112 protein-coding genes and 2 tRNA genes (1 of these 114 running past the window's edge) are annotated in these 114,080 nt (G+C 50.7%); 45 read left to right on the top strand and 69 right to left on the bottom strand.

Annotated elements, in window-relative coordinates:
- On the bottom strand, nt 1-864 hold the 5' portion of the coding sequence (dapA, locus tag ACFOE0_RS14370) for a 4-hydroxy-tetrahydrodipicolinate synthase (protein WP_248937126.1). 21 nt of this gene lie to the left of the window's left edge; the window shows 864 of its 885 coding nt (coding positions 1-864); it begins with the start codon at nt 862-864; its stop codon lies off the left edge, out of view.
- A 167-nt stretch (nt 865-1,031) separates the two neighbouring features.
- Here dapA and ACFOE0_RS14365 point away from each other — a divergent pair, with 167 nt between their 5' ends.
- Both ACFOE0_RS14365 and bcp read left to right on the top strand, forming a co-directional pair.
- On the top strand, nt 1,032-1,571 hold the full coding sequence (locus tag ACFOE0_RS14365) for a glycine cleavage system protein R (RefSeq protein WP_248937125.1): 540 nt from the start codon (nt 1,032-1,034) through the stop codon (nt 1,569-1,571).
- Nucleotides 1,572-1,610: 39 nt separating this feature from the next.
- Nucleotides 1,611-2,078, top strand: a complete 468-nt coding sequence (gene bcp / locus ACFOE0_RS14360) for a thioredoxin-dependent thiol peroxidase (protein WP_248937124.1) — start codon at nt 1,611-1,613, stop codon at nt 2,076-2,078.
- 37 nt (nt 2,079-2,115) lie between these two features.
- On the opposite strand, the gene ACFOE0_RS14355 is transcribed toward bcp, so the two are convergent.
- On the bottom strand, nt 2,116-2,739 hold the full coding sequence (locus ACFOE0_RS14355) for a LysE/ArgO family amino acid transporter (protein WP_248937123.1): 624 nt from the start codon (nt 2,737-2,739) through the stop codon (nt 2,116-2,118).
- Nucleotides 2,740-2,873: 134 nt separating this feature from the next.
- On the opposite strand from ACFOE0_RS14355, the gene ACFOE0_RS14350 reads away from it, so the two are divergent.
- Entirely contained in the window at nt 2,874-3,767 is an 894-nt protein-coding gene (locus ACFOE0_RS14350; RefSeq protein WP_248937122.1) for a LysR family transcriptional regulator ArgP, read from the top strand.
- On the opposite strand, the gene ACFOE0_RS14345 is transcribed toward ACFOE0_RS14350, so the two are convergent.
- Both ACFOE0_RS14345 and ACFOE0_RS14340 read right to left on the bottom strand, forming a co-directional pair.
- Nucleotides 3,761-4,882 (bottom strand): AI-2E family transporter, encoded by a 1,122-nt coding sequence (locus ACFOE0_RS14345; protein WP_248937121.1) that lies wholly within the window; start codon nt 4,880-4,882, stop codon nt 3,761-3,763. The two genes, ACFOE0_RS14350 and ACFOE0_RS14345, sit on opposite strands and share 7 nt — an antisense overlap.
- Before the next feature lie 166 nt (nt 4,883-5,048).
- The gene (locus ACFOE0_RS14340) at nt 5,049-5,273 is read right to left on the bottom strand and encodes a sulfurtransferase TusA family protein (RefSeq protein ID WP_248937120.1); all 225 of its coding nucleotides are present in this window, start codon (nt 5,271-5,273) and stop codon (nt 5,049-5,051) included.
- Between the two features lie 141 nt (nt 5,274-5,414).
- Between ACFOE0_RS14340 and bepA the strand changes: the two genes are divergently transcribed.
- From bepA to ACFOE0_RS14320, 4 genes are all read left to right on the top strand, one after another.
- Nucleotides 5,415-6,869 (top strand): beta-barrel assembly-enhancing protease, encoded by a 1,455-nt coding sequence (bepA, locus tag ACFOE0_RS14335; RefSeq protein WP_115137738.1) that lies wholly within the window; start codon nt 5,415-5,417, stop codon nt 6,867-6,869.
- A gap of 134 nt (nt 6,870-7,003) precedes the next feature.
- Entirely contained in the window at nt 7,004-7,351 is a 348-nt protein-coding gene (arsC, locus tag ACFOE0_RS14330) for an arsenate reductase (glutaredoxin) (RefSeq protein ID WP_115137737.1), read from the top strand.
- A gap of 8 nt (nt 7,352-7,359) precedes the next feature.
- Nucleotides 7,360-7,728 (top strand): DUF2069 domain-containing protein, encoded by a 369-nt coding sequence (locus ACFOE0_RS14325; protein ID WP_115137736.1) that lies wholly within the window; start codon nt 7,360-7,362, stop codon nt 7,726-7,728.
- A gap of 249 nt (nt 7,729-7,977) precedes the next feature.
- On the top strand, nt 7,978-9,915 hold the full coding sequence (locus tag ACFOE0_RS14320) for a PKD domain-containing protein (RefSeq protein WP_248937119.1): 1,938 nt from the start codon (nt 7,978-7,980) through the stop codon (nt 9,913-9,915).
- A gap of 58 nt (nt 9,916-9,973) precedes the next feature.
- On the opposite strand, the gene ACFOE0_RS14315 is transcribed toward ACFOE0_RS14320, so the two are convergent.
- From ACFOE0_RS14315 to ACFOE0_RS14305, 3 genes are all read right to left on the bottom strand, one after another.
- Nucleotides 9,974-10,414 (bottom strand): YcgN family cysteine cluster protein, encoded by a 441-nt coding sequence (locus tag ACFOE0_RS14315; protein ID WP_248937118.1) that lies wholly within the window; start codon nt 10,412-10,414, stop codon nt 9,974-9,976.
- A gap of 37 nt (nt 10,415-10,451) precedes the next feature.
- A complete protein-coding gene (locus tag ACFOE0_RS14310; RefSeq protein WP_248937117.1) occupies nt 10,452-11,519 on the bottom strand; it encodes a lytic murein transglycosylase in 1,068 nt (355 codons plus the stop codon).
- A 284-nt stretch (nt 11,520-11,803) separates the two neighbouring features.
- The gene (locus ACFOE0_RS14305) at nt 11,804-12,082 is read right to left on the bottom strand and encodes a YcgL domain-containing protein (RefSeq protein ID WP_115137818.1); all 279 of its coding nucleotides are present in this window, start codon (nt 12,080-12,082) and stop codon (nt 11,804-11,806) included.
- 123 nt (nt 12,083-12,205) lie between these two features.
- Between ACFOE0_RS14305 and minC the strand changes: the two genes are divergently transcribed.
- From minC to minE, 3 genes are read left to right on the top strand one after another with little or no spacing between them, the layout of a single operon-like run.
- Entirely contained in the window at nt 12,206-12,871 is a 666-nt protein-coding gene (gene minC / locus ACFOE0_RS14300; RefSeq protein WP_248937116.1) for a septum site-determining protein MinC, read from the top strand.
- A 24-nt stretch (nt 12,872-12,895) separates the two neighbouring features.
- On the top strand, nt 12,896-13,708 hold the full coding sequence (gene minD, locus ACFOE0_RS14295) for a septum site-determining protein MinD (RefSeq protein ID WP_115137731.1): 813 nt from the start codon (nt 12,896-12,898) through the stop codon (nt 13,706-13,708).
- A gap of 3 nt (nt 13,709-13,711) precedes the next feature.
- The gene (gene minE, locus ACFOE0_RS14290; protein WP_115137730.1) at nt 13,712-13,972 is read left to right on the top strand and encodes a cell division topological specificity factor MinE; all 261 of its coding nucleotides are present in this window, start codon (nt 13,712-13,714) and stop codon (nt 13,970-13,972) included.
- Between the two features lie 44 nt (nt 13,973-14,016).
- Here the strand turns inward: minE and rnd are convergent, their stop codons facing one another.
- The 6 genes from rnd to tsaB form a co-directional block, all read right to left on the bottom strand.
- Nucleotides 14,017-15,132, bottom strand: coding sequence for a ribonuclease D (rnd, locus tag ACFOE0_RS14285; protein WP_248937115.1), 1,116 nt, complete (start codon nt 15,130-15,132; stop codon nt 14,017-14,019).
- A 71-nt stretch (nt 15,133-15,203) separates the two neighbouring features.
- On the bottom strand, nt 15,204-16,877 hold the full coding sequence (gene fadD, locus ACFOE0_RS14280; protein WP_248937114.1) for a long-chain-fatty-acid--CoA ligase FadD: 1,674 nt from the start codon (nt 16,875-16,877) through the stop codon (nt 15,204-15,206).
- 464 nt (nt 16,878-17,341) lie between these two features.
- The gene (locus ACFOE0_RS14275) at nt 17,342-18,196 is read right to left on the bottom strand and encodes an alpha/beta fold hydrolase (RefSeq protein WP_248937113.1); all 855 of its coding nucleotides are present in this window, start codon (nt 18,194-18,196) and stop codon (nt 17,342-17,344) included.
- A gap of 180 nt (nt 18,197-18,376) precedes the next feature.
- Nucleotides 18,377-19,042 carry a M50 family metallopeptidase gene (locus tag ACFOE0_RS14270; RefSeq protein WP_248937112.1) on the bottom strand — a complete coding sequence of 222 codons (666 nt, stop codon included), beginning with the start codon at nt 19,040-19,042 and terminating at the stop codon, nt 18,377-18,379.
- Entirely contained in the window at nt 19,035-19,295 is a 261-nt protein-coding gene (locus ACFOE0_RS14265; protein ID WP_248937111.1) for a hypothetical protein, read from the bottom strand. The genes ACFOE0_RS14270 and ACFOE0_RS14265 overlap by 8 nt, the downstream gene beginning before the upstream one ends.
- 29 nt (nt 19,296-19,324) lie before the next feature.
- Nucleotides 19,325-20,014, bottom strand: coding sequence for a tRNA (adenosine(37)-N6)-threonylcarbamoyltransferase complex dimerization subunit type 1 TsaB (tsaB, locus tag ACFOE0_RS14260; protein ID WP_248937110.1), 690 nt, complete (start codon nt 20,012-20,014; stop codon nt 19,325-19,327).
- 259 nt (nt 20,015-20,273) lie between these two features.
- Here tsaB and ACFOE0_RS14255 point away from each other — a divergent pair, with 259 nt between their 5' ends.
- The gene (locus ACFOE0_RS14255; protein ID WP_248937109.1) at nt 20,274-21,533 is read left to right on the top strand and encodes a lipopolysaccharide biosynthesis protein; all 1,260 of its coding nucleotides are present in this window, start codon (nt 20,274-20,276) and stop codon (nt 21,531-21,533) included.
- Between the two features lie 30 nt (nt 21,534-21,563).
- Here ACFOE0_RS14255 and ACFOE0_RS14250 read toward each other — a convergent pair whose 3' ends face one another.
- The 4 genes from ACFOE0_RS14250 to ACFOE0_RS14235 all read right to left on the bottom strand — a co-directional run bounded on the left by ACFOE0_RS14250 (nt 21,564) and on the right by ACFOE0_RS14235 (nt 27,147).
- Nucleotides 21,564-22,283: a DNA alkylation repair protein gene (locus ACFOE0_RS14250; protein WP_248937108.1), complete on the bottom strand. Its 720-nt coding sequence runs from the start codon at nt 22,281-22,283 to the stop codon at nt 21,564-21,566.
- A gap of 89 nt (nt 22,284-22,372) precedes the next feature.
- Nucleotides 22,373-24,202, bottom strand: coding sequence for a sensor domain-containing diguanylate cyclase (locus tag ACFOE0_RS14245; protein WP_248937107.1), 1,830 nt, complete (start codon nt 24,200-24,202; stop codon nt 22,373-22,375).
- Nucleotides 24,203-24,457: 255 nt separating this feature from the next.
- Nucleotides 24,458-25,078 carry a cold shock domain-containing protein gene (locus ACFOE0_RS14240; RefSeq protein ID WP_248937106.1) on the bottom strand — a complete coding sequence of 207 codons (621 nt, stop codon included), beginning with the start codon at nt 25,076-25,078 and terminating at the stop codon, nt 24,458-24,460.
- 80 nt (nt 25,079-25,158) lie between these two features.
- Nucleotides 25,159-27,147: an ATP-dependent DNA helicase gene (locus tag ACFOE0_RS14235; RefSeq protein WP_380712216.1), complete on the bottom strand. Its 1,989-nt coding sequence runs from the start codon at nt 27,145-27,147 to the stop codon at nt 25,159-25,161.
- A gap of 521 nt (nt 27,148-27,668) precedes the next feature.
- On the opposite strand from ACFOE0_RS14235, the gene hisG reads away from it, so the two are divergent.
- From hisG to ACFOE0_RS14190, 9 genes are all read left to right on the top strand, one after another.
- The gene (gene hisG / locus ACFOE0_RS14230; protein ID WP_248937105.1) at nt 27,669-28,580 is read left to right on the top strand and encodes an ATP phosphoribosyltransferase; all 912 of its coding nucleotides are present in this window, start codon (nt 27,669-27,671) and stop codon (nt 28,578-28,580) included.
- A 3-nt stretch (nt 28,581-28,583) separates the two neighbouring features.
- Nucleotides 28,584-29,873, top strand: a complete 1,290-nt coding sequence (hisD, locus tag ACFOE0_RS14225) for a histidinol dehydrogenase (protein ID WP_248937253.1) — start codon at nt 28,584-28,586, stop codon at nt 29,871-29,873.
- Nucleotides 29,874-29,875: 2 nt separating this feature from the next.
- The gene (hisC, locus tag ACFOE0_RS14220; RefSeq protein WP_248937252.1) at nt 29,876-31,000 is read left to right on the top strand and encodes a histidinol-phosphate transaminase; all 1,125 of its coding nucleotides are present in this window, start codon (nt 29,876-29,878) and stop codon (nt 30,998-31,000) included.
- Nucleotides 31,001-31,025: 25 nt separating this feature from the next.
- The gene (gene hisB / locus ACFOE0_RS14215; protein ID WP_248937104.1) at nt 31,026-32,093 is read left to right on the top strand and encodes a bifunctional histidinol-phosphatase/imidazoleglycerol-phosphate dehydratase HisB; all 1,068 of its coding nucleotides are present in this window, start codon (nt 31,026-31,028) and stop codon (nt 32,091-32,093) included.
- A gap of 9 nt (nt 32,094-32,102) precedes the next feature.
- On the top strand, nt 32,103-32,735 hold the full coding sequence (hisH, locus tag ACFOE0_RS14210; protein ID WP_248937103.1) for an imidazole glycerol phosphate synthase subunit HisH: 633 nt from the start codon (nt 32,103-32,105) through the stop codon (nt 32,733-32,735).
- A complete protein-coding gene (gene hisA / locus ACFOE0_RS14205; protein ID WP_248937102.1) occupies nt 32,732-33,469 on the top strand; it encodes a 1-(5-phosphoribosyl)-5-[(5-phosphoribosylamino)methylideneamino]imidazole-4-carboxamide isomerase in 738 nt (245 codons plus the stop codon). Before hisH ends, hisA begins: the two co-directional genes overlap by 4 nt.
- Nucleotides 33,451-34,272 carry an imidazole glycerol phosphate synthase subunit HisF gene (gene hisF / locus ACFOE0_RS14200; protein ID WP_248937101.1) on the top strand — a complete coding sequence of 274 codons (822 nt, stop codon included), beginning with the start codon at nt 33,451-33,453 and terminating at the stop codon, nt 34,270-34,272. Before hisA ends, hisF begins: the two co-directional genes overlap by 19 nt.
- Before the next feature lie 10 nt (nt 34,273-34,282).
- Entirely contained in the window at nt 34,283-34,921 is a 639-nt protein-coding gene (gene hisIE, locus ACFOE0_RS14195) for a bifunctional phosphoribosyl-AMP cyclohydrolase/phosphoribosyl-ATP diphosphatase HisIE (RefSeq protein WP_115137712.1), read from the top strand.
- Nucleotides 34,922-35,240: 319 nt separating this feature from the next.
- A complete protein-coding gene (locus tag ACFOE0_RS14190) occupies nt 35,241-36,410 on the top strand; it encodes an aromatic amino acid transport family protein (RefSeq protein WP_248937100.1) in 1,170 nt (389 codons plus the stop codon).
- 58 nt (nt 36,411-36,468) lie between these two features.
- Here the strand turns inward: ACFOE0_RS14190 and ACFOE0_RS14185 are convergent, their stop codons facing one another.
- The 5 genes from ACFOE0_RS14185 to pheS all read right to left on the bottom strand — a co-directional run bounded on the left by ACFOE0_RS14185 (nt 36,469) and on the right by pheS (nt 42,271).
- Nucleotides 36,469-37,422, bottom strand: a complete 954-nt coding sequence (locus tag ACFOE0_RS14185) for a sensor domain-containing diguanylate cyclase (protein WP_248937099.1) — start codon at nt 37,420-37,422, stop codon at nt 36,469-36,471.
- Nucleotides 37,423-37,550: 128 nt separating this feature from the next.
- Complete coding sequence (gene lpxM, locus ACFOE0_RS14180) at nt 37,551-38,489, bottom strand: lauroyl-Kdo(2)-lipid IV(A) myristoyltransferase (RefSeq protein ID WP_248937098.1); 939 nt, start codon at nt 38,487-38,489, stop codon at nt 37,551-37,553.
- 95 nt (nt 38,490-38,584) lie between these two features.
- Nucleotides 38,585-38,881 (bottom strand): integration host factor subunit alpha, encoded by a 297-nt coding sequence (gene ihfA / locus ACFOE0_RS14175; RefSeq protein ID WP_248937097.1) that lies wholly within the window; start codon nt 38,879-38,881, stop codon nt 38,585-38,587.
- Between the two features lie 3 nt (nt 38,882-38,884).
- Entirely contained in the window at nt 38,885-41,272 is a 2,388-nt protein-coding gene (gene pheT / locus ACFOE0_RS14170) for a phenylalanine--tRNA ligase subunit beta (RefSeq protein ID WP_248937096.1), read from the bottom strand.
- Between the two features lie 15 nt (nt 41,273-41,287).
- Nucleotides 41,288-42,271 (bottom strand): phenylalanine--tRNA ligase subunit alpha, encoded by a 984-nt coding sequence (pheS, locus tag ACFOE0_RS14165; RefSeq protein WP_115137815.1) that lies wholly within the window; start codon nt 42,269-42,271, stop codon nt 41,288-41,290.
- Between the two features lie 471 nt (nt 42,272-42,742).
- Between pheS and ACFOE0_RS14160 the strand changes: the two genes are divergently transcribed.
- The gene (locus ACFOE0_RS14160) at nt 42,743-44,518 is read left to right on the top strand and encodes a PAS domain-containing protein (protein ID WP_248937095.1); all 1,776 of its coding nucleotides are present in this window, start codon (nt 42,743-42,745) and stop codon (nt 44,516-44,518) included.
- A 57-nt stretch (nt 44,519-44,575) separates the two neighbouring features.
- Here the strand turns inward: ACFOE0_RS14160 and ACFOE0_RS14155 are convergent, their stop codons facing one another.
- The 5 genes from ACFOE0_RS14155 to ACFOE0_RS14135 all read right to left on the bottom strand — a co-directional run bounded on the left by ACFOE0_RS14155 (nt 44,576) and on the right by ACFOE0_RS14135 (nt 47,530).
- On the bottom strand, nt 44,576-45,448 hold the full coding sequence (locus ACFOE0_RS14155) for a putative ATP-dependent zinc protease (protein ID WP_248937094.1): 873 nt from the start codon (nt 45,446-45,448) through the stop codon (nt 44,576-44,578).
- A 43-nt stretch (nt 45,449-45,491) separates the two neighbouring features.
- Entirely contained in the window at nt 45,492-45,869 is a 378-nt protein-coding gene (locus tag ACFOE0_RS14150) for a SpoIIAA family protein (RefSeq protein WP_248937093.1), read from the bottom strand.
- Between the two features lie 96 nt (nt 45,870-45,965).
- The gene (locus ACFOE0_RS14145; RefSeq protein WP_248937092.1) at nt 45,966-46,340 is read right to left on the bottom strand and encodes a DUF3802 family protein; all 375 of its coding nucleotides are present in this window, start codon (nt 46,338-46,340) and stop codon (nt 45,966-45,968) included.
- A 27-nt stretch (nt 46,341-46,367) separates the two neighbouring features.
- Nucleotides 46,368-46,946, bottom strand: a complete 579-nt coding sequence (locus ACFOE0_RS14140) for a YceI family protein (RefSeq protein WP_248937091.1) — start codon at nt 46,944-46,946, stop codon at nt 46,368-46,370.
- 122 nt (nt 46,947-47,068) lie between these two features.
- The gene (locus ACFOE0_RS14135; RefSeq protein WP_115137702.1) at nt 47,069-47,530 is read right to left on the bottom strand and encodes a YaiI/YqxD family protein; all 462 of its coding nucleotides are present in this window, start codon (nt 47,528-47,530) and stop codon (nt 47,069-47,071) included.
- Nucleotides 47,531-47,628: 98 nt separating this feature from the next.
- Here ACFOE0_RS14135 and ACFOE0_RS14130 point away from each other — a divergent pair, with 98 nt between their 5' ends.
- Nucleotides 47,629-47,844, top strand: a complete 216-nt coding sequence (locus ACFOE0_RS14130; protein ID WP_115137701.1) for a cold-shock protein — start codon at nt 47,629-47,631, stop codon at nt 47,842-47,844.
- 106 nt (nt 47,845-47,950) lie between these two features.
- Here the strand turns inward: ACFOE0_RS14130 and pdxH are convergent, their stop codons facing one another.
- From pdxH to ACFOE0_RS14100, 6 genes are all read right to left on the bottom strand, one after another.
- The gene (gene pdxH / locus ACFOE0_RS14125; protein ID WP_248937090.1) at nt 47,951-48,589 is read right to left on the bottom strand and encodes a pyridoxamine 5'-phosphate oxidase; all 639 of its coding nucleotides are present in this window, start codon (nt 48,587-48,589) and stop codon (nt 47,951-47,953) included.
- A gap of 129 nt (nt 48,590-48,718) precedes the next feature.
- Nucleotides 48,719-49,651 (bottom strand): agmatinase, encoded by a 933-nt coding sequence (gene speB, locus ACFOE0_RS14120; RefSeq protein WP_115137699.1) that lies wholly within the window; start codon nt 49,649-49,651, stop codon nt 48,719-48,721.
- Between the two features lie 34 nt (nt 49,652-49,685).
- Complete coding sequence (locus ACFOE0_RS14115) at nt 49,686-50,615, bottom strand: S-adenosylmethionine decarboxylase proenzyme (RefSeq protein WP_248937089.1); 930 nt, start codon at nt 50,613-50,615, stop codon at nt 49,686-49,688.
- A 90-nt stretch (nt 50,616-50,705) separates the two neighbouring features.
- Nucleotides 50,706-52,625 carry a biosynthetic arginine decarboxylase gene (gene speA / locus ACFOE0_RS14110; protein ID WP_115137697.1) on the bottom strand — a complete coding sequence of 640 codons (1,920 nt, stop codon included), beginning with the start codon at nt 52,623-52,625 and terminating at the stop codon, nt 50,706-50,708.
- A 22-nt stretch (nt 52,626-52,647) separates the two neighbouring features.
- On the bottom strand, nt 52,648-53,523 hold the full coding sequence (gene speE / locus ACFOE0_RS14105; RefSeq protein ID WP_248937088.1) for a polyamine aminopropyltransferase: 876 nt from the start codon (nt 53,521-53,523) through the stop codon (nt 52,648-52,650).
- A gap of 107 nt (nt 53,524-53,630) precedes the next feature.
- Complete coding sequence (locus ACFOE0_RS14100) at nt 53,631-53,777, bottom strand: hypothetical protein (protein WP_205407348.1); 147 nt, start codon at nt 53,775-53,777, stop codon at nt 53,631-53,633.
- Between the two features lie 454 nt (nt 53,778-54,231).
- On the opposite strand from ACFOE0_RS14100, the gene ACFOE0_RS14095 reads away from it, so the two are divergent.
- The 4 genes from ACFOE0_RS14095 (at nt 54,232) to ACFOE0_RS14080 (ending at nt 57,698) form a co-directional block, all read left to right on the top strand.
- On the top strand, nt 54,232-55,065 hold the full coding sequence (locus ACFOE0_RS14095; RefSeq protein WP_115137695.1) for a CvfB family protein: 834 nt from the start codon (nt 54,232-54,234) through the stop codon (nt 55,063-55,065).
- Between the two features lie 228 nt (nt 55,066-55,293).
- On the top strand, nt 55,294-55,938 hold the full coding sequence (locus ACFOE0_RS14090) for a YceH family protein (RefSeq protein WP_248937087.1): 645 nt from the start codon (nt 55,294-55,296) through the stop codon (nt 55,936-55,938).
- 18 nt (nt 55,939-55,956) lie between these two features.
- Nucleotides 55,957-56,787 (top strand): ABC transporter permease, encoded by an 831-nt coding sequence (locus ACFOE0_RS14085; RefSeq protein WP_248937086.1) that lies wholly within the window; start codon nt 55,957-55,959, stop codon nt 56,785-56,787.
- Nucleotides 56,784-57,698: an ABC transporter ATP-binding protein gene (locus ACFOE0_RS14080; RefSeq protein ID WP_248937085.1), complete on the top strand. Its 915-nt coding sequence runs from the start codon at nt 56,784-56,786 to the stop codon at nt 57,696-57,698. Before ACFOE0_RS14085 ends, ACFOE0_RS14080 begins: the two co-directional genes overlap by 4 nt.
- Before the next feature lie 271 nt (nt 57,699-57,969).
- Here the strand turns inward: ACFOE0_RS14080 and ACFOE0_RS14075 are convergent, their stop codons facing one another.
- Entirely contained in the window at nt 57,970-58,179 is a 210-nt protein-coding gene (locus ACFOE0_RS14075; RefSeq protein ID WP_115137691.1) for a cold-shock protein, read from the bottom strand.
- A gap of 299 nt (nt 58,180-58,478) precedes the next feature.
- Nucleotides 58,479-59,312, bottom strand: coding sequence for a 23S rRNA (guanine(745)-N(1))-methyltransferase (rlmA, locus tag ACFOE0_RS14070; RefSeq protein WP_248937084.1), 834 nt, complete (start codon nt 59,310-59,312; stop codon nt 58,479-58,481).
- 306 nt (nt 59,313-59,618) lie between these two features.
- On the opposite strand from rlmA, the gene sbcB reads away from it, so the two are divergent.
- Nucleotides 59,619-61,034 carry an exodeoxyribonuclease I gene (gene sbcB, locus ACFOE0_RS14065; protein ID WP_248937083.1) on the top strand — a complete coding sequence of 472 codons (1,416 nt, stop codon included), beginning with the start codon at nt 59,619-59,621 and terminating at the stop codon, nt 61,032-61,034.
- A gap of 30 nt (nt 61,035-61,064) precedes the next feature.
- Nucleotides 61,065-61,955 carry a cytidine deaminase gene (gene cdd / locus ACFOE0_RS14060; protein ID WP_248937082.1) on the top strand — a complete coding sequence of 297 codons (891 nt, stop codon included), beginning with the start codon at nt 61,065-61,067 and terminating at the stop codon, nt 61,953-61,955.
- Between the two features lie 68 nt (nt 61,956-62,023).
- On the opposite strand, the gene ACFOE0_RS14055 is transcribed toward cdd, so the two are convergent.
- From ACFOE0_RS14055 to yceD, 11 genes are all read right to left on the bottom strand, one after another.
- The gene (locus tag ACFOE0_RS14055) at nt 62,024-62,899 is read right to left on the bottom strand and encodes an NAD(P)-dependent oxidoreductase (RefSeq protein WP_248937081.1); all 876 of its coding nucleotides are present in this window, start codon (nt 62,897-62,899) and stop codon (nt 62,024-62,026) included.
- Nucleotides 62,900-63,070: 171 nt separating this feature from the next.
- A complete protein-coding gene (locus ACFOE0_RS14050; RefSeq protein ID WP_248937251.1) occupies nt 63,071-63,550 on the bottom strand; it encodes an acyl-CoA thioesterase in 480 nt (159 codons plus the stop codon).
- Between the two features lie 114 nt (nt 63,551-63,664).
- A complete protein-coding gene (locus ACFOE0_RS14045; RefSeq protein ID WP_248937080.1) occupies nt 63,665-64,033 on the bottom strand; it encodes a hypothetical protein in 369 nt (122 codons plus the stop codon).
- Between the two features lie 352 nt (nt 64,034-64,385).
- Nucleotides 64,386-65,627 carry a beta-ketoacyl-ACP synthase II gene (fabF, locus tag ACFOE0_RS14040; RefSeq protein WP_248937079.1) on the bottom strand — a complete coding sequence of 414 codons (1,242 nt, stop codon included), beginning with the start codon at nt 65,625-65,627 and terminating at the stop codon, nt 64,386-64,388.
- 182 nt (nt 65,628-65,809) lie between these two features.
- Entirely contained in the window at nt 65,810-66,043 is a 234-nt protein-coding gene (acpP, locus tag ACFOE0_RS14035; RefSeq protein ID WP_006081231.1) for an acyl carrier protein, read from the bottom strand.
- A 165-nt stretch (nt 66,044-66,208) separates the two neighbouring features.
- A complete protein-coding gene (fabG, locus tag ACFOE0_RS14030) occupies nt 66,209-66,955 on the bottom strand; it encodes a 3-oxoacyl-ACP reductase FabG (RefSeq protein WP_248937078.1) in 747 nt (248 codons plus the stop codon).
- Between the two features lie 11 nt (nt 66,956-66,966).
- Nucleotides 66,967-67,893 (bottom strand): ACP S-malonyltransferase, encoded by a 927-nt coding sequence (gene fabD, locus ACFOE0_RS14025; protein WP_248937077.1) that lies wholly within the window; start codon nt 67,891-67,893, stop codon nt 66,967-66,969.
- A 101-nt stretch (nt 67,894-67,994) separates the two neighbouring features.
- A complete protein-coding gene (locus ACFOE0_RS14020; RefSeq protein ID WP_115137682.1) occupies nt 67,995-68,954 on the bottom strand; it encodes a beta-ketoacyl-ACP synthase III in 960 nt (319 codons plus the stop codon).
- A gap of 9 nt (nt 68,955-68,963) precedes the next feature.
- The gene (gene plsX, locus ACFOE0_RS14015) at nt 68,964-69,992 is read right to left on the bottom strand and encodes a phosphate acyltransferase PlsX (protein ID WP_248937076.1); all 1,029 of its coding nucleotides are present in this window, start codon (nt 69,990-69,992) and stop codon (nt 68,964-68,966) included.
- A gap of 14 nt (nt 69,993-70,006) precedes the next feature.
- Nucleotides 70,007-70,177: a 50S ribosomal protein L32 gene (gene rpmF / locus ACFOE0_RS14010; RefSeq protein ID WP_011496728.1), complete on the bottom strand. Its 171-nt coding sequence runs from the start codon at nt 70,175-70,177 to the stop codon at nt 70,007-70,009.
- Nucleotides 70,178-70,194: 17 nt separating this feature from the next.
- A complete protein-coding gene (yceD, locus tag ACFOE0_RS14005; RefSeq protein ID WP_115137680.1) occupies nt 70,195-70,719 on the bottom strand; it encodes a 23S rRNA accumulation protein YceD in 525 nt (174 codons plus the stop codon).
- Nucleotides 70,720-71,005: 286 nt separating this feature from the next.
- Here yceD and ACFOE0_RS14000 point away from each other — a divergent pair, with 286 nt between their 5' ends.
- Nucleotides 71,006-71,593 carry a Maf family protein gene (locus tag ACFOE0_RS14000; RefSeq protein WP_248937075.1) on the top strand — a complete coding sequence of 196 codons (588 nt, stop codon included), beginning with the start codon at nt 71,006-71,008 and terminating at the stop codon, nt 71,591-71,593.
- A gap of 96 nt (nt 71,594-71,689) precedes the next feature.
- On the opposite strand, the gene ACFOE0_RS13995 is transcribed toward ACFOE0_RS14000, so the two are convergent.
- A complete protein-coding gene (locus ACFOE0_RS13995) occupies nt 71,690-72,376 on the bottom strand; it encodes an HAD-IIIA family hydrolase (RefSeq protein WP_248937074.1) in 687 nt (228 codons plus the stop codon).
- 77 nt (nt 72,377-72,453) lie between these two features.
- Nucleotides 72,454-73,419: a 23S rRNA pseudouridine(955/2504/2580) synthase RluC gene (rluC, locus tag ACFOE0_RS13990; RefSeq protein ID WP_115137811.1), complete on the bottom strand. Its 966-nt coding sequence runs from the start codon at nt 73,417-73,419 to the stop codon at nt 72,454-72,456.
- 592 nt (nt 73,420-74,011) lie between these two features.
- On the opposite strand from rluC, the gene rne reads away from it, so the two are divergent.
- Together rne and ACFOE0_RS13980 are read left to right on the top strand one after the other, a co-directional pair.
- Nucleotides 74,012-77,437 carry a ribonuclease E gene (gene rne, locus ACFOE0_RS13985; protein WP_248937073.1) on the top strand — a complete coding sequence of 1,142 codons (3,426 nt, stop codon included), beginning with the start codon at nt 74,012-74,014 and terminating at the stop codon, nt 77,435-77,437.
- Between the two features lie 205 nt (nt 77,438-77,642).
- A complete protein-coding gene (locus ACFOE0_RS13980; protein WP_248937072.1) occupies nt 77,643-79,202 on the top strand; it encodes a SulP family inorganic anion transporter in 1,560 nt (519 codons plus the stop codon).
- Between the two features lie 63 nt (nt 79,203-79,265).
- Here the strand turns inward: ACFOE0_RS13980 and ACFOE0_RS13975 are convergent, their stop codons facing one another.
- Nucleotides 79,266-80,174 (bottom strand): bifunctional methionine sulfoxide reductase B/A protein, encoded by a 909-nt coding sequence (locus tag ACFOE0_RS13975; protein ID WP_248937071.1) that lies wholly within the window; start codon nt 80,172-80,174, stop codon nt 79,266-79,268.
- 178 nt (nt 80,175-80,352) lie between these two features.
- Between ACFOE0_RS13975 and ACFOE0_RS13970 the strand changes: the two genes are divergently transcribed.
- Together ACFOE0_RS13970 and ylqF are read left to right on the top strand one after the other, a co-directional pair.
- Nucleotides 80,353-81,192 (top strand): 2OG-Fe(II) oxygenase family protein, encoded by an 840-nt coding sequence (locus tag ACFOE0_RS13970; RefSeq protein ID WP_248937070.1) that lies wholly within the window; start codon nt 80,353-80,355, stop codon nt 81,190-81,192.
- A gap of 106 nt (nt 81,193-81,298) precedes the next feature.
- Nucleotides 81,299-82,234 (top strand): ribosome biogenesis GTPase YlqF, encoded by a 936-nt coding sequence (ylqF, locus tag ACFOE0_RS13965; protein ID WP_248937069.1) that lies wholly within the window; start codon nt 81,299-81,301, stop codon nt 82,232-82,234.
- Between the two features lie 56 nt (nt 82,235-82,290).
- Here ylqF and ACFOE0_RS13960 read toward each other — a convergent pair whose 3' ends face one another.
- The gene (locus ACFOE0_RS13960; RefSeq protein WP_248937068.1) at nt 82,291-82,752 is read right to left on the bottom strand and encodes a low molecular weight protein-tyrosine-phosphatase; all 462 of its coding nucleotides are present in this window, start codon (nt 82,750-82,752) and stop codon (nt 82,291-82,293) included.
- 56 nt (nt 82,753-82,808) lie between these two features.
- Nucleotides 82,809-83,657 (bottom strand): DNA ligase, encoded by an 849-nt coding sequence (locus ACFOE0_RS13955; RefSeq protein ID WP_248937067.1) that lies wholly within the window; start codon nt 83,655-83,657, stop codon nt 82,809-82,811.
- Between the two features lie 145 nt (nt 83,658-83,802).
- Between ACFOE0_RS13955 and ACFOE0_RS13950 the strand changes: the two genes are divergently transcribed.
- Nucleotides 83,803-84,174, top strand: coding sequence for a diacylglycerol kinase (locus ACFOE0_RS13950; protein ID WP_248937066.1), 372 nt, complete (start codon nt 83,803-83,805; stop codon nt 84,172-84,174).
- Between the two features lie 64 nt (nt 84,175-84,238).
- On the opposite strand, the gene ACFOE0_RS13945 is transcribed toward ACFOE0_RS13950, so the two are convergent.
- Nucleotides 84,239-85,093 carry a LysR family transcriptional regulator gene (locus ACFOE0_RS13945; RefSeq protein WP_248937065.1) on the bottom strand — a complete coding sequence of 285 codons (855 nt, stop codon included), beginning with the start codon at nt 85,091-85,093 and terminating at the stop codon, nt 84,239-84,241.
- A gap of 117 nt (nt 85,094-85,210) precedes the next feature.
- Here ACFOE0_RS13945 and ACFOE0_RS13940 point away from each other — a divergent pair, with 117 nt between their 5' ends.
- The 6 genes from ACFOE0_RS13940 to ACFOE0_RS13915 all read left to right on the top strand — a co-directional run bounded on the left by ACFOE0_RS13940 (nt 85,211) and on the right by ACFOE0_RS13915 (nt 91,520).
- Complete coding sequence (locus tag ACFOE0_RS13940; protein WP_205407347.1) at nt 85,211-85,633, top strand: DUF413 domain-containing protein; 423 nt, start codon at nt 85,211-85,213, stop codon at nt 85,631-85,633.
- 22 nt (nt 85,634-85,655) lie between these two features.
- Nucleotides 85,656-86,654 (top strand): ATP-grasp domain-containing protein, encoded by a 999-nt coding sequence (locus tag ACFOE0_RS13935; protein WP_248937064.1) that lies wholly within the window; start codon nt 85,656-85,658, stop codon nt 86,652-86,654.
- A gap of 147 nt (nt 86,655-86,801) precedes the next feature.
- Entirely contained in the window at nt 86,802-87,827 is a 1,026-nt protein-coding gene (locus tag ACFOE0_RS13930) for a GGDEF domain-containing protein (protein WP_248937063.1), read from the top strand.
- Between the two features lie 225 nt (nt 87,828-88,052).
- A complete protein-coding gene (locus ACFOE0_RS13925) occupies nt 88,053-89,282 on the top strand; it encodes a paraquat-inducible protein A (protein ID WP_248937062.1) in 1,230 nt (409 codons plus the stop codon).
- Nucleotides 89,260-90,912, top strand: coding sequence for an intermembrane transport protein PqiB (pqiB, locus tag ACFOE0_RS13920; protein WP_248937061.1), 1,653 nt, complete (start codon nt 89,260-89,262; stop codon nt 90,910-90,912). The genes ACFOE0_RS13925 and pqiB overlap by 23 nt, the downstream gene beginning before the upstream one ends.
- On the top strand, nt 90,909-91,520 hold the full coding sequence (locus ACFOE0_RS13915; protein WP_248937060.1) for a PqiC family protein: 612 nt from the start codon (nt 90,909-90,911) through the stop codon (nt 91,518-91,520). Before pqiB ends, ACFOE0_RS13915 begins: the two co-directional genes overlap by 4 nt.
- Before the next feature lie 61 nt (nt 91,521-91,581).
- On the opposite strand, the gene ACFOE0_RS13910 is transcribed toward ACFOE0_RS13915, so the two are convergent.
- The 3 genes from ACFOE0_RS13910 to pdsO are packed head-to-tail and all read right to left on the bottom strand — an operon-like array spanning nt 91,582 to nt 95,144.
- Nucleotides 91,582-92,202 carry a class GN sortase gene (locus ACFOE0_RS13910; protein ID WP_248937059.1) on the bottom strand — a complete coding sequence of 207 codons (621 nt, stop codon included), beginning with the start codon at nt 92,200-92,202 and terminating at the stop codon, nt 91,582-91,584.
- A complete protein-coding gene (locus tag ACFOE0_RS13905) occupies nt 92,199-94,334 on the bottom strand; it encodes a marine proteobacterial sortase target protein (RefSeq protein WP_248937058.1) in 2,136 nt (711 codons plus the stop codon). The genes ACFOE0_RS13910 and ACFOE0_RS13905 overlap by 4 nt, the downstream gene beginning before the upstream one ends.
- Before the next feature lie 57 nt (nt 94,335-94,391).
- A complete protein-coding gene (gene pdsO, locus ACFOE0_RS13900; protein ID WP_248937057.1) occupies nt 94,392-95,144 on the bottom strand; it encodes a sortase-associated OmpA-like protein PdsO in 753 nt (250 codons plus the stop codon).
- Between the two features lie 219 nt (nt 95,145-95,363).
- On the opposite strand from pdsO, the gene pdsR reads away from it, so the two are divergent.
- The 4 genes from pdsR to ACFOE0_RS13880 all read left to right on the top strand — a co-directional run bounded on the left by pdsR (nt 95,364) and on the right by ACFOE0_RS13880 (nt 101,064).
- Nucleotides 95,364-96,056 carry a proteobacterial dedicated sortase system response regulator gene (gene pdsR / locus ACFOE0_RS13895; protein ID WP_248937056.1) on the top strand — a complete coding sequence of 231 codons (693 nt, stop codon included), beginning with the start codon at nt 95,364-95,366 and terminating at the stop codon, nt 96,054-96,056.
- Nucleotides 96,056-98,230 (top strand): proteobacterial dedicated sortase system histidine kinase, encoded by a 2,175-nt coding sequence (gene pdsS / locus ACFOE0_RS13890; protein WP_248937055.1) that lies wholly within the window; start codon nt 96,056-96,058, stop codon nt 98,228-98,230. The genes pdsR and pdsS overlap by 1 nt, the downstream gene beginning before the upstream one ends.
- Before the next feature lie 133 nt (nt 98,231-98,363).
- Complete coding sequence (locus ACFOE0_RS13885; protein WP_248937054.1) at nt 98,364-99,557, top strand: cystathionine beta-lyase; 1,194 nt, start codon at nt 98,364-98,366, stop codon at nt 99,555-99,557.
- A 208-nt stretch (nt 99,558-99,765) separates the two neighbouring features.
- Nucleotides 99,766-101,064: an anaerobic C4-dicarboxylate transporter gene (locus tag ACFOE0_RS13880; RefSeq protein WP_248937250.1), complete on the top strand. Its 1,299-nt coding sequence runs from the start codon at nt 99,766-99,768 to the stop codon at nt 101,062-101,064.
- A gap of 47 nt (nt 101,065-101,111) precedes the next feature.
- Here the strand turns inward: ACFOE0_RS13880 and ACFOE0_RS13875 are convergent, their stop codons facing one another.
- The 4 genes from ACFOE0_RS13875 to yegD all read right to left on the bottom strand — a co-directional run bounded on the left by ACFOE0_RS13875 (nt 101,112) and on the right by yegD (nt 103,900).
- On the bottom strand, nt 101,112-101,624 hold the full coding sequence (locus ACFOE0_RS13875; protein ID WP_248937053.1) for an SRPBCC family protein: 513 nt from the start codon (nt 101,622-101,624) through the stop codon (nt 101,112-101,114).
- Nucleotides 101,617-101,961, bottom strand: a complete 345-nt coding sequence (locus ACFOE0_RS13870) for an ArsR/SmtB family transcription factor (RefSeq protein ID WP_248937052.1) — start codon at nt 101,959-101,961, stop codon at nt 101,617-101,619. The genes ACFOE0_RS13875 and ACFOE0_RS13870 overlap by 8 nt, the downstream gene beginning before the upstream one ends.
- A 97-nt stretch (nt 101,962-102,058) precedes the next feature.
- On the bottom strand, nt 102,059-102,517 hold the full coding sequence (locus ACFOE0_RS13865; protein ID WP_248937051.1) for a CreA family protein: 459 nt from the start codon (nt 102,515-102,517) through the stop codon (nt 102,059-102,061).
- A 12-nt stretch (nt 102,518-102,529) separates the two neighbouring features.
- Entirely contained in the window at nt 102,530-103,900 is a 1,371-nt protein-coding gene (gene yegD / locus ACFOE0_RS13860; RefSeq protein WP_248937050.1) for a molecular chaperone, read from the bottom strand.
- Nucleotides 103,901-104,129: 229 nt separating this feature from the next.
- Here yegD and ACFOE0_RS13855 point away from each other — a divergent pair, with 229 nt between their 5' ends.
- Nucleotides 104,130-105,629, top strand: coding sequence for a Ppx/GppA phosphatase family protein (locus ACFOE0_RS13855; RefSeq protein WP_380712190.1), 1,500 nt, complete (start codon nt 104,130-104,132; stop codon nt 105,627-105,629).
- Between the two features lie 73 nt (nt 105,630-105,702).
- Here ACFOE0_RS13855 and ACFOE0_RS13850 read toward each other — a convergent pair whose 3' ends face one another.
- The 10 genes from ACFOE0_RS13850 to ACFOE0_RS13805 form a co-directional block, all read right to left on the bottom strand.
- A complete protein-coding gene (locus ACFOE0_RS13850; RefSeq protein ID WP_248937048.1) occupies nt 105,703-106,167 on the bottom strand; it encodes a hypothetical protein in 465 nt (154 codons plus the stop codon).
- A gap of 18 nt (nt 106,168-106,185) precedes the next feature.
- Nucleotides 106,186-106,977 carry a hypothetical protein gene (locus ACFOE0_RS13845; RefSeq protein WP_248937047.1) on the bottom strand — a complete coding sequence of 264 codons (792 nt, stop codon included), beginning with the start codon at nt 106,975-106,977 and terminating at the stop codon, nt 106,186-106,188.
- A 34-nt stretch (nt 106,978-107,011) separates the two neighbouring features.
- Complete coding sequence (locus ACFOE0_RS13840; protein ID WP_248937046.1) at nt 107,012-107,806, bottom strand: hypothetical protein; 795 nt, start codon at nt 107,804-107,806, stop codon at nt 107,012-107,014.
- Nucleotides 107,807-107,840: 34 nt separating this feature from the next.
- The gene (locus ACFOE0_RS13835) at nt 107,841-108,302 is read right to left on the bottom strand and encodes a hypothetical protein (protein WP_248937045.1); all 462 of its coding nucleotides are present in this window, start codon (nt 108,300-108,302) and stop codon (nt 107,841-107,843) included.
- A gap of 339 nt (nt 108,303-108,641) precedes the next feature.
- Nucleotides 108,642-110,156, bottom strand: a complete 1,515-nt coding sequence (locus ACFOE0_RS13830; protein ID WP_248937044.1) for a hypothetical protein — start codon at nt 110,154-110,156, stop codon at nt 108,642-108,644.
- A 44-nt stretch (nt 110,157-110,200) separates the two neighbouring features.
- On the bottom strand, nt 110,201-110,680 hold the full coding sequence (locus ACFOE0_RS13825) for a hypothetical protein (RefSeq protein ID WP_248937043.1): 480 nt from the start codon (nt 110,678-110,680) through the stop codon (nt 110,201-110,203).
- Between the two features lie 19 nt (nt 110,681-110,699).
- Nucleotides 110,700-112,178 (bottom strand): hypothetical protein, encoded by a 1,479-nt coding sequence (locus tag ACFOE0_RS13820; protein ID WP_248937042.1) that lies wholly within the window; start codon nt 112,176-112,178, stop codon nt 110,700-110,702.
- 290 nt (nt 112,179-112,468) lie between these two features.
- A complete protein-coding gene (locus ACFOE0_RS13815; protein WP_248937041.1) occupies nt 112,469-113,611 on the bottom strand; it encodes a DcaP family trimeric outer membrane transporter in 1,143 nt (380 codons plus the stop codon).
- A gap of 197 nt (nt 113,612-113,808) precedes the next feature.
- A tRNA-Lys gene (locus ACFOE0_RS13810) sits at nt 113,809-113,884 on the bottom strand.
- Between the two features lie 41 nt (nt 113,885-113,925).
- A tRNA-Lys gene (locus ACFOE0_RS13805) sits at nt 113,926-114,001 on the bottom strand.
- Between the last annotated feature and the right edge of the window lie 79 nt (nt 114,002-114,080).

The following is a 114,080-nucleotide window of genomic DNA, read 5'->3' as shown; positions in this document are numbered from 1 at the left end:
TTTTTCCATCGCTTGCACTAGTTGACCATGATAAGTGTCGGAAAGTTCAGTCAAAGGTAAGCGAATATAGTTATTATTAATCAGTCCCATGCGGTGGACTGCCCATTTTACCGGAATTGGGTTTGCTTCACAGAAGAGGTCCCGGTACAAACCGCGTAATGGCTCATCATATTGACGGGCAAGTTCAGCATCGCCTTTAAGCGCCGCTTCACACATAGCTTTAAATGCCTTTGGTGCCACATTATTGGCCACAGAGATAACACCGTCGCCACCCAGTAACAAAAACTCACAGGCGGTAGCGTCATCGCCACTGTACAGCTTAAAGTCTGCGCCGCAAAGCTCACGTAACCGACTGACACGCATAAGATCGCCTGTCGCTTCTTTCACACCGATAATATTCTCGACCACAGACAACTCTGCAACCGTCTCAGGTAACAGATCGACAGCAGTACGGCCGGGTACATTGTAAAGAATTTGAGGCACATCAGTGCTGGCGGCCACCGCTTTGTAGTGTGCAACCAGGCCTTTTTGGGTGGGTTTATTGTAATAGGGAGTCACGCCCAGCATGGCATCGACGCCTACTTTGGACAGTCCCAGAGTCAGTTCAATGGCTTCAGCCGTGGCATTACCACCATTACCTGCGATAACTGGAATCCGGCCCGCGACAAATTTTACAGTTTGAGCAACGACTTCAATATGCTCAGCTACCGGCAGCGTGGCCGACTCACCAGTGGTACCGACAGAAACGATAGCATCCGTTCCTTCGGTGATATGAAACTCAACCAATCTCTCCAAACTGGCGTAATCGACTTTACCCTCTGCCGTCATCGGCGTGATCAGGGCAACTATGCTTCCGTTTAACATCTGACTTCCCCAAGAATTCTGGAGAAGCTATGGTACTGATGCTGCAGAATAATGACAAGCGGCCACAGGGCTATCAAAACGAATAACTTATGGTAGCATTATTGGCCGCTGAACCTTCTGGTTCACCGCAGCTGAACTTAGATGTCGAAATACAACGAGGAAAATGCATGACCAACTACCTGGTCGTCACGGCCATGGGGGCTGACCGTCCCGGTATAGTCAGTAAGCTGGCACGTTTAGCCAGTGATTGTGACTGTGATATCGTCGACAGCCGCATGGCGATATTTGGAAACGAATTTACCCTGATCATGATGGTTTCAGGCTCCTGGGCTGCAATTACCAAAATAGAAACCAGTCTGCCCGGTCTGAGTCTCGAGCTGGAGCTGCTTACCGTCATGAAGCGCACCTCCAAACATACTCCTCAAAACTATATCTCCCGCATTGAAGTTAACTTCCAGGGCAGCGACCAGCGCGGCACCATGAAGCAGATTACTCAATTTCTTGCTGACAGAGCGCTGGACCTGGGCGCTGTTCGATCTCACGCGGAAGAAGATGAACAGGGTAACCAACACCAATCCATTTTTCTGGCCATCAATATTCCTGAAAAAGTTGAACTGGAAAAGTTGGAAAAGAGTATCTATGAGCTCGCAGAAGAGATGTCACTGGAGTGCTCAATAAAGCATATGCAGGGTATTGAAGCGTCCTGATATCGCCAGTCGAACTAGAAAACCAAGAAGGAAATGCCCATGAAAACATTGGTAGCCGGTGATAAGGCCCCCATGTTCACGCTTAAAGATCAACAGGACAATCAGGTTTCTCTGGAAGAGTGTCTGAAAAAAGGTCCGGTTGTTGTTTACTTTTATCCCAAGGCGCTGACCCCAGGCTGCACTGTTCAGGCCTGCGGACTGCGCGATACCAAAGCCGAATTGGATGCCTTGAATGTCACGGTACTGGGTATCAGCCCGGACCCTGTGGCCAAACTGGCCAAATTTGCAGACAAGCATGAACTCAACTTCTCACTGCTGAGTGACGAAGACCATGCTATCGCCGATGCATTTGGCGTTTGGGGCGAAAAGAAGTTTATGGGCAAAATCTATGATGGTATTCACCGCCTGAGCTTCCTGGTGGATCAGGATGGCAAAGTCCAGCATGTGTTCAACAAGTTTAAAACCAAAGACCACCACGAAGTGGTGCTGAACTATCTGAAAGGTTAAATTAAAAAAGGTCCCGCGGGACCTTTTTTGTTTTACATCAACCAAGCATCTTCATGTAAGGCCACATCAGGGCCACTGCGATACTCCACATAGTCAGACAGATACACCTGTCCAATATCCGCCACGCGACCGGCTTTTCAAATAAAGGTCCCAACAGACGTGCACCAAAGCTCAGACTGAAGAACCACAGGAAGGACGCCAATATAGCCCCGGCACCAAACCAGGGACGCACTGTGTCATCAAACTGAGTACTGATACTGCCCAGCAGCACTACAGTATCCAGATACAGATGCGGATTCAGCAAGCTGATCCCAAGCGTAGTCAATACCGCTTTTCTCAGGGTATCAGCCCCCTGCTCCTGCTGCAGATCCAGACCTTTAGTCCTGAAGGAGTCTCTAAGTGCATTAGCCCCATACCAGATAAGGAATATGGCACCACCAAAGCTGGCCAGATGCTTAATCATGGGCATACTGGTGATCAAATGCCCCAGGCCCATCACACCGGCAGTAATCATCAATGCGTCTATGATTGAACACAAAATGGCAATGGGCAGCGGATAACTGCGTTTAATCCCCTGTTTGAGCACGAACGCATTCTGTGCACCAACAGCCATGATCAGGCTGCCACCTATAGCTATACCTTGAATAAATGCTGTCTGCATGACTACTCCAAAAGTCATATCCGATAACCGATGACGCCAGAGTACAGGCAACAGAATCACAAGTTAAACTAATATTTTTTATACTCCATCAGTTTTGCTAATATCCATATAAATTCGACAAAATATCGTCATTCATGTTTGATTATCTGCAACTTAAGGCGCTGGCTACCGTTGTCTCTGAAGGGGGTTTCGAACGGGCAGCTAAAGTGCTCAACATCACTCAGTCGGCTGTATCCCAAAGGGTCAGAACCCTTGAGGAGAAAATCGGTCAGTCGCTGGTGATCCGCAGTGTACCTGTGGAAGCCACCCCTTTGGGGAAGCGACTGTTGCGCCATTATGCTCAGGTCGAGATGCTGGAGCAGGAACTGCAGGCAGAAATGGATGGAGATGATCCCAGTCAGCCAACCACAGTGAGCATAGCGGTTAACGCAGATACCCTGGCCACCTGGTTTCTACCCGCCCTGTCTCCCCTGTTCAATCGGCGCAATTGGCTGATGGAATTGATTGTGGATGATGAGTCCTACACACATAACCTGCTGCGTAATGGCGATGTGGTTGGTTGTGTTACCACCACAGAAGAGGCGCTGCCCGGCTGTAAGAGTGACCCACTGGGAACCATGGAGTATCTGTGTGTCGCAACGCCTGAGTTCAGGGACAGATATTTCGCTGACGGAATTAACAAAGAGGCGCTGCTGGCCGCCCCTGCGGTGATATTCAGCACCAAGGACAAGCTCCATCACAAGTTTCTGAAGCGCTATTTCGATCTGGATGAAGTCAATATCTGGCAGCACACCATTCCCTCATCAGAGGGCTTTTTGGATGCCGTTCGAAATCATATGGGGTATGGCTTGGTGGCCCATTTGCAAGCCCAGCCGCTGCTGGAGACCGGCGTGCTGGTAGAGTTGACCCCCGGGATGAGGAAAGAGGTGCCCCTGTATTGGCAACACTGGAACATCAAAGCCAAGCAGACCACACTGATCTACCGGGCTTTGATTGCCAGCAGTCGCCAGTTGCTGCTGAGTTACTGACCAACCCGGGATTCTAGCTGCTTGTCGGCAGCCTCCTGCTCTCCCGGATCAGCCGATGACTGCGGCGGTAACTCGGGCCAGGCATTAATCACGGCTTTAATAAGCGATGCCAGAGGAATAGCAAAGAACACGCCCCACACTCCCCATAACCCACCGAACACCAGCACAGCGGCAATAATAATCACAGGGTGCAGATCTACGGCGTCAGAAAACAGTAAAGGCACCAGCAGGTTGCCATCCAGCGCCTGAATGATGCCATATCCCAGCATCAGATAAGCGAACTCTGAGCTGAATCCCCACTGGAAGAAAGCGACCAGAGCAATAGGCAGGGTCACCAAAGTAGCGCCAACATAGGGGATCAACACCGACAGCCCGGTCAATACCCCGAGCAAGGCGGCATAACGTAAATCCATGATGGCAAAAAAGATATAGCTGGCTGCGCCAACGATAATAATCTCCATCACTTTACCCCGGATATAGTTGAATATCTGCTGGTTCATCTCCTCCCACACCTTACTGGCCAATTGACGATTGGCCGGGAAGAAACGTTTGGCCCCCAGCATCAGCTCCTTCTTGTCCTTAAGGAAGAAAAACACCAGCAAGGGAACAAGAATGGCGTACACCATAAGCACCAGCACTGAGGCTGAATACCCAAGCAGGTGTTTACCCAGATCCAGCAGGTGTTGGGTATCCATTAGTTTGCGAGCCTGCTCCACCATGGTATCCAGCTGCTCAGGGGGAATATATTTGGGATACTGACTGGCAAAATCTTCTGCCATGGCCAGGCCCTTATCCAGCATATTTGGCAACTCACTGAGCAGCGACAGTCCCTGTTTCCACAAGCTGGGGATCAAACCAAATACCGTCAGTAACATGACCCCAACAAACAGCACCAGCACCAGCGACGCTCCTGCAGTCCGGTTAACACCAATTCTGGACATCTGGGCTACGGGCCATTCCAGCAAGAAAGCCAGCACCAAAGCCACAAAAATTGGAGCCAGGATGCTGGCGCCAAAGTAAATCAAGGCGGCAAGTGCAATCAGGATAAAGACCAGAGTGACGGCCTGCGGGTCGCTGAAGCGCTTCTTATACCAATGCTGAACAAAACTAATCATGCCACGTCCCAAAATTTGTGTGATTGCAAACAACAGACAGGAGACTGGTGCTCCTTTTATGAATTTATCGGATCTACTCAGGTTAGCCTGGAGGAAATTGTAAATCCGTATTGCGTAAAGTTTATATCATGAGCAAGCATTGAGTCGGTTTCACCACAACCAATACTCAGCCCTCTGATTTGGTGACAACCAAAGCAAGCGCGCCTTCAGCTGTAATGGAGGTTTCCACACTGTGCCCCTGTTTTTTTAAAAATGCGGGAACATCTGAGCGGGAACCTTGGTCTGAAAGCAAGACATGTAATTGCGAACCTGGGGCCAATCCTTTCAGTGTCATTTTGACCCTGACCAAAGGAATCGGACATCGGAAAGCAGTTAAATCAATAAATTCCATAATGATCTTGCTATCGGTAAGGGACGGCCATTATCCTAACTTGCGACTTAAACCTCAAGTCACAGACCCGGCCCCTTCCACTGAGAATGAATATAAAGGACTCGCTTGCGTATATTGAAGCCTTCTCGTTTTGCCCACACTATGGTGGCCGCAGCCCTGAGTTTGACAATGACAGGTTCAGTATTGGCAGACAGTTTCCGTCCTGCCAATGGTTTTTCCGGTAATGACCTGCCGGACTTAGGCACAGCTGCCGTCAACACTTTCAGTCTGGAAAAAGAAAACCAGATAGGCGATGCCTATATGCGGGTGATTCGAGCCTCTGCCCCCGTGGTCAATGATCCTGTGCTGAATCAATATCTGACTGAACTGGGCAACAAACTGGTGGCCCATGCATCTGATGTTAAAACCCCTTTCTATTTCTTCGTGTTACAAAACGATGAAATCAACGCCTTCGCCTTTTTCGGTGGTCATGTGGGGATTCACACAGGCCTGTTTCTAAACGCCGATAATGAAAGTGAACTGGCGTCCGTGCTGGCCCACGAAATTACCCACGTCACCCAAAGACACCTGGCCCGCTCATTTGAAGCTCAGGAGAAAGCGGCTCCTGCCACAGTGGCCGGTATGCTTGGCGCAATTCTTCTGACCATCGCGGCCCCTCAGGCAGGTATGGCGGCGCTGGCAACGACCCAGGCACTGTCAGCGCAAACCAAGATCAACTATACCCGCCTGCACGAAAAAGAAGCTGACCGTATCGGTATGCAGGTGATGGTGGATTCAGGTTTCGATCCCAATGCCGCCGCAGATTTCTTTGGCAAACTGGCGACCCGATACAGATTTACCACCAAGCCGCCTCAGATGCTGCTGACTCACCCATTACCTGAGTCCCGTATCACCGAAGCCCGTAACCGCGCTACCCGCTACCCAGACAGGTATGTTCCTGATGCACTGAACTTCCAGCTGGCGAAAGCCAGGGTGCAGGTACGATTCTCCAGCTACAGCGAGGCCGCTGCGCTGTCTCTGTTTGAGCAACAGCTGACCAAGAAGAATTACGCATTCAAGGAGGCCGCGTTGTATGGCAAGGCGCTGGCACTGTTCCGTATGGATGAATTCGAACAGGCTGAAGAGATTATTGATGAGCTGCTTCGCGGTGACCCCAATAACCTTTTCTATCTGGACACCAAGTCCGATCTGCTGGCCCAGCGCAAAGATTATGACGACGCCATCAATATGCTGGTTGCCGAACGGGAGTTAAAACCGACCTCTCAGGTGGTCAACATTAACCTGGCTCATATCTACAATGAGGCCGACAAGGAAGATCAGGCTATCCCCTTGTTGGAAGACATGATTTTCCTGGATAAAAACAATCCGCTTCCCTATCAATTGCTGACGGACTCATATAAGAAGGCTGGCAACAAATCGATGGAACACTTTGTTATGGCGGAAACCCTGGCATTGGCAGCCGACTACAAAGGTGCTGTTGACCAGTTGAACTTCGCGTTTCGCGCTGCCGAAGGGGATACCCTGCAGCAAGCCAGAATTGAAGCCAGGATCCGTCAGTTCAAACAGGCTGAACAAGCACTTGAAGCCCTGAAGTAAGCTCGCTGACAACACAGCCGGTTTTTTAACCGGCTGTTGTCTCAATCGAAAATACCGCACTATAAAACCGGATTACGCTCACAGTTTTTGGTATCATTCCGCCAATTAGATCAATAACAAAGGATGGTTTTCCCATGACTCAAGCCACCATTTACCACAACCCCCGTTGCTCCAAAAGCCGTCAAACTCTGGCACTGCTGGAAGAGAAAGGTTGTGATATCACCATTGTTGAATATCTGAAAACTGCCCCTGATGCAGATGAAATTAAACAACTGATGAAGCAGTTGGGACTTGCCGATCCACGCGAGATGATGCGCACCAAAGAAGCGGAATATAAAGAGCAGCAACTGGCCTCAGTTGCGGGTGATGACCTGATTGCCGCTATGGCAAGTACCCCAAAACTGATCGAGCGTCCAATCGTAATCATTGGTGGCAAAGCAGTATTTGGTCGCCCACCGGAAAATATTCTGTCACTGCTTTAAGGAAGATCATGAACACAGGGACTTTGTTTCAACTATGCCGCGCCGGATATATCGCCCTGTTATTGCTGCTGTCCGGATGGTTTATTGGTCAGGGCTTGTCGGGAGAATACTCGCTGCTGTTCAGCCTGCTGTGGATTCTGCCACTGCTACTGCCCCTGAAAGGTGTTATTCAGGGTAATCCATACACCTATGCCTGGGGCGGATTTATCCTCTGCCTGTATCTGCTTCACAGCTTAACACTTCTCTATGTCGCGGATGGTGCGTTTCTATTTGCCCTGATAGAAACCCTATTGCTGCTTGCTCTGCTGACCGGCTTTTCTTTCTATGCCCGACTGCGGGGAAAAGAGCTTGGGCTTGGACTGAAAAAGCGCAAATAGCCCACCAATTCCAACCAACAAGAGGTCGCATTTGCGGCCTTTTTTGCATGAACACAAGCTGATCCTCACCGCCTGACCAGGGGTATCAATTTACTATTCCAGCGCTTGAATCAGCTTTGGGCGCAGACATGAAAGCAATCAAACCAACAACAGGTCATTTATAAACACCCACACATTTTTGCCACCTGAAATCCCCATGCTATATTCAAGCTGGCAAAGGAAAAATAACAACAATGGAGTGCCCGGCCCATGAGGAAGTTACATATTCTGACAGCAGCATCACTGCTCACGCTGACTGCATGTGGCGGTGGTGGTGACAGCGATGATGGGGGCGTAACCCCGACGCCTCCCCCACCTCAACCCTCGGATAACCTGCAAGCATGCAGTGGTGATATCCCGGGTCTGAGCAGTCAATCAACCGATACAGATATCCAATTCTGGCTCGAGCCAGCCTATGCCGCTGCGCAGCCAGTCAGTATAGTGGCCACAATTCCGAACAGTGTTGGCGCCCTGTTCAAGTGGCGCCAACTCAGTGGCACCAGTGTTGAGTTGGTCAGTAGCGAAAGTCCCGTACTGGCAATGGAACTCCCGCAAAGCGGTGACTATGAGTTTGAATTAACGGTAAACCGTAACGGTCAACAACAGATCGCAAGCGTTAACATTACCGCCTCAGCGCAAAATACCAACACCCTGAACGTACGGCTGGACCATCAGGTGGCCGAAGGTGATGGCATCAGTCTGCGTCTGGATGATACTGGAGCCAGCGGTGATGCCTCCTGGTGTCAGGTTTCCGGGCCTGCGCTGAAGGCAGATCTTGATAATGCAGATAGACCGCTGATGACAGCACCTCAGGTCAGCAGCGACAGTGTGATCCACATCCGGGCCAGCCGCAACAATCAGACAGACGATGTTTATCTGTTGGTAACAGACGAACCGGCCATAGGCAGTAATGCCCTGTTTGATACTCAGACGGCCAGAGTCCATGCCTATAACCCAGACTCAAATTACGCCTCGGCCGTAGAGAAGTGCATCTATAACACGCAAGTCAGACTGGCTCAGTGTACCGTCAGTGAACTCCCCCTGTTGGGACAGGTCAACAGCACACCAAACCTGGACAGCATTATGAACAGAGTGCTGGTATCTCATGATTGGATGGGTGATAACTTCAAAGCGTTTTTGCAAAACAAAGACCCGGACGGAGATTTTGCCCAGCTGCTGCAATCTGTCACCGCTGTGGTGATCAGCTATGATATCCGCCCATCTTTCTATTGGGTTGCAACCGGTGCGATATATCTGGACCCTTCAGATCTTTGGCTGACCCCCGCTCAGAGAGATACCATCAATGAAGCACCTGACTTCCGCAGTGGCTTTGGTAATGACCTGCAGTTCCTGATGCCATGGCGCTATATCAAGGACAATAATTACGCCAGTGACTACTACAGCCCGGCAGTCAGAACGACCCGAACCCTGGATGATATTGAGCCGGATCTGGCCTCTTTGCTCTATCACGAGCTGGCCCATGCCAATGATTTCTTCCCATCCAGCATTCATAACAACATCAATGCAGCTACCCTCTATGATGAGTTTGTCACCCGCAATGACCAGAAGCTGCTGATTTCAGATCAGCTCACCAGCGCGTACCCACTGCAAAGCAGTGAAATGCGGGGATTGGCTCAGGTGAGGTTTATGGGTGAAACCGCCAATGCGACTCAAAAGGCTTATCTGCCAGCGGATATCACCAACTTCTTCTCCAACGATATCGCCAGCGATTTCTATGCATACTCCACCACAAGGGAAGATGCCGCCATGTTGTTTGAAGAAGCTATGATGAGCCATCGTCTTGGTATCCAGAGGGATGTGGCCGTCACTAACTCTCCAGAGCAGGTTTCTGCTGAAACTGTCATCGTGGACTGGGGACAAAGGGGACGCATTGGCGATAACACTCTGCAGTCGCGGGCGGCACTGGTACTGGATAAGATGATGCCGGGGATAGGTGGCAATACTCTGGTTGCTGGCTTACCAGAGCCCGTGCAGATGAACGCTGGTCAAAGCTGGGCCGCCAATCTGGTACTGGGATCGAGTCAACAATCCTCAAGAGTATCGGCCAATAGCCAGCAGACTGAGATCCAGCCTCCTTTGAGACTGAGTGGTGACCGTCACAAACTGCCAACGAACGACAATCAGTAACTGTCTATCAAAACGAAAAAGGCCGCGTTTAACGCGGCCTTTTACTTATCGAATCAAGTTAGTCCATATCTTTCAGTGGCCAAAGCACTATGTGATCTTCAATATCCCGCACGCTGGATTCACATACTACCTTACCCTGAACACTCATTCCTGCAGCATGCATAGCGTCGTCAGAGCCGGTAATCAGTGGGTGCCAGGATGGCAAATCCCGGCCTTCATTCAGGCGCTTGTAGGCACAGGACTCAGGCAGCCAGGTCAATTCAGAAATATTATCTGCCGTTACCTTGGTACACTGAGGAACATGGATAAAGCGAGTGCCATAATGGGTGCACTGGCAATTTTGACGGTCAAGCAGCTGACAGGCGGCATTGGTGTAATACAGCTCTTCAGTCTCATCGTCGATTAGTTTGTTAAGGCAGCACTTACCGCAACCATCACACAGGCTTTCCCACTGTTCATCAGTCAGTTCAGCCAGTTTTTTCTCTTTCCAGAAAGACATAGCACTCGCAGAATTATTGGTTCCAAAAATAACCGCGCTATTCTACATCAAAACCCGCAGTATCAGGCGTTTGCGAACCATTCTCACTGGGCAACTGTTTCCCGGGACGGATCCTTTCCGACAAATAGCTGACTGAGAGCGCAAAATAGTGGTCCTGATCCCAGGCAAGCAACGCACGATAATTATCATAGACCAGATAGGAGCGGCCAGTCGCACCATCGGGCTGTACCAGCGAAGGTTGCATATCCGCGCGGTTGGGAAGGTCCTGACCATTAAAACGGCGTACCCCAGCAGATTGCCAGTCAACAAAGCCAGCCTGATGTGCTATGCCACTGGGACCGGTATAGTCTTGCGGCACCTTAACCTGGCGGCCCCAGATCTGATCACTGTTCCACCCCTGCTTACTTAAGAAATTAGCGTAAGAAGCCAGTACATCCGCCACCGAGTTCCTGTGATCAACCTTGCCGTCTTTATCACCGTCCCGTCCATACTCCAGCAACATGCTGGGGGTGAAGCCGGACTTCGCCAGCTTGCCGTCACGCTCACCCAAGAGTTCTTCTGAGTCCAGGTTATGGGCGGCCAACAGTCTGAGCGCGGCAACTACCTCTTCAGAATCCCCCTGTTGCTCATAAGCCAGCGAGCTGGTGACGGACAACAAAGGGTAAGCACTGGAAGTCAACTGAAAATCGCTGACAACACCCCAGAGTGCAATCAGGAACCTGGGTTGTATTCCATACTCATTTTCCAGTTGCGCCAGTAACTCCCCATGATCATCCAGCAGCTGCACTGCCTGATTAATCTGAGTCTGAGAGAAACGGTTGGGCAGGAAAGTTTCCAGTGTCGCAGGAGCCTCGTCTTTCACAACGGGAGCCGGCGAGACTGTTTTAAAGCGTTTAATTCGGGAAAACTGACTGTCCAGCCAGGTTTCATCAAAGCCAAGCGGACGGGTTTGTTGCTGCAACTGAGCTAAATATTGACGGAAGTTGTCACCGCCGGCGCCAATTCCCGCTGCGGCAGAGGAAGTCAAGGTAGGCTGGGCTGCTACTCCACCGATAGAGGCTAAGCCTATACAGCCCAATACTGTGAAAAATTCCCTTTTCATCATGATTCCATCCCTAGGGTCTGTTGCCCTTTCATGGTTGAATTTTGCTCGAGATAGACGCGCTTTAATCGCGACGCAAGGTGTGCCGCCTAAGGGCCTAAGCAAATACCTTGCAACAAAGAGTAAAGCGCGTATAGCCGAGCCCTTCGGGCAGCGTTTGTCGTCGCTTTCTACTGCATTAACGCTCATTTATGTAGAGCAACTACACTTCAATCGCGTTGCTTTGTATAAAACAACGACAAAGTGCTGCAAAAAACCATCTTCAAAGGTCAACAGACCCTGCCGTTTCAGTCCTCGAGTCCCAACTCCTGGCGGTGACTCTGGAGCAGATTTTCAGGTGGTGGCGGCAACTGCAAATAGTAGCCCTTATCAGCCAACTCGGTACGAACACGGTTGATATCAGCCAATCCCAGATGCTCACGTTGAGCGATAGGGAAAACCATTACCAACTGAGGAGCACCAAACATTTCCATCAAGGCCTCAGGAACATCATCAAAACAGTCGCGCTTATTCACAAACAGATAGGTGTCGGCTTTACGACTGCTTTTATATACGGCACACAGCATAATTGTCCAAAATTCCGGGTTATCAAATCTTGCCAGTACAAAGGCCACACTATAACATGAACCCCATAAATTATAATGCAACTCAGCAATTAGACTGAGTTTTTTCTGGAGATGTACGCTGGGATGGCCACCCCGAGTCTTGAATTGAAAGGCGCGTCTTTCACACTATCAGTGTTGCACATTTACAGCACAGATTTGGATAAATTTGCCACTGAATTGGCTGCCAAGATTGCACAGGCTCCCCAGTTCTTTGTTGGCGCCCCTCTGGTGGTCAATTTGTCAGCCATTGGATCGGCGGAACTCGACATCGCAGCGATCCGGCAGGTAATGCAGCAGCACAATCTGGTGCTGGTAGGTTTTACCGGTGCCAACGAAGCGATGACCAGGCAGATCCGCACTATGGGGCTGGCAATTCTCAAAACCGGCAAAGCGGTCGTTACCCCACCACCTCCACACAGAGAAACCCGAATCCTTCAGCAAAATATTCGTTCCGGACAACAGATTTACGCCCAGAACAGTGACCTGATTATTTTCGGAAACGTCGGCAACGGTGCCGAGGTGATTGCCGATGGCAATATTCATATTTTTGGTGCCCTGCGAGGCAAAGCCATGGCCGGAGCCAAGGGCAATACCCAGGCAGTGATTCTGGCCCGTAAACTGGAAGCTGAGTTGGTTTCAGTCGCCGGTCAATACTGGTTATCAGAAAACCTCGCAGAGCATGCAGACTCAACAAGCGGTTGTATTCGCCTCAACGGCGATTCGTTGGTATTCGAAACACTGCCCCTGTAGCGGGCGGACAAAGGATAGGTAAACATGGCACATATCATTGTGGTCACTTCCGGCAAAGGCGGCGTGGGTAAAACCACTTCCAGCGCTGCCATTGCCACCGGACTGGCATTGAAAGGACACAAAACCGTCGTTATCGATTTCGACATAGGACTGAGAAATCTCGACCTGATCATGGGTTGTGAGCGCCGGGTTGTTTATGACTTCGTCAATGTTATCAATGGTGAAGCCAACCTGAATCAGGCGTTGATCAAAGATAAGCGCTGCGAGAATCTTCACATTTTACCCGCCTCTCAAACCCGGGACAAAGATGCTCTGACCAAAGAGGGCGTGGGCAAAGTGCTCGACGACCTGGCCGATGCAGGATTTGAGTACATTATTTGTGACTCACCGGCAGGTATCGAGACAGGTGCCATGATGGCGCTGTACTTTGCTGACACAGCTATTGTCACCACCAACCCTGAAGTCAGCTCAGTAAGAGACTCGGACCGCATTCTGGGTATGCTGCAAAGTAAATCCCGCCGCGCAGAGCAGAATCTGGAGCCTATCCGCGAATACCTGCTGCTGACCCGTTACTCCCCTACCCGGGTTAAAACCGGCGAAATGTTGAGTGTCGGTGATGTGGAAGAGATCCTGGCAATTAAACTGCTGGGTGTGATCCCTGAGTCTCAGGCAGTACTTAAAGCCTCCAACGCGGGTGTCCCTGTTATTCTGGACAAAGAAAGCGATGCAGGTCAGGCTTATGAGGATACTGTGAGTCGACTGCTCGGAGAGGAACTTCCCCTGCGCTTTGTCACAGAGGAGAAGAAAGGCTTTTTAAAAAGGATATTTGGCAGCTAATTTATGTCTTTACTCGATTATTTCAGAAGCAACAAAAAGCCCGCGACTGCAGTAACCGCGAAAGAACGACTGCAGATTATCGTGGCCCATCAACGCAGTGAGCGTGGTGCACCAGATTACTTCCCGCAAATGAAGCAGGAGATTATCGAGGTGATCCGCAAATATGTCGCCATTGAAGAGGACCAGGTGTCTGTTCAATTGGATCAGAATGATGACAATTTGTCGGTACTTGAGCTTAATGTCACCTTGCCTGAAAAAGGCTGACCTGACTTAAACAGAAAAGAAAAAAGCGCCCGTGGGCGCTTTTTTTAAATGGAAAATTCCAATGTGTGCAATGGAACCGCCGCCAGATCTCCCCGCCAGCCCGTCAGCAACAACGGCAATTGCTCGCCCCGTCCATCCAGGTGCCACTGCAGAAAATCATGAATATGGCGTTTGGATGCCAGCAGTTCTTCCGGTACTTCACGGGATTCACAGATAGCAATCAATACCGCTTTTACGGCTTTAAATGCCGCCTTGTAGCCAGGGCGCAGTGCCAATACATCCAACGCCTCTGGTGGATTATCCAAATCTGCCGCAGCAATGGCCTGCAGGACTTCCCGCGCATGTAGGCGCTTCTCCTGCTCGGTGACTTCATTCATGCGCAGCAGCGAGGCTATATCTTTAGGCTGCTTCCTGGCCAGGGCTATCAGGCCATGATCTTTCATCACGAATCCCAATGCCAGGTCCCGTTGCAGCGCTTTATTGAGCCGCCAGGTCGCCAGTGACTTCAACACCGCCAATTGTTTTGGGGTCAGTTGAAACGCATTTTTAATCCTGAGATAAGCCTCATCGGCATTGGGTTTGTCCAAACGGCCTTTGGTCAGCCGTTTTCCCTCTTCCCATACCCAATCCATTCGCCCCTGACGTTCAACTTCTGCCTTCAGCGCCGGGTAGAGCTGATAGAGATAATAAACATCATTGGCTGCGTACTGCAGCTGGGCCGGAGTCAGAGGACGCTTCATCCAGTCAGTTCTGGACTCACCTTTATCCAATACAATATTCAGCTGCTGCTCAACCAGCTTGGCATAACCCAGACCATGGCCCCAACCGCACAGTGCTGCGGCAATTTGGCTGTCAAACAGAGGCTCAGGCTGACACTTTCCATAGCGGGCAAAGACCTCAAGGTCTTCACTGCAGGAGTGCACCAGCTTGGTAATTTTGGGATCTTTCAACAAGTCCCAGAAACCGGAAAGGTCATCAACCGCCAGGGGGTCAATAAGCGCCAGATGTTTACCGTCGTAAGCCTGGATCAGCCCCAGTCTGGCGTAATAGGTACGAGTGCGGACAAACTCAGTATCCAATACCAGCAAATCAGTTTCCCGGTAGAGGGCGACCAGTTCATCCAGAGCCGCTTGGTTATCTATATATTGAAACGCGATCAAACTTTTCTCCAAAGTGCGCAACACGCATCGCTTCACCAACAAAAAGCCGGCTGACGCCGGCTTTAGGGAGATTATGCACGCTTGACTTCGTCCCGAAGTTCCCGGCGCAGGATCTTACCCACATTGGTCTTTGGCAATTCATCTCTGAATTCTACCAGCTTGGGAACTTTATATCCCGTCAAATGATGACGGCAATGCTTGATAATCGCCTCTTCGGTCAAAGATTTGTCTTTAGCGACCACAAACACTTTAACGATTTCACCGCTCACTTCATGAGGAACACCAACGGCAGCCACTTCTACCACCTTAGGGTGCAGCGCGACGACTTCTTCTACTTCGTTGGGGAAAACGTTAAAGCCGGAAACCAGAATCATGTCCTTCTTACGATCAACGATAAAGAAGAAGCCCTTGTCATCCATGTAACCAATGTCACCGGTTGACAACCAACCGTTCTGGTCAATCACCTTGTCAGTCTCTTCCGGACGTTGCCAGTATCCCTGCATCACCTGAGGTCCCTTGGCAAACAGTTCGCCCACTTCGCCCTGGGGCAGTACATTGCCTTCGTCGTCACGCACCTGCATATCAGTGCCTGGTGCAGGGAAACCAATAGAGCCGTTATAACCATCCAGGTCATATGGGCAGCAGGTTACCAAAGGAGAAGCTTCTGTCAGGCCATAACCTTCCAGCAAGCGGGTACCGGTCAGACTCTGCCATTTATCCGCTACCGCACGCTGAACCGCCATACCACCGCCAATTGAGAACTTAAGTTTGGAGAAATCCAGAGACTCAAACTCAGCATTGTTAACCAAGGCGTTGAATAGAGTGTTCACCCCGGTCAACGCGGTAAACGGATACTTTTTCAGTTCGCCCACAAAAGCCGGGATATCTCTTGGGTTGGTGATCAGCAGGTTCTTGGCACCTTTGTGCAGGAACAGCAGACAGTTCACTGTCAACGCGAAGATGTGATACAGAGGCAGCGCAGTCACCACAAACTCTTTACCATTACCCAGCGCTGGTGAGTATGCGCCATCGGCCTGCAACACGTTGGCAACCACGTTGCCATGGGTCAGCATAGCGCCTTTGGATACACCGGTCGTGCCACCTGTGTACTGCAGGAAAGCCAGGTCGGAATTCTCAATCTCAGGTTTCACATACTGCTGACGGCGGCCTTTGGACAGCGCCTGACGCATAGAGATCGCTTGAGGCAGATGATACTTGGGTACCAGTTTCTTGATGTACTTAACAACAAAGTTGACCAGAGTACGCTTGGGTGGGCTCAGCAGATCGCCCAAACCGGTCAGAATCACGCTTTCAACCGGTGTCTCATCCACCACCTCTTCCAGGGTGCGGGCGAAGTTGGACACCACGACAATCGCCTTGGCTCCAGAATCATTGAGCTGATGCTTCAACTCTCTTGGGGTATAAAGTGGATTCACGTTAACCACAACGCAACCGGCACGCAGCACACCAAACAGGGCAATAGGATATTGCAGCAAGTTTGGCATCATAATAGCGACGCGATCGCCCTTTTGCAGCTTGAGTTCATTTTGCAGGTAAGCAGCAAACGCGCGACTGCGCTCTTCGAGCTTACGATAGGTCAGCGTCGCACCCATATTGATGAATGCGGGTTGATCAGCGTATTTGGCAACAGACTGCTCAAACATGTCGACCAATGAGGAATAATGATCGGCATCGATACTAGCTTGCACGCCGGCAGGTAAGTGATTAATCCAGGGCTGGTTCACAAAATTCTCCTAGGTTCCCCAAAAGCAGTGCATACAAGGCAAAGGCCTTTTGGCGGTGTCAAATCAGTGACACTGCCACACTGAATAATTTACAAATCAGATTGTTATTCTATACGGCCGCACAAAAATCATACGCCCGTTTGAAATTTTGACCATCATCACATAAATGGATGGATTTGCCTAGGGTCTGTTGACCTTTGATGTTTGAATTTTGCTCGAGCTAGACGCGCTTTAATCGCGACGCAAGGTGTGCCGCCAAGGGGCCTAAGCAAATACCTTGCAACAAAGAGTAAAGCGCGTATAGCCGAGCCCTTCGGGCAGCGTTTGTCGTCGCTTTCTACTGCATTAACGCTCATTTATGTAGAACAACTACACATCAATCGCGTTGCTTTTTATAAAACAACGACAAAAAGCTGCAAAAACCATCTTCAAAGGTCACCAGACCCTGTATCCCGTTTAACCGGTCAGACCAAAAACGCTCGCAGAGCATTGGCGGCACCCGATGCATTCCCCATGTGCAGATGATGATCTCCAGCCAACATATGGTGGCTGAGGTTGGCATACCATTTTTCCATTATGGGCCCGGCTTGGTGCAGTTGTTTAAACCCCTGCTCTCCGGTGAGTAACAAGGTGGCCACAGGTACCTGAGTCATTAACTGATCGACCTGTTCGAAACTGAATCTCAAAGGCGAGTCCAGCCTGAGCCTGGGATCAGTCCGCCATCGATAACCATGGTCACTGGGCTGCATATTACGCTCTATGATCAAGCGGCAAAAACCTTCATTCAGACCAGTCAGTTGGCGTCTTGCCCTGACCACTGTGTCCAGTTGCGGATACACAGTTGCAGGCTTAGCCGGTGCACTATGGCCTGAAATACTGGTTCTGAGGCGGTTGCGGATATTGGACTCTGACTCAAACAAGGGACCAAGCGCTTCAATCAGGGCAAGCCTGCGAACCTGATCCGGGTATAACGCCGTGTAAGCCGAAGCGACAATTCCCCCCAGAGAGTGGCCAAGCAGACACTCCACTCTTGTACCTTCATCACGCAACTGATTGAACAGGCAATGAAGATCCAATAAATAATCAGACCAATGCAAGGGCGTTGAACCTGGTCTGTGGTCCGAATACCCATGCCCAGGCCACTCTACGGCCAACAACTGGAAATCGGTTAACTCTCTGGCCAAAGGCTCAAAGCTCATGGCATTGTCCAGCCAACCGTGCAGTGCCAGAATCAATGGCTTTTCATTGTCGCCGAATTTTAATCCTGCGAGCCTGATATGAGGCAGGTCAAAAGTTACGTTTTCAATGGCAACAACCATATTTTCCTTCCATGTTTAAAGCCGGCCTGTCTCCCCTGGGGATCGCCGCGGCAAGACTGTCATAATTTTCAGTATGTTTCTTTGCGCCAACACGCCATTTTAAGAAAATGAAAGTGATCCGACCACTTACAGCAAAAACCTTGCACTCGCCGCAGGTCATCCCACGAGCGGTCTGAGGGTTTATTGGGCAGCTTCCACTCTTCGCCAGGTGAAGTAGAGTGCCAACGCACTGCAAACCAACCAGATACTGATCCATATCCAGCCGGGTATCCAGGTCAAAGATGACAGGAGTTGTGCATCTCCTTTGCCCTCAAGTCCCATCAGAGCAAAGGGGCTGGTCAGGGCATTTAACATCACCATAAGTGCCATCACTCTGAGCAGTGTCATTAACAGATTACTTTGGGCAAATCTCAGGGGGGCCAGAAACAGAATTCCAAGCGCAATAAGTATGATCAGCGTCAGCAGGTCCCTGGCCCAGAGTATGGTGGTCAGCGCCACCAGTGCGGTCAGGATGCCATAACTGACTTTAACCCAGGCAGGTCTTGTTGCCATCTGGTACATCAGATAACCCCATAACGCAGCGCCAAAATATCCGCTGAAACCAATAAGGACTGGCCAACCGCCAGCGGAAAAACAGTAACCGGCACCATTGGGGAAAAGTTGAATATGGCTGACTACCCCACCACTGATAACGGTAGCCAGGCCGTGGGATAACTCATGAAAGAAGCTCTCAAGCCATTGAAAAGGAATACTGATAAAAGGCAGCCTGACCAGGATCAAAGCCAGGATAAGTTCCAACATAAAGCGGCCGGGTCTGGGAAGCCCGGAGCCAGACTGCTCAGGCATAGGTATCTATACCCACAGCCTGCGAAATGGCCTCTCTCTGGGAGGCATGTTGTGTATGCAGATACTGGCTGATAGCCTGACGACCTGTGCTCAGATGTCGTTCATAAATAATCTGACCGGAAGTTGTGTCAGGCTTTTTATCGGAAATGGCGTTAACAGAGGAGGTATCAAGCCTCGAAGGCGCTTGCGCCCCCTGACCAACAGAGGGTGTAGCTTGTGTTACATACCCATAGCCAGCCTGGCTGATTTGCATAATGGCTGACGCCTCCTTTGCGTTAACTCTTACTCACGGCCTGGGAGTTTTTTCCAGGCCACAGTATCACGAAGATAGACGGGTTGCAGATCATCAACACTGGTCTGTAATCCCAGTTTCACGCCTTGCTGAGCCAAGGTCAGCATCTGTTTGGCAGAAGGCAATCTGCACTCCATATCCAGGGTTATCGAGGCTGTCAGACCAAGCAACTGAGGATATGCATCAAAACCTGTCCCACAAGCGATAATAGGTTGATTTTCATCCAGTGACAAGGAAACCGCCTCAGGAGCAGAAACCAGCTCGTCACCTTTCAGGGTGGCAATACCGTCGACATTAATATATTGAGCCCAATACACTTCGCCCATTCTGGCATCGATGGCCACCAGCACCTGATTTGCCCCTTTATCGATAGCGGTCTGCGCCATGGCAGCCAGAGTAGAGATGCCAATCACAGGCTTATCCGCTCCCAGAGCCAGTCCCTGAGTCATGCTGGTACAGATACGAATACCGGTGAAACTACCCGGGCCGCGACCATAGGCCAGCAGGTCGACATCACACATTTTGATCCCAGCCTGAGCCAACAAACCATCAACCATAGGCAGCAGGCGCTGGCTGTGCTCGCGGGGGACTTCTTCAAATGCAGTGTACTCATTTCCCTGATAAGTCAATGCGGCAGAGCAGGCTTCAGTACAGGTATCCAGGGCCAGAATTGTCGACATCTTGTTGGTCTCACTCAATCATCTGTGGAAGGTGGTGTTTATCTCCACCTGTCATTGGCCGGGAATAATAACATCTGTGCCATGAAAACACAGGCTTGAGGGCGAGCAGAGACCTGTCCCTGAACACAGATCGCTCAGTATTAAACCGATCTGCAGTGATACGCAGGGAGCAGCCCCGGGTTTGTGACCTCGCTCACTTAGCGAATTGAGAATAATTCTTACACTGCGCCGTCGATTACAGGGATAAAGCGGTTAAGGCATGTCACAGGATTCATTAGGCGAACTCAAGCGAGTATTTATCAGCGGCATAGGTGCCACTCTGCTCAGTATCGCCCTGGGCTATGGCTTTAAAATCGCTCTGGCCTCTTTCGTTGCCAAGGAGTCTTTGGCTGTTTACCACACTGTAGTGGATGTTATCTCCCTGTCGCTGATCCTGATGACAGGCTTTCGCACCTCTATGGTGGTCAGCTACGCCCGCACCCGTAACGATAAAGATATTATCAACCTGTTCCGCTATAGCCTGATAGTGATAGTGCTACTGACCTGGGGGCTGGTACTGCCCTATATCAAGCACAAACTGAACATGGATGTCGCCTACTGGCAGTTAGTGGGCATCATACTGTCGATGGGGCTTAAGGTTTACTTTACCAATCAACTGGCCATGTATCGGCTGTATGACATCAGCAACCGGGTCACCTGGCTGGATCCCATCTCACAGATCCTGTTGTTCAGTCTGGGCTATCTGGTCCTGGATATGGCGCCTCTAAGCGCCCTGTTCCACAGTTTGATTTTGGGTAATCTGGTACTGGCAGCGTATATGTTCACCACACGTCGCCAGCAGATAAGCACTCACCCATTGCAAAGCGTTAACCTGTCAGCGGATTTGAAGAACTTCATGCAAAAAAGCGTCACTGCCTCACTGGAGACAGGTGCCAGCATCATGATGATTTACCTGATGGTACTGCTGACCATTCGCTATTTTTCCGTTGATGAGCTGGGGGATTTTCAGGTCGTTGTGCGCCCTGTCATCACCTATATCACCTTGCTGTTCGTGTTCCCCATCTATCGCTTTGTTTTGCCGGAACTCTCCAAACACGTCAGGGATGGCAACTATATCGCCATTGGGGATATTAAACGCACTTTGTACCGTTTTACCGCCCTGGTGTCGGTGATGTTTTTCCTGTTAATGCTGGGATTTGCCGACACTCTGGTGGCCTGGCTCTATCCGCAGGATTATCAGGGATCCGCGATTGTATTGACCCACTTCGCCAGCTTCTTTGGGCTGATGATGCTGAATGCTTACCAATTGGCCTTTATCAAAGCTCATGATTGTTTTAATCAGAGCCTGTTGATCCGGATTGGTGGCCTGGTGGCTATGGTGTTCGCTTTCTTCCTGCTGAGGGAATACTCCAACAATGTGGTGAGTGTGATTCTGGCTCTAGGGGCCGGCTATCTGGTGATGTTCCTGCAAAGCCTCTACGTGGAACAGCAGTTGCTAAAGCAGCATGCAAATAGGTAAATACAGGGCTGCGGTGATAGTGCCTCAGGTTCAGGACAAGGCCAGTAGCCTTTGTCTTTCTGGCTCAGGGTGTTTTTCAATAGCATAGCGAAGCATCACTCTGGGCATCCTGGCGTAATGCTGTTCAATAAAGGCTGTCAGCCGGGGCAGATCTTTCTTTCCGGCTTCCCGCAACATCCAGCCCACCGCCTTATGAATAAGATCTTCCGGGTCATCCAGCAACTGCGCCGCCAAGTCATAAATAGCGTAACAATCGCCGTGACGGATAAACCACCAATGAGCAACGACAGCAATCCGCCGGTCCCAGATTGATGATGAGCAAGCCAGGGCATGCACCCAGAGCCTTCCCCTTGACTGCAATCCTGGTCCAGCGATGTAAGGTGCTGAGCTATCGACCAAATCCCAGTTATTTATCAAAGCCCTGTGGGACAGGTAGGAATTAAAAATTGCCTCCTGCGCAACTGGGTTACTGCGTTTGTATAAGTCCACCAGCAGTAGCAGTGCGCCATGTCTGACTTCATGAATGTTGGACCCCAGTAAAGACAGTATCTGTGGCAGAGAGTTTCCAAATTCACTGTTACTGAGTTGTTTGACTTCCAGTCGCAGTAGTGGCGTCCTCAGTCCGATGAATATGTCCGCTTTTCCGTCAACGCCAGTCGTATGTTTGAAGTAACCCTGAACTTTGAGGGCGTAATCAGCGTCACCTTTAGCGATGAGACGCTCCTCGATAGATTGAGCTTCCGCTGTCATAAGCCGTGGCTTTGCGTGTTCAGGTAAAGAAACGGTTTTCATGGTGATGGGAATGGTTTAACAAATCAGATGCTTGTGTTGATTGCTGCTTAAAGGGTTCCTGTATCTTTGGCTACCAGAGAAGGAACAAAGGCGTCTGACGCCTTAACAATCAGATTGCGCCCATTGCTTTTGGCCTGGTAAAGCGCTCTGTCTGCTGCATGCTGCAGCTTGTCTACGTCTTCGTTTGCAGCGGGCACCATACAGGAAATTCCTATACTGACAGTGACTACCTCGCTGTCAGCCTGACTGTCTGAGTGTGGTATTGCCAGCGCAGCTACCCGTTTGTGGATCTCTCTGGCCACTTTGAGGCCACCTCTGCCATCAGTATTGGGCATAATGACCGCGAACTCTTCACCGCCATAGCGGGCGACCAGGTCTGTGCCACGGCTAACAGATGCAGACATTTCGCTGGCAAGTTGCTTCAGACAATCATCTCCGGCTAAATGCCCATATGTATCGTTAAAGGCTTTAAAGCTGTCTACATCTATCATCAACAGGCTTAAGGGCCGACCACTGCGGATAGCACTGCGCCAATCCTCTTCCAGTCTGCGATCAAATCGACGGCGATTGGCGATTCCAGTGAGGCCATCAAGATAACTGAGCTTCTCCATCTCTCTGGTTTTACCCTCAAGCTCGCGATTGAGAGCTGAGATGAAATGCAACAGCCTTTTCAGAATTCGTGAATGGGTATTGGCGAACTGATCCAGTCTGGCGATGCCATCAGGTTCGACAAACTTAGGAGGAGATGGTCTGACATTGGGCTTTGCGCCTTCCCTCATACCGACCGCAACCAGACTCAGATTGAGTAAACCACGCTCCGCGGCTATCTCACTGACGGTATAAAAGCCAAACGTAGGGGCTATTTTTTCAAAGCTCCGGGTCTCATCCAGAATGTCTTCGAGCAGCACAAAACGTCGGCAGCCGCAGGAGAACAGCAGCACTGTATCCGGGAAGAAAGCCGCCATCTTTTGATTCAGACACAAAAGTTGCTGTTCCAGCAGCTCAGGGTGAACAAATCCCAAAGAGAACTCTTCGTCATCACTCACCTTGCTGACAAATTCCAGGTTGCCTTCTTCATCGGCCCCCAAAGGAACCTTGGCCACCAGTTGTTTACCCTCTCTGATCAGCAGTGGAAAGCCCAGCGCATTGGAAAAAAACTGTCTATCGGCAGAGATCCCCAGAAACTCTTTATAGATATCGCCGGCAGGACGGTTATCTATCGTATGGACCGTATTGCCTGTCGCTGACGTGATACGCATTGATGGCGTCATACGTCGCCACCCAAGCACATCATGCAGTTCAACATCCAGAGAGGGTCCACTGAAGCCCACAACAACCAAAGCTGTTTGGGAACAAAGCTTGCCTGCCATTACCCAGGCTTGCTCCATAGCATAATCGCCAGCCCCGCCACCAAAAACCGGGCAAGGCAGTGGCACTGAGGTAAAGCCAGCATGGACTTCGGCAAAGTTGCACTTAAGGGGATTTCCCAGTAACAGCACCGCCCTGAGATCTCTCAGACCTTGCATCCGCTCAGCCAAAGTCCTCCCCTGCTCCTGCTCGCAGCCGGGTTCACTTTCTATGGACTCCAAAGTGACGGAGGAATGTTCAAAGAAATAAAGGGTCGCAATAGTCTTACCCAGCAGGGTTTCACCATGACGAATTTCACCGGTTGAAGTGGCACCGGCAACGACCGCTTTGGGGCACCAAAAGGTTGCAGCATCAAGCAACTGAGAGAGGAAGAACTGATCGACATTGGCAGAATAAAGCAGGACCAGACAGCCACTCGACCTGAGGTACTTCTGTTGAACAGACTGTGACGCCAGAAAAAAGGCCAGCTGCTCCGGGTGATCTATCTCAAGGGAGAGAGTATCTATCATAGATGCCTATTCCGGATACTGATCACTCCTCCTGAGAGATCGGTACACCAATACGTTTCAGGCTTCCATTCCTGAATGGATATCTGAGGGAACCCATCCCTAGGACTGCAGATATCCCTGAATGAGCCTCAGGATAACAGTATGGTTTCAGGCATGTAAACAGAATGATTGAGAACTGCAACTTATGAGTAAGCGCTGATATTTTTGACTTTCCCCATAAGGCTGTAAAAAAGGCCTCAAAAGAGGCCTTCACAGCTATTTTTCCTGTGCCAGACTGCAGACACTTTGCTCACAGGGAATTCGGTTATTATCGGGATCCAACCCGGTCACACCACATTCATCCAAATAGTAAATCGCTTCCTGACAGGATCGCATCTGGCTGCACTGATTCTTGATTCCACACTGCCGGGCCGGGTCAAGGGGCAACACACTAAGCGAAGAGCGGAGCATATCCGGGTAAGGAGAAGCGGCCAGTGCCGCCTTATCGTCCTGCAACGACTGCCATCTTTCGAGCGTCATAAACAAAATAATACTGACTAAGATAAGCATCCAGAATCTGAGAATATTTCTGGCACTGAACAATTGTGCCATGCCCATTTTATTGAAGCCGTAACTGCGGCGGGGAACGCAGGGAATGTCCGCTTTGACAGCTTTGGGACGACCACTGAGTTCATCCAACTCATAGGTGATCCTATCCCCCAACTGGGGAGGTCGACACAGATGTTCCAATTGGGAGAAGTAGATAAATACGTCCTGACTGCCATCATCCGGTGAGATGAAGCCGTATCCCCTGTCTTCATACCAATATCTCAGTGTTCCCTGATATCTCACACTGTCAATGCCAAATCCATGGCCTGTTAAATCCTGAAAAAGCATCACCTTCTCCTTGGCGAAGCAAACATTTATCTCAATATTATTAACATCTGAAATGAAATTTCGCCACCCTTTAAAGGCCGTTAAAGTGATGACAAAAAGCGAATAGCCCGGTCCAGATCCCGGGTTCGTTTCATTGGGGGCATCGACGCGATAAAGGCTTCACCATATGCCCGGTGAACGATTCGATTATCACAAAGGATCAGCACCCCTTTATCCCTTTCGTCCCGAATAAGCCGTCCGGCCCCCTGCTTCAAAGCAATAACCGCCTGGGGCAGCGACAACTGCATAAAGGGATCACCTCCCTGACGGGATATGGCGTCGGCTCTGGCCTTATAAAGTGGGTCATCCGGTGACACAAAAGGCAGCTTGTCGATCACCACGCAGGAGAGCAGTTTGCCCCGGACATCCACCCCTTCCCAGAAACTGCCTGTGCCCAAGAGTACGGCATTACCCAGCTTCCTGAATTTATCCAACAGGCTTTGCTTGCCACCCTGCCCCTGCACCAACACAGGCTGCAGCAATCTGGCTCTGAGGCCCTGCGCCACCAGCTCCATCATTCTGTGGCTGGTAAACAGGATAAAGGTGCGCCCGTCCGCGGCTTCCACCACCTTGATACAGAGGTCAATCAGCTGCCTGGCAGCCTGTTGTTGATTGGCGACATTGGCCAGATGTCTGGGTACACAAAACAGCGCCTGCCTTTGATAATCAAAGGGGCTGTCCAGAATCACCTCTCTGGCATCCTTGAGCCCCAGTTCCCTGACAAAATGTCCCAGACTGCGATTCACCTGCAAGGTAGCCGAGGTAAATATCCAGCGGATATCAATAGTGAACAGCGCACTGCACTCACGGGCTACATTGATTGGCGATATCCGCAGCAGAGCATATTGGTGTCCAAGATCGATACTGTAAGCTGAAGAAGGGTTTTCACACTCAAAAAATATCCGAAACTTGTCGGTGAGTTCCATCAGTTTGGGCAGACAATCATCCAGCTCATCACTGCGTCCCAGATGGGCCTGAATGAGTTTGGCCAAACCATCCAGCTCGGCGATTAACTTCCAGCTGACGGCCATCATCTCTTTATCGCCCAGCAGCGCCCGCCAGTCGGTTTGGCCGCGCTCAAACAAACCGTTGTGCCAGTCGCTCAAAGCCTGCAGACAGCGAAGAGAAAACTGCCCAAGCTGGGCAGTATCCATCAGCTCTTCCCGGTAAATACCGTGGATATCTGACAGCATTTCGCTCAGGGTGCGGCCGGAGCACTGCTGGCCGAAGTAAGTCACGGCGATATCAGGCAATAAATGAGCCTCATCGAATATCACCAAATCAGTTTGCGGCAGCAGCTCCGCAAAGCCGGTATCTTTCAGCACCCGGTCGGCAAAAAACAGGTGATGATTGACCACGATTACCCTGGCTTCCATGGCCCGGAGCCGTGCCTTGCGGGTATGACACTCAGCATAAAACTCACAGCGTTGACCGGTACATGTCTCCCGGGTGCTTCGCACCATATCAATAGCCATAGATGATTCAGGCACAGAAGTCAGAGTATCCAGGTCGCCATCTTTGCTGACACCTGCCCATTGATTGATCTTCAAAAGATCATCTATCACCCCTTCGTCCCGGCTGTGCACACTCTCCACCTGCCGGGCAAGCCTCAACTGACACAGATAGTTACTGCGTCCCTTAAGCAATGCCAGCCTTGGACTGGAGGGAAGTTTGGAGTCCAACATGGATAGCAGTGCGGGCAGATCTTTATAAAACAACTGCTCCTGCAGGTTTTTACTGCCGGTACTGACGATGACAGATTTTCCCGATAACAGCGCTGGGATCAGATAACCAAAAGTCTTCCCCACCCCGGTACCAGCTTCCAGCACCAGAGTCTGTTTACGTTCAAGACAATCAACAATCTCCGCCGCCATCTGACGCTGCTCTGCTCTGGGGCGATAACCGCGGATATTGGACGCCAGCGGCCCCTTGCTGTCGAATACCGCATCGACCCGCCCGGCAAAGGCCGAGTGGGACAGGGGCACAAAGGGTGCAGGAGGGATTGGCGTCTGGGATGGAAGGTATTTCAAACTTATAAGATATCTACCGAACGAAAAAGGCATTATGCCTGCTTCCTGATACAGCTCAAGGCATATTCACCCGCAGGGCTGCTAAGCTTGCTCCAACCATTGATTTCACCATGATTGGCGTTTGATTTGCTCTGGAAATATTTCAGGTAAAGGGACGATAGATCCTCATGCTTGAATAAAATTCAATCAAGACAAATAAGTCCTTGCAAGGCAAAAACAAAACCACTAGTGTAAAAAGCACGTTAATTGAGCAAGCGCTCAAACAGCCAAATTAGACCAACAAATTTATTTAGAGAGTCAAAACCTGTTATGAATCCAGTTTTCGTTGCTATGCATCATCACCATCACGAGCGGTAGCCTTCGGAAGCTGACTGCCGAAGGTGTATTCCTTCTGGCGGTGTAAGCACTCTTTAATATGCATAAACCCCTGGAAGGAATTTCAGGGGTTTTTTAATGCCCCGACCTTGGCAAAACCACACAAACGGAATGCAAATAAGCCAAATTATCAGGGGTAACACACTATGACCGACAACCAGAGCTCAAGCCAACGTCTGCGAATTGCCATTCAAAAATCCGGACGCCTGTCCAAAGACTCGCAAAAGCTTTTGAAAAGCTGTGGCGTGAAATTCAATGTTAACGAGCAGCGGCTTATCGCACACGCCGACAATATGCCAATAGATTTGCTGAGGGTGCGCGATGACGATATCCCCGGCCTGGTGATGGATGGAGTGGTCGATCTAGGCATCATAGGCGAGAACGTGCTGGAAGAGGAGCAGATTGAACGCGAGTCTCTGGGCAAAGATGCCGCCTATACCAAGCTGAGACAACTGGATTTCGGTGCCTGCCGTCTGTCTCTGGCTGTACCCAACGAGTTTGACTATCGTGACTCAGGCTCATTGGAAGGATTACGCCTGGCGACCTCCTATCCCAACCTGCTGCGCCGCTATATGCAGTCAAAAGGCATAGTTTACAAGGACTGTATGCTGAAGGGCTCAGTAGAGGTGGCCCCAAGAGCCGGTCTGGCTGATGGGATTTGCGATCTGGTATCCACAGGTGCAACGCTGGAAGCCAACGGTCTGTATGAGACTGAAGTGATCTTTAAATCCATGGCCTGCATCATCCAGTCATCCGTCCCCCAATCCGATGCCAAGCAAGCCCTTATCGATAAAATCCTGTCCCGTGTGAATGGCGTTATCCGCGCCCGTGAAAGCAAGTACATCCTGCTGCACGCCCCAACCGACACCCTGAATGAGATTGTCGCCCTGCTGCCAGGCGCAGAAAACCCCACTGTGCTGCCACTGAATGACGATACCAATCGCGTCGCCATTCACGCTGTGAGCAGTGAAGATCTGTTCTGGGACACAATGGAGGAGCTGACCAAGCTGGGCGCCTCTTCCATTCTGGTCATGCCAATTGAAAAGATGATGGGGTAAATGATGGAGCGCATTATCTGGAGTGCCCTTTCAGTCAATGAGCAAAATAGCGCGCTGGCGCGCTCGCCCCTGACCGGTAACGCCACATTGACTGAAGGCGTAAGCCGCATTATCGAGCGGGTGGCAAATGACGGTGACATGGCCCTGCGTCAAATGGCGCGGGAATTTGATAAGGCAGAACTCGAAAATCTGCAGCTCACCGACAACGATATTGCAGCAGCTTGTCAACGGGTAAGGCCTGAGCTTAAACAGGCGATTGATGATGCAGCCGCCAATATCAAGGCCTTTCATCAGGCACAGCGCACTGAAGTCATCAGTGTCGAAACCCGTCCTGGCGTAAGCTGTGAACTGCGCAGTGAACCCATAGACAGTGTCGGTCTTTATATCCCCGGAGGCAGTGCGCCACTTATCTCCACTGTGCTCATGCTGGCCATACCAGCCCAAATATCAGGATGCCGCCGTAAGGCCCTTATCACACCGCCTCCTGTGGATGACGCCATTGTGTATGCCGCCAATGCCTGTGGTGTTGATGAGATTTACCTCTCCGGCGGCGCCCAGGCCATTGCCGCTATGGCGCTCGGCACGCAGAGCATAGCCTCTGTAGATAAGATTTTTGGCCCGGGTAATGCCTGGGTAACTGAGGCGAAAAGACAGCTGAGTCAGGATAGTCGCGCCCGAATCACTATCGATATGCCTGCCGGACCATCCGAGGTGCTGGTCATTGCAGACTCCTCAGCCAATCCTGAGTTTGTCGCAGCCGACCTCCTGTCTCAGGCTGAACACGGCCCCGACTCTCAGGTCATTCTGGTCACTGACAGCCCGTCGTTAGCCAGCATGGTGGAGGAAGCTGTGAGCAGCCAGTTGGATCAATTACCCAGAGCCGACATCGCCCGTCAGGCACTAGAGTGCAGCCGTATTATTGAAGTGGACAACTTACCCATGGCTGCTGAGGTCTCCAATCGCTATGGCCCTGAGCACCTGATTGTACAAACCCAAAGCCCAAGAGACTTATTACCTCAGCTCAGGGCCGCCGGCTCCATATTTCTGGGCCCCTGGACGCCTGAATCCGTGGGTGACTATGCCAGTGGTACCAACCATGTACTGCCAACCTATGGCTACGCTGCCAGTGTCTCCAGCCTGTCGCTGGCTGACTTCAGCCGCCGCTTCACCGTTCAGGAGCTCAGCCGCGAAGGGCTGGAGCAGATAGGCCAGACCGTCATGACCTTAGCTGCCGCTGAGCAGTTGGATGCCCACAGAAATGCCGTCAAGGTTCGAATGGAGGCCAACCAATGACAATGTCCGCAGACAACAATCCCAGAGCAAGGCGCAGTCCAGTTGTAGAGGAAAAAGCCATCAAGCTGGCTGCTCGACTGGCAAGGCCAGAGCTGCTGGGCCTTGAACCCTATCAAAGTGCGCGTCGCATTGGCGGGCGCGGGGATATCTGGGTTAATGCCAATGAGTCGCCATTCAATAATACTGTGCTGGCCGGTGCCAATCGCTATCCCGAATGCCAGCCGCCAGCGCTTATTCAGGCCTATGCAGATTATGCAGATGTACCTGCAGACTCCATCATATGTGGCCGCGGCGCCGATGAAGCCATTGAGCTGCTTATCCGTACCTTTTGCATTCCAGGCAGGGATGCCATTGTCACCTTTGGCCCCACCTATGGCATGTATGGGATCAGTGCTGCAACCTTTAATGTTGGGGTAACTGAACTCAAGCTCGACGGTGAGTTTTCGCTACCCAGCCCGGGAGAGCTGGCGGGCAGTATCAATGATGAGAAGATCATCTTTGTCTGCAATCCCAACAACCCCACCGGCACTCTGGTGTCCAAAGAGCAAATTACCGGTTTGCTCACTCAGTTTCCGGACAAGCTGATTGTGGTGGATGAAGCCTATATTGAGTTTTGTCCTGAGCAAAGCTCAGCGCCTTTACTGAGTGAGTACCCAAACTTAGTCGTTCTCAGAACCCTGTCCAAAGCCTTCGCACTGGCAGGCATCCGCTGTGGTTTTATGCTGGCCAACCCTGGTATCTGCGAGCTGGTCATGCGTGTCATCGCCCCCTATCCGGTACCGGCACCGGTTGCTGATATGGCAACAGCAGCTCTGACTGAGACGGGTATATCCACAATGCAAACACAGGTTGAAGCCCTGATTGCCAACGGCAGGCGACTGGGTAAAGCACTAGAGCAAGCCGGTGCCACCGTCAGTATCAGTTTCGCCAACTTCCTGTTGGCTGAATATGAGGATGTGTACACCATCAACGGACAAGCTTCACAAGCCGGGATAGTGGCACGCAGATACAGTCACCCCCGTCTGGCGAATGCTATTCGCTTCAGCTTTACCAATGACGCTGAAACAGACGCCATTATCAGAGCGCTGTGCTCAGCTGAATCAGCCACTACTGAGAATTCAAAATAATCAATTTAAAGGTCTGGAACGAACAATGACGCAAAAGATCCTATTTATCGACAGAGACGGCACCCTGGTAGAGGAGCCTCCCATAGACAAACAGCTGGACAGACTGGACAAGCTGGCCTTTGAGCCGGGTGTGATCCCTGCCCTGCTGAGACTGCAAAAAGCCGGATTCAGATTGGTGATGGTCAGCAATCAGGATGGCCTGGGCACCCCCTCATTCCCGAAAGATGACTTCGATGCGCCACACAATTTGATGATGCAGATCTTCAGCTCTCAGGGGGTCAGGTTCGACGACGTACTGATCTGCCCTCACTTTGACGATGAGAACTGCAGCTGTCGCAAACCCAAACTGGGATTGGTCAGAGACTATCTGACCGGCGGCAAGGTGGATTTTACCCGCAGCGCTGTTATCGGTGATCGGGATACAGATATCGGCCTTGCCGAGGCCATGGGCGTCGCCGGATTAAAATATGACAGACAAAACCTGACCTGGACTCAAATTGCCGATCAGCTGCTTGGTCGAAACCGGGTTGCCAGCGTCAGTCGCACCACCAAAGAAACCGACATTCAGGTAAAAGTGGATCTGGACTCCCCGGGGCAAAGCCAGATCAGTACCGGCATTGGTTTTTTTGACCACATGCTGGATCAAATTGCCACTCATGGCAACTTCAGTCTGGCCGTTGCCGTTGCCGGGGATCTGCATATTGACGACCACCACAGTGTCGAAGATACCGGCCTGGCACTTGGCGATGCTCTGCGTCAGGCTCTGGGCGACAAAATAGGGATCGCTCGTTTTGGGTTCTCCCTGCCGATGGATGAAGCCAGGGGTGAATGCCTGATTGATATCTCAGGCCGCCCCTTCTGCAAGGTGGACGCACAGTTTGAACGGGAAGCTGTGGGCGGCTTGGCGACTGAAATGGTGCCTCACTTCTTCCGCTCTTTCGCCGATGGTCTGAGAGCAACCTTGCAGATTGGCTGCGTGGGCGACAACGAGCACCACAAGGTGGAAGCCATGTTTAAAGCGCTGGGAAGAGCACTGAGGCAGGCCGTAGCCATTGAGGGTGACGCACTGCCATCAAGCAAAGGCATGTTGTAAGGAGCCAGAATGAACCAACTAACGCAAGGATCAGCCGCGCAAGATACTTCTACTGTGATTATCGATACCGGCTGCGCCAATTTAAGCTCTGTTCGTTATGCCTTTGAGCGCCTTGGCGTATCACCTGTGATAAGCAGTGACGCCAATGTGATTAAAGCCGCCAAACGCGTGGTGCTGCCAGGGGTCGGCAGTGCCAAAGCTGCTATGGCATCACTGCAACGTAAAGGGCTGGACACCTTGATACCCGGCCTGACTCAACCCGTACTGGGGGTATGCCTGGGAATGCAGCTATTGTGTCGTCAGTCCTCAGAGGGTGAGCAAATTACTCCCTGCCTCGGCATTATCGATACCGACATCAGTCAGTTGGATACCGGCTCCAAGCCTTTGCCGCATATGGGCTGGAATGCAATCAGTCCAACAGCCCATCCACTGTTTAACGGTATGGATAGCGGTGAGTATGTTTACTTTGTTCACAGTTTTTGCGCACGGGAGTCTCAGTACACTCTGGCTCGCAGCGACTATGGTCAGGTGTTCAGTGCAGCCATAGGCAAAGATAACTTTATGGGTGTGCAATTTCACCCGGAAAAAAGTGCGGCAGTAGGCGCCAGAATATTAAAGAATTTTATGGAGATGGGTGAATGATAATACCAGCTATCGACTTAATTGATGGTGAAGTAGTACGCCTGTATCAGGGGGACTATAACCAGAAAACCCGCTTTGCGCTGAGCCCACTTAACCAGCTGGAGTTGTACCAATCACAGGGTGCACAGTGGCTACATCTGGTCGATCTGACCGGAGCCAAAGACCCTGATGCCCGCCAAATCGAATTGATTACAACCATAGCCGGCAAACTGACCGCCAAACTTCAGGTCGGCGGCGGTATTCGTACAAAGGAGCAGGTTGAAGAGCTGCTTGCTGCCGGTGTTGATCGCGTGGTGATAGGCTCACTGGCGGTTAAAGAGCCTGAGCTGGTGATGAACTGGCTTAAGCGCTACGGAGCTGACGCAATCTGTCTGGCACTGGATGTGAATATTAGTGAGACAGGCGAAAAACGGGTAGCGGTATCCGGTTGGCAACAAGGTGGGGGAGTCAGTCTGGAATCCCTCACCGACCGCTTTATCGAAGCAGGGCTTAAACACGCTCTGGTGACAGATATCAGTCGTGACGGCACCCTTAAGGGATCAAATACAGAGCTCTACCGGGAACTCAGCGACAGATACCCTGACATCCAATGGCAGGCTTCCGGCGGTATCGCCACACTTGATGATGTCGCCGCCGTACGTGACAGTGGCGCAACTGCAATCATCATAGGCAAAGCCCTGCTGATAGAGAACTTCAGCGCAGAGGAGGCAATTTCATGCTGGCCAAACGAATAGTCCCCTGCCTGGACGTCAGAGATGGTCTTGTGGTCAAGGGAGTGCAATTTCGCAACCACGAAATTATCGGTGATATCGTGCCACTGGCTGCCAGATATGCGGCAGAAGGCGCTGACGAGCTGGTGTTTTACGATATCAGTGCCAGCGCCCGGGATGGTCTGGTGGATAAATCCTGGGTGGGGCGCATTGCCGAGCAGATAGACATCCCCTTCTGTGTCGCCGGTGGCATTAAAACTCTGGAGCAGGCCCGTGAACTATTAGCCTTTGGCGCCGATAAAATCTCGGTGAACTCACCAGCCCTTTCCGATCCCGGTTTGATTAACCGTCTGCAGGACGAATTTGGCCGTCAGTGCATCGTCATAGGCATAGACTCCTTCCATGATGAAGCTACGGACAGCTATAAAGTGAAGCAATTTACCGGTGAGGAATCTGCCACCAAAGACACAGTTTGGTACACCCAGGATTGGGTAGAAGAGGTACAACGCCGGGGGTGCGGTGAGATTGTACTGAATGTGATGAATCAGGACGGAGTGCGTCAGGGGTACGACATTAAACAACTGAGCAGTATACGTGCGATTTGTGATGTGCCTTTAATTGCCTCGGGTGGCGCTGGCACCATGGCGCACTTTGCCGAGGTGTTTCAGCAGGCAAAAGTTGACGCAGCCCTGGCTGCCAGCGTGTTTCACAAGGGCATCATTCCAATTCCTGAATTAAAACAATATCTGGCTGCAAAAGGGATATGTGTTCGTCCTGATGCTATAAGTTATTCATCAATAACAAATCTTACGCAGCCACAAGGTTAAGGGAACCAGCATGAACAAGGATATTTTTACCTCAGCAGATCTCGTTAATCGCGCCGATTTCAAAAAAGGCAACGGCCTGTTGCCTGCTATTGTTCAACACTCGGATACCGGCGATGTACTAATGCAGGGCTGGATGGACAAGACCGCCCTGCTGGCCACTCTGGAGTTGGGACTGGTAACCTTTTACAGCCGCTCCAAAGAACGCCTGTGGACCAAAGGCGAATCATCAGGTAACACTCTCGAATGTCTCGCAGTATCTCTCGATTGCGATAATGACAGTCTGCTGGTGATGGCTCGCCCCAAAGGACCAACTTGTCACACAGGGGCCGAAACCTGTTGGCACGACCAGTTCGCCCGACCTTTTCTGAGCCGGCTGGGACAGGTGATATCCAGTCGCAAGCAAGATGTCTACAAGGGCTCGATAAGCAATAGTTACACCGCTTCCCTGTTTAAATCCGGCAGCAAACGTATCGCTCAAAAAGTGGGAGAGGAAGGGGTGGAATGCGCGCTCGCCGGTGCAACCTCAGACCGGGATGAGTTGGTTAATGAAGCCGCAGATTTGATGTTTCATCTGATGGTGCTCCTGGAAGATCAGGAACTTTCTCTCGAGGATGTTCAGAAACGCCTGGCAGATCGCCACGGCCGCTGACCGACAGCCACTAAAAAACAAGCGCCTTAGGGCGCTTGTTTTTTTACCAATGAATGCCAACTGCATCACGCTTTGCATAAAGAGTCAGCAATCGGCTCTCCAACAGCTTGACCCCACCCTCTTGTCCACGTAATTTCGAACTTGTAACGTCACACCGTTACACCAATACAATTCAATTTATCTAATCTATACAGAGTTTAAAATGTCCAATTCACAAGACGACTATATACCGCCACAACGGCGAAGATAGTTCACTATTCCCGCTGTTGTGGCCAGAACTCAACCTACTCATTATTTTTCTGGTTCATAAGGGACACACATGCAACAAAATCGATTTATCGGCAGCCTGCTTATTATTGCCGGTACAACCATAGGTGCCGGTATGCTGGCACTACCGCTGGCCGCTTCCGCTCTCGGCTTTCCTCTGGCCATCGCCACCATGCTGATTATCTGGGCCTTAATGAGCTATACCGCACTGCTCATGTTGGAACTGCATCAGGATGCACCACAGGATGCCACCCTGCATACTCTCGCAAGACATTACCTGGGCCGCCCGGGTCAATGGGTTGCCACTGCCTCCATGCTATTTCTGTTTTACGCTCTGTGCGCGGCATATATTGCCGGTGGGGGGGAACAGCTGACCTCACGCCTGACTCCTTTGCTGATGTTGCCTGACTGGAGTGGCGCCCTTATCTGGACAGCTGTGGTCGCCGCCCTGATCATCAGTGGTACCGGCAAAGTCGATCTGGTTAACCGTGGCCTGTTCACCCTCAAGCTGATAGCTCTGGCGGTGATTCTGGTACTCCTGATGCCAAAAATTGAATGGATAAGATTACAGGCAACGCCAGCTCAAACTGCAGGTATGATGACCAGCATGCTGGCCGCATTGCCCGTCATCTTTACCTCCTTTGGCTTTCACGGCTCAATTCCGTCGGTTGTGCGCTACCTGGGCGTTGATATTAAAAAGCTGAGATGGGCAATTTTATTGGGCTCAGCCCTGCCCCTGATTGTGTACTGTCTGTGGCTTATGGTCAGCATTGGCAATCTGGGACAAAGTGCGCTGATGCAACAGGCGGGATTAAGTGAACTCGTGACCGGCCTGAGTGCCGCAGTCAACTCCCCGGCGCTACAAAGTGTAATAGGTGGATTCGCCGATTTGGCTCTGGCGACCTCTTTCCTTGGGGTGGCATTGGGGTTATTTGATTTTCTTGGGGATATGCTCAGGCAAAAGCGCCTTGTCACCGGCTTGATCACCTTTGCACCGCCACTGGCTTTTGCCCTCTGCTACCCTTCCGGCTTTATTATGGCCCTGGGGTACGCGGCGATTGCACTGGTTATTCTCGCGATTTTCCTGCCGGTAGCCATGGTATGGCAAAAACGGCATCAAGCCGCGAGTGAGGCCAACTATCGCACACGAGGTGGAACAGTTGGGCTACTGCTGGCCATGCTCTCAGGCTGCGCGATCATAGGCGCACAGCTGCTGGCCTGAACAGCCCTTCCCATATAATAAACAAGGCAGCCTGAGCTGCCTTGTTTTAGCACAAATGCTATACCTGTGACTCCATATCAGTTTCCGCTCTCAGCTCCAACTCTTCAGATGTTTCTGCAGCCAATGCGCCGGATTCAGCAACCCCAAATCTGAATGCCAGCTGCCAGGGTTTTCCTGCCCGGGCATTAAAGGTATTGACTGTCTCCGTCATTTTCTCCAAAACTTTCTTAACCAAGGCATCCCCGCTTCGATAGGTCAGAAATATCGCAAACTTCCCGGCATTTACACGGGCGACAATATCCATCTCCTGCACAGCCTGTCGCAGACAGGCAGCAAAGGAAATAAGGGCTTTTTCAGCCTGCAGACTACCGTGTTCCCGGGTAATCCCGGTCAGGCCGCAGAGCTCTATGCTTAAAAAAGTCCCCCTATGACCAACGCGCGCACTTATGGTCAAAAGCTGGCTGACTAAACTATCGAAGCCACGGTGATTATAAAGACTGGTCAAAGTATCAAAATTCGCCAGATGGTCATTGTCCATCTCCTGCTCAACCAGCCAGCCAAACTCTGTGAGACTGATTAACTCTGCCGGAGATGGCTTCCTCGGCACAAAATCAATGATACAGAGAGTTCCCAAATGGAAGCCGTCAGCGGTTTTCAAAGGATAACCGGCATAAAAACGAATCCCGGGGTCGTCTGTCACCAAAGGATTATCAGCAAACCGCGGATCCTCTCTGGCATCCTCCACCAGAAAAACCTCCCCCTCGAGTATAGAATGGCCGCAAAAAGAGATATCTCTGGGGGTTTCAGTACAAAACTGCAGGCCTTGATTGGACTTGAACCACTGCCTGTCCTCATCCACCAGGCTTATCAGGCAAACAGGTACGTTGAAGAAGGCTTTCGCCAATAGCGTCAGCCGGTCAAACCTCTCCTCAGCCAAAGAATCCAACAGCCCGCTGCTGCGCAGACGTTCCAGTCTCAGCTCGTCACATGGGGGAATAGGTGCAGATTTCATCACATCCCTTGTTTGTCCTGTCCTCTATAAAATATAACCAAGTTGGGACTTTCTGCTTTAAATCTGAGCCAACCCTGAATAAAAAAAGCCACTGCAATGCAGTGGCTCGTAACTGATATATCGGGAACTCAGGCGTAAATATCAGGTTCTCCCTCGGGGCGGGTCTTTAATACCCTTAGGAACCACATATATTGTTCCGGGTAAGCCAAAATAACCTGCTCTACCGCCTTATTCAGTGCCAAAGCTTCATTCTCTTTACCCTGCATGGTATCTGCTGGCAACTCTGGCATGACAGTCAGGTCAAACTGACGGGTTTGTCGGTTGTAACCTATTTTGACTGGCATCACGGCCGCGTTACCTGCCTGGGCCAAACGTCCCACTACAGGTAATGTCGCCTTTACTGTCCCCAGAAATGGCGCAAATACACTCTTGTCACGGCCTAGATCTTCATCGGGCAAATAGAAGAAGCTGTTATCGTTCTTGAGCTCAGAAAGCAGCGCTCGAATACCTGCCTCCCGCATATACACGTGTCCGCCGAGCGAGCTTCGCATACGGTTATTAAACCAGTTAAACAGCTCATTCTTATGGGCCTTGGCCATGGTTACCATGGGCAGCTCCAGGTTCAGGCGCAGACCGGCATATTCGATCCCCCACACATGGGGCATGATAAATATAACCGGTTTACCTGAGTCTCTGGCTGCCTGGACATGCTCAAACCCCATCAGGTTCACCCGACGGCGAAGGTGATTGCGGCCTTTTAACACCAGCTCAGCCTGAGCCAGCAGGATCATCACGAAGTTTTCAACGTTTTCGTTGATCAGCACTTCGATTTCATCGGCTGACTTTTCCGGAAAACAGGTGGTCAGGTTAGCGCGGGCAACACGAATTGGCTTTTTGGAAATACGCTTAACCAGATGAGCTAACTGCCTGGCGATAGGATCACGGATGAAGGCCGGCATCAGCCCGAAGATAAGCAACAACAGAATACCCAGCCATGATGGCCAGAGTCTGGGATGAAGCAGGGAAAATTTAAAGCTACGGTCGAAGTATTTGGGTTCTCTGGACAACTTGGGTTTCCTGAAAAAACGAAAGCGTGCAAATACTAAAGAAACCAAAACAGAAAAGCCACTCAGAGAGTGGCTTTTCTTGAACGGTAGGTATCCTACTTTTCGGAGTTGGCTACTTCTACCCGGCTCTTTAGCTTCTGACCAGGGCGGAAAGTAACGACCCTACGGGCCGAAATAGGGATATCTTCACCGGTTTTTGGGTTCCTTCCCGGGCGCTCGTTCTTGTCTCGAAGATCAAAGTTGCCAAAGCCTGACAACTTAACCTGTTCTCCACTTTCCAGTGCACAACGGATCTCTTCGAAGAACGACTCGACCATCTCTTTGGCAACCCGCTTGTTAATGCCCAGGCTTTCAAACAGATGTTCTGCCATTTCCGCTTTGGTAAGTGCCATACTTTAATCCCTCAACGATGCGTTGAACTCTGCTTTCAGAGCAGCAACAACTGCCTCAACCTTCTCGGCAATGTCCTTCTCTTCCAGCGTACGAGCTGTATCTTGTAACGTAAGTGCAATCGCCAGGCTCTTCTTGCCAGGTTCAACACCCTTACCTTGGTATACATCGAACAAGTTTAAGCCAACCAACTGATTCTCGCCAACTTTTCTTATCAGTTTGATTACATCACCTGAAGCAACACTGTCATCAACCACGACCGCAATATCTCGTCTGTTAGACGGAAACTTAGATACAGCCTGGGCTTGAGGAAGGTTGCTGCACAACAAGGCGTCCAGCTCCAACTCGAACACGATGGTTTTGCCATTTAGACCGAACGGCTTTTCAAGGCTTGGATGTACCGCACCTATGAAACCAATAACTCGATCATTTCTCAGAATTTCAGCACATTGCCCTGGATGTAGCGCACTGTGCGTTGCTCTTCTAAAGCTAAATTCTAGATCGGCAGCTGTCAAGCCAATAATCGCCTCCAAATCACCCTTAAGATCGAAGAAATCAACGGTTTTTGACTCCATTGACCAGTGTTCTTCACTATTTGGGCCGGCAATTACAGCACCCAGCATCGCCTGCTGACGAACACCGGACTCGGCATTTTCGTCAGGAACGAAGCGCAAACCTGTCTCAAACAGACGCACACGGCCTTGCTGACGGCTCTGGTTGTAACCCACTGCATTAAGCAGACCGGTGAACATAGACAGGCGCATAGCCGACATTTCACTGGAGATAGGGTTAGGCAGGATCATAGCGTCCTGCTCCGGGTGCAACAGCTTCTGCAGCTTGGGGTCAACAAAACTGTAGGTGATCGCTTCCTGGAAACCACGGGCGGTCAACACACTACGAACACGCTTGAGGCTCAGCTCTGCTTCTTTATGGTCAGACATCTTCAAAGCGGCAACTGGCGCAACATTTGGAATGTTGTTATAGCCGTAGATACGGGCCACTTCTTCAATCAGGTCTTCTTCGATCGCCATATCAAAACGATAGGTCGCAGTCGTCACCTGCCAACCAGCCTCAACCACTTCAACAGTGAAGCCCAGACGGGTCAGAATTTCGTTCACATCGCTATCTGAAATCACGTGGCCCAGCAGTTTGTCCAGCTTGGCACGACGCAGCAGAATGTTGGCAGGCTTTGGCAGATGCTCATCAGACTTGGCTTCAACCACAACACCGGCTTCACCACCACAGATATCCAGCACCAGACGGGTGGCTCTGTCCATGACTTTATGCTGCAGCTCGGGATCCACGCCACGCTCAAAGCGGTGCGAGGAATCAGTGTGCAGGCCCAGGCGACGGGCTTTACCCATAATGGCCAGAGGCGCAAAGAAAGCACATTCCAGCATGATGTCTGTGGTCGCCTCAGATACGCCTGAGTACTCACCACCGAACACACCAGCCAGCGCCAAAGGCTTCTGTTCGTCAGCGATAACCAGTACATCGTTTGGTACTGTAATTTCAGTGCCATCAAGCAGAGTCAGCTTCTCTTCACCATTACCCAGACGTACCTGAATGCCGCCATCCAGCTTGGCCAGATCGAAGGCGTGCATTGGCTGACCGAATTCAATCAGCACATAGTTGGTGATATCAACGATAGGGTCGATAGAGCGGATACCGCTGCGACGCAGCTTTTCCTGCATCCACATAGGAGTCGCGGCTTTAACGTTAACGTTTTTCACCACACGGCCCAGATAACGTGGACAACTTTCAGGCGCGTTCAGGCTGATCTCAACCTTGTCTTCAGCGCAGGCGGTTACCGGCTCCCAGCTTGGCTGAGTCACTTCGGCGCGGTTCAACACACCGACTTCACGGGCCAGACCGACCATGCCCAGACAGTCAGCACGGTTGGCAGTCAGATCCACATCGATAACAGCATCATTCAGCTGCAGATACTCACGGATATCTGTGCCCAGCGGCGCATCCAGCGGCAGTTCGATAATACCGTCGCTTTCCACATCGATACCCAGCTCACTGAATGAGCACAACATACCGTGTGAAGGCTGACCACGCAGTTTGGCCTTCTTGATTTTGAAATCGCCTGGCAGAACAGCACCAACCATAGCCACGGCCACTTTCAGACCCAGACGGCAGTTTGGTGCGCCACAAACGATATCCAGCAGCTCTTCGCCACCGACATTAATCTTGGTTACACGCAGCTTGTCAGCATCAGGATGCTGGCCACACTCAACCACTTCACCCACAACCACACCGGAGAAGTCAGCAGCAACGGCATCAACACCGTCAACTTCCAGACCTGCCATGGTGATCTGATGGGCCAGTTCTTCACGACTAACGGATGGATTTACCCACTCGCGCAGCCAGGATTCGGAAAATTTCATAACTGTACTGCTCCGTTATTTGAATTGCTTAAGGAAACGCAGGTCGTTCTCGAAGAACGAACGCAGATCGTTTACGCCGTAGCGCAACATGGTCAGACGCTCAACGCCCATACCAAAAGCAAAACCGGAGTATTTCTCAGGGTCGATACCTACGCTGCGCAGTACATTCGGGTGAACCATACCGCAGCCCAGTACCTCCAGCCACTTACCGTTTTTACCCATTACATCAACTTCAGCGGAAGGCTCTGTGAAAGGGAAGTAAGAAGGACGGAAACGAACCTGCAGGTCCTCTTCAAAGAAGTTACGCAGGAAGTCGTGCAGAATGCCTTTCAGCTCAGCGAAGTTCACATGCTCATCCACCAGCAGGCCTTCCACCTGATGGAACATCGGGGTGTGAGTCATGTCGTAGTCGTTACGATATACGCGACCGGGAGAGATAATGCGCAGCGGAGGCTGCTCATTTTCCATGGTACGGATCTGTACGCCTGACGTCTGGGTACGCAACATCACCTTCGGGTTGAAGTAGAAGGTATCGTGGTCCGCGCGAGCCGGGTGGTGCTCGGAAATATTCAGCGCATCAAAGTTATGGAAATCATCTTCGATTTCAGGACCGTTCTTTACAGTAAAGCCCAGTTCGCCAAAGAAACTTTCAATACGCTCGATGGTGCGGGTTACAGGGTGTAAACCACCATTGCCCAGAGTACGGCCCGGCAGGGTCACGTCAATTTGCTCTGCGCTCAGTTTGGCTTCCAGCTCGGCGGCCTTCAGGCCTTCGATACGCTGGGCCAGGCACTGTTGTACCTGTTGTTTGGCCTGATTCACCTTCTGACCAAAGACCGGCTTTTCTTCCGGGCTCAAAGTGGCCATCAGTTTCATCATATCGGTGATTTTACCTTTCTTACCTAGGTAATCGACGCGGATATCGTCCAGCGCCTTCAGGTCGCTGGCCTGGTCGATCGCTGCCAAGGCGAGTTCTACGATCTCAGTTAACTGCTGCATCTTCTCTTCCACTGCTTCACCAATCTCAAAGTTGGACTTTGAATCGGTTAGGTGCACGTTGAATAATGTCCATCTCTTTCACCCAGAGCGTCCTTACCGACAATCCCCTGCGGGATCGCTGCCTTGGGTTAATAAAAAAGAGTAAAAGTTTACGCGACACAAGCCGCTTTGACTAGGGTTAAATGGCCATTTTTGGCATTTAACCCTATGGTGGCAAAGCTCATTTTATGAACTTTATATGCCCCTCCGCAGAGCACTGTATTCAGAATGACTAAAATAGCCACGGCAGCCTCAGGGAGTCACTGTATTACTCGCAGGTATCCCGCGCTTAATGCCGGGTGGTTAAAGTTGAAACAAATCGGGTAAATTAGCAAAATATTCATCCTGTACAACATTTTACTTATGGCCAAATAGTGCGATAGGGGTAAAGTGTTGATATCTGGCTCATGCATTTCGGCAATTTATTACTCCATGACCACACATCATAACTCTGAAAATCCAACCGGTATTCGCCAATGGCTGCGCAGCTTGCCTGTAAAAATCAGTCTGATCCAGCTGGCCATTGCCCTGGCGTTAATACTACTGACCTGGTGGATCATGTTGGGGATACAGAAACAGCAGCTGATGACTCAGGAGCTGACTGTAAATCGCCATCTGGGGCAACTGGTGGTCACCCGGCTGCATGAGGCCACGGCACAGGTCAATAGTCTGGTGGCATCATTATCCAGTCTCGGAGAGCTCGAAAATGGCTCGACGGCCAAGCTCAGAAAAGTGGTCCCTGCCCTGCTCGATCTGGAAAGTCAGAAACAACTGATTGCCGGTGGCGGGATCTGGCCAGAGCAAACAGAATCCTCCACAGGGGACAGCGCTTTTTGGGCCCGGACCGAGTCTGGTGAACTGACCGAGGTCAAAGGTTACTCTGGACAGAACTATCGTCACGAGTTTTGGTACGAACCCACCCGGCTGCTCCCCAGGGGCAAGACGCTGTGGTCCAAAGCTTACCAGGACCCAGTTACCCGGGAGACCATGGTCACAGCTTCATCAGCCATGTGGTTCGATCACAGCTACCTCGGGGCCGCTACCGTTGATATCAGCCTTGAGCACCTCAATCAGTTTATTGATGCAGGAAGAACTGACATTCCGGGCTATGTGCTGGTTGTTGACCCCTATCGTCAGATCATCGCTGCACCCGGCAGCCTGACGTCAAAGCAATTACCCCTTACTTTTTCCGAGCTCCAGTCTACGCACCCTGAAATGGAGCAACTTGCCAAGCGGCTGATTGAAGCCGATCAACAACAAAAGCTTAAGGGAGCCTATAGGTTTAATGCCCAGCACAACGCCGCAGAACATATCCCCGGGCTTAACGATGATGATGCCAGGCGAACGCAAACCCTGCTTGCCAATCTGACCCAGGGCTGGCCCGGCAGCCCATTGGAACTGGCCAGCTTTACCCTGGCCAAAGACCCACTGCTGAATGAGCGGGTCATGGTCTCTGTTTTTCTGATGCCGGATACCCTTTGGCACGTGATAATCGCCACACCACTAGATGCTCTGGGGAAAGAAGCACAGGGTATCGCCGGTAAGGTGGGCTTGCTGCTGGTCGTCATTCAGGTACTGGCGCTGTTTATGCTGTTTTGGGTGCTGCACAGAATGTTGGTCAGCCCTCTCAGCCGTATGGCTCAGGCACTGTATCAGGACAGGCCTGAACAGTTGGAGATAGAAGCCAGTCAACGCAATGATGAGCTGGGCAAACTGGCCGCAGCTTTCGTATCACGTCATCAACAGCTGGAAACCGCACTGGCCAGCCTTGAAGCCAACCACCTGGCTTTGGAACAGCAACTTGCCGTCCAACAGGAATCAAAGCTTGAGTTGGGCAGATACAGAGATCTGCTGCAGGCACTGATGGAGTCATCGCCCAATATGATTTTTGTAAAAGATCTCAAGGGTGTCTATCAGATGGTTAACCCCAAATACTGCCAGGTGGTGGCACGGGAACAGAGGCAGATTGTTGGCCATACCGATGAAGAGCTCTATCCCGGTCTGGATGCGAAACGTTTCCGCACCAATGATCAAAAGGTATTGCAATCATCAGAGCCCATCACCTTTGACGAGATATTGAGTGACCACAATGGAGACAGGTATTTCAAGGTGACCAAGTTTGCTATCCGTAATGGGGAAGATGAAGTGCTGGCCATCGGGGGCATCGGCCACGAGGTCGTCCCCAAAGGGACAGAGAGAATCGGCTGATTGATGAAAGTAAAAAGGCACCCTGAGGTGCCTTTTTTATCAACTGCAATGTGTGGGCTATTTTTCCACATCCACCAGATAGTGCCCTTCCAGCCAGTTACGGCCAATCAAAAGCTTCTGGCGCATTTTGCTTCTGTCTTTCAGGTTCACCAGCACCTTGTACTCTTTGCCCGGCTCACCTAATTCCAGCTCCACCATGTAACGGATTTCGCTGCCCTGAGCATTACGGATCAGGGAAGTATTCTTAATCCTGGTGGTGACTTCGGCGGACAGGCCTTTTTCATTGCTTGTGGTGAAGGTCACCAGCTTGCCAATATTGTTCTCCATATTCTGTTTGTCTTCATCATGAACACGGATATGGGTAGCGTGCAGAGAGTTTTCGACCGCGCCGGTGTCAATACGGGCATGATAGGTCAAATCTGATTCAACAATGTGGATTGGCGCTCTGGCGCCGATCACCGGCAGCTGCTGCACATCCACCAGATAATGGCCTTTAATCCAGTTACGACCGATCAACATCTTATAGTCCATATAGCGGCGGTCTCTTAAGTTAACCTTCACCTTACGGGCATCCCCGGCAAAGTTCAGCGTCAGCTCAACCATATAGCGGGACTCTGTGCCCTGGGCATTCTTCACAGTGGAGACATCAACGATTTTCGCCTCCATTTGAGATTGTTTACCCTCTTCATTGGCGGTGGTGAATCTCAACATCTTGCCGATATTGTCTTTCTTTTTCTTTGCCTCACCACCGATAACTTGCAGGTCAAAAGCGTGCAATGAGCTGTTGGATGCGCCGGTATCAATACGGGCCTCAAAGGGGATGCCGCCCTCTTCCAGAGTGAATGGCTCTGAGGGCCCTAACACGGGCTTGTCGTAAGCTGAACTGACCAGGGGAAGGAGGGACATAAAAAACAGGATCACTCTTAACATTACCGGACCTCTTAACTGTCACGGCATGTCAGGCGTGACAGAGTTAAACCGCTACAGGCTCCTGTTGAAGCCATGCTCTGGCCGATTCCCTTTCTGAAGTGGAATAGATCTTCACCGGACAAGGCATCATCCCCGCCAGCGTTTGTGCCATTCCCCTCATCACAGCGTCATCGGCAAGCACGACAATACGCGAAAAGTCACTCAAGTGAAAGAATCCCAACATAGCTTCATTCCAAAGCGTACCTACGGTAATGCCTTTAAAGCTTGGGTCAAATTCATACCAGAGACGGATACTGGCGTGGTCCTGCAACTTTGACTCGATGGCAGGCTCCAGCACCTGAGCGTAGTCGTTGCTGCACAACAGGTCCTGAGCGACCACGGCGACGGTATCGTGAGGAAAATCGGGTAATAGGGTTAACATGCGCGCCTCCCTGCAAAATAGGTTTTGCACTCTTGCTCAACTATTAATTGCTGAAACAATTATAGAAGCTTTACAGCAAAAGGAGGCATTTAATACTCAACCGGCATCCAACCGGCGGTATGTGGCCATCATGGTTGAGATAGCGGTATCGAACAGGTTTTTTATCAGGCCTGCGTAGTCAGTGATAAACAGAGCCTGCTCCCGGGTCATCGGCTTATCCACCACCTCAGCCAGCACCTGTTCCAGATCGGCAACGATGGCATCAACCTCGCGGATCACCCTGTTCCTTTGCTCAAAACTCAAGCCTGGATGTTGGCCGCACAGTAATATCACCTGAGCCGACAGCTGCTCTTCAAAGTACTCGAGCACGGGTTGATTAACACTGATATCGCCATTGGGAGCATTGAAAAGCTCAAGATTTTCACCCAAAAACGTCAATAGATGGGTGTAACCTTCAGAGTCTGTCACCATAATCTATGCTCCCGATCTGGCAGCTCCCTAGGTTTTGGAGCTGAGGGTAATCACAAAGCTGACTGGTACCGCTTCACTGATCGCCTTTAATCCGGCAACCTGTCTGAGTTTTTCCACCCCGGCGCTCAGTGCAAATTGTCCTGCATTGACCACTATGGGCTGAAAGCTACTCACAGTCAGGGTGTTGTTATTCAGCCTGGCGACCATAACATCAAAGGTCATCGGCTGGCTCTTACCATGCAAGGCAACTTTGGCACTGACCTGCACTATCGCCTGCTGACCCGCCTTAATGCTGTTAATCGCCGCCATATCGACGTCAGCGTTAAGCTCAAGCTCGGGGAATTTACCCACTTCAAACAGCATGCTTTGCATACGCTCGTTGCGGATATCTATCCCTGTCTGTACGCCGGTCAGAGGAATGGTCAAACTGAACTTTCCCTCTGACGACAGTGCGCCACTTACCTTGGTAAAACGGCTGACTTCGGCAATATTACCTTGCTTGATGGTAATAAAACTTACGCGGGAATCCTGGTTTTGGATTACCCAATCTGCAGCCAGTGACAACCCCGGGGTCATCAATGCCAGTGTCAGTAACCAATGTTTCATCTGCTTTCTCTCCCCGGCCATCCCGACCGATATCAAACCAGTAGTAATAGGATGCTGGGACATACAGGTGCCTGGTGCGCCCGACTTCAATGTTCCCGTGTTGCGCAACTGGGCCTGTCATTTCAGTCTAGCAGTTTTGCAACTTGTCTGGACCAGAGATCCAGTTGGCGGCTGAACGCATGCTTGTCCTGATTGGATAAGGCTGCCGGACCACTGGTTTGGATCCCTGAACTTCTGAGAGTATCAAAGAAGTCCCGCATATTCAGCCGCTCTCCAATATTCTCTTTGGTCATGGCTTCTCCTCTTGGAGTTACCACAAATGCCCCCTTTTTCAGTGCATCGGCCGCAAGAGGAATATCACTGCTGATGACCAGATCGTTGGCACTAACTCTCTCTACCAGATAGTTATCAGCCACATCGAACCCCTGCTCTACCCGGATCACAGAGATATAACGACTGGGCGGGATCCGGATGCTGTGATTGGCCACCAGCTTAAGTGGCACCTTCATTCGCTCTGCCGCTTTAAACAGAATTTCTTTTACCGGATTTGGACAGGCGTCCGCATCAACCCAGATGGTAACCATTAATCAACACCTTAACTTGTAATTTATCTGACATATCCGGCTGCTACATTGCGGCTTCAGCACCAGCTTGTTAACACCGGATTGATTAAGAGGATTCTATGTCAGATCAAGTCATCACTGGAACTGTAAAGTGGTTCAACGATGAAAAGGGATTTGGATTTCTGGCCCGCGAAGGCGCCGGCGATGTATTTGTCCACTTCAGAGCCATCAATGGCAGTGGCCGTCGAACATTGAAAGAGGGACAATCGGTCACTTTTCAGGTAGTTCAGGGTGAAAAAGGCCCATTGGCAGAAAATGTTACGCCTCTGGCCTGAGTCGTCCGGAGGTTTGGGGCCGGATAAACCGCGCTTCCAATAACCAAAAGCGCACCGGCCAGGTGCGCTTTTAGTTCGCAAAGAAGTTAATCCTTTACCGTTTGGCTCAGGGCGCCAGTCGCTCTACCTGCCAGCCGTCCCCTTCACGCATATAGATAAACCTGTCGTGCAATCTATGCTCCCCACCCTGCCAAAACTCGACCGTTTCCGGCTTAACCCGGTAGCCGCCCCAGAACTTAGGCAGCGGAACTTCCCCTTTGGCGAATTTGGCTTTCATTTCGTTGAACTTGGTTTCCAGCGCCTGACGGGCGGTTAAACGGCTGGACTGATTGGAAGCCCAGGCAGCAATCTGACTCTCTTTAGGGCGGGTAACAAAGTACTTGAGTACCTCAGCCGTAGACAAAGGCTCGGCTACGCCGGTCACCGATACCTGACGTTCCAGCATATGCCAGGGAAAGTGCATACTGATTTTGGCATTCTGGGCCAGATGGGTAGCCTTGCGGCTCTCCAGATTGGTGAAGAACACAAAGCCGTCATCATCGAACTGTTTAAGCAGCACGATACGTTGCCAGGGCTGACCATCTTCATCCACTGTTGCCACACACACGGCAGTCGGATCCATCAGGTTGGCTTTGATGGCCTGATCCATCCAGTGCCTGAAAAACGCCATAGGCTCCGGCGTTAAGTCATCCCGGCGCAGACCGCCCCGGAGATACTCGCGGCGAACCTGGGTCAAATCTGTCATTCATACTTCCTTTTCACATCGCGGGCCCGAAAACTCCATCAGGCTGCCTTTGGTTTCACAGGGATATATAACAAAAAAGCCAGTGTGGATCACACTGGCTTTAACTAAATGAAGAAATATCCTACAGGATTATTCTTTAATCTTGCCCTGGCTGGCAGCCCAAACGTGCAGCATTTCCAGACCCAGAGTGGCCGCAGCCAAAGAGGTGATCTCGGCGTTATCATAAGATGGCGCAACTTCCACTACGTCCATACCTACGATATTCAGGCCCTGCAGACCACGGATAACTTTCAGCGCTTTGTCGCTGGTCAGGCCGCCGATAACCGGAGTACCTGTACCCGGAGCGAAAGCAGGATCCAGACAGTCGATATCGAAAGTCACATACAAAGGCATGTCACCTACGCGGGCCTTGATCTGAGCCACGATTTCATCGGCGGTCATTTCATTGGCCATACCGGCGTCAATCACCTGGAAACCGTGACCATCTTTGGTGTACTCGGTACGGATACCTACCTGCACAGAGTGGTCTACATCGATCAGGCCTTCTTTCGGCGCTGTGTAGAACATGGTGCCATGGTCGTATGGGCTACCCTGGCTGTAAGTGTCGGTGTGAGCATCAAAGTGCAGCAGTGCCATCTTACCGTGTACCTTATGGTGGGCACGCAGCAGCGGCAGAGTCACGAAGTGGTCACCACCCAGGCTCAGCATGGTTTTGCCGGATTTTACAATCGCAGTGGCAAAATCTTCTGCACGCTGGGTAAAGTCAGCAGCGTCCCCCAGGTTGAATACCAGATCACCGGCATCCACGACCTTAATATGGTCAAACAGACGGAAGTCCCATGGCCAGCGCTTCTCTTCCCACGCCAGGTTGGTCGATACCTTACGGATCGCGCCAGGACCCATGCGGCCACCGCTGCGACCAGTCACGGCCATATCAAAAGGTAAACCCAGTACAACAACGTCAGCGTCGCTTTCAACAGGCTTGAAATCCAAAGGCTGACGCAGATATCCGAACGCGTTAGAAAACAGCGAATAATCTGCTTTGTCTGCAATGGTGGTCATATTCACTCCAAAGGATGGCTACAGGCCATCAAGATTACATTTGTTCCGGGATCAGCACTTCGTGGCATGTCTGCTGGAAGTGACTGAACTCAATGGAGTACCCCTGATCACTCTCAAGGGTACAACTGCCCAGGCACAGGTGTGATGGGTAACCTTGAGTATCTCTCTCAACGTTAAAACCAATCACGTCCCAACTGCCCGGGTTCAGAATTTGCAACAGTCTGGCAAAAATGGGCTGTGGATATTGCCCCAAGTCCAGATTGGTTTCAAAACTCACGTACGAGCTATTTTCCTGAGGTGTGATGTGGATCGTCATATAACGGTCGCCACTGACCCCATTGACGGAATAGCCGAACGGCTCAAACAAAAAGTCATCAAATTCAAAGTCCGGCAGCAGCGACTCCAACTCGAGCAAGCGACGCACGCCCTCGGCGGTTTGCTTCTCGCTTCTCAGGTAGTCGGCGGCCTCGCCCCGAATATGGTACATCAGCAACTCACTGGTCTTCTCCTCACCCAGGCCCTCACAGGGAGCATCGGTGCAGAACACATAGTGATGGTGTGAGTCCAGATGGCCTATACGATAGGCTTTTCCGGTCAGTTTTTCCCGCAATCTAAACAAATCTTCATCAAAGCTGCTCGACTGCAGGTGCGACAGATATTCATTCTTGCGCTGATAGCAAACAAAGCCCACTTTTTCGATACCGTACTGCTCGATAAAAGACAGCGCCGCATCTGCCAGAGTGGTAGTGCCACAGGTCAACATCAGGAACTCATCGTCCCATACAAACAGGCTGGATTCGCTGAGCAGGTAAGCGTCACATTCATCATTACTGATATGAGACAAAATCTCAGCATTGGCGCAGGCGACTATGTCCTGCCAGAAAGGTCTCCCGAGACTGCGCAGCGAGGGAGAGCCAGCAGCCACTTTGATTTCTACTTTTTTTTCAGAGCCTTCAAAAAACATTTTTATTATTGTCCTTAATATGGGCAGCCCTGAGGCTGCCCGCTACCAGGTTTTTTCGGCAATGCTCATCGGGTACAGAGCAGATGCCGTTTAGAACACAGCGATATCTTCCAGATAGGTGTAACCCTTCAGACCGGCTTCCAGCTCTTCAAGGATAGAAGCACGCTCGCCCTCTTCAATATGACGATTAACCAACTCTTCGTAGGTACGCATAAAGGAGATAGCATCCAGGTTCACATAGCGCAGCACATCTGCAACGGTATCACCGGCCAGTACTGACTCTATGTTGGCTTTGCCTTCATCATCCAGACGCACCACAGCTGAGTTGGTGTCACCAAACAGGTTATGCAGGTCACCCAGGATCTCCTGGTACGCACCGACCAGGAAGAAGCCCAGCAAGTATGGGCTGTCAGCATGCCACGCAGGCACTGGCAGTGTGGTTTCAATACCCTGACCATCCACGTACTGATCGATGGCACCGTCTGAGTCACAGGTGATATCCAGCATAACTGCACGGCGCTCAGGGGCCTTGTCCAGACCACTCAGCGGCAGCACAGGGAACACCTGATCAATACCCCAGGCATCAGGCAGTGACTGGAACAGGGAGAAGTTCACAAAGAACTTGTCGGCCAGCTTCTCATTCAGCTCATCGATAATCGGTCTGTGATAACGGTTTTTGTTATTCATCAGGCCCTGCAGCTCGTGACACACACGCAGGTTGGTCTGCTCAGCCCAGGCGCGCTCAGTCAGGCTCAGCTGGCCCATGGCAAACAGTGCATGGGCTTCAGCCAGATCCTGCTGCACGTCGTGATAAATCTCGATCTGCGCACGGGAATCCACACGGCCTTTCAGATCCTGCCAGGACTGCCACATGTTTTGCAGCAGCTGTGGAGCTTCTTCAGCTGGCGGCTGAATATCTTCCGGCTTATAGGCCTCTGTACCGATAACGTCAGAGATAAGTACCGCGTGATGTGCAGTCAGGTAGCGACCTGACTCAGAGATAATGCGCGGCATTGGCTGATCGTAAGCCACACACATTTCGCCCAGCACGCTCACGATGTTGTTGGCGTATTCGTTCAGACCATAGTTCATGGAGCTGGAAGAGGAGCTGCGGGTACCGTCATAATCCACCGCCAGACCACCACCTACGTCGAAACAATCCACGTTGGCGCCCAGCTTACGCAGTTCACAGTAGAAACGTGCCGCTTCGCTTACACCCTGGCGAATATCGCGGATGTTGGCGATTTGAGAGCCCAGGTGGAAGTGCAGCAGCTGCAGAGATTCCAGCATGTTGGCTTCTTTCAGCTCATCGATAACACGCAGCACCTGTGCGGCGGACAGACCAAACTTGGACTTCTCACCACCGGACGCCTGCCACTTACCCTTGCCCTGGAATGCCAGACGGGTACGCAGACCCAGTCTTGGAGTCACGCCCAGACGCTCAGCTTCGGCTAATACCAGCTTCAGCTCAGACATCTTCTCAAGCACGATGTAAACCTTGTGGCCCAGCTTTTCGCCGATCAACGCCAGACGGATATACTCGCTGTCTTTATAACCGTTACATACGATCACTGAGCTGGCTTTCTGAGCCATCGCCAGAACCGCCATCAGCTCAGGCTTACTGCCCGCTTCCAGGCCCAGTTGTGGCACTTCTTTGGACTGTTGGGAAGCCAGGATCTCTTCCACTACGTTCTTCTGCTGGTTTACCTTGATCGGGTATACCAACAGGTAGTCTTTCTGATATTCGTACTTCTGGATTGCCTGGTTAAATGCCTGACACAGACTATTCACCCTGTGGTGCATAATCTGTGGGAAGCGAACCAATACCGGCAAAGATACACCGGCATTGACCATATCCTTGGCCAGCTCGTTCAATCCGACCTGATGCTCAGGATTGGCAGGATCCGGAGAGACAAACACCTCACCAGCGTCCGACACACCGTAAAAACCCTGACTCCAGTGAGTCACGTTGTAGCCGGTGCGAGCGTCGTCAATAGACCAATTATTCATTTATTCAGCCTTAAACAAGGAATTAAGCTGTCACAGTCATTGCTGACTTCACAGCCTGTTCAACAAAAGCCGGCAGGGCGAAACTCGCCTGATGAACTGCCGGAGTGTAGTAACGGGTCTGGATACCGCTGGCGTTAAAACGCTCAGTCAGCGTATCCAGACTTTGTTGACGGGCTTCCAGATTGTCTGTTGCCCAGGCAAAGGCCATGGCGCCACCAATATAGGTTGGCACTGCGGCCTGATAAAACGTCGTTTCCTTGACGTAAGAACTCATGCGGCGCACTGTGTCCTGCAGCTCTTCCACCTGCATAAATGGCACACCATTTTGCGCCACAAAAATACCGCCCTCATTCAGGCAGCGCTTGCAGCCTGCATAGAAGTCGGAGCTGAACAGCACCTCTCCGGGACCAACCGGGTCGGTACAGTCAGAAATAATCACATCGAACTTTTTGTCGGTATTGGCGACAAACGCCATGCCGTCGTCGATAACCAATTCAACTCGGGGATCATCATAGGCACCCTGTGAATGCTGAGGGAACCAGGTCTTACACATATCCACCACGGCGCCATCAATCTCAACCATGGTGATCTGTTCGATGCTCTGATGCTTGACCACTTCACGCAGCATACCGCCGTCACCGCCGCCAATAATCAGCACTGACTTTACCTTGCCATGAGCCAGCACAGGCACATGGGTCAGCATCTCGTGATAAATAAATTCGTCTTGCTCAGTTGTCTGAATCGCGCCATTAAGCGCCATTACCCGGCCCAGGCGAGGGTTACTGAAGATGGTCAGATGCCACTGATCCGTTTTCTGTTCAAACAGCACTTCGTCCACTTCGAAGTACTGGCCATAACTGCTGTGCAGCGTCTCGTAATAAATGTGCTTGTTATGCATCCTGGGTCCAGACTTAGGGTAAAAATTTTTAAAATAAGTGTCTCCCAGACAACGTCATCAAAGACGCTCCGGGCAAAAGGAGTACACCGCCGACAAGGGTCTGCGGATCAGATGGGACTATTGGCCTCTTCGCGGCCGGAATTGATGCGAATTAACGTGAGATGCTTGCGATCGGTATTGTCAAAAAATACCGGTGCCAGGTGGTGGCGCAGACGCACTTTGATAAACAGTGCAGCAAGAACAGATTGGAACATGTGCTGAAAATCCTCAATATCACCGTGTAAATGTCGCTGTCATTTACACGGTTAACGCCTTGTGAACCATATGAACCTTAACTACTCACGTAATTTCCGAATGTTAGGCAGGTTTGCCCGAAAAAACGGCGCAATTATGTATCCTCAATCCCGCCGATTGCAAGAGTGAATTTAACGGATTTAATAGTTTTTTTGCGCCTTGAGATTCATATGCCGCTCCCATCGCCAATCCTGTATTAAATTTCACTTATTCAATAGACATTTAGCCATCCACAATCCAAATATGGCGAATGTTAACAAGCTGGTTGAGAACATGGTAAAACAGTTACTTGCCTGACCTATTATGCCGATGTTGAGCGGGAAATCATCCGACTCGGGAAAATCCGAGCATACGCTCCTTGATTGCCTTATAATTGCCGCCGATCCCAATCAATGTTTAGTAATCGGATAATTCATGATTCAAATCGGTAAAACCTACACGCTGGACGTGGTCAAACAGGTCAACTTCGGCTTCTATCTCAATGCTCACGAACTGGGTCAGGTATTGCTGCCCAACAAGTTGGCACCAAAGGAGCTGGAAGTGGGTCAGCAGGTAGAAGTTTTCCTCTATCTGGATTCCGACGATATGGTGATTGCTACCACCCAGAAACCCAAAGCTCAGATTGGTGAGTTTGCCCTGTTGAAGATAGTGTCTGTGGGACGCATCGGTGCGTTTCTGGATTGGGGACTGGATAAAGACTTGCTGCTGCCGTTTGCTGAGCAGGTACGCCCTCCGGAAGAAGGTCGCGGCGTATTGGTGCATGTCCACACCAACCGCGCCGATGAGCGTATCGTGGCGTCAGCAAAAATTGATAAGTTTCTCGATAAAACCCCTGCCCATTATAAAGATGGTCAGCAGGTAGATATTATTATCGCCGGCACCACAGATCTGGGCTACAAGGCGATTATCAACAACCGCCACACAGGTGTGATTTATACCAACGAAGTATTTAAGCCGCTGAAGTATGGTCAGCGCCTTAAGGCTTACATTAAGCAGGTTCGCCACGATGGCAAAGTAGACCTGCAGTTGCAGCGTGGCTCAAAAGCGGAGCTGGATCAGTTCTCAACACTGATCCTGAGCAAGTTGCAAAAGGCCGGTGGTTTCCTGCCCCTTACAGACAAAACTGACGCTGACGTGATTTACCAGCAGCTGGGCATGAGTAAGAAAGCCTTTAAAAAGAGCATTGGTGGCCTTTACAAGCAAGGCAAGCTGACCATTGCTGACGATGGTTTACACCTGACTGAATAAGGCGAAAAACACTGCACTAAAGCACTCCAACGGAGTGCTTTTTTATTGCCTTTGTGGCGGCATGCACCTGAGTGTTAAAGCCGGGACTTACATTTATCAGCACATAAACCTCTGCTTAATTCGCATTCAATTACACTTTTATCCTGAGATAATCAGCAGCTTGTCTATGGTCGGACCCAGGTAGCAGTGATATAACAGACTAAGGTATCCGCATAATGAGAAGTGAATATGCAATTGAACAGTATCGAAGGACGCATTATTGGCTGTCTGCTGGAAAAAGAAGTTACCACCCCAGAGCAGTATCCCCTTTCCCTTAATGCGCTGACCCAGGCCTGTAATCAGAAAACCAGCCGGGATCCCGTCATGGCGCTGTCCGAAGTGGACGTACAATCAGGGCTCGACAGCCTCAACAAGAAGCGCCTGATCAGCGAGCAGTCCGGTTTTGGCAGTCGCGTCGTCAAGTACAAGCACAGATTCTGCAATACCGAGTTTTCAGACGTTCAGCTGAGCAAGGCCGAGTTTGCCATTGTTTGTCTCTTGCTGCTGCGTGGTCCTCAAACCCCGGGCGAACTGCGTACCCGCGCCGGTCGTCTGTATGAGTTTTCTGCCATCGAAGAGGTGGAAAAAGCCCTGAGTGCACTGGCCGGACGCGAAGAGCCAATAGTGAAAATTCTGCCCAGAGAGCCAGGAAAAAGAGAGAGCCGCTACACCGAACTCTTCAGTGAGGAGGCAGCTAATCTTCCGACTGGTGAGCTCCCGGTAGCTTCTGCTGAGCCCGCGTCTCCGGCGCTGGCAGAGCGGGTTACCCAACTCGAGCTGGAAGTGACTGAGCTGAAAGCCCAGGTGGCTGAACTGAAAGCACTGCTTGAATAATTACAACAAGGATTATGAATGACAAACCAGACCATCATCCCGCGACCAGCCAGCCTTTGGCTTATCGCGCAATTTGAATTAAGAAAAGCCCTCAGCGGTACCCGTGGGCTGATCGGCCTGGGCGCCTTTATTCTCTGCTGGCTGGTGCTGCTGATTTACCCCATAGGCAGCGCGGCAAACTGGCTGTCTCAGCCGGGTTTTATCGATATGGTCCGGGCGTTTACCGAAGGCCAGGCCAATGAAATCCTCAGCTGGAAAGTCCCCGAAATGGCCATGTTCTGGGTACTGGCGCTGTATCTGTTCCCCCTGTCGGTATTAATGGTTTCAGCGGATATGTTTGCCACCGACAGACAACAGGGAACGTTAAGATTTCTGCTCCAGCGAGCCAGTCGGCACGAGATTTTCTGGGGACGCTTACTGGGCCACCTGATCCTGCAAACTCTGCTTATTGCGCTCGCCATTGCCGCTACCCTGTTAATGGCAATGCTCAGACAGGCTGATACCCTGGCAGCAGGGTTACAACAAGCAATATGGGTGTTGCCTGCACTGGTTATCAACGCGCTGCCCTATCTGGCGTTGATGGCGCTGTTATCTGTGGTTTGCCGCTCCTCAAGAATGAGCATACTTTGGGCCATCATCATATTGTTATTGGGCGGTCTGGTGATACAGCTGCTGACCTATAACCTGCCGATGCTGTCGTTTATGACAGATATTATTCCCGGCAGTCAGCTGAGCGATATGATCAACACCAAAGGGGCGGGAGTCCTGGGCCATATACTCATCCCTGTTATCCAATCTTTGCTTCTGTTGGCCGCCGGCGCCATCATCTTCTGGAGGAAACGCCTGTGAGCCTGATTAAATGTGACCAAGTAAGCCTGAGTTATGGCAGCCATCGGGCGCTTGATTGTTTGAGCTTTACCGTGGAATCCGGCGGCCCTGTCGCACTGGTGGGCCCCAATGGTGCCGGTAAGACCAGCCTGTTCAGCTGCCTGTGCGGTTACCAGCGTCCTGACTCGGGAAGCATCAGCGTGTTGGGTCATGCCCCTGGCTCTGCAGCATTGGCTGGCCGATTGGCCGCCCTGCCCCAGGACGCCAAACTGGATGCCAGATTCAGCATCAAGGCTCAGCTAACCTACTTTGCCCGCCTGCAGGGAATGTCAGCCAAGCAGGCACAGACTGAAGCGATGCGAGTATTGGCTTTGGTGGATCTTGAAGGCATCGCAGACAAACAGCCTTCTGAGCTCAGCCACGGTATGAACAAGCGTGTCAGTATCGCCCAGGCTCTGCTTGGCAACCCTGAGTTGGTGTTGCTTGATGAGCCTACCGCAGGCCTGGATCCCGCCAATACCAAAGCCATCAGGGAGTTAATTAAGAGTCTGAAAGATCAGACTCAGTTTATGATCAGCTCCCACAACCTGGATGAGCTGGAGAAACTTTGCAGTTCAGTGCTCTATATCGACAAAGGCCAGCTGACTAAATCCATGGCGGTTGAGTCCGCTGATGCAGGCGTCAGTTACCTCACGCTTAAAATGATGAGTGCAGACGATCAGACTCTGTTACCGGCACTGGAACGTCTGACCGGCGTCAGCAAGGTTGAACAAACAGCTGCGGGTGAGTTTGTATTGCAGACACAACCCAGACAGGGGCATCAACTTGAGTCTGAGGTGCTGGAACTGCTTTCAGCTCACGGATGGCAGTATCGTATGTTGCTCAATGGCAGAACGCTGGAAGACTCACTCTTCTCTTCCGCCTCCCAGTAGCCAGCCATACTCAGGCCGATAAATGCCGGTACTCCACGGATTACCGGCATTTTTGTATTCAGGGACACGCTTAAAGGGAACTGTAAAAAGGAGATAATAGAACTGTGGTACAGGTGCCAATGTTAACCACATTGGACAGGCGTGAACTGCTGAGGCTGGAGAAAAGGACGATTGGTATTGAAGCTCTGTGTCTGAACGTCAGACACAAAAAAGCTGCGATTAACGCAGCTTTTTAGTTTTTTACCTAAGCCCCTAAAGGCTAGAGTAAAAATTAACCGATTACGGTTACGTTCTCAGCCTGAGGACCTTTCTGACCTTGGGTCACAGTGAAAGATACTTTCTGACCTTCGTCCAGAGTCTTGAAACCGTCAGTCTGGATAGCGCGGAAGTGTACGAATACATCTGGGCCACCTGGCTGCTCGATGAATCCGAAACCTTTATCAGCGTTGAACCATTTAACGGTACCAGTTACTTGAGACATGATTGTCATCCTTTTAAATTAAAACACAAGCCATAAACGGCAGTGGAGCTGAAATTGCCGGTATTACTTATGTTAACAGGACGAAACTGGTCGTAATGAAGACATAATATAAGCCCAACTTTCAAGCCATACTGAATATAAACTATTCTCCAGCTAAGTCAACCTGGATAATTCCTATTGGAACTCTAATTTTCCTTTATTTTTTCTGGACTTTGTGAGTTTATCCGCGACTTGTACCAAAGTGACCAGCAATGTCGTTGAAAACCAACAAAATCCCTTTTGCAATTAACAATTTATTATCAGCTTGCAGCTAAATCATGGTTTTTGCGATGGACCTCAACAAAAAAGTCCAGTTCGCACTCCAGGCCTGTTTTTGCCAACTGCTGTTTTTCTGTGCTGGCAAATTTCCAGGCATAGGGCGTCATTTCCAGAAAATGCAAAACCATGTCACCTGGAGGCAAACACAAGACGGAAGTCAGGTTTTCCTGATGTACCTTCTCAAAGCCCTCCAGGGCTGTGTCTTTCACTTCATGAAATCTGGGTTCATCATAAATCATCTGCTTCAACGCATAATGATGAGTTTTTCCGGGAGACACGGTAATTAATGTGGCACCGGGTTTCAGCACCCTCGCCATCTCTGCCGCTTTCGATGGCGCGTATATCCTCAGCATCAGGTCGAAGCTGGCATCAGCAAACGGCATATCATAGCTGGAGGCCACACTGAAGCGGATATCCCGGTAGCGCTTGGCTGCATAACGCAGCGCGGCTCTGGAAATATCCAGACCATAAACGCTCATCTCATTGTCATCACTCAGCAGCGCCTGCTGCAGCCTTTGGGTGTAATACCCTTCACCGCAGCCCAAATCCAAAACCTGAGTACTGTCCTTTGCAAATTCCTGGGCCAGTTCACCCACTCTTTGACTGAGAAACTCATAGTGTCCGGCGTCCAGAAAACTGCGTCTGGCCAACATCATCTCTTTATTGTCACCTGGGTCTTTGGACTTCTTCTTATTAACAGGCAACAGATTAATATAGCCCTCTTTGGCAAAATCAAACCTGTGTCCACTGGCACACGCCAGACTTCTGTCAGCGTTAAACAGTTGGGAGCGGCATAAAGGGCAAATGTAGTTCATGGAAAATCAAGGCCAGGACTTTTGAAAAGCCGAATGATACACCAATCAGACTCGACTGGTTCAATCAGGGCTGCGGAAATGAGCAAATCTGCAGCAGGGCGATGAGATAACCCCGGCAAGATAAGCTTTATCAGTGTTATTTCATGATATGCTTCGACTATCTATGGAGAAACTCTTGGCATGGGCTAATATCCTCAGCAAATTCAAGAGCCGAATGCGGATTGTCAACGCTGCCGCACTCATGCCACAGTACATCATCAACGCCGGCATTGTCGGCCAAGCTAAAACAACAGCCAATAACACCAGATGACTAAATTCGCCGAGCCCACATTCTTTTGGCACGATTACGAAACCTTCGGTGCCAGCCCAGCTAAAGACCGGCCTTCACAATTCGCCGGGATCCGTACAGACGCAGATCTGAACATTATTGGAGAGGAAGAAACCTTTTATTGTCAGGTTGCGCCAGACTACCTGCCCTCACCTGAAGCCATTTTGATCACAGGTATCACTCCGCAACTGGCCAATATGAAAGGGATGCCGGAAAGTGAATTTATGGGCCGGATTAATGAGCTATTCAGCCAGCCCAATACCTGTGTTGTCGGCTATAACTCTCTGCGATTCGATGATGAAGTCAGCCGCTACGGTTTCTACCGTAACTTTATCGACCCCTATGCCCGTGAATGGAAAGATGGTAACTCCCGCTGGGATTTGATCGACCTGGTGCGCGCCTGTTATGCCCTGCGTCCGGAAGGTATCAACTGGCCGACCAAAGAAGATGGCACACCGTCTTTTAAACTGGAGCACCTGACAGCAGCCAATGGACTGAGCCATGAGAAGGCTCACGACGCCATGTCCGATGTGTACGCCACTATCGCCATGGCTAAATTGATTAAAGAAAAGCAGCCCAAGTTGTTCCAGTACTATTTTGGTCTGCGTCGTAAGCAGGAAGTGGCTAAGCACCTGGATGTACTGAATATGCAGCCTCTTTTGCATATCAGCAGTAAAGTGAGTGCAGCCAATGGCTGTGCCACTCTGATAGCTCCTGTCGCCCATCATCCCGACAACAAAAACGCCATTATTTGCGTCAACCTGGCGATGGACCTGTCCCCACTGTTTGAGCTGGACGTGGAGACGATTCGGGAGCGAATGTACACACCCCGAAGGGATTTGGCAGAGGATGAGTTGCCGATCCCGGTAAAGCAGGTTCATCTCAACAAATGTCCATTTGTTGCCACCGCCAAGTCCCTTACCGATGAGAATGCGGCGCGTCTTGGGTTTGATAAAGATTTTGCCCGGGAGCAGTACAAGTTGTTAAAGCAACATCCGGATATTCGTCAGAAACTGGTGGCACTGTTTGAAGAGGGTTATGAGTCAAAAGAGACCGACCCTGACTTTATGCTCTATTCAGGTGGATTCTTCAGTCATGCAGATAAAGCCAAAATGGATATTATCCGCAATACAGCACCTCAGAATCTGGCCGCGCTGGAGCTGCAATTTGATGATCCCCGCCTAAAGGAGATGTTATTCCGGTTTAAAGCACGAAATTATCCGGAGACACTGGATTATCAGGAGTCAGTAAGGTGGCGTGAATTCTGTCAGCAACGTTTGTCTGCAGATCCAGACTATGTCATCAAACTGGAAAACCTGTTGGAAGAAACTGCACAGGACGAGCACAAACAAAAGCTGCTGCGAGCCCTTGTTCAATATTTGCAGTCGCTGTGATCAACTTTTTTTGTTAGTAAGGAAAGGGAAATGCAAGACAGATTTGTTGCACGCATAACCCAGGTGCCAGAGATTCTGGCCACCCCGCTTATCCCTTTACTGGGTGCTTCTTTCTCCGGTCATATCAGCAAAGCTGAGCTGGAAAATCTGATAGCCGATTCGGGCATGGAAAAAAATGAACTGCTGCTGGCTCTACTGCCCATTGCCGCAGCCTTGGCCAATCCACCTATCAGTGATTTTTATGTGGGTGCCATTGCCATAGGTAGATCAGGCGATCTCTATATGGGCGCCAACATGGAGCTTGCCGGTGAAGCCCTGGGTCAGGCGGTACATGCGGAGCAAAACGCCATCAGCCACGCCTGGCTGAAAGGTGAGGCAGGTATCGAAGATATTATTGTAAATGCCTCTCCCTGTGGGCACTGTCGCCAGTTTATCAATGAATTAGTGCAAGGTTCAGATATCCGTATCCACCTGCCGGGTCAGGCCACAGCCCCTTTGGCGCATTACCTGCCCTATGCTTTTGGTCCAAAAGATCTGAATATCACTGCCCCGCTGCTTACGCCTCAGAGTATAGAGCTGGCACTGGAAACCGATGACCCCTTGCTGATTGAAGCCCTTGACCAGGCCAACCAAAGTTATGCCCCCTACAGCAGCAACCATGCTGCAGTTGCTATTGAAACTCACGATGGGCAGGTGTTTGTAGGGCGTTACGCCGAAAACGCGGCCTTCAACCCATCCATGATGCCTTTGCAGATGGCGCTGGGCTGTTTGATGCGCCATAACCTTGGCTTCGACGCCATCGAGCGTGTGGTACTGCTTGAGTCCTCCGCCGGTAAAATCTCCCTGGCGAATGCCTCAGTTGCGGCGCTGTGCGCTGTCACCCAGGTTCAGCTTGAACATGTGGTCGCTGAGCCCTGCTGAGGCCTGTAGTCACCCCGGTCACAAAAAAGGACAGCAGATGCTGTCCTTTTTTATGGCAAGTCACGGTATCAACCACGGTTCTTTTCAAGTCTGGCCATCAGGCTAGAGGTATCCCAGCGGTTGCCCCCCATAGACTGCACTTCGGCATAAAACTGATCCACAAGGGCAGCCAGGGGTAAGGTTGAGCCGTTACGTCGGGCCTCATCCAGGGCAATACCCAGATCTTTGCGCATCCAGTCGATGGCGAAACCGAAGTCATACTCTCCAGCCCACATAGTCTGGTAGCGGTTTTCCATCTGCCAGCTTTGGGCTGCGCCCTTACTGATCACCTCTACCACCTTTTCACCATCAAGACCTGCGCTCCGGGCAAAGTGAAGGCCTTCAGACAAGCCCTGTACCACGCCGGCGATACAGATTTGATTCACCATCTTGGTCAACTGACCACTGCCCACCTCGCCCATCAACTCACAGCAACGGGCAAAGGCATCAATCACTGGCCTGGCGCGGTCAAAAATCTCAGGCTCACCACCGACCATCACAGTCAGCACGCCGTTTTCGGCCCCCGCCTGTCCTCCGGACACAGGTGCATCCAGAAAGTATGCGCCCTTGGCTTTAAGCGCAGTACTAAGCTCTCTGGCCACTTCTGTCGAGGTCGTGGTGTTGTCTATCAAAATGGCATCAGCTGCGATGGAATCCATAATGCCCTGCGCTCCTGTCACGACCTGGCGCAGATCATCATCATTACCCACACAGGTAAAGATAAACTCAGCTCCCCGGGCGGCCTCTGCCGGTGTGGCCTGAAAAGTACCGTCATACTCCTGCGCCCAACGCTCAGCTTTCGCCGTGGTGCGGTTATATACACTAACCTCGTGCCCTGCCAGCTTTAAATGTCGTGCCATGGGATAGCCCATTACGCCAAGACCAATAAACGCTACCTTTGCCATTCTATTCTCCGGGTACAGATACAATTTGTGCACCGTATCTTTTTATATTGATTATTAAAGTGCTGGCAGTTTAACACGGCCACAGAGGAAGTTAAGGCAGCTGGATATGACATTCTGACATAACAAAAAAGGTACCCTGAGGTACCTTTGAATGGTTTGGGATGGAATAGACTACTGCTTGATATGGGCTTCCATCTCGCTGGTAATCTTCTTGCGCATCTCCATCAGGCGAATCGCAGAATCACGTAACGCAATATCCTCCTGACTCTCAGGGATCCACTCAGGAACCTGAGTCGGCTGGCCATGATCATCGACCGCCACCATAATCACCACGCAATGGGTAGTCAGTTGACGTTGCTGATGCTTGGGGTCGCCGGCTCTGACATCAATGCCAAGGTGCATCGAGGTACGTCCGGTGTAGATCACCTTGGCACTCACCTCCACCAAACTGCCGACCTGAATAGGCTTAACAAAGCGAATACCACCTGCATAGGCAGTAATACAGTACTTGCCGCTCCAACCCGCCGCACAGGCGTAGGCTGCGAGGTCAATCCATTTCATCACGGCGCCGCCGTGTACCTTGCCGCCAAAATTCACATCAGCAGGCTCGGCCAGGAACCTCAGGGTAATTTCACGCTGCCTGTCAGTCATCATCGTTATTCCGCCATAAAAGGTCTTGCTTAGTATCACTATAGCTTAAGTCAGACGGACACAAGGGCACAGAGATAAATTAAGGTGCTGGTTTATCAGCGCATTTACTGAACATCAACCCAGATAGATAGCCAGGCCACAGGTAATAAACACCAGAGGTAACGCCATACGCCATACCCAGACCTGTGCGCCACGGCTCACCATACGGCCACCTTTCGCCATGGTGTATGCCACAAGGCCTGCGATGAACAAGCCAATATACTCAACCCCACTCCACAGTCCTTTGGCAGACGTCAGCTCAATGCCACTGATAAGCAACCCAAACCATACAAGAATGTACGCTGATACTGCCAGATAGAAGGTTAGTGTGTCCGGGCTCAAATCCTCATGATATTGAGAGGTTTCGCCCCGTACAAAGTCAGTCAGATTGGCAGTCACCGCGCCGGTGGCGGTTGCCAGAGGCAAAAGAAGTAGATTGAGCATAATTGCAGCGTCCATTGAGAATAGTTAACGGCTTGCATTATTGGCAGCAATCCATCCTTAACCAAGCATTGTTAATAAAGGTTAACCCTTGATTAATTTGGAAAAGGACTACAGCCTGCCAGGCTCTTGGTCAAAGTGCTGCGAGAGCCACCCATAGAGACAATTCGAGTCACAAACCGGGCTCCAAAAAGCAGGTTCACCCAATAACCCGGGGGGTGTCGGTTGAAGTGACTAAAGCCGGAGATGAGACAAGCCTCACATCCAGAGTTCAGAAATGGCACACGGGAGCCGGACATTAAAAAAGCGCCATTGAGGCGCTTTTTATCGAGCGAATGTTGTCAGCCTTTAGACATCACACTTTCTTGAACAGCAAAGAGCCGTTGGTGCCACCAAAGCCGAAGGAGTTACACAGAGCATACTCCAGGCCTTTGGTTTGACGGGCAGTGTGAGGAACAAAGTCCAGGTCACAACCTTCATCCGGGTTATCCAGGTTGATGGTTGGTGGCACGGCCTGATCTTTCAACGCCAATACGGTGAAGATAGCTTCTACCGCACCGGCGGCACCCAGCAGGTGGCCTGTCATGGATTTGGTTGAACTGACCATCAGGTTATAAGCGTGGTCACCAAATACAGTTTTCATACCGGCGGCTTCGGCTTTATCACCCGCTGGCGTTGAGGTGCCGTGAGCATTGATATAACCCACAGACTCTTTGGCAATACCGGCATCTTTAATGGCATTTTCCATCGCCAGTGCACCGCCGCTGCCATCAGCTGGAGGTGAAGTCATGTGGAAAGCATCACCACTCATACCGAAGCCAACCAGTTCACCATAGATGGTGGCACCACGGGCTTTGGCGTGCTCATACTCTTCCAGCACCATCACACCGGCACCGTCACCGATAACAAAACCATCACGGTCTTTATCCCATGGACGGCTGGCCTGCTCAGGAGAGTCGTTACGGGTAGACAGAGCCTTGGCTGCAGAGAAGCCACCTACGCCCATAGGGCTGGTCACATCTTCCGCACCACCGGCGACCATTACGTCTGCATCACCGTAAGCAATAGTACGGGCTGCAAAACCTATGTTGTGCACACCTGTGGTACAAGCCGTGGTCACCGCGAAGTTAGGGCCACGCAAACCGTACATAATAGACAGGTGACCAGCTACCATGTTGATAATGGTGCTTGGCACAAAGAATGGGGAGATCTTACGGGCACCACCATTGATATAAGCGCTGTGGTTTTGTTCAATCAACCACATACCGCCCATACCGGCACCAATTGCAGTACCTGCGCGGGTCAGGTCGAGCTTGTCCAGCTCCAGACCTGAATCGTTCAGCGCCTGCACGCCTGCGGCAATACCATACTGAATAAAGAGGTCCATCTTACGGGCATCTTTTTTAGACAGGTACTGCTCGACATTGAAATCTTTTACAGAGCCGCTGATACGGGTACCAAACTCACTGGCATCAAACTTGGTGATAGGAGCGATACCACTTTTACCGTCCAGCAGGGCTTTCCAGGTAGAATCTACTGTGTTGCCAACCGGGGTCACCAAACCCAGGCCGGTAATCACGACACGACGTTTAGTCACTGTATTTACCTTCTTTCAAACTTTTCTGTTTCCCGGCGTCCCCCATTGGGATCAGGTCGAAACCTCGGCTTACCAGGAGCAACCACCGAATAGTTACGGTGAATGGCGCTAACAACAGAATACTCGCTTAAGCCTTAAACAAAAACAGGCGGCATATTGCCGCCTGTTTTCAGGAATTCTGATTACTGATTCTTGGAAACGTAATCGATCGCAGCCTGAACGGTAGTGATCTTTTCTGCTTCTTCATCAGGGATCTCAGTGTCAAACTCTTCTTCCAGAGCCATTACCAACTCAACAGTGTCCAGAGAATCGGCACCCAGATCGTCAACGAAAGAGGCCGCTGGCTTAACGTCTTCTTCTTTAACGCCCAGTTGCTCTACAATGATTTTCTTTACACGTTCTTCGATGTTGCTCATTAGTTTTCTTTCCTATTCAAATTACGCACTTGCGTAAGATTGCGAGTAGTTTATTCGATTTAGCTGACAATGCAAGTCCAGTTTTTGTGGTCTAACCACGAGCCTGATACTTGAATTGCCGCGGAATCTCCCACTCAAACGCGGCAAATTCCCTGCGTTTTGCCATTAAACCATATACATGCCGCCGTTCACATGCAAAGTTTCGCCTGTGATGTAAGCAGCTGTATCTGATGCCAAAAAGACAACCGCATTAGCGATTTCCTGAGCCTGCCCAAGGCGCTCCATTGGCACCTGAGACATGATGGCCTTCTGCTGATCTTCGGTCAGCTCGTCCGTCATGTCTGTCTGGATAAATCCAGGAGCAATAGCATTGACTGTAATTTGACGGGATGCAACCTCTTTAGCCAGAGATTTAGTGAATCCCACCAGTCCTGCTTTGGCTGAACAATAGTTTACCTGTCCTGGATTGCCCATGGAACCTACTACGGAACCAATATTGATAATGCGCCCAAAACGTTTCTTCATCATGCTGCGCATCACAGGCTTGGACAGGCGGAACAGTGAGGTCAGGTTGGTATCAATGATATCCGTCCACTCGTCATCTTTCATACGCATGAACAGGTTGTCTTTGGTGATACCTGCGTTGTTGACCAGAATATCCACATCACCAACACGCTCTTTGATATCCGCGTACATTTGCGCCACAGACTCACTGCTGGTGACGTTCAATACCAGACCAAAGCCGTTATCACCCAGGTATTCGCTGATGGCAGCGGCACCTTTTTCACTGGTGGCAGTGCCAATCACAGTAGCACCGGCTTCCACCAGAGTGGTGGCAATCGCTTTACCGATACCACGGCTTGCACCTGTTACCAGGGCAACCTTTCCGGACAGTTCCAGAGAGATACTCATTTGATACTCCTTTATTCGGTCAATGCGGCTACCGATGCCACATCGTTGGCAGCCTTGGCAGTCAGGCTACGGTTAATTCGCTTGGCCAGACCGGTCAACACTTTACCCGGGCCAACCTCAACCAGCTGCTCGATACCTTCAGCAGCCATGGCTTCAACTGTCTCACTCCAGCGAACCGGACAGTACAGTTGACGTACCAATGCATCTTTGATGTCAGCGGCAGCACCTGGGCTGGCAACATCAACATTGTTGATCACTTTGATTTGTGGCTCGTTGAAGGCAACAGACTCCAGAGCTACCGCCAGTTTCTCTGCGGCAGGCTTCATCAGCGCACAGTGAGAAGGCACACTGACCGGCAGAGCCACGGCCATTTTCGCACCGGCCTCTTTACAAGCTGCAGCCGCACGTTCGACCGCGTCTTTGGCACCTGCAATCACCACCTGTCCGGGGCTGTTGAAGTTCACAGGACTAACCACTTCGCCCTGAGCGGCTTCTTCGCATACTTTGGCGATAGCGTCGTTGTCCAGGCCGATAATAGCGAACATGGCGCCAGTTCCGGCAGGCACAGCCTGTTGCATCAACTGACCGCGAAGTTCAACCAGCTTCACCGCATCTTTAAAATCAATCACTCCGGCGCAGACCAGTGCAGAGTATTCACCCAGGCTGTGTCCGGCCATCACGGCAGGAGCGGCTTTGCCGCTGGCCTGATACACACGCCAGATGGCAACACTGGCAGTCAGCAGCGCAGGCTGGGTCTTGTCGGTCTCATTCAGCTTCTCGGCAGGACCATCCTGCACCAAAGCCCACAGGTCATAACCCAAAGCGTCGCTGGCTTCGGCGAAAGTTGCCTGCACGATTTCATGCTCAGCAGCCAGATCGGCCAACATGCCAACGGCCTGGGAACCCTGCCCAGGGAAAACAAATGCGGTCTTTTCCATATAATTCACCTTCAGGATGTGCCAGCAAAACACTGGCACCTAAGTTCAGTGATCAGGACCGGAGCACTCCGGCCCTCAGTTATTCTTATAGTGATCCGAATTTAGAAACGGACCAGGGCGCTGCCCCAGGCAAAACCTGCGCCAAACGCTTCCAGCAACAGCAACTGACCACGCTGAATGCGGCCGTCACGAACAGCTTCATCCAAAGCGATAGGCACTGAGGCTGCTGAGGTGTTGCCGTGCTTGGCCAAAGTGACGACCACTTTATCCATGCTCATGCTCAGCTTTTTGGCTGTCGCAGCGATAATGCGGTAGTTGGCCTGGTGAGGAACCAACCAGTCAATGTCGCTCTTATCAATTTCATTAAGGCGCAATGTTTCAGTGACCACGTGGGACAACTGGGTCACAGCGACCTTGAATACATCATTACCTTTCATGGTGATGAAATTATTGACGTCTTCTTTATCGAAGCCGCGGGAAGGCATTGGGCACTTAAGCAGATCGGCATAACGGCCGTCAGCATAGATATGGGTATTAAGGATGCCCGGCTCTTCACTGGCACCAACCACTGCAGCACCGGCGCCATCACCGAACAGAATCACTGTGGTTCTGTCTTCCGGCTGGCAGAAGCGTGACAATACGTCAGCACCGATAACCAGCACCTTTCCTGCTGCACCTGTTTTAACGAACTGGTCAGCAATAGAAAGTGCATAAACAAAGCCGGAACAGGCTGCCGCCACATCAAATGCGGGAATAGTCTTTACACCCAGCTTGGCCTGAATTTCACAGGCAGCGGCAGGAAATGCATTGTCAGCACTGGTGGTGCCCACAATAATCATATCCAGTTCGCTGGCCTCAAGGCCTGCCATTTCCAGAGCTTTTACAGCAGCTTCATAGCCCATGGTGGAGACGGATTCTTCACTGCCTGCAATACGACGTTCAGAGATCCCGGTACGCTCAATAATCCACTGGTCACTGGTTTCCACCATCTTTTCCAGATCCTGATTACTGCGCACCTGCGCCGGCAAATAGCTGCCGGTACCAAGAATTTTTGTATACATAAGGAGAAATCAGCTGTTTATATCTAAAAGAATCGACTCTAAACGATCTTTTATCATTTCAGGGAGTCGACGTTGTGCCTCAGTTACCGCAAGACATATGGCTTGCAGGTAAGCTTCCTGATCGGCATTACCATGGCTCTTGACGACTATTCCGCGCAATCCTATCAGACTTGCACCGTTATACTGGTCGGGGTTCATCTGGCTGAGAACTTTTTGAATTCTCGGCGCTATTAGTCTGGCGAGGAAACGTACAAGAAAGCCTTCTGTCAGTCCCTTTTTTAATTGATGTACCAGAAGTCTGGCAATCCCTTCGGATGTTTTCAGCGTGATATTACCCACAAAGCCGTCACAGACAATCACATCGACATTGCCTGTGTAAATTTCGTCGCCTTCGATATAACCGACGTAATTCAGTTGTGGGGTATCCTGGAGATATTGAGCCGCCTGCTGCACATTATCATTGCCCTTGATTTCTTCATTACCCACATTCAGCAGGGCAACTCGGGGGCGTTCCCGTTTTTCAACGGTTTCAAACAGCACAGAGCCCATCACTGCAAACTGAAACAGAGCTTCAGCATCGCAGGTCACATTGGCACCCAAATCCAGTAAGTAGGCAGGATTTCCTTTTGATGTCGGCAAACTGCTCACCAACGCCGGACGATCTACGCCGGGCAAGGTTTTCAACAGCACTTTGGCCAACGCCATCAGGGCCCCTGTATTACCGGCACTGACACAGGCATCAGCTTTACCATCACGAACGGCTTCAATCGCCAGGCGCATGGAACTTTGCTTGTAACGTCTCAGAGCGTGAATAGGGCGATCGTTCATCTGCACCATCTCTGTGGTGTGAACTATCTCTATGCGGGATATTTGGCCGGTATCAGCCAATTGCAGCAAAGGCTCTATTTTGGTCTTGTCGCCGACCAAAATGATATTGAGGTTGGGTTGAATTGTCAGTGCCTGCAAGGCTGCAGGCACTGTGACATGGGGGCCGTGGTCGCCACCCATTACATCCAACGCGAGCGTCAGATTTGTCATAAGCTAAGCAACAATTACTTGTTGATTACCTTTTTACCACGGTAGAAGCCATCAGCAGTCACGTTGTGACGCAGATGCAGTTCACCGCTGGTAGCGTCTACAGACAACTGAGCAGTGCTCAGTGCGTCGTGTGAACGGCGCATACCACGCTTAGAACGAGATTTTTTATTCTGTTGTACAGCCATTTGACCTGTCTCCTAGATTACTTGCTCTTCAGTTTTTCTAACACTGCAAACGGATTTGGACGCTCCTCTTGAGTGAGGTCAATTTCGCCTACAACCACATCTTTGCTGCCCTGATTGCAATCCTCATCGTCATGCATAGGGATCAAAGGTATGGCCAAAATCAACTCATCTTCGATAAGTTGGTGCAGACGGATTTCACCGATTTCATTGCACTCAATAGGGTCATACGCATCCGGGAGCTCATCGATTTCTGCCTGAGTCCTGCAAGGACTGTAGCAAAAGTCGACCGTAACCTCAGTGGTAAAGTGTGTCATGCAACGTTGACATAGCAGAGTGAGCTCCGTCACAGCCTTCCCTTTCAGGTAGACTATCCCCTGTAGATCAACACCACATTCCAGTGACACAGTCACATCGGAACAGTCGCCGGCACATAACTCGTTTAATCGCTTGAGCTGCTTACCTGGTACTACACCCTCATAAGAAGAGCGAGACTGGGCAGCACGCGCAGGATCAATTGAGACCGGTATCTTTACTGTTTGCATAAGGCGCGCATATTATAGTTTGAAAACGTCGGAGTCAAAGAAAAAATTCCGCCTTAGTTCGCATTACTGCGCTTTGGGGCATTAGCCCGCCGACCCCAGGATAGGCGGACGCGAAATTTTACCCAAGCCCCCGCATCCAGACAAGCACCACAAGTACAAAATAAGAGCGCTTACGGTGCCTTCAGCAATGAATTTACGCCACTCTGGCATCCGGGTAAACCAGCCTTGCGTAAATCGCTGCAATGATCGCACAATTGCAGCCAATTTTCACAACAGCTCATCAATCATGTCTACAACACCAAAAATTATCCTGGCCTCCACTTCCAGCTTTCGCAAAGCGCTGTTGGAGAAGCTGCATCTTCCTTTTATTACCGCGTCTCCTGAAACCGATGAAACGCGGCTGGATAATGAGACCGCTGAATCACTGGTATTGAGACTGGCTAAAGCCAAAGCTCTTGCCGTCGCCGACAATCAGTCCGGCATTATTATTGGCTCAGATCAGGTCGCAGTGGTGGACGGCAAGATTATCGGTAAGCCGTTAAGCCGCGACAAAGCAATTGAGCAACTTAAATCCCAAAGCGGTAAAACCATCACCTTTTATACCGGGCTTGCGGTATTTGATACGGCCAGCCAGCACATGCAAGCGGAAGTTGAACCATTCCATGTGACGTTCAGGAAGTTAACCCAGGCTGAAATTGAAGCTTATGTCGACGCCGAAGAACCCTGGTACTGCGCTGGCAGTTTTAAAAGCGAAGGACTGGGAATTACCCTGTTCGACAAACTGCAAGGGCGGGATCCCAATACCCTGATTGGCCTGCCATTAATCCTGCTTTGTGAATACCTGAGGAAACTGGGCCTTCAGCTTCCCGCCTAGCCAGGTTTCAACCTGTATGAAACAGGAATAAAAAAGCCCCGCTGTTATTCAGCAGGGCTTTTCTATTTATATGTAGAGATTTTATAAACAGGGCGTTCAGGCAACCTCAGCTCTGATGATCACCTTCATCAGCTCCAGAGGATGATCGATAATCGCTAGAGGTGAGGCAGTCTGAAGCTGCGCTATAGTGAACGCACCATAGCTGACACCCACGGCATCCATACCTATGTTGTTGGCCATCTCCAGATCCATCAGTGCATCACCGACCATCAGCGCCCGGGATACAGGGACGTCGAGCTCATTAAGCAATTGCTCCAGCATCAGTGGATTGGGCTTACTCAAAGCTTCATCTGCACAGCGACTGGCGACGAAGTAGCCTCCCAGCTCCGACTCTGACAGTAAGCGGTTAAGCCCTTCCCTGCCCTTGCCCGTGGCGACAGCTAATTTATACCCCTGGGCTGAAAGGGCCTCCAGTAAAGACTCAACCCCTTCAAATATTGGACTTGGAGTAGAATCCAACTCCACATAGTGGCGACGATAGCCTTCAACAAACAGTGGGATATCTCCTTTTACCCGCTCGCCAAACAGACGTATCAGTGCCTCTTCCAATGAATAGCCAATGATGCTGCGGATGGCATCGTCGGTTGGCACATCCAGGTCATATTCAAGTGACAGGCTTTTAACGCAGGCAAGAATCTTGGGCACTGAGTCCATCAAGGTGCCATCCCAGTCAAAAATCACCAGGTCATAGTGGGCGGGGAGCTGATTAGTAGCCTGAGTCATGGAGGGGTTAATCCTTTAAAATACAGCTTGAAACAAAAGCCAGGAGGCATCCCGGCTTTATTCAGTTCATTGTTTGGTTACTGTTTGGTTTTGGTCAGTTTAGCCAAAGTGGCTTCAAGATTTTCATCCAGAGGCGCCTTCACTGTCATATACTCTTCAGTCTCAGGGTGAATGAACTTGAGTTGAGCGGCGTGCAGGAACAAACGATTCAGTCCCTGTTCGCGCATGCTGTCGTCAAACTTCTGCTCGCTGTACTTATCATCACAGGCAATAGGATGCCCGGCATACTGACAGTGAACCCGAATCTGGTGGGTACGACCCGTCACCGGACTGGCCTGGACCAAGGTGGCACCATGATAATGCTGCATGATCTTGAATCGGGTCTCGGAAGGCTTGCCCTCCTTGTTTACCCGCACGATGCGTTCACCGGATTTCAGCGTCAATTTCAATAAAGGCGCTTTAACCACTCTCTCGTGAGCCTGCCAACTGCCACGCACCAGAGCCAGATAATCCTTCTGCATCTTTTTATAACGCAGCTGGTCATGCATATGCTTCAGGGCGCTGCGCTTCTTGGCGATCAACAAAATCCCTGAGGTATCTTTATCCAGACGGTGTACCAGCTCCAGGAACTTCTGGTCAGGATAAAGTACCCGCAGGGCTTCAATCACACCATAATCCACACCACTGCCACCATGCACTGCAATACCTGCGGGCTTATTCAGGGCAATCAGGTGTTTATCTTCATAAACGATTCTGTTCTTCAGCTGAGACACCCGGTTCAGCCCGGCGGAAGGCGCTTTACGCTCATCGCGCTCGGCGACACGGACAGGCGGAATACGCACCTGATCTTCCATCTGCAGCTTATATTCCGGCTTGATACGCTTTTTATTGACCCGAACCTCGCCCTTGCGAACGATGCGATAGATCATGCTCTTTGGCACGCCTTTCAGTTGAGTCATCAGGAAATTATCGATTCGCTGTCCGGCGTGATCTTCATCGATGCTGACTATCCGGACCTGCTGTTGGGCTTGTTCTTTATTCATGGTGGACCACTTCATTAACACGGCGCCATTGTACATCAGACAGGGTTCATTTGCGGCTTTCCATTGCTGATTTTTTTGATTGTTGCTATATTTCACCGACGAATGGGGAAAATCCGCGACTAAAGTCAGTGGCAAATGTACCATTCATCAGTGGGTTGACAGCAAATTCATAAAACTCATCTCTGGTCGCAAATCACTGATTTGCAAACCTTGGAAGAAGGTAAAATAGAGAAAATACAGGTTTTTAAGGTTAAACCGGAATGAGACTGCCATTTGCAGTTCATAATTTGCTCACAAACCGCACCGAACTCGAATAAAATGTTAACCGGTCGTCAGACAACAGAGATCGACTTCGGCATTAACGGACTTAGCTAGAAATTTATGGGGTTGGTTGACGTTTAACAACGAATTCCTTGTTTTTGTATTTATTTAAAAATAAGCCATAAATTGGATGCGACACGCAGCGATGCGTCTAACAGAAATGCGCTCCCCCTTGCCTGCAGACCAGCCGTGAGGCTGTAGATTATCCATGCGCAGGCCCGTAATGCAGCGATCACGTTGCTGATGACATCTAAAGAAGAATGACGTCATCATGAAACGTATGTTAATCAATGCAACTCAATCGGAAGAGTTGCGTGTTGCCCTCGTTGACGGGCAACAGCTTTATGATCTGGATATCGAAAGCCCAGGCCATGAGCAAAAAAAGGCTAATATCTACAAAGGTAAGATCACCCGCGTAGAACCCTCCCTTGAAGCTGCCTTCGTCGATTACGGCGCTGAGCGTCACGGCTTCCTTCCCCTGAAAGAAATTGCCCGCGAATATTTCCCCAAAGGCTATGCATTCCAGGGCCGCCCCAACATTAAAGAGGTGGTACAGGAAGGTCAGGAAGTTATCGTACAGATCGACAAAGAAGAACGTGGCAACAAGGGCGCAGCCCTGACCACCTTTATCAGTCTGGCGGGTTCTTACTTGGTATTGATGCCAAATAACCCACGTGCGGGTGGCATCAGCCGTCGCATCGAAGGTGATGAGCGTAACGAGCTTAAAGAAGCCATGTCTGCGCTGGAAGTACCACAGGGTATGGGGCTGATTGTCCGCACCGCTGGTGTTGGTAAAGAAGCTGCTGAACTGAAATGGGATTTGAATGTCCTGCTGCACCACTGGGCTGCTATCAAAGAAGCTGCCGACAGTGCGCCTGCACCATTCCTTATCCATCAGGAAAGTAACGTTATCGTGCGTGCCATTCGCGACTACCTGCGTCGTGACGTTGGCGAAATCCTGATTGACCACGCCAAAATTTATGAAGAAGCCAAACAGCATATCGGTTTGGTTCGTCCTGATTTTGTTGAGCGTGTTCGCCTGTACAAGTCTGAAGTACCTCTGTTCACTCACTATCAGATCGAGTCTCAAATCGAGTCTGCGTTCCAGCGCGAAGTGCGTTTGCCTTCCGGTGGCTCTATCGTTATCGATCCAACTGAAGCACTGACCTCAATCGATATCAACTCTGCCCGCGCAACCAAGGGTGGCGATATTGAAGAGACCGCACTGAATACCAACCTGGAAGCGGCTGACGAGATCGCCCGCCAGTTGCGCCTGCGTGACCTGGGTGGTCTGGTGGTTATCGACTTTATCGATATGACACCAGCCCGTCACCAGCGTGAAGTTGAAAACCGTCTGCGTGATGCTGTTCATCAGGATCGTGCCCGCGTTCAGCTGGGCCGTATTTCCCGCTTTGGTCTGATGGAAATGAGCCGTCAGCGTCTGCGTCCATCTTTGGAAGAGTCTGCTGCTCACCTGTGTCCACGCTGTCATGGTCAGGGCACCATTCGTGGCACCGAATCTCTGGCGCTGTCTATTCTGCGCCTGATGGAAGAGGAAGCAATCAAAGAGAATACTTCTCAAATTGAAGCAATTGTTCCTGTTGATGTTGCGGCCTTCCTGCTGAACGAAAAGCGTAAAGCTATCCGTATCACTGAACAGCGTCATGGCGTTGAAGTATACGTGATCCCTGATTCTCATATGATGACCCCTGAATACAAGGTTATCCGTCACCGTAAAGATGATGAGATTCAAGAAGCCAGCTATAAGCGTTCTGAGACCCCAGAGCGTAAACTGTACGAGCCTCGCAAGCTTGAGCGCGCTGCGCCGGCAGAACCTGCACTGAAAGGTTTCTCTGCGCCTAAGAATCCACCTGAGCAAGCTGTTGCTGCCAAGCCTAAGGCTAAACCTCAGCGCCAGGCCAAGCCTGCTGAAGAAAAGCCAGGCCTGCTGAGCCGTCTGTTCAAAGCGATTGGCTCCCTGTTCTCCTCTGACGACAAAGAGGAAGAAACCAAGAAGTCCCGTAATGAGCAGTCTGGTAAGCGCGGTCAGTCCAACACCAACCGCCGTAACCGCCGCAATGATAACCGCCGTAACCGCAATGCAGACGGTGAAAAAGCTGATGGTAACCAGGACAAGCGTCGTGGCAACAAAGCTGACAACGCCGGCGAACAACGTTCAGAGCGTAAAGAGCGTAATCCACGTAACAAGGACAAGCGTCAGAAGGATCAGGTTAAAGAGCGTGATACCGAGCAAACTGCAAAGTCCGACAAGCCTGAGCAGGAAGCCAAGCAGCCTAAGCAGGAAGCCGTTCGTGAACGTCGCCAGCGTCGTAACATGCGTCGTAAAGTGCGTATGGATGATGGTGCTCAGGAAGCGGAAGTAAAAACCAACCAGGCAGCTGACACAGCTGAAGAGCAAGCGACTCAGGTCGAAGCCAAAGAGAACAAGCGTAACCAACGTCGTCGTAAGCCAGAACAAGCTGACAACGCTGTTGAAGCAGAAGCAACCAAAGCCGAAGTAGAAACCAAGGCCGCGGAAGTGACTGCCCAGAGCGCTCCTCAGGAAACTGCCGAGAAGCCTCAGGTTGAGAAAGTTGAAACAACTGACGCAACTGAAGAGTCTGGTGAAGATAAGCCACAGCGTGACAGCCAGCGTCGCAGCCGTCGTAGCCCACGTCATCTGCGTGCTGCCGGTCAGCGCCGTCGTCGCGATGAGCAGGAAGCTGCTGCCAAGCAGGAATCTGACGAATCTGCTGAAGTCACAGTGGTTGAAGCCAACGAAGAGATCATCGAAGTGGCTTCTGTACAGGCTTCTGCTCAGGAAACTGCGCAGCCTGAAGTGAAAGCTGAAGAGACTGTTGAAGTTAAGGCCGACGCAACTGAAGATAAAACTGAAGCTGTTGAAGCGAAAGCGGAAAAGCCAGTAACTCCAGCTCGCAAGGCTCAGGCAAGCTCCGCCTCTGCTGCCCCGGCTCGTCCTACACCTGTAGCCAAAGCTGAAGTAAAAGCAGAAGTTCAGAGTGAAGACGCAAGCGCCAAGCAGGAAGCTGTGGCAGAAACCAGCGCTCCTGCGGAGGCAGAAAGCAAGGTTGAAGTCAAAGCTGAAGCTCAGACTGAGGTTACTGAAACAGTGGCTGCACAGCCAACTCCTGAAGCCAAAGTTGAAGCTAAAGCTGTTGCTCAGGAAACGGTAAAGACTGAAGAAGCAGCTGCAGAAGTTGTCGAGGCTAAGGTTGAAACCCAGGTTAAGGCTGAAGTGGTTGAGGCCAAAGTCGAAACCGAGAGCAAAGCTGAAGCGGGTGAAGCTAAGGTCGACACTGAAGCCAAAGAAGCAGAAACTTCTATTGAAGCCGAAGAGAAGGTTAAACAGGCTTCTGCACCTATGGCCAAACCGTCAGTACAGATGCCAACACGTCAGCCAGCTGCTGTTAAAGCCGTTGAGCAAGCTGATACTGTTGAAGTTGAAGCCCCAGCACCAGCCGAAGCCATAGAGCCAAAGAGTGTTGAAGCTGCTCCTGCAGCGAAACATTCCGGTAGCCGTTTTGGAACCATGGTGTCTTCTCAGACGACCAAACCACAAATCGATACCCGTGCTCAGGTTGAAACACCTAAAGGTCGTGAATACCAGCCTGGCAGCGCCGAGCAGAGCCAGAGGGTAAGCGGTAACCAGGCAAACTCTGAGATGGCACGTCCGTAACAGAAGTTTTGCCGACAAAAAAGCCATGCAATTGCATGGCTTTTTTATTGCCCGAATAAATCACAGGTGAAATTTAATTCACCCTGATTACTGCGGCCAATGTCATTTTCTGTTAGTATGCGCGGCTTAAAATTTATAACCAGATCACATATATACCAATTTGTTCCTATGATGGAATCTGTTGGTTTCAGACATTAGAGGTCCAATGTTCGATATTATTCGTCACAAGACAGCCAGCCATAAGGCAGATCTGCTTTCCGGTCTGACCGTGGCTTTGGCTCTGGTTCCCGAAGCCGTTGCTTTTGCCTTTGTTGCCGGTGTGGAGCCTATGGTAGGCCTTTACGCCGCCTTTATTATGGGATTGGTCACCGCAGTGATTGGCGGACGCCCCGGCATGATTTCCGGCGCGACCGGCGCTATGGCGGTAGTCATGGTGGCACTGGTTGCAGAGCATGGCGTGCAATATCTGTTTGCCGCTGTGGTGCTGGCCGGTCTTATTCAGGTTACAGCAGGTGCATTCAGACTGGGTAAGTTTATTCGTATCGTGCCTTACCCAGTGATGATTGGCTTTGTAAACGGACTGGCTATTGTGATTTTCCTGGCGCAATTGGGCCAGTTTCAAGTCCCGGATGCCAAAGGCGTCATGCAGTGGCTCCCTATGAATGAGCTGGTGATCATGTTGGGACTGGTCGCCCTGACCATGGCAATTATTCACTTCCTGCCTAAAATCACCACGGCAATTCCTTCATCACTGGCTGCAATTTTGACTGTGACAGCTATTGTGGTGGGTATGGATCTGGATACCCGCAATGTACTGGACTTCCTTAAGGGTATGAGTGGCAATGATAACGCGACTATCGCAGGCTCACTGCCAAGTTTCTCTATTCCGTCGGTGCCATTTACGCTGGAAACCTTAAAGATCATCCTGCCCTACTCTTTCATTCTGGCTGCCGTTGGCCTGATTGAGTCTTTGCTGACACTGACAGTTGTAGATGAGATGACAGGGACCCGTGGCCGCTCCAATAAAGAGTGTGTTGGTCAGGGTGCAGGTAACATCATTTCCGGCTTCTTCGGAGCCATGGGTGGCTGCGCCATGATTGGTCAGTCAATGATTAACATTAACTCAGGTGGACGGGGCCGACTGTCAGGCATCACAGCTGCACTGGCGCTGCTTGCCTTTATTCTGTTCGGCGCTGCCTTTATTGAAATCATCCCGCTGGCTGCACTGGTGGGCGTGATGTTTATGGTGGTGCTTGGCACCTTCGAATGGGCCAGCTTCAATATGATGAGCAAGGTGCCGCGCTCCGATGCCTTTGTGATTGTGTTGGTGACTGTGGTGACTGTGTTTACCGACCTGGCATTTGCCGTATTCGTCGGTGTTATCGTTTCTGCACTGGTATTTGCCTGGCAGCACGCCAAGCATATTGGCGTCAATACCCACACCAATAATCAGGGTTGGAAGGTGTATGAACTCAATGGTCCGCTGTTCTTCGGCTCGGTTGCCAACTTCCTGGAACTGTTTGATGCCAAGCAGGATCCTGAAGATGTGATTGTAGACTTCGGCAACTCTCGGGTAGCAGACCATTCAGCACTGGAAGCCATAGATACTCTGGCTGAGCGTTACACAGCTGCCGGTAAACGCCTGCACCTGCGTCACCTGTCACCTGACTGTGCCAAGGTACTGAAAAAGGCCAAAGGCCTGGTGGAAGTCAACCTGCTTGAGGATCCCTCCTACAAGGTTGCTGACGACAAACTGGACTCTTAAGCGAGTGTATTAAAAAAGGCGGGTTACCCCGCCTTTTTTGTGCCCGCTAACTAAAAACCAAATCTAAGACTTCAGTTTATCCGCGAACAGGGCTCTAACCTTATCAACCTTGGGCGCAATAACCAGTCGACAATAACCCTGCTGAGGGTTGCGGGCAAAATAGTCGTCATGGACCTCCTCCGCCGGGTAGAAGCCTGAGTAAGCGACAAGTTCAGTGACCAGTGGCGATGACCAGAGACCAGACTCATTGAGTTTGGTTATCACCTCTGAAGCGACATCCTGCTGACTGGCATCATGGGCAAAAATCACACTGCGATACTGAGTGCCAACATCATTGCCCTGACGATTCAGCGTGGTCGGGTCATGGCTGGTGAAAAATACTTCCAACAGCTCTCTGAAGCTAATTTCCAGTGGATTAAACTCCACCTGAACCACTTCAGCATGACCTGAATGCCCACTGCAAACACTTTTATAGTCAGCTTTTTCAGGCGAGCCGCCCGCATAACCTGACTTGACGCTGATAACCCCCTTAAGGTTGCTGAATACTGCCTCAATACACCAGAAGCAGCCACCACCCAGGGTTGCCAGTTCAGTCTTGTCGTTTGATTCTTCCATATCATCTTTCCCCTTGAATACCATGGAGACAGAGTTAACACAGTGGCGCAGGTTTTTGGGAGTGAGATACTCACCCTGAAATACGTGCCCCAGATGACCGCCGCAGTTGCTGCAGACAATCTCTGTTCTGTGTCCATCCGCATCCATATGTCGGGTTACTGCACCGGGGATCTCGTCATCAAACGCAGGCCAGCCACAATGTGCCTGAAACTTGTGTTCAGAGAGATATAGCGGCGCATCGCACTTTCGGCAGTGATATACACCGGCGGCGTTATGAGTATGATACTCCCCGCTGAATGGACGCTCAGTGCCTTTTTCTTCAATGACATAACGCTCAAAATCAGTCAATTTACGCATAATTGCCGCTCTCCTTCTGTTAAAGGGACAGTTATAGACCTGAATGCCCTGCCCTTTATTTCATTCCTCTACTTTACTTTAGGCCTACGTGAATCACATCCTTTAGATCATCTTGATTTGCGTCACATTTATCGAACGGGTAAAATCCCAGCGGCAAATAACAGTGAAGTGACTGCTCATGAAATTATCAGTGATAGATTACCGCGCAGCGGACAGCGCAAAACAGTTTGTGGATTCACTGCGAAATACAGGTTTTGCAGTATTAAAAAACCACCCGATAAACCAGCAATTGGTAGACCGCATATACCAGGACTGGCAAGCTTTTTTCGATGGTGAAAACAAGCTTGAGTATCTCTTTAACCCTGAAACTCAGGATGGATTTTTCCCGGCTGAAGTGTCCGAAACCGCTAAAGGGCATACGGTAAAAGACATCAAAGAGTATTTTCATGTCTATCCCTGGGGCCGTATTCCGGATTCATTGCGTCAGGATATTCTTGCCTACTATGCCAATGCCAACACCCTGGCGACAGAGCTGTTGGACTGGGTCGATCAGGAGTGTCCTGAAGAGGTGATGACAGGCTTCTCCATGCCATTACCGGAAATGATCCTGGACAGCCAAAAGACGCTGCTTCGGGTTCTGCATTATCCGCCACTGTCAGGTAAAGAAGAGATAGGTGCTGTGCGTGCTGCAGCCCATGAAGATATCAACCTGCTGACCATTCTGCCTGCGGCCAACAAGCCAGGCCTGGAAGTTAAGACCCGTGATGGCCAGTGGCTCGAAGTCCCCTGTGATTTTGGCAATCTGATTATTAACAGTGGCGACATGCTGAAAGAAGCCTCAGCCGGATATTTCCCCTCCACCACCCACAGAGTGGTCAACCCCAAAGGGGCTGATATAGGAAAATCCCGCTTGTCTTTACCTCTGTTTCTGCACCCAAACCCCAATGTGGTGCTATCTGAGCGACACACTGCCAGCAGTTACCTACAGGAAAGACTGCGTGAACTGGGTGTTATCTGAGCACCCCGTCACCTAAAGAGCGCCTGAGGGCGCTTTTTTTATGACATGAGTACATTAAAGGCTACAATAAGCGCCGCAATACAACCCGCAGAGGACAATCTTCCCTATGGCCATTCATTGGTTTCCCGGTCACATGCACAAAGCCCGCAAGGAAATTGCCGAGGCTATGCCCCAAATCGATCTGGTGATTGAGGTACTTGATGCCCGCATTCCCTTCTCCAGTGAAAACCCTATGGTGGCTCAGCTCCGGGGTGATAAGCCCTGTATTAAGCTGCTGAACAAGTGTGACCTGGCAGATCCTGAAGTCACCGCCAAGTGGGTTGAATATCTTGAGCAGGAGCAAGGTGTAAAGGCGATGGCTGTGACCACACTGCAACCCGCCATGATTAAGAAGATTCCCGATCTGTGCCGCAAGCTGGTGCCAGAGCGCGTCGGCCAGGAAAAGAAGTTACGCACCATGATTATGGGCATCCCCAACGTGGGGAAGTCCACCATTATCAATACCCTGGCGGGTCGTACCATTGCCAAAACAGGTAACGAACCGGCGGTAACCAAGGCTCAGCAGCGTATCAATCTGGGCGATGGCATCGTACTGTCTGATACCCCCGGGATCCTCTGGCCCAAAGTGGATAACGAAGCCTCAAGCTATCGTTTGGCCGTCACTGGCGCCATTAAAGATACGGCAATGGAGTATGAGGATGTCGCCATGTTTGCCGCCGAATATTTCCTGCAGGCTTATCCTGAAGCAATCAAAGAAAGATATAAGATTGATGAATTGCCGGATACAGATATCGAGCTGCTGGAAGCTATAGGTGCCAAACGCGGAGCCAAACGTGCAGGTGGTTACATCGACCTGCACAAGGTATCTGAGCTGCTGCTGCATGAATTCCGCAGTGGCAAGATAGGCTTGCTGTCACTGGAAACCCCTGAGATGGCGGAAGTAGAAAAAGCGGAAGTGGAACGCATTCTGGCAGAAAAAGCAGCCGAGAAAGAAGCCAAGAAAGCCGCAGAGAAGCTCAAGCGCTCCGGTAAACGTCACTGATCTCCTCTCATATACAAAAAGCCTGCATTGCAGGCTTTTTTACTATCCGGGGCGCTCTATTTAGCTGTCAGTTTATCCAACCACTTACCGCAAGCTCCCTCCAACAGGTCGAGCACATGCTCAAACCCCTGGTCACCACCATAATAGGGATCCGGTACCTGAGTCTCATTGCCCTCACAGGGGGCTAACATCAGCGCCAATTTTGATTGGTACTGAGACGGACAACGCTGAGCGAGATCCTGCAGATTCTTGTTATCCGCCGCTAAAATCAGATCAAACAGTTCAAAATCTGCATCATTGACCTGACGGGCGCGGATCCCGGAAAAATCGTAGCCCCGTGCTTCGCCTGCTGCCTGACTACGGGGGTCAGGCTTTTCTCCGGCGTGATAAGCAATGGTGCCAGCCGAATCAATCCTGACATCCACTCCCCGTTCCGTCGCCATTTTCCGGCATACAGCTTCAGCCGTTGGCGAACGGCAAATATTTCCCATACATACAAACAGCACCGAAGGGGTCATGATCACTTCCTGTCCATTGAATCAGCGTGCCAGAATAGCTCATGAGTGGCGGCTCCTCAATCAGGTAGCCTTATCCGGACAAAACTGGCAAATCTCGGCAGCCCGTTTGAGGTCAGGCCAAGGTATTGAAATGTCACCAGGCTGCCAATTGGTGGAGGGTTTGCACGATCTGCATCGCTGAATCCTGTTCCCAATCTAAACTCCCGGCCATCAGCCATTCGCACCAACAGGGCTCCCATCATGCCCTGGTATTTGCCTTTACCGGGAAGATGGGCAAGCACCCGGGCTTCCGCGTCATATAAAGGCTTAAGTTTTAGCAACTGCTTTTGTCTGCCGTCCCGATACTCCGCATCCTGATGGTGCAACATCAGACCTTCTGCACCTGCTTTAACCCTTTCATCGAGCAAAGCGTTAAGCTCTTCGAGGCTGCCAACCCTGAACTGGGCAACAGGCCTGATATGGGGTTGTCCTTCAAGTAGTTTCAGCAATAGGTCATAACGTTGGGAGAACGGCAGCTGTGGGTCCGGCATATCAAACACCATAAAGCGTACTTGCTGCCAGAGAATATCATCAGCGGCATCGCTGCGAACCAAAGCCGACACTTCATCAAACCGGTTACACCCCAACCATATTTCACCGTCCAACTGGATATCAGGCCAGCCTTGAGTAAACCACTTGGGTAGCGGCACTGTGCGGCCAGAGCGGGTCAGCATTTCGGTACCTGTCCAGCGCCCCCTGACACCATCGAGTTTCTCACTTACCAAATACTGCTCAATGGCAATATCTTCTCTGAAATTCGTTGCCAACTGAAGAGCGCCGGAATCCGGGTTACCTGCCCAGCCATAATTGGCCCCGGCTAAATGCAGAGCCAAGCTAAATAAGGCGGTGAAAATGAATCCTTTCATCTCGTTCCCTCATATTTCTGTCCCAAAAAGCTTAGTCCAGCTGACGCAATTCGTGGGTCGCAAAATCTGTAATCCACATACTCAGGTAAGACTCAGGGTGTTATACTCGCAGGCATTTTTCCGGTACCACTGAACGACTTGCACAATGAAACCCGCCAATAATCACGGACTGAAACGAATTTTTCGCGCCACAGGCTTTTCCATCAAAGGGCTGAGCGCAGCCTGGAAACATGAAGCCGCCTTTCGTCAGGAGTTAATTCTGGCGATACTCATGTTGCCTGTCGCACTGTTGGTGAATGTGTCCGTCCCGGAAAAACTCCTGATGATTTTCACCCTGTTTCTGGTGCTTATCGTAGAGTTACTCAACTCAGCAATTGAAGCTGTAGTGGACAGAATAAGTGATGAAATTCACCCCCTCTCCGGCCGGGCCAAGGATATTGCTTCTGCTGCAGTGTTCCTGTCACTGTGTCTGTGCGGCCTGACCTGGGGCGCGATCCTGCTGCCACTGCTGTTCTGATGGAAAAAAGCCACGACTCAGGTCGTGGCTTTTTTGTCTCAGTATTCATTCAGCAGTCAAACGATTAATCCTGCTTCACTACCTGGCTCAGCAATTTCACCGCCGAGCGAATAATCTCCAGTCGGTCATTCTCTCCCCAGTAGGCCAGATATAAACTGCGGCTAAGCTCTCTGGCACCCTCGACCAAATGCAGCTCGCCGGACTCCAACAAGCCGGTAACCATATTTTTAGGCAAGAAAGCGGTAGCGCCATTGGCCCGCAGAAAATCCAGCGCTATTGCAGCGCTGCCGGTATGCATAATCGGAATGGGCAAGTCTGCAAACTCTTTGGCGTGCTGGATATTAAACACAGTTCCCCAGTTCACCTTGATATAGGGCAGCTCTGCCGCCTCTTGCAGCGTTGCAGGACCTGCGCCGGATACCAGGCAAAGCTCTATCTCTCCCAGTTTAATCGCTTCCAGCTCATCCAACTGAGGGGCATCGAAGGAGATCATCATATCCAGGGTTCGGGCCAGTAACTGTCTGCCCATCACGGTATGAGGTAACTCTTCTGTACGCAGTGCGACGCCATCAAGTCCATCGTGTAGTGTCTGCAACGCCCCCTGCAGGTAAGCACTCCATACATTGGGTGCTATGCCCACAGCCATCTGCATACTTTGCTCACTACTGAGAGAGATATCCTGCTTGGCTCTTTCCCAGGCGGTAAGAATCGCTTCGGCGTGGATCAACATCCGCTCACCGGCACTGGTAGGTTGGATATTGTTCCGCTGTCGCTCAAATAGCTCGACGCCCAGCGCACTTTCCAATTGTTTGACTCTGAAGCTGACCGCGCTGCGGGTCAGAAACAGGTTGTCGGCAGCCTTGCCGAAGTGACGGGTGCGGGCTACCTCAAGGAAGGTTTTCAGCAGATCTGTATCCATAAAAAATTCTTTACCGAGAGCGACAAATTATTTTGATTTATAAATCAATGATACTCACCAATACTCTGCGTGGAAATCTTTGCAATCCAATACTGCGAACTGATTAAAGGAATAACCATGGCCAGAACAGTTTTACCCCCTGACCTTGCCAGCATGGACCAAACATTGAGTGCCCACGCCGGATTTATCTGTCAACGTAAGTTTTACGATGATGTGCATTTCCCCAGAGGCTTCAGCCGTTGTGGTGACTTCACCACCAAAGAGGCCGGAATACTGGAAAATCATGGTTGGGCCATGAGGGAGCTGGCTGAAGGCAAGCGCCTGCCAGTGACCGTAGAAGAGACTCAATTTGTTGAAGTTTTGAGTGGTAAACGCGTTGCAGAGACTTTATTCGAGCTTATTTGGCTGAAATATTGTAGACTGTGTAATCGCAAGCCCTTCTACTCCGTAAGTGACAGTCCACGGAGTCAGGGGCTGAATTCAAGTAACATATTGTACGACCCGGACGACTCTCATTATCGAGGGCTTGAGGAAGACTAATGAAAATTGAGGTTTGCATCTAATGCGCGGCTGGATTTTATATAAAGAAACCGCCACCCTGCTGAAACCTGAATTGTATGAAATCGAACGCCTCCTGGAAGCAGCAAAAGCGGACAACATTGAGTTGGAAGTGTACGCGCCAGAAGACTTTGATCTGACGGTAACCAGAGAGGACAGTAAGAGTATCTTGTTGAACGGGCAACCAGTTGAGTTGCCCGATTTCATTATTCCACGGATGGGTTCAGGTACCACCTACTTCGCATTGGCAATTATCCGCCACCTGGAAAGGCTTGGGGTTTATTGTTTGAACTCATCCAAGGCGATTGAGACAGTTAAAGACAAACTGTTTTCTCAACAGCTGTTGGCTGAAAAGAACCTGCCTACGCCTAAAACCATGTTGGTGAAATTCCCCGTGGATATCGCTCTTGTTGAGCGTCACCTGGGCTTCCCTGTGGTCATTAAGACACTGTCTGGTTCTCAGGGCAGTGGTGTATTCCTGTCCCACAAGGCACGGGAATTTGATGACCTGATGCAGTTGATTGAGGCAACCAACAAAAATGCCAACATCATTCTGCAGGAGTTTATCTCCAACAGTCACGGACGTGACCTGCGCGTGTTCACCATAGGTGGGCGTGTGGTAGGTTGCTATGAGCGCCGTGGCCAGGAAGACAGCTTCAAGGCCAACGTCAGCGCCGGCGGCTCTGCCCGTCCGTTTGATGTGACGCCTGAAATCGAGTGGCTGGCAACTCAGACTTCCAACGTGTTGGATCTGGATGTAGCCGGTATCGATCTGCTGTTTGACAACGGCCACTACAAGATCTGTGAAGCCAACTCTTCACCGGGTTTTGAAGGCCTTGAGTCCTGTCTGGATGTGGATATTGCTCAGCAGATTCTGCACTTTATCCGTATCCGTCTGGGTATGTTTAACAAGGACGCTGCCTGCAGCCCCAAAGTTACTCAACCAGCAAAAGAGAAGATAGAGCGCACCAAGGTGATCAAAGAGATCAAAAGTGCAGAGTAAGCTCTGACTTAATGAATAAACGCAGCTCAGGCTGCGTTTTTTATTGCCTGAAACAGAATAAATTTCATCCACTGCATTGGCAGACCCACCCAAGCCACATTATTCTTACTTTCATAACATCAATAACCTACCTCGCCTGAGTCCGCTATGTCCGATGAGCTTATGAAAGTCGCTGCCGCGAACCTTAAAAAAGCTGTGCCACTGATGCTAAAGCATCAAATTCCTACCACCCCCACCAACTATGCTCTGTGGTACACCTATGTCGGCGAAAGGTCTCCGGAGCTCAACAAGGCAATGGACAGAGTGCTGGAAGAGTTTCAAACCTGCCCTCCCAGCCGTACTGAGTTGCTCTATCGAGAGTATGTTTCCGATCCGGTCGAGCTTGATGTCCGTCAGTTACAACAAAACCTGGAAGCTATGGTGATTGAACTTTCTCAGTCGGTGAAAGATACCAACCGGGATGCTGATATCTTTCAAAAGCAGGTGAAAACCAATTTTGCCAAGCTGGGCAAGCTGGAAGAGGAAGCCTTGTCGCTGGAGCAGGTAATGGATTTGGTGCGAAATTTCGTCAATGAGTCAGACAAGATACGCGCTTCCACTGCCTACTTTATCGGCCAGCTGCAGAAGGCGGAGAATGAGATACACCACCTCAGAGAAAGACTCGAACAAACGGAAAAAGACTCGCTTCATGATGCCCTGACCGGCGCATTGAATCGCAGGGCGTTTGATGCCGATCTGGCCGGGCTCCTCAATCAGGCAGCGGAAGGAACCTGCCTGATCCTGTTGGATATTGACCATTTCAAAGCCTTTAATGACAACTTTGGCCACCAGCTTGGTGATCAGGTGCTCAAAACTGTGGCTCAAAGGCTGGGGGATTTTTGCCGGGATGGTGCCAAAGCTTACCGGTTTGGCGGTGAGGAGTTCGCCATTATTATTCCGGGCAGCGAGCTTAAGCGGGCCCGTCACCTGGCAGAATCGTTACGTCGCGGAATAGAAAAACTGGCGATCAAAGACAGACGTAAAGGCGGTACTGTCGACAGTATCACAGCGTCATTCGGTGTTGCCCAGTGGCAACAAGGCGGCAACGCCCACCAGCTGATAGAGAAAGCTGATAGCCTCTTGTACGAAGCCAAACGCCTTGGCCGCAACAGAGTCATGCCCATCACCAATTAAACCAGCTCTCAACTGCCCTCTGGCAATTAATCACTCAGATACCGGGGTCTTGCCCCGGCATGTTGACCAATTGTTGCAATGCTGTCACTCTCGTCTATTATCGACTTAACCAGACACATACCTGCTTTAACGAGAATTCACAGCAACTTATGCCAACAACAAACGCTGAAAAAGTCTCTATCTCTTTGCGCTTGGTCACTCCCCTGAGAACGCCAGTCGTCAGCTATGGCACGGCACAAAGCCGGAGTCTTTGTTGCGATGGATGAGGCGACCCCAGACCACAACCTGATGGATACAGAGATCTGCCATGAGTGCGATCTTAAAGTGGAAATTCCCCCACTTGGGATAAATCAAAAAGCCCTGTGTCCCCGTTGTGGCTATCTGCTTTCAGCTAACCGTGCCAACTCGCTGGCGCGAATCCAGGCTCTGGCCATCACCTCGCTGATATTTCTGTTTATCTCTTTAGCATTCGACTTTATTTCCTTCAAATCCAGTGGTCTGGAAAATAACGTCAAGATGTTGGATAGCCTGGATATCCTGATGGACTCCGGCTACATAGCACTTGCCATAATTAAGTTGGTGACGGTATTTATTATCCCGGCTTTTGTGCTGTGTGCCCTAATCTACCTGCTAGTGTTTATTCGTAATGGCCGCTACCCCTGGCAGGGGGACAGGCTGATGAATATGATTCTGCTGCTTATCCCCTGGAATATGGCCGAAATCTTTCTGGTTGGAACCCTGGTCAGTCTGATCAAAATCGTGTCACTGGCGGATATCATTCTTGGTCCCTCCTTCTTTGCGTTTATTCTGTTCTCCATTGCGATGACAGCGACCTTACTGCATATCGACAAAAGGCAGCTTACCCTGGCGCTGGCTGCGACCAGGGCTAAAGGCCACGTCAATACCGACGCAAAAGTTGAAAGCACCCATCAGGCCATCAATCCAAGCCTGTCGATTCAACGAACATGGGCACTGATCATCACCTCTATCATGCTGTTTATCCCGGCCAACACTCTGCCCATTATGAATACCCGCCTGCTGGGACAGGATGATCCCAGCACTATCATTGGTGGGGTCCTGCTGCTTTGGCACCATGGCTCCTATCCCATCGCCATGGTGATCTTTATCGCCAGTATTCTGGTGCCCATCGCCAAAATACTGGTGCTTATCTGGCTCAACTACAGTGTTCAGACAAATTCCATGAGCCTTGAGCAGCAACGAATTGTCCTGTACCGCATCGCAGAGTTTATTGGTCGCTGGTCGATGATAGATATCTTTGTGGTGATAGTACTGGCCAGCCTGGTGCAGCTGGGCAACACCATGAGCATAGTGCCAGGAGCCGCTACCTTTGCCTTTACCGGTGTGGTAGTGGTCACCATGCTTGCGGCTATAAGTTTTGAACCCAGACTTATCTATAACGACAAGAGTGCGTATGAACACAGAACAACAAGCTGAAGCCAAGGTTCAGCAGGTCAAAGGCATCTCCGCCATCTGGATTGTCCCTATCGTCGCATTACTGATAGGTGCCTGGATGGTGTATTTTCACATGAGTAATCAGGGACCAGTTATTACCATCATGTTTGAATCCGCTGAGGGAATGGAGGCAGGTAAAACCAAAATCAAATCCCGTCATGTGAATGTGGGGGAAGTTGAGAGTATTGCCCTCAATGAAGCCGGCGATGGCGTCACAGTCACCGCCAGGTTGACCAAAGATACCGACTATATGTTGGTTGAAGATACCCAGTTCTGGATTGTAACCCCCAAAATTTCCCTGTCAGGGGTATCCGGTCTGGATACCCTTATCTCAGGGGTTTATATCGAAATCGCCCCCGGCTCCTCGGACGAATCAAAAGACAGTTTTACTGCTCTGGAGTCAGCACCTGTCACTCCGGTGGGTACACCGGGACTGCATATCACACTTAACAGTAATGAAGAGTTTGCTTATTCCCGTGGCGATCCCATCATCTATAAAGGGCTGACAGTAGGTCAGATAGAGGACGTCTACTTTAATCTTGAAGAACGGGTGGTCTATTACAACGCCTTTATCAAAGCTCCCTACCACAAGCTGATCACCACCAATACCCGTTTCTGGGATGTCAGCGGCCTGTCGGTCGACCTCAATGCTGAGGGGATTACGGTCAAAACCGGCAATATTGAAACCATGCTCACCAATGGTGTCACCTTTGATATTCCCGATGGCATGCCTTTGGGCGAGCCTGTCGTTACCCGCGACTACTTCGATATTTTCGATGATTACCAAAGCGCCAGTAACGCCAGATACAAGCATTCTCTCAAGTATGTGGTGTTTGTCAGCGACAGTATCAGAGGACTGAAAGTCGGCGCTCCTGTGGAATACCGGGGAGTCCTTATCGGCGAAGTGGCTTCCGTCAATCTGGCCACAGCGGATCCCGATATGATGTACAGTGAGGCGATACGTATTCCCGTGCTTATAAGCCTGCAACCGGGTCGGGTTGGTCTGCCTGATAATGAACGCGGTGTGCAGCTGATGAATGAGCAGAATATGCTGTGGGTTAAGAGTGGTCTCAGGGCCAGCTTAAAAACCGGAAACCTGCTGACCGGCAGCCTGTTTGTCGAATTACAGCACTTCGATATGCCGCCACTTGAGGCCCAGGAAACCTACGAAGGTTATGCGGTTATTCCGACGGTGAAAGATGAGTTTTCCCAGATTGCCGACAAGCTGGGGCAGTTTGTGGATAAGGTCAACCAACTGCCACTGGATGAAATAGCAGGCAATGCCAACACCACTTTGGTTAATGCCTCTGATCTGCTGAAAGATCTGCAAAAAACCAGTAATAGCCTGGACCAGCTTCTTATCAGCGCCCAGCAAGAGCAGCTGATTGCTGAACTCAGACATACCCTGGAAAGCGTATCCACGCTGACCAAAGACTTCTCTGACGGCTCAGAAGGCTACGAGGAGCTGGAAGTTACACTGAAAAGTATCTCCGAAGCCATGTATGAGCTTAAACCTTTGCTGGAGCAGCTTAAGCACCAGCCAAATGGCTTGATATTTGATTCAGGCGCACCAAACCTTGAACCTAAAAAATACCAGGAGGGGGACCAATGATGAGCGGATTCAAAACAATGCTGGCCCCAGCCAGGTGCCATTTATACACACTTGCACTGGTAAGCACACTGGCTCTGTCCGGTTGCAGTTCAGGCTCCTCACCCGACAGCAGTCACTACTACCTGCTGAACAAGCCCACAGCAGCCCAAAAATTCAAGAGTGGCAAAACCCTAACTGACGCCAAAACACCTGTCATGGTATCAGTTCAAATGCCCGAATATCTCGACAGTCCCTATCTGGTAATGCAGATAGACGATCACAGAATGCATTATGCCACCTTTCATATGTGGGCTGAGCCGCTGGCCGATGCCACTGAAGCCGCACTGCTGCAGGATCTCAATCAATCAGCTCAGTTTCAGTTTGTTGCTGACAAAGGCGATAGTGCAGAACTCACCAAAGGGGATGCCGGACTGATTATTCAGCTGGATTATTTCCATGTTGCCCAGAGTTCTGAAGTGATTCTGGCGGGAACCTATACCTACCTGGGTTCGGCCAGACCTTTCTTTATTGAAACCCAAATGGACAATGATGGTTTTTCCCACTCGGTCGCCAAGATGCGGCAGCTGATTGCTGAGCTGGCTAACGCCATATTGGCTGATATCTCCTGAGTTCCGCCGGAGCCGGAGCCTTTCAAAGGTGACTCCAGCTCCGGGCAAACCAGCCCTTAACTCAGCTTTTCTCTATCGTTTGCCGCAAGCTGGCCCGGACAACATACCTGTGGGGCGTATTGGCAAACAAGGCATCGAAGGGGTAACAGGTTATCAGGGTTAATATCGACCTGTCGGTATCCTCCATCAACCAGGCGTCGGACTCATGGTAAACACCGGCATCAAATACCTGATACTCAATCGTCTCGCCTGATGGGATCTGCATGCTTAGTACCTGCCCCGGCTTAAGATATTGCAGTGAAGCAAAATGCGTATCCCTGTGACCTGCGATAACAGTATTGCCCGCCTCACCGGGTTTGGCCCCGGACAGCAGCATTCCCGGTCCAAAAGCCAGGGTGCGTCCCACTGCACCGGCCAGTACATAGAGTGACTTTGCCCCTTTGTCATTGTGCTGCAACGAAGCTGATGACTTTTGTCCCGAATGGAGAAACAGACGGGCGACCGGCCAGGTATCGGCCCAGCTCCAGGGCTTGTGCTCTCCTCCCTGCTCCAATGTTTTTTGCCAGGCATTGGCCACCAGAAACTGTGCAAAATGTGCTTTGGCCTGCATATATCCTCCTTTGATAAACAGTGCCAACCCGCCAAGTATCACGGCGATGGCCAGCAGTTTTACGCTGTTCATGCTTTGAGCATCCGCTTGCGACTGACCAGGTAGTAGCCGGATAACCCTGTCAGCATTAATATCAGGCCAGCCAACAACTCTCCCGGACTACCTGTGGCCGTTTTCGGCATCAGCTGACCTGAAGCCCCGCCGGACCATCCTGCCGGGCGCATCAATCTTGCTTCTGCCAAACGGCTTTCAGCATCGACAGGTTTGTCCGGTGTCACATCTACCGCCACCAGACTGGTGTATGGGCTGACAAGGTGGTATTTCAAAGCAAGCGCAGTAATTTGCTCTTTGACTCTGGGATGGTTGGTGCTGGTTTCATTGAATCTCAACTCAGCCATCTGCTCCCTGGCCCACAGCAGATCCAGTCCTGCTGCCTGGGATTTCACCTGTCTTCCCAAATCAATTGAGGTTTGCCAGAACTGCTTTCTGGCATCCAGCGCGCCGGTATCTCCGCTGACAATCAGCTCATCGCTGCGACCCGCCTGTTGCCGCAGACTGACCATAATGGGCTCTCCTGCGTAGAGGTCCGGCAGATTGGCAGGCCAGTACTCAGGCACAGTGCCATCGGCATACCTCAACTGCAGATTGGTCATGACAGGGCTGGCTATCTTGTCCAGCAGTTCCGTCATGCGCTCGGCCACCTGCTGCTCTGAGCCAATATAGGTGAAGGTGCCTTTACCGCTGCGGGCGGCTTTCTCCATGAAAAAGCTATTGGGGGCAGAGCCAATTCCCACAGTAAACAGTCGGCTGTCACCAAGATAGTTGCGGATTAACTCAAACAACTGACGTTCATTACCGACAGCGCCATCGGTGATAAAGATCACCTGTCTCAATCCTGTTTCATCCTCAGTCACCTTAAGCGCCTGCAGTAATGCCGGAGCTATCTCAGTACCACCGTCCGCCTCCAGACTGTCAACAAAACGATAAGCCCGGTGGAGGTTGTTTTTTGTGGCTGGAATACTGGCCGCAGAAAATGAGGTGACCCTGTCACTGAAAGCCAGGATATTGAAGCGGTCAGCGGAAGACAGGGTTGTTAATGCCCGCTCCAGTGCCTGTCTGGCTTGCCTGATTGATTCACCACCCATGGAGCCGGACACATCTATCACCAAAACCAGTTCCCGCCCCTGATTGAACTCATGATGACCCGTCACGGGGGGCACTAACATCACAACGCCATACTCAGTGTTTTGCTCAAGCTCGGCCACAGAAGTGTCTGACGGAACATAACTCATACCCGACTGCATATAGCTCACAGCCTGAGGTCTGCCCAGATCAGCCATTTGCCACTCAAGCACAAAGTCTTTGTTGGGCAAGGCATCGAGCAGTGTCACTTCCAGCGTATCCCCTGTGCCCGGGGACACAGTCACCCAATGATGAGGACTGAGTATCTGCCCGAGCGCGCCAGCACCATGAAACACAGCCTGAATGTCTACGGTGCCGGGAGAAGCTCCGCCCTGTTGACCGCTATTGTCGGTTTCAGCTTGCTGCCCGGCGCCATATGCAGAGATAAGGTCAGTTTCCGGCTCGCCGGACGGGCTTTGATATCTGGGTGCCACCAGCATGGGAAATCTCAGCGAAAAGCGGCCATTGTCGTAACTCAGGGTTTGCTGATAATGAATCGACACCTGAACCGCTTCCCCGGGTGCCAGATTGGCGACCCGGGTGGAAAATACATTGGGTCTGTGCTGCTCAACCAGACTCGCTTTTTTACCTTCGGCCCGGGCCTTTTCATAGTCCGCTTTTGCTTGCCCTCGCGTTTTTACCTGCCCCTGGATTTTGCGCTCACCAATCTTGAGCTCCATACCATCAACCGCAGCGTTTTCAGGCAAAGGAAACAGGTAGCGACCATCGAGCCAAAACTCGCTGCCATTACGGAATGTCTGCTCCACCCAAACGCGGTTAATCAAGCCACTGACCTGCATCCGTACCTTGGTACTGACCGGCAGGCTCATCACCTCGCTCCCATCCGGTGCATGCATGATCAAAGTACCCTGCTGCAGTTCTTCCGGCTCCCGGGCGTTGGCGTTACCTGCTGCCAGGCCGATGAACATTACGACCACAGCCAACAGGGAATTGTGCGTTACCCCGGCGCTTCGCATCCCCGCTTCTGTCTGAGTCGGCAAGCTTTGAAAAATGCCAAACATAGTCAGCTCCATACCGGGGGCATGCCCCGGCTCACCTTGGTTCACAGTAGAATGCGTTTATTGGGAAGCAGTCATGGCGCCATGGCCATTTTGCAATTTGAGGGTAACCCTGCGGTCGAAGAAGTTATTCTCCAATGAAGCCTGTTCATGGAGTGGCGATTGATCCCCATAGGCCTGTCCGTTCAGACGGGACTCTGCAACCCCCTGCTTCACCAGATAGCTGCGCACCTCGGCCAGCCTTTGTTCTGACAAAGCCTGGTTGTAATCACTATTGCCCTGACGGTCTGCGTAACCGGTCAAATCAAGGGTCAGTTCAGGAGACAGGCCCATTACATAGGCCACATCATCCAACTGCTGCTGAAAGTGGGGCTCAATTTGTGATGAACCGGTTCTGAACTGCACATTCAACCCAAGTGCCAGCGCATCCATCTGCGCCTGAATACGACGCTCAGCTTCCATCGCCAGCAGATCTGACTCCTGTTCCAACTGGCGTGCTCTGGCTGTCAGTGATTGCAGCTCTACATCCTGTTTGGCCAGCATCTCCTGCTGCTGTTTAATCTCTTCATCATCACCGACAGACTGACCGATAAGGCCACCTGTCAGAGCACCGATAAATGCACCAACCGGCCCGCCAACAACCGCGCCCAGTACCAGACCAGAGCCAACGCCCACCAGCTCTTCGGTATGCTCACGTTCAGTTGATTCTGCTGCCGTCGCTGACTGGGACATCAGCATCCCGGCAATCAGCGCGCCCACCAGAGCGTTACGTTTGGTGTTTGGGGTTTTGGCTTGAGTATTGAATTGAGTCATTTTCTGTTCCCTCATGATTTGCCCCGGTAACTTGTTCCGCGGCTCGGTTTCGATGGAACTCATTAAACACAGTGGAAAAGGCATTGAAGGGGAACAAAAATGGCAATCCGGCAATCAAATGTGGCAACAAAATGGCAATTGGCCCCGACGTGTTCCACGCCTGCTAAATTGCTGTATAGTCACCCAAAGTCAGTGAAATAAACCGTATATCAAAGTCAGATGAAACGAATCGCCATAGTTGAAGATGAAGCCCTTATCCGGGAAAACTACAAGGATGCACTGCAGGCACAGGGATACAGTGTGCAAACTTATGCCAGTCGCCCTGAGGCTATGGCCGCCTTTACCACACGTTTGCCGGATCTGGCGATTATCGATATTGGTCTGGGAAACGAGATAGATGGTGGTTTTACCCTGTGCCAGGCGCTTAGAGCCATGTCAGGCAGTCTGCCAATTATATTCTTAACCGCCCGGGACAGTGACTTCGACACTGTATGTGGCCTGCGCCTTGGCGCCGATGATTACCTCACCAAGGATGTCAGCTTTCCCCATCTTTTGGCACGTTTGGCTGCCCTGTTCCGCCGCTCAGAACTCATGGGCGTCAAGGAACAGAAAGATAGCCTGATTGAACGCGGCCCGCTGACCATAGACAAGAATCGTATTGTGGTGCAGTGGCAGGGAGTCACTGTCGAGCTGACTGTGACTGAATTCTGGATGGTGTATGCACTGGCTAAACACCCGGGACATGTGCGCAATCGCACTGAGTTGATGCAGGATGCCAAAATCTACGTGGACGACAGCACCATTACCTCTCATATCAAGCGCATTCGTAAGAAGTTTATGGCCATAGATCCGCAATTCGATTGTATCGATACCGTTTATGGCATGGGCTACCGCTGGAACACGCCTGTCTGATGTGGCACCCAAGAATTGGTCTTAGAGCCAAAGTTGTTCTGCTCTCTCTGTTTCTGCTATGCCTGCCCTGGCTGGGGTATGAGTATGTGTGGGAGATGGAAAAGTACCTGAGAAACGGTCAGGAACGGACACTGGAAGGTACAACTCAGGCACTGGCGACCGCTCTGCACGAAAGGCCTAAGCTGTTTCACTCCCAGGCGAGTTTTTTAAATCAGGTCGAGAAAGGCCGGGACCTCTACGCTTACCCTCTGGCAGGCCCGATCCAGCTTGATGGCAAGCTGCAGGATTGGGATATCTATCGCCACAGGTTTATTGAGTACGGTGATGAGCATGAAATTTATAAGGTGGATGATGGCAGACCTCTGTCGCTGTCATTCACCCATATGGTAGGTAAATACGGCGGCTACCTCTATGGCTTTTTTGATGTAACCGACCCCAGCCCTGTCTATCGTGGTACCAACAGTCTGAGCATTGAGCGCAGCGACCGCCTGATGGTCGCAACCCAGACCGCCGCCGGCGAATTCAAACGTTATCTGATCACCCCCATAGAAGATGGCTGGATAAGTGCCTATGAGCTGCCAGCCGATCCTGCCCTGACCCGTCCAGTCACCCCTGAAAACCGCATTCAGGGTCAGTGGCGAAGAAGCCCAAAGGGCTATGTGATTGAGCTGAGGATCCCGCTGGAGATGCTGGGCAGCAAACTTGGATTTGCCGTCTATGATGTTAACGACAGACGCTCCGGCAGCCTTGAGGCCATTGTCGGTACCTCTGCCACTGATGATCAGCTGAAACTGGGGACTGTGCTGGTGCCCTCGCCGGAAATCGAAGAGATCATTAAAGGTATGCGCCACAACACCTCCCGTATCTGGGTGGTAGATAAACATGGTCGGGTACTGGCCAAGTCCGGTGATATCCGCAGCAACTCCAGCGTTTGGACCCGGGATCTTGAAGAAGAGCAGGACTCCAGCCTGTGGGGCGAATTCAGTCGACAATATCTGCGCCCACTCTATTACCGGATTTTGACCCAGCCTCCCAGAGACTTTATTGACTCTTTGCAGGACTCCACTGAATTGACCGGCAGTCATATCGAGAAAGCTCTACAGGGAAAACTCGGCTCGACCTGGCGTTTGACTCCGGACAGCAAAGCCGTGGTACTGGCCGCCGCCAGCCCAATCTGGATTGACGATAAGGTAATGGGCGTGGTGATCGCTGAAGAGACGACACACGGTATCCGCACCTTGCGTAACAAGGCGCTGGAGAAACTGTTCAATATCATTTTGATTGTGATGGGCGTAGGCACCCTGTCACTATTTATTTTTGCGTCCAATATTTCCAGGCGGGTACGCAGATTAAGAGATGAAGCCGAGCTTGCCATCGACAATCAGGGCAGAGTCCGCAGTGGCATTACCCCTTCCAGGATCCGTGACGAAATCGGCGACCTGTCCCGCAGTTTCGCCAGTATCGTTCAGCGTCTGGGGCTCTATACCCATTATCTGGAGAATATGTCATCCCGCCTTTCCCATGAATTGCGAACCCCGGTGGCTGTGGTGCGTTCCTCCCTCGAACATCTGGAGCTTCAGGGAATGGACGAAAACAGCAGCAAATACGTGGCCCGGGCTAAAGAAGGGGTCAGTCGTCTCAGCCTGATCCTGAACAATATGAGTGAAGCAACCCGACTGGAACAAAGCCTGGCACAGGCTGAGCGCAGTGACTTCCCACTGCGGGAAGTGGTCAGCGGTTGTATGCAGGGTTATCAAATGACCTTCCCGGACAGAAAGTTCGAAGTCAAATTGCCCAAAGAGCCATTAATGATAAATGGCGTCCCGGAATATATTGCCCAATTGCTGGACAAACTAATCGCTAACGCCAGCGAATTCAGCCTTGATAGTACAGCCATTGAAGTGAGCCTTGGCGTCAGCGGTAAACAAGCGCTGCTGCAGGTCAGTAATATGGGCCCTCTGCTGCCGGAAAATATGGCGGAGCAGATATTTGAGTCCATGGTATCGGTTCGCCCGCCACAGGGTGGTGAGAAGCCCCACCTGGGTCTGGGCCTGTATATCGCCCGTCTGGTGGCTGAATTCCACCATGGCAATATCAAAGCCGTTAACCGGGCAGATGGCTTGGGCGTAACAGTTCAGCTCCGACTGCCATTGGGTAAGTCAGAAAACATTTAGCCATCCAGATGGCAAGAGCGCCAAAACAGTGGTAGCCTGTGCCAAACAGTTTGCAAACAGTAACAGGCACCGGACAATTGACCCAGACAATTAACCCGGATAGTGAATCAAAAAGTGAGCTTAGGATTGAGCAATGAGCGACAAGAATCATAAAAGAGATACCCGTATCGTCAGTGCCGGCCGTGACAGTAAATGGACCAGAGGGGTCATTAATCCCCCTGTGTTCAGGGCGTCCACCATAGTCTTCGACACTATGGATCAAATGCGTCAGGCCAGTGCCGGTAAAGCCGATGGGGAAATGTTCTACGGTCGCCGGGGCACACCCACTCACTTTGCGTTTCAATCTGCCATTGCCGAGCTTGAAGGCGGCGTCGGCACTGCGCTTTACCCTTCAGGTGCAGCAGCCATCAGTGGAGCGTTATTATCCTTTCTGAAATCCGGTGATCACCTGTTGATGGTGGACAGCGTATATGAACCTACCCGGGATCTGTGTGAGCAGGTACTGGCTGGCTTTGGTGTCGAAACCACCTATTACGACCCCTTGATAGGTGAAGGGATCCGCGAGCTTATCAGACCCAATACCAGGGTGCTGTTTCTTGAATCCCCCGGCTCAATCACCATGGAAGTTCAGGATGTCCCGACCCTTTGTCGTATCGCCCATGAGCATGATTTAATCACCATGTTGGACAACACCTGGGCTTCTCCTATTAATTGCCGTCCGTTTGAGATGGGCGTGGATATCTCAATCCAGGCTGCGACCAAATATATTGTCGGTCATTCCGACGTAATGATGGGCACAGCCACCGCCAATGAAAAACACTGGCGTCAACTGCAGGAGCATTCCTATCTTCTGGGCCAGTGCACCAGCCCGGATGACGTGTTTCTTGCTGCCAGGGGCCTGAGAACTCTGGGCGTGCGCCTTGCGCAACATGAAAAAAACGCACTGACCATAGCCCATTGGCTGGCCAGCAGACCTGAAGTGGACCATATTCGCCACCCGGCATTTGAAACCTGTCCGGGACACGAGTTTTTCAAGCGGGATTTCAGCGGCAGTAATGGGCTGTTTTCATTCGTGCTGAAACAAGGCAACCTCAAAGCCACCACAGCCTTTGTCGAGCAGATGGCGCACTTTAAGATGGGCTTCTCCTGGGGCGGTTATGAAAGTCTTATTCTGTCGGTAAACGGCATAGACAAGATCCGCAGTGCCACCGACTGGGACAGCAGCAAGCCGTTAATCCGCCTGCATATTGGTCTGGAGGATCCGGAGGATTTGATTGCCGATCTGGAAGCTGGCTTTGAGCGCTTTAATGCTGTGATGCAGGCTTGATAATTCACAGCAATCCAGCGACGCAGATCACAATTTAATATTTCTTTGCCATGGTCTGATAAGGATCAGACCATCTTAAAGTCACTTCAGGTAGAATTAATTTTCTTTTTACTGATACGCGCAGGGATAGTGCAAACAAGAACGCCCTGCCGACCTTGTCCCTGCCCCTCGTCTCAGTATCACCCGCTCCTTAAGAGACTTACAAATGATGATGTGGATAGAGTTGGGCGTCGTGCTGCTCAGTATCTTCCTTGGTGCCCGCCTTGGTGGGGTAGCGATTGGATTTGCCGGTGGCCTGGGCGTTATGGTGTTGGCCCTGCTCGGGGTTGAGCCAGGCAATATTCCCTGGGATGTAATTCTGATTATTATGTCAGTCATCTCCGCCATTTCAGCCATGCAAATGGCAGGCGGTATGGATTATCTGGTGCACCTGGCTGAACGTATGATGCGCCGCCACCCTGACAAAATCACTCTGGTTGCCCCACTTATCACCTACTTTATGACCCTGCTGGCCGGCACGGGACATACCGCCTTCTCCACCTTGCCTGTCATCGCGCAGGTTGCCAAAGAGCAGCAGATCCGCCCTTCACGACCACTGTCTGTGTCTGTGGTGGCATCTCAAATCGCCATTACTGCATCACCGGTTTCTGCCGCTATGGTGTTCTTTGCCAGCATTATGGAGCCAAGGGGCGTCAGCTATCTGGAACTGCTGGGCATCTGTATTACCTCAACCCTGGCTGCAGTTATCCTGACCTCTTTTGTCGCCAATCATCTGGGTTGTGAGCTTAAGGATGATCCAGTTTATCAACAGCGTCTGGCCAATGGCGAAATCAAGCTGCCGGAACAAAGTCAGATTGAGATTAAACCCGGTGCCAAATTCTCTGTGATGATTTTTGTTATCGCCATTATGGCGGTAATGGCTTACGCCACAGCGATTTCACCCACTATTGGCCTGATAACCGATCCCACTCTGTCACGGGATCAGGCAATTATCTCCCTGATGCTGACTGCGGCTCTGGCTATCACCATGGTGTGTAAGCTGGATGCAGAGCAGATTGTCACTGCCGCCACCTTCCGCTCAGGTATGTCAGCCTGTATTTGTGTAATGGGCGTTGCCTGGCTGGGTGATACTTTTGTTGAAGCCAATCTTGATGCCATCAAGCATACAGCTTCAAGCTTGCTGTCGGCATATCCCTGGATGCTGGCAGTGGTACTCTTCTTTGCTGCCATGCTGCTCTACTCACAGGCCGCCACTACCAAAGCTTTGCTGCCAGCGGCACTGGCACTGGGAGTGGCGCCGGTCACTGCTGTCGCCTCGTTTGCGGCGGTGTCTGCCCTGTTTGTACTGCCCACCTACCCAACACTGCTGGCCGCGGTGGAGATGGATGACACAGGTTCAACCCGCATAGGTAAAGCCGTGTTCAATCATCCCTTTATGATCCCGGGGCTGTTGGCGATTTCCCTCGCAGTCGCCTTTGGTTTTGCCATAGGGTCTGTGGTGTTGTAAAACGCCATCAGCAACAAAAAACGCACCTCCCAGGGTGCGTTTTTTGTTTACTCCTCTGCAAGGAAGCTGGCCAACATCTCCAGTCCACTTCCCCAACCTTTATCATGATCCGGCCGGGTTTGTTCAAATACCGCAATCTCCTCCGCAGTTGCATCAATGGGCTGCCAAACCAGTTTCAACTCAGTTTGCTCACCCAGGGGTTTTAGCCAAACCTGAGTTTGCATCTCTGCAGGCCAATTGGGAATTTGAGGATTGGGTACTATTTCCCCGGATGAGTTGGCATTGTACTGCCGGAAGATCACGCAATCCGGTTCGCGAATCACCTCATATCTGGTTAACAGAAACAGTTCAAACCCGTTGGGAGCAACCAGCTTGTGCAAGCTCTCACCTCCCGGGCGGATATCGGCCCGGATAAACTCGCACTTAAAGCCTTTGAACGGGAATTGCCAGCGCTGAAGGTGCTCAACCTGAGTCCAGGCAGCAAACACCAGATTTATTGGTGCATCATAGGTGCGGGTCAGTATCGTCGGAGCAACCTTGTGCATGTCAGTATCAGTCATCTTTCTCTCCCTTACTCTGCAGATCGATGAGATAAGTGTCCAGTTGATCCAGACTTTGGCTCCAATACCGCTCAAATTGAACAACCCATTGCCGGACCGGCTTCAGCGCTTCTGCATTGACCCTGTACACACGAAACTTGCCCTGTCGGTGCTCACATACCAAATGCACATCCTTTAATACTGCCAAATGCTTGGAGACAGTGGGTTGAGACCAGCCCATGATGTCAGTCAGCTCACAGACTGTCATTTCTTCCTCAGCCAATACTTCCAGCAAAGCCCTGCGTTTGGGCTCAGCAATTGCACTGAATGTGTCATATGTCGTTCGGGTTCGCGCCATACCCCAAACATATTCCGATAAGGGAATATGTCAAGTATGACGATTCACAGGAATAAAAAAGCGCGGCTCAATGGCCGCGCTCAGTGATTCAATCTACTCAATTAGTCCCGGCTTGTTGCCAGGCCTGAGTACCATACAGGGGCACTGCCGACAGCGCGTGTTTATGACTGCCACTGCTCTCCTTGGTGGAATATGAGAGATAAAGTAACGTCTGGTGCTCGGCATCATAGATGCGTCTGACCTTAAGGTTCTTAAACAAAATGCTTAACGATTCCTTGTAGACCACCTCACCGCCTTTGCTCTTATCAATACTGGCGATCTCAGCTGCGCTGATTGGCCCTGTCTGACGACAGGCAATACTCATATCCGATGGATCAGCCAACGACAAATCGGCTTCAATGCGACTGATATAACAGGTTACCCCGGGGATCTTGGGGTCTTGCCTGGCGTCAATCACCACATCTTTTGTGGTGAAGAGTCCCAGACTGACCTTGGCGACATCATCGCCACCACAGCCGGTCAGCGCCAACAAACTCAGGAGTACCAGTTTTTTCATGCAATGATTTCCTTATGCATTGAATATCTTGTTTGCCCAGCGGGTCAGGCCTGCAGTGACAGAGCCAAAGTGGTCCCCGACTATCACTTCACACTCAGGGTAACAGCGGGCGATACGCTCGTAAATGGCCGGACTGCGGGCTGTTCCTCCGGTGACATAGATGATTTCTGGCTGAACTCCGGCGGTTTCCACCGCACTGTGCATTAACGACTCCACCCGGCTCAGGGGGTCATCAATGGCCGTCACAAATTGGCCGGCGCTGATATCAGCTTGCAGCTGTGCCTCTACAAACCCAAGCTGTGATTGGGTGCTCTGTGCATCTGACAGAGCTATTTTGGCGCGCTCGGCCTGTCTGACCAACTGATATGACAGCTGATTACGCTGCACTGTAAGCAGACGCTTCAACAGCTCAGGTTGACGGGCTTCTTTAATCAAATCGTCAATCAGCTTCTTGCAGGTCACAGAGGAAAAGTCACGCTGGGCCGCAATATCATTCACCGCGACACAGTTCCAGAACACCTTGCTGGGCATAGGCTTGCCTGTGACCAGTTCGCTGCCAAGTCCCATATGTGGCATGAAGCTGTGCATCGCAAGGGCGATATCCAGATCGTTACCACCGATACGCTGACCACTGTGCCCTAAAAAGTCGCCACTGCGGTCTGTATTTCCCACCCGGGATGGACCCATCTTCACCACAGAGCAGTCAGTGGTACCGCCACCAACATCCACCACCAGTACGGTTTTGTCCTGAGTCAGTTGTGCTTCAAAGTCCATACCCGCGGCTATGGGTTCAAACAGAAAGGCCACTTCGCTGAAACCTGCTCTTTGCGCCGCAGTGGTCAGAATGCTTTCGGCCTGTTCATTGGCCTGCTCGCCGCCAATCCCCTGAAAATTAACCGGACGGCCAATCACTGCCCGGGTGATCTGCTGACCATTGCCCAGCGCCTTTTCACCACAGGCTTTAATATGCAGCATCATCAGAGTCACTATGTCTTCGAACAACGCAATCTGGTCAGGACGCAAGCCGCTGGCACCCAGGAAGGATTTTGGAGATCGGACATAAAAGCCCTCTTCCGGGACTTCCATATAAGCATTAAAAGCAGCCTCGCCGAAAAACACCACTTCATCTGATGGAAGCAAATCCAGCTCGCGGCGCACCACTTTGGCTCTGCTTAGCTGGGCGCTGCGGTTTTTGGCATAGTCAGGCTGACGGCTGACGTCGAGTCTTTGATAAACGGCTTCGGCAATCAGCTCTCTGTCATAAGCATACAGAGTCGAACTCATATAACGACTGTCACCGGCAATGGGCAGCAGCTGCACACCATCAGCCGTCATTACCCCCAAAGCGCAGTTGGCACTGCCATAATCGAAACCAACAAACATGAAGACTCCAAGATCCCGGAAAAAGTCGGCAAAACTAACACAAAACCGACGAGCAAGACACAGTAAACCCTGTCTTTTTAGTTGCGTATCAAAGCATCTGAGGAGGCTGAATTAAACAAACCTCAAAAAAACTGGCAGTATGGAAGCTGAAAGAAGGTAGATAACAACAAGTGTAAACCGACAGGTTCCGGCAGCGGCTTGTCCAGAGGTAACACAGTGTCATAGGCAAATGCCTGACAATAATAGGATTAGCTTGAATACTAAACCCAAACACTATATCGCCATAGATATGGGCTCAAACAGCTTTCATTTGGTTATTGCCAGAGAGCAGGATGGCCAGCTACAGATAGTCCATAAGGAAAAGCAGCAGGTTAAGCTGGCTCAGGGGCTGGATGACAATAACCGGTTAAGCGACGACGCTATGCAGCGGGGGCTTGATTGTCTTAAAGACTTTACCCTCAGGTTTGCCAACATCAGTAACGCCGAAATCCGTTTGGTGGCTACCTATACCCTCAGGGTTGCCAGCAACCGTAGCGAATTTCTTACTCAGGCCAGAGCAGCAATGCCCTACCCCATCGAAGTGATATCAGGTCATGAAGAAGCCAGACTCATCTATCACGGCATCGCTCAGTCAGAAATGCTTAAGCAAAACAACCTAGTGATAGATATAGGGGGTGGCTCCACCGAAGTGATTGTTGGCCGCCACCAGAAGTCCTGTCACCTCACCAGCCTCAGTTGTGGCTGTGTCAGTTATCACGAGAAGTTCTTCAAGGATGGGCCACTGACACAGGAGCAATTTCACTCTGCCGGACTGGCTGCCGATGAAGAGTTTGCCTCATTATCCAAGGCCTATTTCTGCCAGGACTGGGATCTGGTACTGGGAAGTTCAGGTACAGTCAAAGCGGTTGCAGAAGTCCTGAATGAGCTCTATGACGACAGCGAAATCATCCTGACCAATCTAAAAAAACTCAAGCGACAGTTGATTGAGTGGGGCAATCTCGACGGCCGCTTCTCTAGCATAGATGAGAGGCGCACCGGTATACTGCCTGCCGGACTGGCTATCCTGATCAGCTTCTTCCGCCGTCTGTCGGTTAAATCACTTAAGTACACCTCAGGAGCCCTGCGTGAAGGCGTGCTCTATGAGATGGCGCAAATAGGCCAGTATCAGGACGTCAGGCTCAGGACCGTAGATAGTATTGCCCGCCTCTATCATGTAGATCCCAGCCACGCTCTCAGGGTCAGAGATACTGCTACACAACTGTTTGAGCAGGTGGCCGATACCTGGCAACTGAGGGACTACGGTCAGCTGTTGGCCTACGCTGCCACTCTCCATGAAGTCGGCATACATATTAACTCCCGGGCACACCAACGCCACGGCGCTTATATCATCAGCAATGCCGACCTGCCAGGCTTTGACGAAGAGTTGCAGCAGGAGTTGGCAAGCCTGATAGGTAACCACAGAAAGCGCCCGGATGAGACGCTGGCAGAAGACACCCGGCTCGCCCGCCTCACCAGTATTTTGCGTCTGGCGGTATTGCTGAACCTGGGGCGACAGGGAAAAAGTGTGACAGTCAGGATAAATGCCGATGCCAATCAACTGCATATCGCCCTGCCCCGGGGTAATCGAACCATCGCCCTGCTGATGGCAGATCTGGAACGGGAAGCCAGATGGCTGCAACCTCTCGGGATAGAGCTTATTGTCACCGCTGTGATTGAAAGAAAAAGCTGAGCGCTTTAGCCGAATACAACAAAGGACGCAGTAGCGTCCTTTTAGTATTTAAACACACCGGATTAAGACAGGCCTAAAGCTTAGCGAACATCTCTGGAAACGCACTTTTGACAGACTCAGGTATCAATGCCTTCCATCGCTCCACGTCGTCATCCTTAACTAAGTCACCCTCCTCACATTCAAAATCGGCTTCCGGGCCACCTGAAAAAAATGAAAAATTATTTCCGCCCGGAGTGTGTGCCAAAAATAACTGACCGCCGTATTCGTCCCATACATGCATATAAAGACCGATATTTTTACTTGTTTTAACCAGCCGTTTTACCGTTTGCGGGAAATAGTCACTCTCAACGTAGAAGCATCCAAGGTCGCCTTTTATTTTCAGCTCCTCAAAAAACACATCACAGTCATCATTAATGCCACTATCGGCACCACTGAACTCAACCAACTTAGCTAAGCCTTTGTCTCTGTGGTCTAAAAAAGCCTGAAGCACAGCTTCTGTCGCCTGCACGGCTATGTAGCCAAATGTCTCACCCTTCATCTAGTTTGACCTCTCTTTTTATGACTGGTTACCCATGGCCGCCAACTTCTGCTCGCCAATCTCCCAAGCCTTCAAAATATCCTGCTCTTTGGACTTCAGCTCACTGGCAAAGGTTAACAGCCTCCCCGACATATCACCTTCAGCTAGGCGAGTATTAACTAATTCAAGCAGCTCATATACTTCAATGAATTGCCTATCGCGCATATCAGTAGCGTGGGGTAATGCAGAAATAAAATAATCAACACACAAATAAATAGGACGCCACTTTATGTCTTCATTAATGCACTCAATAGCCTTTGTATACATATCGCACCACTTTGATGGGGGCAGAGAAAGCATCTTTCGATGAGGAGGCTTACCCTCAAACACCTCGCAATAGGTGTTACCCAGAATGGCTTCAACAAACAGGGTAGTGTGGCGTTCGTACCAATGACAGGCAGCAAAGCGATCTGCATCGAAGATGTACCCGCTTAACATAGAGTCTCTGTCACTACGATCTAACATGCCTGAATTAAATAGTTGGAGTAATGACTCTGGTGAGTCATAGGGCGTCAAGAAAAAGGAATCGCCTACTGGTATATATTCAAGTTTACGGCCATATTTGAAATACTCTCCAAGCTCCTTTTTTTCGGCCTTGGGGTAGTCGTCAAAGGCTGTCTGCAATAGTAACTGCCAATCAGCCTCACGCTGCGCTATCCAATCAGGGTCAGCCGTTTTCCAAAGGTATAACAACTTGGGCAATGCCTGTTTCCAGTTTTCATCAACGGGTACATTGTCTTTAACTGCTGGCTTAGGAAAGTTAGCTATCATTATTGATCCTCAATAATATCAACAAAGCGGTTTGTTAAGACTCTTTATCCATAGCCGCCAACTTCTGCTCGCCAATATCCCAGGCCTTCAGAATCTCCTGCTCTCTGGACTTCAACTCACTGGCAAAGGTTAACAGCCGTCCCGACAGCGTTCCTTCGGCCAACCGGGTAGTAACCAGCTCAAGCAATTTAAGCAACTTAGTTCGCCCTCTGTCCTCGTCATCCAGTGCAAAAGGCAAAGCTGTAATTAAGTAATCGATGCAAAGATATATAGGATGCCACTCAATATTATTATCTACATATCTGATGGCATGCTTGCAAAAATTAAGACACCATAGAGTTGGAAGAGGAGAAATTATATATACCCGAGAAGAATCCACCTCATATATTTCACAGTATTGATCTCCTAACAGTGTTTCCACGAACAAAGTGGTATGACGCTCATACCAATCACACTCTGCAAACTTGGTAGAACTAAAAATATAGTAACTCAGTATTGATCGGCGGTCATTGTCACTCAACACCCCGGAGTTAAACAGTAGTTCAAGAGATTCTACTGATTCATATGGAGTTAAAAAAAACGAAGTCGATATAGGTATATGCTTAGGCGATTCACCATATTTAAAATAGGCCTCGATACATTCTCTCTCAGGCCTAGGTGTTTCATCGTAAACGCTCTCAGACAATAATTTCCAATCCGAATCACGTTGAGCATTCCAATCAGGGGAATCTGTTCTCCACAGATAGGCAAGTCTCTCCAAAGCCTGCTGCTTACGCTCATCTCTCGGTATATTTTCTTTCCGCAAGGGTTCTTCAAAGTTACTCATCATTATTATTCTCCAATAACACCGACGAGGCGGTTTGTTAAGACTCTTTACCCATGGCCGCCAACTTCTGCTCGCCAATCTCCCAAGCCTTCAAAATATCCTGCTCTTTGGACTTCAACTCACAGGCAAAGGTTAACAGCCGCCCCGACAGCGTTCCTTCGGCCAAACGGATAGTGACTAACTCAAGTAACTGTAAAAACTTAATGCGATTTCTGTAACGTTCATCCATTGCGAAAGGCAAAGCTGAAACAAAATAGTCGATACATAAATATATAGGGTGCCACTCAACATTATTATCAATACATTTGATAGCGTGCTTTGCAAAATTGAAACACCACTTTGTTGGGGGTGGAGAAATCATCTTTCGATGAGGAGGCTTACCCTCAAACACCTCGCAATAGGTGTTACCCAGAATGGCTTCAACAAACAGGCTGGTGTGGCGTTCGTACCAATGACAGGTAGCAAAGCGAGCGGCATCGAAGATGTACCCACTTAACATAGAGTCTCTGTCACTACGATCTAACATGCCTGAATTAAATAGTTGGAGTAATGACTCTGGTGAGTCATAGGGCGTCAAGAAAAAGAAATCGCCTACTGGTATATATTCAAGTTTATGGCCATATTTGAAATACTCTCCAAGCTCTTTTTTTCGGCCTTGGGGTAGTCGTCAAAAGCAGTCTGCAATAGTAACTGCCAATCAGCCTCACGCTGCGCTATCCGATCAGGGTCGTCTGTTTTCCAAAGGTAACACAACCTTTCCAATGCTTGGCGGGGACGCTCGTCAACGGGTACATTGTCTTTAACTGCTGGCTTGGGGAATGACTCCATGTTTACCTTCCTATTTGTGGCATCGAGCTGAACTTTTCCCGGCTCCTACAGAGCCGTCAACCAACTCCCAACGGATATTGCCGCTGATATAGGCTTTGCGATTGCCTGAGATGAAACCAAAGCTGCGACAGAAAAACGCCATTCTGGCGGGAGCCTCACTCACCCAGGGCGACAGTCGTTCGCGGTCTGCTTCGGTGCCATGGACCACAAGGGTGATTTCACCGTTAAACTTACGGTTACGTTTATTGGTCCATACCTGGGTGCTGTAACGGGCGGCGATTTTTTTCAGGCCAATTTCCGCATAACGCAGCATGTCATGAGGGTTCTCCATGGCTTCAATATGAAACTCATAGGCATGGGTTTGTTTATCCAACACAATCTTGCGCTCTTCCTGCCAGGGGGCTACTTCCCACTGGGGCACAGCGGTTTCCGGCGAGGCCAATAATGCTTCTACATCAACCACCAACATGGCTTGTTTGGCATTATTGTAAAACTTCTGCGTTGGCCCAAGTGGGATATAGCTGTATCCCGCGGCATGCTTGCAATCAAATCTGGCCATGGATGAATAGTCCTCAGGCACATCCACCTTTGTGATATACCTGCCCTGCAAGTCGTGAATATGCACAGTGCTTTCTTCATTGCCGAACAGATACAGCAAGTGGCCATCACACCAGAGCTTACTGCCGGATGCAGCCTGATACCCCGACCCATCAGGCATCATCACGTGCTCCATGTGTTTTTTGCCAAAGGGATTAGGCAGAGTCAGCTCTAGCTCACCGCTGTGAACGTTCAGTACATGGTAGAGGGTATCTGAGCCCAGGTAGAGCTTGCCATTGAGGTAATGAGCCGACAGTAACTCATGGTCGACAGTAAACTGCTTTAATCGTTGGCCATCTTCTAATGAAATGAGATAAATATCACAGTGTTTATCGTCTTCACTGTTTTGCACATGGAACAACCAGTCATCGCCGAAGAACCAGCGACGATTATTTACCAGGTCGGACCGAACATCATCATAACGGTAACGCCAGCGCTCATTGAGGTTTTCATCACGGGAGACTATTTCCCCACTGACACTCCAGTACAGCTGGCCCTTGTGCAAATAGGAATATCCAAACTCCAACGGATGCCAAATATCGGGCTGGTCTTGGCAAGACCAGACAAGCAGTTCATTATTGTAGTCGATGCAATCTTTTTTATAGGTTAGAGAACCAAAACTCATCCAGCGAAGATCCTTACCATATTGACCGACAAAGGTGTCAACCTCCTCGACACTGCCACCAGAAAGGGCACGGTAGCAACTATCGAATAATGCCCCTTTTTCCAGCTCAACAGATGAGGCGGTGAAATAACATTCGATATGACAGTGGTCCCAGGACGACGCGTAGTACCCAGTCTGAAACAGGCAATACTTATATTCTTTACCCTGCAACCAACCAAAATGATCCAACCGAAACCAAACTCTTAATTCATCGGCATGGTTGCTGTGTGACCATGAAGGTAATGGGATAAAATATAGGCTCACAGCGACTCCCTGCTTAATGCTCATTAGACTGTTACGTCATTGCGTTAAAACCCACCGCTGAATACCTCGTCCCGCAGTCGCGCTTCGTCGATGCTGTCTTTATAAGGAGCAAGCCAGGTGTCAAAGCAGTAATCGGCCCAGGCTTCAATGCCCTGCGCAATAGCAGCCTGTTCAACTTTGGGTCGGGCTTTCAACGCCTTAGGATTTTCTGTCAACCAATCAAAGGCGGGGTCTTCCACGTCCCACTCAAGGTAATCTTCACCGGATTGCTGACATAATTTGTAAAATGGATCGTCACCGCCCCAGACAATACAAAGCACAGGCGCAGCAATAAGCGCCGTGAAATCCTCCAGTGCATGGGGCAATTCTTCCATCAGGCTGTCGTCACCAATAATCTGAATTTGCACCATATCATTGGCTAAATAGTCCACCTGCTCCAGGTCAAAATCTTCTTCCAGAGCTTCAACCAACTGCTCATCCAATCCATCATGGGCGCGGGCTATCAAGGTTCCATATATCTCCATCGATCATACCTTTGAATCGTTAGTTACCGTCATACTCTCTCTGTTTCCACAACTCGACGATATTGGCTTCCAAATTCGATGGGACAAGCTCTGGTAAGTTACACGCTAGATCATCAAGGAAATAATAGCTTCGTACACTATAGGGAATTTTGCATGCCTTCCCCTGACACAGTACTGACAACAGATAGTTATAAACACGGCGGAGGCTTTTCATTGAGTGGTCTGGGTGAAATAACAAAAAAGGAAATAGCGTTTTCTCTTCTCGACTAATCCATAGTTGCTCAGTAGACCAGCCCTCCCCAGTGAGTTCACCCCGCAAAAAATACCCCTCATACACATCCAGTGTATGTTTATAAAAATACTCTAGTAGCCATTTTCGGACTTGCTTCCAACGCTGCTGGCGCTGCGCCACCCAATCAGCATCGTCCAGATGCCAGGCTGAGGTATCCAGATTTTGCCCAATCTGATTGAGAATGGTGGCCCAGTCCTGATACCAACCAGCAAAACCATCCTCTGTTATTCGTAATGGTCGCTCTTCATCACTGTATCTGAGCCTGGCCAGCGCAGGGAAATCCTCTTCCTCCTCCGGCTTAATACTGTTTTCACCAAAACACGCTTCCAGAGTGTTAGCCTTTACCCACTTGGGACCAAGAATCGCATCATCGGTTTCATTAAACCGTTTTCTGAGGGTATTAACGATTCTCCAGGCACGGGCATGACGCTCTGGATCAACCCCTTTAAAAGGGTCAACTCTTTCATAATGAGCAACCAGGATCAGATAACTATCCACATAGTTGACGATCCAGCCTTTTTCCCAATCGAAGGAGTCAATATTGGTCAGAATGTGATCAGCAAGATACTGCTCAGGGGTTTCGGCAAAATAATCCGGATTAATCATTAGGTTAAAACAGATCATTAAGTTTTGATCAAATTCAGATTTGCCCTGTAATCTTGCCTGATACTCCTGCTGATTACGCCCCATGGTGACACGCACCCAGGTTTCAATGCCCGCTTCCAATACTTCATGGCAATAGGGGTAGGCCATGAAAATCCGGTCAGAAGATATACTGCTGCCAAAGAAGTTCTCTCGCTTACCAAAAGATTTGTGCTGTGACGATACCCTGCTGTATAACTCAACCAAGGCTATGAGCACCTCTTCAGACTGGTCAGGGTGCAGCGCGGCATAGATGATTCCCGAGCCCCTAAAATATTTATCTTTTGCCAAATCCGCTTCACGATAACGCCCGGTTAAAAAATATTCTCCATAGAGTTTTATATCAAACGCTGGGAAGGCTCGCTCAGGCACCGCCTTAAATGCCTCGGCGATGCGCTTCCATTTTACTTTTCGCTGCTTGACCCATTCTGGGTCATCCAACTTCCAGCTGGTCGGATTAGCGAATTTAGTCATTGCCCTCTCGACAAGCTCATAGTAACAATCCCTTGCCCAAAAAGGATGCTTGCGGTCATAAGGGGGAATTTCGGTGTTAATCATGCGCATCTATTGAAGTATCCTTTTCCAACACCCGACTCGATATCTCCAAGCCTAGTTCAATATGGTTCCTGTACTTAATATTCAGTAATTGAGTAACTATGTTAATTCAGTATTCAAGAGAAGCTACTTTACTCCCCCCTTTTTAGGCTCCCTGAGTAAGCTAACAATTGTTTATAACCAATCCCAGACTTTCATGGGACATGACCCGGATATAGACTTTTGGTTTACCTATTCTTATATGATTACCCACAAAAAAACGGAGGCTAATGCCTCCGCTTTTTATTCCGGCTTAACCCTTACAGCACATATTTAACCGAGAACATCAGACGGTTCAGATCACCTTCAAAGCCGTTTTGACGCTCGTTGGTTGCATGCATATATTCCACACCCACTGTGAGCGGCTTAATTGGCGAGTACAACAGGTTGATATAGCCTGAATAGGAAGTTTCGTTCACATTTCCTCCTGTCAGTGCTACATCATTGTCCGCTTTAAAGCCGGACAGAGTGATGCTGCTGCGCCATTGGTCGTTCCACCAGTGGCGGTAGGAGACGAAACCGGCATAGGAGCTTATCGCCTCCAGATCACCGCTGGCATTCAACACAGCTGCATTGGCATAGTTCAGAGCCAAATAACGTCCCAGCCCATCGCCATAAGTAGCAGTGAACTTGAAGTCATCTTTGTCACCGACAGGAATGACACCGGAGAAAGTGACGCCATAGCCCAGATCTGTAGAGTCAACGCCGTTTTGATCCAGGGTTAACTGGCGGGCGATACCCGCAAGCGCAAACTTACCGCCACCACTGGTTTTAAAGTTATAGCGGGCGACAAAATCAGGTACCCAGCCACTGCCACTGACCACCCGTGCACCACCACCATAAGGCGTTACCGTAGTTTCAGGGTTTTCAATTGAGAGCTGCCAGTTACCATTGGTATAGCGAACCTGGCTCTGGCGGACAAAAGGCGTACCATCTGCGGCACCAACAAAGTCGAGGTTCTCAGGAAGCGCACCCGGGTTTTGGAAAGTACTCCAGGTTTGACCCACCAACCAGTTGTCATAGCTGACAAAGGCATGACGCAAGCGTGGAGAATAGCTGTTGGAAACACGTTCGTTACCGTCTGAATGGGTGAAAAAGTCCATTTCGATAAAAGCTGTTACTTTATGGCCACCAATATCTGAGACAGTTTTAAAGTTGAAGCGGGACTCACGAGCCTGGAAATCGACCACTTGCTTGCCATTATTCGGGTCGCCATAAATGGTTCCTGGCACATAAAACTGGCGGGACAACTGACCTGAAGCAGGTGCACCATTACTGTAATCACTGAACATCACATCAGCTTTAATATAACCACCAAATGTAAAGTCGGTTTCCGCTGCTGCCATTGGGCTGGCCAGCATGCAGACGGCTGAGATCGCTGCAGCAAGCTTTGCTTGTTTCATTCTGTTCACTCCCCTTTTGTATTTTTCTTAGAGAAATATGAACAAACTTAAGGCGTAGCAATATTAGCAATAGGTCTATAAGACGAAGGTATACAGATACCAAAAATGAATTAACTGCCAAATAGATGCGAATAGCAGGCGTGTTAATTGAATCAGGAATTAAGGAGTAGTGATGGGGGGAAGGATTCGACAAGAAGTGGTGGGTCGTGAAGGATTCGAACCTTCGACCAATTGGTTAAAAGCCAACTGCTCTACCGACTGAGCTAACGACCCAAATTGTATTGTGTTCCGAAGAACGCTCTCCCGAAGGAAGGTGGTGGGTCGTGAAGGATTCGAACCTTCGACCAATTGGTTAAAAGCCAACTGCTCTACCGACTGAGCTAACGACCCATATTGTGTTGTGTTCCGAAGAACGCTCTCCCGAAGGAAAGTGGTGGGTCGTGAAGGATTCGAACCTTCGACCAATTGG

The organism is Shewanella submarina, assembly GCF_042646185.1.
Classification (GTDB): domain Bacteria; phylum Pseudomonadota; class Gammaproteobacteria; order Enterobacterales; family Shewanellaceae; genus Shewanella; species Shewanella corallii.
Note: the sequence above shows the minus strand (reverse complement) of the source record. Positions and strands in the feature narration are given on the sequence as shown.

Excerpts from the sequence above, each read along its gene's own strand:
- ACFOE0_RS14365 (WP_248937125.1), top strand. The coding sequence starts at position 1,032 with ATGACCAACTACCTGGTCGTCACGGCCATGGGGGCTGACCGTCCCGGT.
- bcp (WP_248937124.1), top strand. The coding sequence starts at position 1,611 with ATGAAAACATTGGTAGCCGGTGATAAGGCCCCCATGTTCACGCTTAAA.
- ACFOE0_RS14355 (WP_248937123.1), bottom strand. The coding sequence starts at position 2,739 with ATGCAGACAGCATTTATTCAAGGTATAGCTATAGGTGGCAGCCTGATC.
- ACFOE0_RS14350 (WP_248937122.1), top strand. The coding sequence starts at position 2,874 with ATGTTTGATTATCTGCAACTTAAGGCGCTGGCTACCGTTGTCTCTGAA.
- ACFOE0_RS14345 (WP_248937121.1), bottom strand. The coding sequence starts at position 4,882 with ATGATTAGTTTTGTTCAGCATTGGTATAAGAAGCGCTTCAGCGACCCG.
- ACFOE0_RS14340 (WP_248937120.1), bottom strand. The coding sequence starts at position 5,273 with ATGGAATTTATTGATTTAACTGCTTTCCGATGTCCGATTCCTTTGGTC.
- bepA (WP_115137738.1), top strand. The coding sequence starts at position 5,415 with ATGGTGGCCGCAGCCCTGAGTTTGACAATGACAGGTTCAGTATTGGCA.
- arsC (WP_115137737.1), top strand. The coding sequence starts at position 7,004 with ATGACTCAAGCCACCATTTACCACAACCCCCGTTGCTCCAAAAGCCGT.
- ACFOE0_RS14325 (WP_115137736.1), top strand. The coding sequence starts at position 7,360 with ATGAACACAGGGACTTTGTTTCAACTATGCCGCGCCGGATATATCGCC.
- ACFOE0_RS14320 (WP_248937119.1), top strand. The coding sequence starts at position 7,978 with ATGAGGAAGTTACATATTCTGACAGCAGCATCACTGCTCACGCTGACT.
- ACFOE0_RS14315 (WP_248937118.1), bottom strand. The coding sequence starts at position 10,414 with ATGTCTTTCTGGAAAGAGAAAAAACTGGCTGAACTGACTGATGAACAG.
- ACFOE0_RS14310 (WP_248937117.1), bottom strand. The coding sequence starts at position 11,519 with ATGATGAAAAGGGAATTTTTCACAGTATTGGGCTGTATAGGCTTAGCC.
- ACFOE0_RS14305 (WP_115137818.1), bottom strand. The coding sequence starts at position 12,082 with ATGCTGTGTGCCGTATATAAAAGCAGTCGTAAAGCCGACACCTATCTG.
- minC (WP_248937116.1), top strand. The coding sequence starts at position 12,206 with ATGGCCACCCCGAGTCTTGAATTGAAAGGCGCGTCTTTCACACTATCA.
- minD (WP_115137731.1), top strand. The coding sequence starts at position 12,896 with ATGGCACATATCATTGTGGTCACTTCCGGCAAAGGCGGCGTGGGTAAA.
- minE (WP_115137730.1), top strand. The coding sequence starts at position 13,712 with ATGTCTTTACTCGATTATTTCAGAAGCAACAAAAAGCCCGCGACTGCA.
- ACFOE0_RS14275 (WP_248937113.1), bottom strand. The coding sequence starts at position 18,196 with ATGGTTGTTGCCATTGAAAACGTAACTTTTGACCTGCCTCATATCAGG.
- ACFOE0_RS14270 (WP_248937112.1), bottom strand. The coding sequence starts at position 19,042 with ATGCCTGAGCAGTCTGGCTCCGGGCTTCCCAGACCCGGCCGCTTTATG.
- ACFOE0_RS14265 (WP_248937111.1), bottom strand. The coding sequence starts at position 19,295 with ATGCAAATCAGCCAGGCTGGCTATGGGTATGTAACACAAGCTACACCC.
- tsaB (WP_248937110.1), bottom strand. The coding sequence starts at position 20,014 with ATGTCGACAATTCTGGCCCTGGATACCTGTACTGAAGCCTGCTCTGCC.
- ACFOE0_RS14255 (WP_248937109.1), top strand. The coding sequence starts at position 20,274 with ATGTCACAGGATTCATTAGGCGAACTCAAGCGAGTATTTATCAGCGGC.
- ACFOE0_RS14250 (WP_248937108.1), bottom strand. The coding sequence starts at position 22,283 with ATGACAGCGGAAGCTCAATCTATCGAGGAGCGTCTCATCGCTAAAGGT.
- ACFOE0_RS14245 (WP_248937107.1), bottom strand. The coding sequence starts at position 24,202 with ATGATAGATACTCTCTCCCTTGAGATAGATCACCCGGAGCAGCTGGCC.
- ACFOE0_RS14240 (WP_248937106.1), bottom strand. The coding sequence starts at position 25,078 with ATGCTTTTTCAGGATTTAACAGGCCATGGATTTGGCATTGACAGTGTG.
- hisG (WP_248937105.1), top strand. The coding sequence starts at position 27,669 with ATGACCGACAACCAGAGCTCAAGCCAACGTCTGCGAATTGCCATTCAA.
- hisD (WP_248937253.1), top strand. The coding sequence starts at position 28,584 with ATGGAGCGCATTATCTGGAGTGCCCTTTCAGTCAATGAGCAAAATAGC.
- hisC (WP_248937252.1), top strand. The coding sequence starts at position 29,876 with ATGTCCGCAGACAACAATCCCAGAGCAAGGCGCAGTCCAGTTGTAGAG.
- hisB (WP_248937104.1), top strand. The coding sequence starts at position 31,026 with ATGACGCAAAAGATCCTATTTATCGACAGAGACGGCACCCTGGTAGAG.
- hisH (WP_248937103.1), top strand. The coding sequence starts at position 32,103 with ATGAACCAACTAACGCAAGGATCAGCCGCGCAAGATACTTCTACTGTG.
- hisA (WP_248937102.1), top strand. The coding sequence starts at position 32,732 with ATGATAATACCAGCTATCGACTTAATTGATGGTGAAGTAGTACGCCTG.
- hisF (WP_248937101.1), top strand. The coding sequence starts at position 33,451 with ATGCTGGCCAAACGAATAGTCCCCTGCCTGGACGTCAGAGATGGTCTT.
- hisIE (WP_115137712.1), top strand. The coding sequence starts at position 34,283 with ATGAACAAGGATATTTTTACCTCAGCAGATCTCGTTAATCGCGCCGAT.
- ACFOE0_RS14190 (WP_248937100.1), top strand. The coding sequence starts at position 35,241 with ATGCAACAAAATCGATTTATCGGCAGCCTGCTTATTATTGCCGGTACA.
- ACFOE0_RS14185 (WP_248937099.1), bottom strand. The coding sequence starts at position 37,422 with ATGAAATCTGCACCTATTCCCCCATGTGACGAGCTGAGACTGGAACGT.
- ihfA (WP_248937097.1), bottom strand. The coding sequence starts at position 38,881 with ATGGCACTTACCAAAGCGGAAATGGCAGAACATCTGTTTGAAAGCCTG.
- pheT (WP_248937096.1), bottom strand. The coding sequence starts at position 41,272 with ATGAAATTTTCCGAATCCTGGCTGCGCGAGTGGGTAAATCCATCCGTT.
- pheS (WP_115137815.1), bottom strand. The coding sequence starts at position 42,271 with ATGCAGCAGTTAACTGAGATCGTAGAACTCGCCTTGGCAGCGATCGAC.
- ACFOE0_RS14160 (WP_248937095.1), top strand. The coding sequence starts at position 42,743 with ATGACCACACATCATAACTCTGAAAATCCAACCGGTATTCGCCAATGG.
- ACFOE0_RS14155 (WP_248937094.1), bottom strand. The coding sequence starts at position 45,448 with ATGTTAAGAGTGATCCTGTTTTTTATGTCCCTCCTTCCCCTGGTCAGT.
- ACFOE0_RS14150 (WP_248937093.1), bottom strand. The coding sequence starts at position 45,869 with ATGTTAACCCTATTACCCGATTTTCCTCACGATACCGTCGCCGTGGTC.
- ACFOE0_RS14145 (WP_248937092.1), bottom strand. The coding sequence starts at position 46,340 with ATGGTGACAGACTCTGAAGGTTACACCCATCTATTGACGTTTTTGGGT.
- ACFOE0_RS14140 (WP_248937091.1), bottom strand. The coding sequence starts at position 46,946 with ATGAAACATTGGTTACTGACACTGGCATTGATGACCCCGGGGTTGTCA.
- ACFOE0_RS14135 (WP_115137702.1), bottom strand. The coding sequence starts at position 47,530 with ATGGTTACCATCTGGGTTGATGCGGACGCCTGTCCAAATCCGGTAAAA.
- ACFOE0_RS14130 (WP_115137701.1), top strand. The coding sequence starts at position 47,629 with ATGTCAGATCAAGTCATCACTGGAACTGTAAAGTGGTTCAACGATGAA.
- pdxH (WP_248937090.1), bottom strand. The coding sequence starts at position 48,589 with ATGACAGATTTGACCCAGGTTCGCCGCGAGTATCTCCGGGGCGGTCTG.
- speB (WP_115137699.1), bottom strand. The coding sequence starts at position 49,651 with ATGACCACCATTGCAGACAAAGCAGATTATTCGCTGTTTTCTAACGCG.
- ACFOE0_RS14115 (WP_248937089.1), bottom strand. The coding sequence starts at position 50,615 with ATGTTTTTTGAAGGCTCTGAAAAAAAAGTAGAAATCAAAGTGGCTGCT.
- speA (WP_115137697.1), bottom strand. The coding sequence starts at position 52,625 with ATGAATAATTGGTCTATTGACGACGCTCGCACCGGCTACAACGTGACT.
- speE (WP_248937088.1), bottom strand. The coding sequence starts at position 53,523 with ATGCATAACAAGCACATTTATTACGAGACGCTGCACAGCAGTTATGGC.
- ACFOE0_RS14100 (WP_205407348.1), bottom strand. The coding sequence starts at position 53,777 with ATGTTCCAATCTGTTCTTGCTGCACTGTTTATCAAAGTGCGTCTGCGC.
- ACFOE0_RS14095 (WP_115137695.1), top strand. The coding sequence starts at position 54,232 with ATGATTCAAATCGGTAAAACCTACACGCTGGACGTGGTCAAACAGGTC.
- ACFOE0_RS14090 (WP_248937087.1), top strand. The coding sequence starts at position 55,294 with ATGCAATTGAACAGTATCGAAGGACGCATTATTGGCTGTCTGCTGGAA.
- ACFOE0_RS14085 (WP_248937086.1), top strand. The coding sequence starts at position 55,957 with ATGACAAACCAGACCATCATCCCGCGACCAGCCAGCCTTTGGCTTATC.
- ACFOE0_RS14075 (WP_115137691.1), bottom strand. The coding sequence starts at position 58,179 with ATGTCTCAAGTAACTGGTACCGTTAAATGGTTCAACGCTGATAAAGGT.
- rlmA (WP_248937084.1), bottom strand. The coding sequence starts at position 59,312 with ATGAACTACATTTGCCCTTTATGCCGCTCCCAACTGTTTAACGCTGAC.
- sbcB (WP_248937083.1), top strand. The coding sequence starts at position 59,619 with ATGACTAAATTCGCCGAGCCCACATTCTTTTGGCACGATTACGAAACC.
- cdd (WP_248937082.1), top strand. The coding sequence starts at position 61,065 with ATGCAAGACAGATTTGTTGCACGCATAACCCAGGTGCCAGAGATTCTG.
- ACFOE0_RS14055 (WP_248937081.1), bottom strand. The coding sequence starts at position 62,899 with ATGGCAAAGGTAGCGTTTATTGGTCTTGGCGTAATGGGCTATCCCATG.
- ACFOE0_RS14050 (WP_248937251.1), bottom strand. The coding sequence starts at position 63,550 with ATGACTGACAGGCAGCGTGAAATTACCCTGAGGTTCCTGGCCGAGCCT.
- ACFOE0_RS14045 (WP_248937080.1), bottom strand. The coding sequence starts at position 64,033 with ATGCTCAATCTACTTCTTTTGCCTCTGGCAACCGCCACCGGCGCGGTG.
- acpP (WP_006081231.1), bottom strand. The coding sequence starts at position 66,043 with ATGAGCAACATCGAAGAACGTGTAAAGAAAATCATTGTAGAGCAACTG.
- fabG (WP_248937078.1), bottom strand. The coding sequence starts at position 66,955 with ATGAGTATCTCTCTGGAACTGTCCGGAAAGGTTGCCCTGGTAACAGGT.
- fabD (WP_248937077.1), bottom strand. The coding sequence starts at position 67,893 with ATGGAAAAGACCGCATTTGTTTTCCCTGGGCAGGGTTCCCAGGCCGTT.
- ACFOE0_RS14020 (WP_115137682.1), bottom strand. The coding sequence starts at position 68,954 with ATGTATACAAAAATTCTTGGTACCGGCAGCTATTTGCCGGCGCAGGTG.
- plsX (WP_248937076.1), bottom strand. The coding sequence starts at position 69,992 with ATGACAAATCTGACGCTCGCGTTGGATGTAATGGGTGGCGACCACGGC.
- rpmF (WP_011496728.1), bottom strand. The coding sequence starts at position 70,177 with ATGGCTGTACAACAGAATAAAAAATCTCGTTCTAAGCGTGGTATGCGC.
- yceD (WP_115137680.1), bottom strand. The coding sequence starts at position 70,719 with ATGCAAACAGTAAAGATACCGGTCTCAATTGATCCTGCGCGTGCTGCC.
- ACFOE0_RS14000 (WP_248937075.1), top strand. The coding sequence starts at position 71,006 with ATGTCTACAACACCAAAAATTATCCTGGCCTCCACTTCCAGCTTTCGC.
- ACFOE0_RS13995 (WP_248937074.1), bottom strand. The coding sequence starts at position 72,376 with ATGACTCAGGCTACTAATCAGCTCCCCGCCCACTATGACCTGGTGATT.
- rluC (WP_115137811.1), bottom strand. The coding sequence starts at position 73,419 with ATGAATAAAGAACAAGCCCAACAGCAGGTCCGGATAGTCAGCATCGAT.
- rne (WP_248937073.1), top strand. The coding sequence starts at position 74,012 with ATGAAACGTATGTTAATCAATGCAACTCAATCGGAAGAGTTGCGTGTT.
- ACFOE0_RS13980 (WP_248937072.1), top strand. The coding sequence starts at position 77,643 with ATGTTCGATATTATTCGTCACAAGACAGCCAGCCATAAGGCAGATCTG.
- ACFOE0_RS13975 (WP_248937071.1), bottom strand. The coding sequence starts at position 80,174 with ATGCGTAAATTGACTGATTTTGAGCGTTATGTCATTGAAGAAAAAGGC.
- ACFOE0_RS13970 (WP_248937070.1), top strand. The coding sequence starts at position 80,353 with ATGAAATTATCAGTGATAGATTACCGCGCAGCGGACAGCGCAAAACAG.
- ylqF (WP_248937069.1), top strand. The coding sequence starts at position 81,299 with ATGGCCATTCATTGGTTTCCCGGTCACATGCACAAAGCCCGCAAGGAA.
- ACFOE0_RS13960 (WP_248937068.1), bottom strand. The coding sequence starts at position 82,752 with ATGACCCCTTCGGTGCTGTTTGTATGTATGGGAAATATTTGCCGTTCG.
- ACFOE0_RS13955 (WP_248937067.1), bottom strand. The coding sequence starts at position 83,657 with ATGAAAGGATTCATTTTCACCGCCTTATTTAGCTTGGCTCTGCATTTA.
- ACFOE0_RS13950 (WP_248937066.1), top strand. The coding sequence starts at position 83,803 with ATGAAACCCGCCAATAATCACGGACTGAAACGAATTTTTCGCGCCACA.
- ACFOE0_RS13945 (WP_248937065.1), bottom strand. The coding sequence starts at position 85,093 with ATGGATACAGATCTGCTGAAAACCTTCCTTGAGGTAGCCCGCACCCGT.
- ACFOE0_RS13940 (WP_205407347.1), top strand. The coding sequence starts at position 85,211 with ATGGCCAGAACAGTTTTACCCCCTGACCTTGCCAGCATGGACCAAACA.
- ACFOE0_RS13935 (WP_248937064.1), top strand. The coding sequence starts at position 85,656 with ATGCGCGGCTGGATTTTATATAAAGAAACCGCCACCCTGCTGAAACCT.
- ACFOE0_RS13930 (WP_248937063.1), top strand. The coding sequence starts at position 86,802 with ATGTCCGATGAGCTTATGAAAGTCGCTGCCGCGAACCTTAAAAAAGCT.
- ACFOE0_RS13925 (WP_248937062.1), top strand. The coding sequence starts at position 88,053 with ATGGCACGGCACAAAGCCGGAGTCTTTGTTGCGATGGATGAGGCGACC.
- pqiB (WP_248937061.1), top strand. The coding sequence starts at position 89,260 with ATGAACACAGAACAACAAGCTGAAGCCAAGGTTCAGCAGGTCAAAGGC.
- ACFOE0_RS13915 (WP_248937060.1), top strand. The coding sequence starts at position 90,909 with ATGATGAGCGGATTCAAAACAATGCTGGCCCCAGCCAGGTGCCATTTA.
- ACFOE0_RS13910 (WP_248937059.1), bottom strand. The coding sequence starts at position 92,202 with ATGAACAGCGTAAAACTGCTGGCCATCGCCGTGATACTTGGCGGGTTG.
- ACFOE0_RS13905 (WP_248937058.1), bottom strand. The coding sequence starts at position 94,334 with ATGTTTGGCATTTTTCAAAGCTTGCCGACTCAGACAGAAGCGGGGATG.
- pdsO (WP_248937057.1), bottom strand. The coding sequence starts at position 95,144 with ATGACTCAATTCAATACTCAAGCCAAAACCCCAAACACCAAACGTAAC.
- pdsR (WP_248937056.1), top strand. The coding sequence starts at position 95,364 with ATGAAACGAATCGCCATAGTTGAAGATGAAGCCCTTATCCGGGAAAAC.
- pdsS (WP_248937055.1), top strand. The coding sequence starts at position 96,056 with ATGTGGCACCCAAGAATTGGTCTTAGAGCCAAAGTTGTTCTGCTCTCT.
- ACFOE0_RS13885 (WP_248937054.1), top strand. The coding sequence starts at position 98,364 with ATGAGCGACAAGAATCATAAAAGAGATACCCGTATCGTCAGTGCCGGC.
- ACFOE0_RS13880 (WP_248937250.1), top strand. The coding sequence starts at position 99,766 with ATGATGTGGATAGAGTTGGGCGTCGTGCTGCTCAGTATCTTCCTTGGT.
- ACFOE0_RS13875 (WP_248937053.1), bottom strand. The coding sequence starts at position 101,624 with ATGACTGATACTGACATGCACAAGGTTGCTCCGACGATACTGACCCGC.
- ACFOE0_RS13870 (WP_248937052.1), bottom strand. The coding sequence starts at position 101,961 with ATGGCGCGAACCCGAACGACATATGACACATTCAGTGCAATTGCTGAG.
- ACFOE0_RS13865 (WP_248937051.1), bottom strand. The coding sequence starts at position 102,517 with ATGAAAAAACTGGTACTCCTGAGTTTGTTGGCGCTGACCGGCTGTGGT.
- yegD (WP_248937050.1), bottom strand. The coding sequence starts at position 103,900 with ATGTTTGTTGGTTTCGATTATGGCAGTGCCAACTGCGCTTTGGGGGTA.
- ACFOE0_RS13855 (WP_380712190.1), top strand. The coding sequence starts at position 104,130 with ATGCCTGACAATAATAGGATTAGCTTGAATACTAAACCCAAACACTAT.
- ACFOE0_RS13850 (WP_248937048.1), bottom strand. The coding sequence starts at position 106,167 with ATGAAGGGTGAGACATTTGGCTACATAGCCGTGCAGGCGACAGAAGCT.
- ACFOE0_RS13845 (WP_248937047.1), bottom strand. The coding sequence starts at position 106,977 with ATGATAGCTAACTTTCCTAAGCCAGCAGTTAAAGACAATGTACCCGTT.
- ACFOE0_RS13840 (WP_248937046.1), bottom strand. The coding sequence starts at position 107,806 with ATGATGAGTAACTTTGAAGAACCCTTGCGGAAAGAAAATATACCGAGA.
- ACFOE0_RS13835 (WP_248937045.1), bottom strand. The coding sequence starts at position 108,302 with ATGTTAAGTGGGTACATCTTCGATGCCGCTCGCTTTGCTACCTGTCAT.
- ACFOE0_RS13825 (WP_248937043.1), bottom strand. The coding sequence starts at position 110,680 with ATGGAGATATATGGAACCTTGATAGCCCGCGCCCATGATGGATTGGAT.
- ACFOE0_RS13820 (WP_248937042.1), bottom strand. The coding sequence starts at position 112,178 with ATGCGCATGATTAACACCGAAATTCCCCCTTATGACCGCAAGCATCCT.
- ACFOE0_RS13815 (WP_248937041.1), bottom strand. The coding sequence starts at position 113,611 with ATGAAACAAGCAAAGCTTGCTGCAGCGATCTCAGCCGTCTGCATGCTG.